Genomic DNA, 115,343 nt, shown 5'->3' with positions numbered 1-115,343 from the left:
CTCGAATAGGCGCAGGAATAATAATGAAAGCATATAAAAATTTAATAGGTCCATCTAAGCGCTTGGCGATTTTTAAAGCAGCCGTTGATTTTACATATCGTTGTTTTCCGTGGATATATACAATACTATCTAATTGCTCAGGAAGTAAGCCGTGAGAGGCTAGCTGTTGCTTTCCGAAATCTGATTGAAGAGAAGCGAAAGAAAACAAAGCTGGTTCATCATGTTTAATGATAAATTGAACACTGCTATTGCATAAGTTACATATGCCATCAAAAAGAATCAAATGTTTCATGAAATGATTTCACTCCTATTCAATAAAAAGTATAATTATTTGTCATTTTTGAAAAATAAAGGTACGTTTAAAAGGTGTAAAAGTAATCCAAATTCAAAGATAAATCGATTATATAATAATGACTCATTGATGGCTATAATGGTTAGTTGACTTCTCATGAGAAAAAAGACTTTAAAATGCACTTAAAGAACTGTCAAAGCTGTCAAGAAGAACGAAAAAAACTCGAGGAAGTTCTTGGAGATCTAAGTATTTGATACCGGAACAATCTCCTCCTACAGAAATGAAACAGTGAATACTTGCGAAAAAAGCTGGGAATTTAAATGTGATCATTCAAGCGAACAACTTTAAAAACGTAAAGAGGAATGAAGTCTACCAGGTGTGGCTCATAAAAGGTAATAAGTCTCATCCGGCAGGTGCTTTTGTAACAGATAAAAATAGAAACGGAACATAGTCTATACGATGAGCCAAAAAGAATAGGCTAAAAAGCGGGAGGTCATGGCTATTACTTCAGAACTAAATGCGAATAATAAGAGGCCAAAAGGAAACATTGTGTTAAGTTCAGCTCTCTAATAAAAACCCTTCTGCTACCAGAAGGGTTTTTATTACGTGCAGTTAATCATCTTCAAATTGGATAGCAATGGTTTGATCATTTTCTATCTTATTCAGTCGAATTTCTAATAATCCATTTTTGTACTTAGCGCGAACAGGTTCATCTGTGTAGTGAAAAGGCAATTTGATTGTGCGAGAAAATACGCCTGTATGACGTTCGTTCAGCTTTAACTTTTGTTTGGATGCTTCATAAGTATAAGGCACGTTCCCTTCAACTGTTAATATATTGGCGTCCAACTTGATTTGAATGTCGTTAGTGGACTGTAGTCCAGGAACCTCAACGACGATAATACCTTCTTTATCAGTTTCATATAAGTCGACGTTTGGAAATCGTTTTGGTAAGATGTGATTTAAATCGCTCCAAAAATGATTTCCAAGCATATCTTCTACCTTATGTTGAATCGAACCCCAATCAATTTCTTCATGCTTTTTACTCAAAGGACCCCCTCCTTATATTCACGCAAATTCCTTCTATATATATGAAAAAAAGAAAATTCAATGCCTGCTTATAGAGAATGAGAAAAATGTGTAGATAAGTGAAAAAATGTGAGGAAAAAAAGAGATTTTGAGTGAAAAAGAAGGATTATGTAGAATAAAAAAAGTATAATTACGTATAGAGCTTTCTATTATTTTGAATGAAAGCCAGTATGTGAAGGGGGAAGTTGAGATGAGAGAAAAGCGTACATCCAGTGGTTTTCTATTAAAACAACGTGCTTTCTTAAAATTATATATGATTACGATGACAGAACAAGAGCGTCTGTATGGCCTTCGGTTATTAGATGTTTTAAGAGATGAATTTCGACCTTTTGGATTCAAACCTAATCATTCTGAAGTATACAAAGCTCTTCATGACTTGATTGAAGACGGTGTCCTCAAACAGGTTAAGCGTAAAAAAGAAGGAATGAAGCTTCAGGAAGTGGTTTATTATACGTTTACAAATGAGGGAGAAGAGAAAGCCAAATTATATAAAAAACAATTAAAAGTAGAGCTAGAGCGGTGTGAAGCTATGATTCAAAAAGCTATCCGTGATAACTTTGGCTCTAAATGAACGTGTCTTTAGTTAGAAAAGGCACGTTTTTTCTATAGCTGATTTTGTCGTCTTGTGTCGGAAAAAAAGTTATAAAATGGGTACAAAGTAGTGTAAAAGATGGATATATAGTTATATTATGGATAGAATACACACTTTTAACATATATGGATAGATTCGATTTTAAAGATTATGCACTATTCATAAATAGTGTACGAATTGATATGATACAAAGTGTATATAAATCTATTTAATGCGTTATTTGCCATATTTTAAGAACTTATAAACCGTTATCAGACCATCATTGAGGCATTTTGGTTTTAGCAACTCTAACGAATTTGACTAGATTTGTATCGAAAAGATATTATTTGTTTACTATGAAAGGAATGGATTTTATGAAGTCTACAGGGATTGTAAGAAAAGTAGATGAATTGGGTCGCGTAGTAATTCCAATTGAATTGCGCCGTATCTTAAATATCAACACAGGTGATCCAGTAGAAATATATGTTGATGAAGATATTATTATTTTACAAAAGTACAGCCCGTATGGTGCTTGCTTAGTAACTGGGGAAATTACGCGTGAAAACTTAACATTTGGCAATGGAAACGTTGTGTTAAGTAAAAAAGGCGCCGAACAACTTTTACAAGAGTTAGAGCGTACTTTAGATAAATAAGAAGCTTTAAGCCTTAGTATAAGGAAGAACATTAACCCATGTCTAAATCAAAAAAGAACGTTCTGTTGAGAACGTTCTTTTTTTAATTAAGCTGTTCGCGAAGATTTATTTTTCTCTAGTAACTGCTTTTTTTGTATTTTTATTAAACGATACGCAAGTCCTATGGCTCCTGCAGCGAGCCCCGCAATTAGTCCAATCCAATATCCAAACGCCTGCAAATCGGTGTATGTTGCTAAAATAATCCCTAAAGGTAGACCAATTACCCAATAAGATACTAAGGACATGAGAAAGGTAACATTTACATCCTTATATCCGCGCAAAGCACCTTGAATAGGAGCTTGAAGAGCGTCAGAAAGCTGAAAGAAAATCGCATAAATCAAAAAGTGAGAAGTTAATGCGAGTACATCACCATCTTTTGTATATAAAGATGCTACAGATTCTCGAAGAGTAAATAAAAGACCTGCACAAACAAAAGCCATACCAACAGCGATAGTTATACCGATTCTGCTATAGCTTCTGGCATCTTGGTGACGTTTGGCACCCGCTTCAAATCCTACAACAATGGTTAAAGCCATCGAAATACTCAATGGAATCATATAGAGAAATGATGCAAAATTAATAGCTGCTTGGTGAGAAGCGATCGTAATCGTATTATAAGAGCTCATAAACAGTGTGACAGCCGAAAAAATACTTGTTTCGAAAAATACCGAAAAACCGATAGGTAAACCAATTTTTAATATTTCTTTCCACGCAGAAAAAGAGATACGGTGAAATCTTTTGAATAAATCGAAGCTAGAAAAAGGCTCTTTTTTATGAATAACCACAATGGAGACGACAAGTATGCACCAATACGTAACGGCCGTTGCATAACCAGAGCCTACTCCACCCAAGTGAGGGAAACCCAGTTTGCCGAAGATTAATACATAGTTTAAAGCTACGTTAATCGGAAGCGCTAAAATTGTGATAAGCATAGATGTGCGAGTTTGCCCTAACGCATCAATAAAGTTTCGTAACACTGTATAAATAAAAAGCGGAATAATACCAAAAGATAAAGCAATTAAATACTGTTTGGCAATACGCAGCACATTTGCTTCTAAATTCATTCCTTTTAAAATAGGACTAACAACAAAAAAGCCGATCAAAATAATAACGGCGGCCATTAAAATGGAGACGTAAAGCCCTTGAATGACGGAGAACGGAACTTTTTTCTTTTGATTAGCTCCGACAAGCTGTGCAACAATTGGCGTAATAGACATTAAAATTCCGCTTAGTCCTGTGAAAACAGGGACCCATAAGCTTGAACCAATTGCTACCCCTGCCAAGTCATCTGCACTAACTCTTCCTGACATCATCGTATCAAAAAAAGTCATTGAAAACATTCCAAATTGGGTGACCAATATCGGAAATAAAATAAAAATGAACTGTTTAACTTTTTGAGACGTTGAAAACGTTTGTTGCATTGAAAAACCCCCAATTTGAAAACATTTACACCAAAAAGCATTATATCACGTCACGGCTCGTTTTTGCCAAGGGTTCTGTCAATAAATTCAAAGAACGTATCCATAAAACACAGCAGTTTAAAAGGAGAAAAAGGTAAAACAGTATATGATTTTAATTTTAAGACGCAGTGGGCTATGATAGAAAGTATAGTAGTTATCATTTTACGTGGAGGGATACCTGTGGATTTACAGTTGCAAAGTAAAAATGTACTCATTACCGGCGGATCAAAAGGAATTGGGAAAGCTATTGCTTCTTTGTTTATTCAAGAAGGAGCAAACGTTGGAATCGCCGCAAGAGGGGAAGAAGCATTACAGCATGCACAATCAGAATTAGGAAGCGTACGTACATATACAGCAGACTTAACAAACGAAGGAGATAGAGTTACATTAATGGAAAAATTTGTTACCGACTTCGGAAGCATTGATATTTTAATTAATAATGCTGGAGGAAGTAATGGAAGCACGACAATGGAAACAGATTTATCTCTTTTTCAAGAAGCGATGGAGCTAAACTATTTTTCAGCTGTCCATTTGAGTAAACTAGCAGCGGCACATATGAAAAAAGGTGCGGCAATCGTTAACATTACGTCTATTTTTGGAAGAGAAAGCGGAGGGAAAGTCACGTACAATAACGCAAAAGCAGCACTTATTAGCTTTACAAAATCTTTTGCAGATGAAATGATTTCTAAAGGAATTCGTATAAATGGAGTTGCGCCGGGAAGCATTTTGCATGAGACGGGAAATTGGAAAAAGAGAATGGCTGAAAATCCGGAAAAGATCAAACAGTTTGTTGAAAATGAGATACCAGCAGGACGTTTTGGAAAGGCGGAAGAAGTGGCGAACGCAGCTGTTTTTTTAGCATCTTCCAGAGCTTCGTGGATAGTAGGTGCGACGTTAAACGTAGACGGTGGACAGTCAAAAATGAACTTTTAAAAAAAGTGCAGGGAATTCCTGCACTTTTTTATTATCCAATATCTTTTTGAATACGAAGAATCTGAAAGTCTTCATTAATTGCATCAGCTGTAAGCTGACCTGATAAGGTAACCATTGGCACGCCGCCTCCAGGGTGCGTAGAGCCTCCTGCAAAATAAAGGTTAGAGAGAAGCTGACTTCTTGCGGGGATTTTAAAACCTCCATTTTTCTTGCGGTTAGTTGCTACACCATAAATGGACCCTCCGTTAGCACCGTAAAGCTCTTGTATATCATTAGGGGTAAACGTATATTCAAATTCAATGCTTGAACGTAATCCTTCTAATCCTATTGCCTCAAGTTCTTTTAATACGATATCACGGTAACAGTCTTTTAATGCAGCCCAGTCGTCTCCTGCTTTTAAAGGAGGTACATGAGTAAGAACAAACAGGTTCTCTTTTCCTTCAGGGACTTGTGTAGGGTCTGACTTAGATGATACGCCAATGTAAATTGTCCGATCCATTGCTATCTTACCTTTATTAAAAATAGTATTAAACTCTTCTTTTTGATTCTTTGAAAAGAAGAAATTATGATGTTGAAGCTGTTTATACTGTTTGTTAACTCCTAATAAAAGAACAAGGCCAGAAACAGTAGGTTCGAATTTTGCAAGTTGCTGAGTTTGCTCAACTGCTTGCTCATGATTTTTTAATAAATACCGGTAAGTTGGAATTGCTTCTAAATTAGATACCACAATATCCGCTGATAGACTTTCGCCGTTTTCTAGTGTAATTCCAGTGGCTTTTGCTCCACGCGTCGTGATTTCTTTTACTGGTGTATTTAGGAGTACAGTCACGTCAAGCTCTTGGAGAAGTTTATTCATAGCTTCAGCAATCTTGTACATCCCGTCTTTCACGTAATAAATACCTAATCCTAGCTGAACGTGAGCAAGCTGTGTTAATACGGCCGGTGCATGATAAGGAGAAGAACCGATGTACATAATTAAAAAATTAAATAATTGACGCAAATGTTCATTTGGAAAATATTTACTTTTGGTAGCGTCCATAGATCTCAATGGATCCATTTGAAGCAGTTCTTTTACCGTGTGCATTGTTCGTTAATCATGCAGTCCAGATAAACTTTTTTTATAAAAACTTTTTAAGTTTGATTCGTACATTTTATTTGCATAAGATAAATAGTCAAAAAAACCTTCAATGTCTTCTGGAGCAAGCTCTTGAAGCTGCTGAAGCATCCGGGGAAGGTCACTGGTCAAATCAATTTGTGTTCCATCTTGGAAAAACGTTCTCCACTGAGGCTCAATTCGTTCTATTGTTAAGTAGTCGTGTATATTGCGGCCTGCACTTTCAAACAGCTGCTCTAGCATCCACGGCATTGTTAAAATAGAAGGTCCCGTATCAAAAGAAAATCCTTTGCCGCTGCGAATATTTAACTTTCCGCCAATTCGCTCGCTTTTTTCAACCACTGTTACATCATATCCATCAGCTGACAGACCACCTAAACCTGCGCCTACAACAATTACTTTCTTTTTCAATTCTTTTCCTCTTTATAAAACAAAAGCGAGTTGTCAACAATGTGTATGAACTGACTTCACGCAAAATAAAAATAGGTCTAGAACTTTTTATTTTGTCCAGTTCGCTAAATTTCATACGTGAAGGAAAGGAGAAAGGGATGTCTTTTTTACTGGTTGGGCTTGTTTTGACAGCTACGCTTGTCATAACGATCCCGACATTTAAACGTGTAAAAGTAGTAAAGAATAATATGTCATGTTTGTCTATTATTATTCCAGCTAGAAATGAAGAGAGAAACCTTACCTTTTTGTTAGAGTCACTTCAACTACAGAATGCTACCTTTGAAGTGATTGTTGTAGATGACAACTCGACAGACGATACTGAGATGGTAGCCAAAGCATTTGGCGTAAAAGTAGTGCATCCTGGTGCACTTCCAGCTGGATGGTTAGGAAAGTCATGGGCATGCTGGAATGGAGCAAGAGAAGCAAAAGGCTCGGTGCTTTTGTTTTTAGATGCTGATATTACGATAGAGAAAGACGGAATTGAAAAAGTATTTTTCTATTATCAACAGCATGGGGGGGTGTTGTCAGTTCATCCGTATCATATTGTTAAGAAGCCTTATGAAATGTTTTCTGCTTTATTTCACTATATTACGTTTGCATCTATTGGTGCTTTTCATCTCTTTAAGAATTGGAAAAGTCCTTCTGTCGGTTTCGGACAGTGCTTGCTTTGCAGCGCAGCTTCCTACTTTCAAAGCGGAGGACATGAAGGGGTAAAAAAAGAAGTGGTCGAAAATATGGCGCTGGTTGAGAAAATGAACAGACAAGTTGAGTTTATTACGTGTATGAGTGGACAAGGGTCTCTTTCCATGTGCATGTATCCAAAAGGAATAAAGACTCTTATAAGAGGATGGAGCAAAAGTTTTGCTTCGGGTGCAGGGAAGACGGAAGCCATTTATTTATTTCTAGTAAGTTTATGACTTACTAGCATGATTAATTATGTCCTTTTTTTGCCTACTTTATGGGATCAACATGCTCTCTTGGCAATTGCAAGTTATGCATGCCTTGTGCTTATTTCCTATTCACGTGCTGTTCTTTCTGTGCCTATTCGTATGGTCTTTCATCCAAACAGCGGTGAGAAAGAAAGTTAAATGGAAAGAACGCAGCGTATTTATAGAAGAAAAAAAGAGGAAAGTAATAAAATGACAGGTGCTCAGCTCTTAATTAATATCATTGCATGGTTTGTGATTCACATGTTAATCGCCTACAGATGCACAAAAATTTCTACTTTTTATTTAAAAAAGAACCGAAAGCTATTTAAGGTTCGAAGCTGGGAAACAGTTGAGATATTTAAGAAACTAGGGGTACACCGATGGAAAACGTGGCTTCCTGATGCAGGAAAATTGTTTAAACGAGGGTTTTACAAAAAGAAATGGGAGAGCAGAACGAAGGAATATGCCCAGCTTTTTTTAATTGAAACAAATCGAGCGGAATTAACTCACTGGATCAGCATACTTCCTTCAATTCTTTTTTTTATATGGAACTCTCCGTCTATAGGTGTTTGTATGGTTATTTATGCGATTGTTGCTATTTTGGTTCAACGATATAATCGAATACGAATTCATCAAGTTGTTTTGAAGCTGAAGTGAAATTAATTAACGTGCCTTTGGCTCCGAGTAGGGGCCTCGGTATTTATTTTTTTCTCTTTGGTTGAAGATAATAATTTCTTGGCTAAAAGAAAAAAAGAAGCAAAAGCGATATAAATACTAAAAAATACTAAAAATCCCCATAGGCCTGCTATGGCATCATCAAATTCCATATTGCCCCGAGTGGTAATTCCTTGCTGAATTTCAATCGCAAAAACTAAGACAAGCATAACGGTGAGGGTATAGATAAAAGAAATAGCTGTAATACTAAATTTCCATTTTGACAATAATTTAAAAATTATATAAACGCTTAAAAACGTAAGCAGTCCAATAATACCAATGATCCAAAAGTGAAGTTCTTTATCTGAAAGAGAAAATCCTATTAAATAAAAAATGTAAATCAATCCGTCGTGTAATACATTAATAATATTTGTAATAAAAACAATACATTCTTTCATTTTTTCTCCTTTATAAAAATGTAAGACGTTTGAACTTACGGATATACAAGCATGCATAGCCCGTATTAATTACAATTTTATATAAAAAATGCACCTTCTAGATTCAAGTGTTAGAAAGGATCTGAAATTTCAAACAATATTTATAATTTATATTATAAACAAAAAGGTAAAAAAATAAAAATTTTCGATGCAAACTGACACATTTTTTCATATCTGAAGAAAGAAATGACTCAAAATATGTGGTTTACTGTAGAAAGAAAAGAAAAAAGAAGTAGTGATATAACAAATATTCACAAATGCTTTAATGCATTCTCTTGCAAGGTAGAAGGAAAACTAAAGCAAACGTTAAATATATATGTATAGTGGACAAAATAAAAAATAAATATAAAATAGGGAACCTAAAGAGAAGATGTTCGTATTAAACAGTGAGAAGAAAAAAGCGCAGGATTCGTTTTTGTTTGAAAGGAGATAATGTTGGGAATAAGAAAGTAGTTATTTTCTCACGCTTGGTGAAAATTATACGTGATGGTGTTGACAATTTTTTTAAAAGAGTTAAAATGTGAAAGAACAGATTAGCTCTCTTACATTTTTTGTAAGGGAGATTTCTTTTTACAGTTACTATAAAAATAAAAGTGAGCTTAAATTTCAATAGAGACAGAGGTGGGAATATGAAACAGCTCATGACAAACGGTAAAAATATTTTTTCAAAACAGCTGCCGTTATTTCTAATTGCAGTTTTGTTGTTTTGGATTAAAACGTATACCGTTTATCGTATCGAATTTAACTTAGGGCTAGATAATTTTATGCAAAAGTTTTTACTTTTCATTAACCCAATTGGTTCGGCAATTTTCTTTTTTGCCATTGCGTTACTATTTAAAGGGCGCGGAAAAGTACGAGCATTGCTTGGGATGAATTTTTTACTTTCATTCATCTTGTACGCAAATGTAGTATACTATCGCTTCTTTAACGATTTTATTACTGTTCCTGTATTGACTCAGTCAAACAACTTTGGTCAATTAGGCGGCAGTGCCATGGCTTTAATTAGCCCAACTGATATTTTATACTTTACAGATTTCTTTATTCTTTTAGTTTTAGTACTATGGAAAAAAGTTGACTTACCAGCAACAATTAGTCGACGTACTGTGACGGGTGTATTTCTATCAGGGATTTTATTCTTAAGTGCCAACATCGCACTAGCGGAAATGGATCGTCCTCAATTATTAACGAGAACATTTGACCGCAACTATTTAGTGAAATATTTAGGAACGTACAACTATACGATTTATGACATCATTCAGAGCTCGAAATCTTCAGCACAGCGCGCGCTAGCAGATAGCAGTGATGTAGCTGAGGTAGAGAACTATGCAAAAGCAACATATGCTGAGCCGAACAAAGAATATTTTGGGCAGGCAAAGGGCAAAAACGTTATCTATATTTCATTAGAGTCACTTCAGTCATTTATGATTGGTTATAAGTTAAATGGTGAGGAAGTAACGCCATTCTTGAATTCTCTATTAAAAGATCAGAACACAATGTATTTCGATAACTTCTTCCATCAAACAGGGCAGGGTAAAACGTCAGATGCTGAATTCATGATGGAGAACTCATTATTCGGCTTACCTCAAGGTTCTGTATTTACAACAAAAGCAAATAACACCTATCAGTCGCTATCTGGTATTCTAGATCAGCAGGGCTATACAACGTCTGTGTTCCACGGAAATGGAAAATCGTTCTGGAACCGTGATGAAATGTATAAATCAATGGGTGTAGAAAAATTCTTTGATTCAGCTTATTACAACATGTCAGAAGAAGATACGCTGAACTATGGTTTAAAAGATAAACCATTCTTCAAAGAATCAATGCCGTACCTAAAAGGCTTAAAGCAGCCATTTAGTGCGAAGTTCATTACGTTATCAAATCACTTCCCTTATCCGCTAGATAAGGAAGACCAAACGATTGGGCCTCACAATACGGGAGATAAGTCAGTTGACCAATACTTCCAAACGGCTCGTTATTTGGATGAATCAATCAAGCAATTCTTTGAGGACTTACAAGCCTCTGGTTTAGCAGACAATACGATGGTTGTGATGTACGGTGACCACTACGGTATTTCTGAAAATCATAAGCGCGCGATGGGTAAAGTAATGGGCAAAAACATCAATGATTTTGAACAAGCTCAACTGCAGCGCGTCCCATTATTCATTACTTCACCAGGTCTGAAAGGCGGCGTAAATCATACGTACGGTGGAGATGTAGATGTTCGCCCAACAGTGATGCATTTATTAGGTCTTGATACAAAAGACTATATTGACTTTGGTACAGACTTATTATCAAAAGAACATCAGCAAGTTGTACCTTTCCGTAACGGCGACTTTGTTACACCAAAGGTCACAAAAGTTGATCAAAAAGTGTATGACAATGCAACCGGCCAGCAGCTTTCAGATAAGGAAGCGAAACAGTATGATAAGTATGATGAACTAGTTAAGAAAAAGCTAGAACTATCAGATAAACTTGTTTATGGAGACTTACTCCGCTTTCATACACCAGAAGGGTTCAAACCAATTGAACGTTCGAAGTATGATTACAACAAGCGCGAAGATTAATAAAAAACAGGCAGCTATAAAAGCTGCCTGTTTTTTTGTTTTGTGAAACTTTTAAAGGTTTTATCCGTATATAAATTATAACAGTAATCGTTTTAAGAGACGGAACGACAATGGTATAATATGTATACGTTTAAAAGTTCGGTCACATTTAAGATAGGAGTGAAAGCGATGAAAGTCGTTCGAATCATAAAAAAGATTCTTGCCATTTGGGCAACAGGAGCAGTAGCCGTTCCGGTCAGCTATTTTGGATTTAACACCACGATTATTCAATCCTTTGGCATTAGCATAGGAGTCATGATCGTGATGAGCGTGTTTTTTATTGTGAGCAGTGCTCGACGTCATTATCAAAATCCGTATAGAGAAGAAATCGCATACGTTCGTCATCAAGTGAAAGAGGCAAGAAAGCAATTAAGAACTATTGGAAGCTACCGTTTTAAAATTCGATCTGTTCATATGTGGACAGAACTTTCTAAACTATACAAGGTAGGCAAAAGCATCATTGAAATGGTAGAAAAAGAGCCGGCACGATATAAGGACGTTCAGCCGTTTTTTACGAACTACTTACAATCAACGGTTACCGTCATTGAAAGGTATACGTTTTTATTATCAAAACCAACGAAAAGCATAGAAGTAAAAGAAAGTCTTCATGAAGCGGAAGATATGCTGCGCGGGTTATCAGGGAAGTATGAGCATTTATTAACAAATGCACTTTCACAAGATAAGTTGACATTAGATGTAGAGCTTAAAGTACTAAAACAAGCATTTGAAGAGGAGCAGCCGTATATACCGACAGCTACTAATCGCACAAAGTAATGTAAATGCAAAGGATGGGATTTTATGATGAAAGAATACGATCAAAACCAATCGTTAGATGCGCTTCTTGATGATCCTTTTGCATCGCCTACTCCACAGTTACAATCGGACTCTCGCGCTGCAAAAAGAAACACATATGACAATTTGGCACCGGAATATCAGGAAAAAGCACAGAAAATCGCAAATCAAATTGATTATAAAAATCAGCAGGCTATTCTACAGTACGGGGTAGCAGCTCAGTCAGAACTATCACAGTTTTCTCAATCCGTACTACAGCATGTTCAAACGAAAGATACGGGACCAGTAGGAGACGTTATAGGAGATTTGATGAATAAGATTCGCCAAGTGAATCCCGACGATTTTTCTTCAAAGAAAAAAGGAGTCATCGGTCGATTGTTTTCGGGAGTCTCTAGGCCTATTCAAAATTTATTAACAAAATATCAAAGTATTAATGTTGAAATTGATAAAATTGCAGATAAATTAGAGCGCTCAAAACAAATGCTGTATCGAGACATTACGATGCTAGACAGCTTATATGATAAAAATAGACAGTTTTACGAGGCGCTTAACGTCTATATTGCAGCGGCAGAATACAAGCTGGTGGCGTTGCAAAATGAAACAATGCCTCAGCTTCAGCAAATAGCAGCCCAAAAAAATGACTATTTGATGGCTCAGGAGGTCAATGATTTAAATCAATTTATCAATAGGCTAGAAAAACGAGTGCATGATTTAAAACTGAGCCGTCAAATTGCAATTCAAAGTGCACCGCAGATTCGGTTAATTCAAGAAGTCAATCAGACTCTTGTGGAAAAAATCCAAAGCTCCATTTTAACAGCTATTCCACTTTGGAAAAATCAAGTGGTAATCGCAACGACTTTATTACGCCAAAAGAAAGCAATGGAAGCACAAAAGCAAGTATCTAAGACAACAAATGACTTGCTTACTAAAAATTCAGAGCTGCTCAAGCAGAATACGATTGAAGTAGCTCGTGAAAACGAGGCGGGGATTGTCGATATTGAAACGTTGAAAAAAACGCAGTCCGATTTGATTACCACGTTAGAAGAAGTACTAAAGATTCAAGAAGAAGGACGTACGAAGCGTACCGAAGCAGAATCAGAGCTGTATCAAATGGAAAAAGACTTAAAAACCAAATTATTAGATTTAAAATAGAGAAAAAGTCGGTTTACACTTTGTAAACCGACTTTTTTAAATTATCTACGCATGTTGAAGCGTTCTCGCCATTTCTAAAAACGGAGTTAAATCCCTTTCGGATTTAGGAGCAAAGATAGTTAACCGGAAAGCAGGCTGATGATTTTGCTTTCGAACGAGAAAAGCATAGGCATTACTTTTATCATCCGAGGCTTTGTACGCAGCTTCTATCTCCAAATGATGGTGAATGAGGTGAGTATCAAGGGAGGCCACTTTCGGAAAATCAGCTCTTAAAATTTCTTTTGTTTCTTTATTGAGCTCCTTTACACTTTTATTTGTTGGAAACACTTCAATCCTCATCCACAAAGTATCATTTTTTCTATTGTAAATGACATCTTTTCGAGGCTCTTCTTCTTCAAACTCGTATCCTTCCAGTACGTAAAGTGTATAGTTTTGATTCGTGCTCTTTTTGAGATAACCCACATCTGTTCTACTGCTTCCTTTGTAAGGGTAGGTAAATTTTTGCTGTGGCAAGCGTTCTCTTAGAGTTTCTTCTTGTGTGTTGATAGGATTTTCACGAAAAGCAGTTGAGCAGCCACTCACCAAACATATAAAGCAAATAAGAAATATCTTTTTTTCATAGGTAGCTTCCTTATCTACTTTCATTCATGCGTTTTTACTGAGTTAACAATTGAAATTAACTTTTTTTCATCATTAGAGTTTTTAGCGGTAACCATCGTAATTTTTAAAGCAGGGTGCCCCTTTGTTTCTCTTAGTACATATAGCTTTGCCGTTTCTTTTTTACTCTCAGTTGTAGAAGCAAACAAAACGGGTTGAATAAATAGAGGCTTAGAAGAAGTCTTTAAGGATTTTCCAAACTGGTTATCAAACAATTTTTTTGAGCGATTTAGATATGATTTGCTTGTACTTTCTTTCCCAGATAGAACTTCAATTCGCATCCACGTATAGGGAGTCTTGTTTGAAAAAAGAATATCTTTTCCGTCTTCTTCTTTTTGAAGCGTATATTCATCAGGCAATGAAATAGAATATCCTTGTTCGCTTACGGTAAACGGCTGATGTTTCTCGTTATTTTCACTGATTGCTTTAACAGAAGGCATTATAACCATGGTTCCGCTTATCATTAATAGAAAGGTTAAATAAAACTTTTGCATGTATATATCTCCTATTCAAAACGCTAAACAGCGTGTAATTACTATATAAAAATGTTTTCGCCATGTTGGAACCTGTAGGTTTATTTTTGGCTTTTTGGTAAAGCTAAAAACACAATCAATTAGTAATGGAGAGAAGACTATGAAAAATCGCAAATCAACTTCTGCAGCTAATCGCCGTCAGCAGCGCGTGTGTTTGGGGGATGAACGATTATTTGCAGTAGGTATTAAAGCCTTTATTGACAATACGCATGAATCACACCTAGACAAAAAAGGAGGTCATTGAGTGAAATGGTGCTTGTCAATTATCATTATTATTTCCATTAATTTCTATGGTATTCAGGCAGATGCTGCAAAGAAGAGCCGATTTTATTATGAAAAAAAAGGAGATATCGTGTGGGAAGTTCCCATGAAAGATGAGAAGTTAATTGCGCTTACGTTTGATGATGGGCCAGATCCTGAATATACGCCGACTATTTTAAATTTATTGCAAAAGTACGGTGCTAAAGCAACTTTTTTTGTGGTGGGCGATCGGATAACGCTGTTTCCCAAACTTGCTCAAAGAGAAGTTCGTGAAGGGCATGAACTTGCAAATCATACATATAGTCATTTGAAAGTGAGGGGGCAGGAAGTAGAGAGAATTGAACAGGAAATTGAAAAAGCCGATGAACGTATACAAGCTATTACAGGAATAAAACCTTACCTATTTCGTCCGCCTACTGGCTATTATGATGACAGGGTAGTAAAAGCTGCTAAGAATCAGCAATATACCATTATTTTATGGTCTTGGCATCAAGACACATTTGATTGGAGAAATCCAGGTGTAGGAAAAATTGTAAGTCAAGTACTTAACCATGCCAGGTCAGGAGATATTGTGTTGTTTCACGATACTGGAGGAGATCGAACTCAAACCATTGAAGCATTAAAACAAATTTTACCGAAGTTAAAGGAAGAAGGGTATAAATTTGTAACCGTCTCAGAACTTTTAAAACATCATCCCAATTATAAATCTCTTTACTTAATGCAGCAGCAAAAACAGCACTCCGTTCAATAAGTGGGTGCTGTTTTCTTATGAAAAGCTTTCGTCATTTTTTAGCTAGTTTTTCCTTCTCTTTCGTTAATATCAGCCGTATTTCTTTGGAAAAAAGCTTTTACTTTATCTCGTTTTTTCTTCGAAATAAGAATATATAATGTATCGCCTGCAAAAATTTGTGTATTCCCTCTAGGTGTAAGTAACTTATCCTCTCGAATAACAGCGGTCACTAAAATATCTTCAGGGAGATGAAGTTCTTCAAGCGATTTTCCTGATATATCTGCATGTTCCACCAGCTTCAACTCAATCATTTCATTTTTAGTTTTACCCATCGAAACAAGCTCGAGACTGTGAGGAACCGTTTCTTTTTCACCTTGAGAAAGATTTAAAAATTTAGCTAAAGGAGCGATTGTGGATCCTTGAAGAAGAGCGGAAGTTAAGACGACAAAGAAAACGACGTTAAAAATGAGCGTGCTCTTCTCCAAACCTGCCATCATAGGATAAGTAGCCAATACGATTGGAACAGCTCCTTTTAAACCAGCCCAAGAAATAAAAAGCTTTTCTTTAGATGAGTATTTAGCGAACATCATAGAAAGAAATACGCCGAATGGGCGAGCGATAAACATAAGTAAAAGAGATAACAGTATACCCTGCCAAATAATATCTAGCAGTTGATTAGGAAAGACGAGAAGTCCGAGTAGAATAAACATTAAAATTTGCATCATCCATGCAAAACCTTCGTTAAAGCGGACAATTGTATGACGATAAGTTAGATCTGCATTTCCTACCACTACAGCCATTACATATACAGCAAGTAGACCGCTTGCTTCTACAAATGTAGAAATTCCATAGGTTAGAGCAGCCAATGACAATGTAAGCACAGGGTAAAGTCCTGAAGAGTCCAAATTAATTCGATTAATAATCCAAACGGATGCTTTCCCAAGTACTAAACCAAGTAGCAGTCCGATTCCCATTTGCCAAAAGAAATTAAGGATTAATGAAAGGATAGGAGAGTCTGGATGTTGAATTAATTCGATAATAGAAACGGTTAAGAAGATAGCCATCGGATCATTGGAACCAGATTCTGCTTCTAGTGTGGAGTTTAGTTTTTGTCGGATATTTTGTGTTCCTAGTACAGAGAACACAGCCGCAGCATCTGTGGAGCCAACGATTGCCCCAAATAAAAAGCCTTCAAGCCAAGTAACGCCTAAAATATATTTGGCAAGTAGACCAGTTAACACTGTGGTGATGAGGACCCCGACAGTAGCTAATGAAACGGAAGGACGAACCACGCGTTTGACATCTTTCCATTTGGTCTGCACGCCGCCATCAAAAAGAATAACGATAAGCGCTAATATTCCGAATCCTTGTGTTAAAAGAGCATTGTCAAAATAGATGTAGTGACTAACAACCATTCCTATAATAATAAAGAGTACAAGCGAAGGGACCCCAAGGCGAGTAGAGAATTTTGCAGTAAGTACGCCTATGACAAGGAGAATAGATAATAAAAGAATTGAATGGTCTACCGTAAAATCCAAAAAATACACCTCTTTTGTTCAAAATTTTTATGTAAGCAATAAGGGAGGTTCCTCTATAATAATTGTAGCATAGTGGGTTTAAAACCTTGAGAAATCTGCTTAACAAAAAAAAGAGATGCAGGAACATCTCTTTTTGGTCATGTATAAATAACAGGGATAGATTATTATTTGATATCTTGCTCGTGATAAAGATGAGGAGCTTTAAATGTTGCGCTTTTTTTACCTAAAGAACCTTGATGGTCAGGACGGGCACGATCGTAAATAGCTGTTCCCACAATCTCAGCTACGTCCTGAAGTTTTTCTTTGCTTATTTTATCAAGGGTATCTTCAGGCGTATGATACCAAGGTTCAGACGGGCTGTGAATAAATAGAGCAGACGGTATTCCTACCTCTGCAAACGGAACGTGATCACTGCGGCCGCCAGCTTGGAATGGCGTAGGTTCTCCATTTAATCTTGTGCTTGAAGCTTGAGCTAATTCGGTAACAAGGTTCGGTGTTCCATCAGCTGTATTCATCACCAAATCTCCCGCATCTCGACTTCCTACCATGTCTAAATTAAACATTCCAACAATACGATTCTTCTCATCTTCAGATAGCTCGCTAACATAATGCTCGGATCCTAGTAAGCCTACTTCTTCAGCTCCGAATGTAACAAATCGCAGTTCTGTATCAGTAGGAAGAGTTTTAAATACGCGCGCTAATTCAAGCACCATTGCTGTTCCAGAAGCATCGTCATTTGCTCCAGGCGCTCCCGCCACAGAATCGTGATGAGCACCTACTACAATAATATCATTTGTTCCTTTTTTTTCAAAAGTAGAAGGCTTAGTGGCTGTTACGTTATAAGATGTTCGCTCACTTACAACAGCTCCTTCAATTTTTACTGTACCCGAAGGCTTTTCGCCTTTTTGAATAGAAGTAAGAATTTTTTCACCTTCTTCTTTGGTAACAGCAAGAGACGGGATGTAGTTATCATTAGCGCCGCCAAGCGTTCCGTTTAGCTCACCGTCTGTATTATTAAAAATAATAACGGCTGTAGCACCTTTTTCAGCAGCGTTTAATACTTTTTCGCCAAAAGTAATAGAGCCTCGCTGAACTAATACAATTTTATTTTTCACATCTTTGTTTGCTAAATTATCTTTTGTACCAAGCCCTCCATCTACAATTTCAGCTGTAACATTTCCGTTGGTGCTATAAGTAAAAGTTGTTGGAGAGTAACTTGTACCGTTTACGCTTAGTGAAAAACTAGCTGCTGGTGTGTAACCGGTGAATGTAAAAGGCCCTACTGCGCTTTGATAGCCTAGTCTAGACAAACGATTTTGAACAAACGTAGCAGCTTCGCGTTCAGATTCAGTTCCTGCCACACGAGGTTTTTTTGAGAGATACGCAATGTCTTGATAAATTTTCTCAGCACTGACTTTTTTCAATACTTTTTGTTCAGAGCTTTGATTGTGAGCGGCATTTACAGAAGCAGAAGTAGCAGCTTGTACACTTGTAAAAGATAGAGTCAAACTTGTTGCTACGGCCAAAGAAATTACAGTTTTTTTCATTAAAATCCCCCTAAATTTATCGATGTAGTTGGTACTATTCGAATTTACAATATTAAGAAAATACAAAAAAGAGTAGTATTGCCTAAATGTTCCATATTATTCCGTATCTAATTTCCTATTTTAGTAGAGAAAATAATTCAATTAAAACAAAAATATGGAAAAAATAAAGGAGATAAAGGAAACTATGTCAAAAGTAATAAAAAAAGGTATTAGATAAGAATAAAAAAATGAGGTAAACTAGTTTAAAAGTGAGAAGAATTTTCAGAACTTAATTGAGAAAATATAGAGAGTATGAATGTGAAAAAAAAGGCTGGTGGGAAATGTTGAAAAAAAATAGGGAGGATGTACGAAAAGCAGCGGCAATAGCGGGTCTTCTGCTTTTAGGGGTGTACGTCGTCTTTCAAACAATGGAATTTTTCAAAGGAGCATACGCTCTTAGCAATTTAATAAAAGATATTTTACTAGTAGGCGTAACAGCCAGCACGGTTTATTTACTTCATAAGCGTTCGGTTCATACACAGGTATCTGATGAACAGTATCAGCTTGCGACATTAATAAATTCAATGCCGGATTTTATTTGTTTTAAAGATGGAGATGGCAAATGGGTGGCGGTGAACGATTTTGGAAGAGAACTTTATCATTTAAAGGGCATTGATTACAAAGGTAAAACAGATGCAGAGCTTGGAGAGCTTGTGCCTTTCTTTCAATCCGCCTTCTTGCACTGTATTTCGTCGGATGAAGAAGCTTGGATAAAAAAGGAAAAGGTGCGCACGGAAGAAGCATTTGAAATACCAAACGGCGACGTCAAAACATTTGATGTTATTAAAGTACCTGTGTTTTTTGAAGACGGCTCAAGAAAAGCTCTTATCACGATTGGACGAGATATTACTCAGCAAAAGCTTGCGGAAGAACTTCTGATAAAAAAGGAAAAGCTTTCTGTAGTAGGTGAATTAGCTGCTGGGATTGCCCATGAAATTAGAAATCCCCTTACAAGTATCAAAGGATTTGTTCAGCTCATGAAAGAAACAGACCGATCCGCGATAGGGTATGCTAATATCATGCTTGATGAGCTGGAGCGAATTAATGGCATTGTCAGTGAAATGCTCCTTTTGTCAAAGCCTGAAAGTGAACATTTTCGAGTGTTTTCTCTTACAGAAGCGGTTAAGTATGTAATGAGCTTAACTTCCCATGAAGCTTTATTGAAAAACATTGACTTCCTGTACGATGAACAAACACATAGCGCTAGTGTATACGGAAATAAAAATCATCTTATTCAAGTATTACTTAATGTTTTTAAAAACGCAATCGAATCCATGGATAAACCTGGGAATATTTATATTGTAATTAAATCAGCGCATGATGATCATATTTGTATAGAAGTGAGAGATGAAGGAGTAGGAATTTCTAAAGACCGCCTAGAACATATAGGAGAACCGTTTTTTACTTTAAAAGAAAAAGGAATGGGTCTTGGATTAACGATCAGCTCTAAAATCATTCATGATCATCACGGTACCCTGAAGATTGAGAGTGAACAGAAAAAAGGAACGATTGTTAAAATTGAACTGCCTCTTTATCTTAAAGATAAGGCTGTTTTCGCAAGCAAATGAAATGTTGTAAACGAAAAGTAATGAAAACGTCATCCATTTTTTATTGCTAAACGCGGCCGTACATGATGTAATAAAAGAAATGAACATGTCAGGAAGGTAGCAAAATGAGACGTGCAGATCAAAAAATTATATTACCGTATACACCGGAAAATTTAAGAATGCTATTGCTTCAAGTATGTGACGGAGAAAATCCGTTTTCCCATCAAGACCTTGCTTATTGGTGTGATAAATACACTCTCCATTATTATGAGTACGAAGCGGATGAAACGCAGTGGATGAATGATATGCAGCAGGCAGACAATAGACAAGATCTAGCTAAATCCTTTGCCATTGCTAAAGATATTGGCTGGCAGTGGTACTTTTATATGGCTAGAGGAACGACTTTATCTGATATTCAATATGTCGAGCTTCACGAATTAGAATTACCTAGACATTTGTTTGTAAAATGGCTAAATGAATTATATGAAATGTAATTGTATATATAAATATAGTACATCCGATGTGACAAAAGAAAGATCACTGGAGTACATACAAGAGTAAAATAGAAGGCTAAGGGAAACCCTTAGCTTTTTTTGTTTTGTCAAGATTATTCAAAAAAAACTGTCTTTGGAAAAAGATACAAAACCTAGTTGACTTATTGGTATTGTTATATTATAAGTAATAGAGACATAATTTATGGAAAAAATTATAGGGGGAACATCTATGAATAACTTATTAGTCATTCTAAACATCCTTATTATGCTGGCGTTGCTTGCTGGGCTGTTTATGATGCAGAAAAAACACGTGTCATTTTCAAAGCGTGTATTTACGGCGCTTGGACTAGGGATTATCTTTGGTTTTGCTCTTCAGTGGGTATATGGTCCGGCTCATGAAGTAACAATAACGACGGCCGATTGGTTTAGCATTGTAGGAAGCGGATATGTTAAGTTTCTTCAAATGATTGTCATGCCGCTTGTATTTGTATCGATTGTAGCAGCATTCACTCGCTTAAAATTAACGAGTAATATTGGAAAGATTAGTAGTTTAATTATCGGGATTTTGCTTGTGACAACAGCGATAGCAGCTGCTATTGGTATTTTTACAACGACGAGTTTTAATTTAGAATCTGTTCAAATCACAAAAGGAGAAGCTGAACTTCAGCGCGGAGAGGACTTAGAAAACAATTTATCTAGTTTAGAAGCAAAAACAATCCCGCAGCAAGTAGTAGAGATATTACCAGCTAACCCGTTTCTTGATTTAACAGGCGCACGTTCAACTTCCACGATTGGCGTTGTCCTCTTTGCAGCATTTGTTGGAATTGCTTATTTAGGTGTGAAGCGTAAAAAGCCGGAGGAAGCAGCGTTATTTTCAAAAATTATTGATACGCTTTATGTAATTGTGATGCGTGTAGTGACACTAATTCTTCGTTTAACTCCTTATGGGGTACTTGCAATTATGACAAAAACAGTGGCAACGAGTGATATTGATGCGATTGTTAAACTTGGAAAATTTGTTGTAGCATCATATGTGGCATTGGCAGCTATGTTTATTGTTCACTTACTCCTTCTAACAATCATAGGTGTAAATCCAATCACTTACGTTAAGAAAGTATTTCCTGTATTAGCGTTTGCCTTTACTTCTCGTACAAGTGCTGGAGCATTACCTTTGAACGTTAACACACAAACGAGACAGTTAGGAGTTCCAGAAGGAATTGCAAATTTTGCAGGCACATTTGGCCTTACGATTGGTCAAAATGGATGCGCTGGAATATATCCAGCTATGTTAGCCGTTATGATTGCACCAACAGTAGGGATTGATCCCTTAACACCTTCATTTATTTTCACGTTAATTGCCATTGTAGCAATTAGTTCATTTGGCGTAGCAGGTGTTGGCGGAGGAGCTACATTTGCGGCTTTACTTGTATTATCTTCTATGAATTTGCCCGTAGCGCTAGCGGGATTATTAATTTCAGTAGAGCCATTGATTGATATGGGGCGTACGGCGCTTAATGTAAGTGGAAGTATGACAGCTGGAGTGGTAACTAGTAAACTAACAAAAGAGCTAGATACAAACGTGTACAACGACCAAACCATCTCACCTGAAACAGCAGAAGTGTAAAAAGAGATGCGGTATCCATAGTTAACATTGTTGACTATGGATTTTTTTCTTTATTCACATAAAATAGGAAAAAATACTTATGATAACGCTCTCAAAAAAGGTTATAGTGAAAAATGTGTACGTACTCTATTTTACGGGAGGGTTTTAATTGAAACGTAGTTGGACTAAATATGCAATGGTAATGACGGCTTTACTCTTACTAGTAAGCTCTTTTTTTAGCCCGTTTATGCAATCGTTTGCATCTGCAGCAGACACAGCAAAAATCACCATTCACTATCAGCCTGCTTCAAACGATACAAAGGAATGGGGATTATGGGTTTTTCCTGAAGGCGGAGAAGGGAAACCTTACGCATTTACAGGGGAAGACCAATTTGGAAAAGTAGCGGAAATTGAATTACCTAGTACCTATGACAAAGTAGGTTTTATTGTTCGAACAGAGTCGTGGGAAAAAGATGGAGGAGACCGCTTCATTTCAGTAGAAAACGGTGAAGGGGAGGTATGGGTGAAAAGCGGAGATGAACATACATATACGTCTCCTCCTGACGGTGAATACCGAGATTTACCGAAGTTTGATAAAGTAAACGTGACCTTAAATTATCATCGATATGACGGAGAGTACAGCGGGTGGAATATTTGGACGTGGCCAGGTAATCAAAAAGAAGGCAAGCAAATTGAATTTACAGAAGACACGAATTTTGGGAAGAGAGCAACTTACACACTTAACAGTGAAGGTGGTAATTTATTTGACAAAATTGGTTTTATTGTACGCCATTCTACTAGTGACAATGATTGGGAAAAGAAAGACGGTGAAGATCGTTTTATTACCAAGATTGGTAAAGCTGGGAATGTAGAAATATGGATTGTTCAAGGACAAAATCGAATTTATTATGATAGAACGGGAGTTGATATCACTCGGAAAATCACGAAAGCGACTATGGATACATTTAATCAAATTACCTTAGAAACCAATGTCCCGTTTGACTCTTCTAAGAGCTTAGGAGACATTGAAATCGACGGAGCTCAAATTGAGAAAGTGATACCTTATAAAGATGGGGGAGACTCTGTTACTACTAAAGTTAAAATCATAACAAAACAGCCTTTGGATGTTACAAAAACGTATAGAGTTAAGCAAAAAGGATACGGATCAGCTGATGTAGTCAATGGAAATGTCGTTCGCACAAAAGAATTTGACGAAAAGTATGCGTACAGCGGAAATGATTTAGGAAACACATATTCTAAGAAACAAACGAATTTTCGCGTATGGGCTCCAACCGCAAGCGAAGCAAAGCTAGTGACCTATTCGTCATGGAACTCGAAAGCAGTAAAAGAAATTTCTATGACTAAAAGTGAAAAAGGAACGTGGAAAGCGGAGTTAAAAGGAAATCAAGATGAACTAATTTATACGTACAAAGTGAAAATTGGAAACAGTTGGAACGAAGCGGTTGATCCATATGTACGAGCAACAACGGTGAATGGAGATCGTGGAGTTGTCGTAGATTTGGCTAAGACCAAACCGAGAAATTGGAGTACAAATAAGCCAAAATTTAAAAAACCAGAAGATGCGATTATCTATGAACTACACGTACGAGATTTATCGTCTCAAAAAGAGAGCGGTATCAAAAATAAAGGGAAATATTTAGGCGTAGCGGAGTGGAATACGAAAGGACCAAATGGAGTAAAAACGGGACTCAGTCATATTAAAGACTTAGGGGTAACGCATGTTCAGTTCCTACCTATTTATGATTATCGTACGGTAGACGAAACCAAATTAAACGAGCCGCAGTTTAACTGGGGATACGATCCAAAAAATTATAACGTGCCAGAAGGTTCCTATTCAACAAACCCGTATAATCCTAAGACTAGAATTATTGAACTTAAACAAATGATTCAAACGCTTCACGACAAGCAGCTTCGTATGGTAATGGACGTTGTCTATAATCATGTGTATGCAGTGAGTGAGCATAGCTTTGATAAATTAGTTCCAGGCTACTACTTCCGTTATAAAGAAGATGGAACGCTATCCAACGGAACCGGTGTTGGAAACGACACGGCTTCTGAACGGGAAATGGTTCGAAAGTTTATTGTAGATTCTGTTACTTATTGGGCAAAAGAGTATCATATTGATGGGTTTCGATTTGATTTAATGGGAATTCACGATACAAAGACAATGAATGAAGTGAGAAAACAGTTAGATGAAATTGATCCCTCTATTATCATACTAGGAGAGGGGTGGGATCTAGGAACGGAGCTTGATGCTGAGCTAAAAGCTAACCAGAAAAACGCTCAGGATATGAAGCGCGTAGCTCACTTTAATGACGGAATTCGAGATGGCCTTAAAGGAAGCGTGTTTTTTGATCGTGACAGTGGATTTGTTAATGGGAAGCAAGGACAAGAAAAGCTCATACAGCAAAGCATAGCAGCTGGAATAGATTATGATCGCTCAATTGCCACGTATGAAGATCCAGATCAAGTTGTCACGTATGTAGAAGCACACGATAACCATACGTTATGGGATAAACTTCAGTTAACGAACCCTGCTGATACGGAGCAAACGAGAAAGCAAATGCATAAGCTTGCTTCTTCAATTGTTTTAACAGCTCAAGGAATTAACTTTATACATGCAGGTCAAGAGTTTATGAGAACAAAAGGCGGAGACCATAATAGCTACCAGTCATCTGATTCTATCAATCAGTTAGATTGGAAGCGCCGAGCAGCTTTCAGCCAAGAAGTAGATTATATGAAGGGACTTATTGCGCTTCGAAAGCAATATTCTTCATTTAGAATGACGAGTGCAGAAGCTATTCATCAAAATTTACGCTTTGTTGATGCACCGGCAAACGTAGTAGGTTATACATTAAATGCTAAAGCCAATAAAGATAAAGCAAACGAAATAGTGGTGATTCACAATGCAAATAAGCAAGCAAAAACGGTTCAGTTGCCTTCTAACAAAACGTGGAGATTACTTGTTGACGGTGAGCAGGCAGGAACAAAAACGCTTCGTACGGTGAAAGGAAATACGCTAAATGTTGCGCCTCTTTCAACATTTGTACTAGTAAGATAAGTTTTAGATAACTAGAATACATGTAGTAAAATTCAGAATATTTTATGCGAAGTTGTTGATTTTACTAGATAACGTGGTAAAATATTCATTGTTAGCGTTTTCAAAATTCGTGGGGAGGTATGTATTTGATGCAAAATCTTGGAGCGAAGAAAGTTGAAATGAGTCCGAAAGTAGTGGAGTTTTTAAAAGGAGTTAAACAGCTGTATATTAACGGTGAGTGGGTAGACTCTGTTTCAGGAAAAACGTTTGAAACAGTAAATCCAGCAACGGGTGAAAAGTTGGCAGATGTAGCTGAAGCAAATCCAGAGGATATTGATCGTGCTGTGAGAGCAGCTAGAGAAGCATTTGATCATGGACCTTGGACAAAGATGTCAGCAGCTGAAAGAAGCCGACTCATATATAAATTAGCTGATTTAATGGAAACACATCAATTGGAACTTGCGCAGCTTGAAACGCTTGATAACGGAAAACCAATTCGTGAAACATCAAATGCAGACATTCCATTAGCAATCGAACATTTCCGCTACTTTGCTGGGTGGTCAACTAAAATGGTTGGACAAACTATTCCTGTGCAAGGAGCGTATTTTAACTATACGAGATATGAACCAGTAGGTGTTGTTGGCCAAATTATTCCTTGGAACTTCCCGCTTTTAATGGCTGCTTGGAAGCTCGGAGCTGCTTTGGCAACTGGATGTACAATTGTGCTCAAACCAGCAGAGCAAACGCCGCTTTCTGCACTTTATTTAGCTCGACTAGCCGATGAAGCAGGGTTCCCAAAAGGGGTATTAAACATTGTGCCAGGCTACGGGAAAACAGCAGGTGAGCCGCTCGTTCATCATGATCTCGTGGATAAAATTGCTTTTACGGGATCTACTGCTGTCGGAAAAGCCATTATGAAACAAGCTAGCGACTCCTTAAAGCGTGTAACGTTAGAGCTTGGAGGAAAGTCACCAAACATTATTCTGCCGGATGCAGACTTAACAAAAGCAGTTCCTGGTGCGCTTTCAGGTATTATGTTTAATCAGGGACAAGTATGTTGTGCTGGAAGCCGTCTGTATGTTCAAAAAAGCTTGTATGATAACGTTGTGGCAGATTTAGTTTCTCAAACGAAATCTATTAAACAAGGAAATGGATTAGCAGATGAGACAACAATGGGTCCGCTTGTATCTGCGCAGCAGCAAAAACGAGTAAAAACATATATTGATAAAGGAATTGAAGAAGGAGCGGAAGTACTCGCAGGAGGAAACATTCCATTTGATCAAGGCTATTTCATAGAGCCAACTATCTTTGCAGATGTTGATCATTCTATGACGATTGCTCGTGAAGAAATCTTTGGTCCGGTTGTAGCTGCTATGCCGTTTGACGACCTAGATGATTTAATTGCCAAAGCAAATGATACAGCTTATGGTCTAGCCGCAGGTGTCTGGACACAAGATTTAAAGAAAGCACACTATATTGCTCATGGCATTAAAGCGGGTACAGTTTGGGTGAACTGCTACAACGTATTTGACGCAGCAAGCCCGTTTGGAGGTTATAAACAGTCGGGAATTGGTCGTGAAATGGGAAGCTATGCGCTTGATAATTATACTGAAGTGAAAAGCGTATGGATTAACATGGAATAATAAGTAAGCTTTTTTATAAAAATCAATAGCATATCTTTGTGTGAAAAAGAGTAGTCTTTAGTGGACTACTCTTTTATTTGTTTAGGTCCCGCATTTTTAGAAAAGGAGTGATAACATTGCCGGTTATACAGGGCCCCTCGTCGTATAAGCTTACCGGTCACCTGCAAAAGTTTAGAGAGAACCCACTGGATTTTTTGGAAGGTTTGACTCAGTATGGAGAAATTGCAACATTTAGAGTTGCACACAAGCGCTTTTATGTAACGAGAGACCCTCAAATTATTAAAGATGTAGTCATTACAAACAGCAAAGCATTTCAAAAAATTAAATTAACACATATGTTTAAAACCCTGCTAGGTGAAGAAATGTTATGGACAGATGAAGCATTATATATGAGCCCCATTCAACCCTCACACTTTAAACAACATTTAACCTATAATAAGGAAGCAATCGCAAAAATAATTGAAAAACATACAGACACGTGGGAAGAAGGGCAGCTTCGAACGATAGTAAAAGACATTAGACAGATAGTCGTAGCTGTACTCCTTCAACTTGTATTTGGCATTTCGATTGAGGATAAAGATAAAATTCAATGTGTTCAAGCACTTATGAGAAAAAAAGAAAAGTTAGGCAAAATTTATATTCGTCTACCTTTGCACCAGCCTGACTCAGATGAGCAGCTAGAACAACTTCTTTTTGAACGCGTCCAAATGCGTGTTCGAAACAAAACCGAAGGAAATGATTTGCTGCAGTATATATTGAATTCTTATGGAGAAGACGTCGATGAAAAAGAAATATACGAACAGCTCAATTCTATATTCCTTTCAATGTATGACATGATTACACACGTATGCAGCTGGTCTATTTATTTATTGTCTCAAAACACTAGGGAGCATCTTCAGCTGTATAAAGAAATTCAAAAGTATGCTAGCGGCGAATCCCTTTCAACCAAAAAGCTGACGTATATGCGCAAAATAATTGCTGAAAGCATGAGGTTGTATCCGCCTCTTTGGCTGTTTGGACGTCAAGCACGTGAAGATATACGGATAGATGGTTATAGTGTTAAAAAAGGGGAGATTATGTTAATTAGCCCTTATATGATGCATCGCCATGAAGATTATTTTTTAGAGCCAAGCGAATTTTTACCCGACCGTTTTGAAAAAGGAGGATCCATTGATGTTCCAAGCTATATGTATATGCCGCTTGGGATTGAGCGTCAAGCTGAACGGGGCATGGACTATATCACTGAAATAGTAACCATTTTTCTTTCAGAAATGACAAAGCGCTTTTTATTTCAGCTTACTAAGCCCGAAGCCATTGCTCCAATGGCGAGCGTGATGCTAAATATGAAAGAAGAACTGAATGTGAATGTTCACAAAGTTCACACGCAGCCTTGAACGAATAGGGACATTTTGCCTCTTTATATCAGGCTGTCAATTTATTGACACATCCTGCATTGAGATTTATCATAGGGTAATATTTGATAGAGATTACTGAAGGATTTTTAGAGGGGACTATGGATAAAATAATTAAACAGTTGGTGTCGTTAGTTGAAACATCATTACTAACACAAGTTATGATTCAAAGTGAAAGTGACTATGATCCGGTTGAAGTTACGAACAAAACAAAAGAGTGGGTACTTATTGGTAAAGGAAACTATGCCGGTGTATTTATGCACAAGAATTATCCTGAGTTTGTTGTGAAAGTATACGGAAGAGCCGTTTATGGTGTGAAAAAAGAAGCGCAAGTGTATAGAAAGCTGGGCGTTCACCCAGCTTATTCTCAACTTTTTTATGAGGGAAAGACGTATTTGATTTTAAAAAGACTTACAGGCGTTACTTTGTATGATGCCGTACAGCGGGGAATAGAGATTCCGGAACAAGTCATAAAAGATGTAAATAAAGCTTTGGACTATGCAAGAAGCCAGGGGTTAAACCCATATGATGTGCATGGCAAAAATGTCATGATGAAAGATGGAAGAGGATATGTGGTGGATATCTCTGACTTTTATAAAGAAGGTATTGATAAAAAATGGACAGACCTTGTAAAAGCTTATTACACCTTTTATCCGTTTATTGATAAATACCATATCCGTTTACCATATCCGCTTTTAAACGTTATTAGAAAATCATATCGTCTATATCGCAGAGTCAAATCGAAAAGGAGTTTCCACTAAAGGAAACTCCTTTTTAAGATGAAATACAGCGCAGTATGTGCTGCTGTTCAAAAGTTGGTTTTAATTTGAATAGAATGGTTTGTAGTATTTCAGATTGATAGACGAATTTTAGCGTATGTTTAAGGGAAAGAGGATGTAAGAAAGAGCGTATTCTTTTTTCGGCATAACGTATCACCTGTTCTTCATAAAATAAAGTACGTGCGGAGATTTTAGCGTGAATGTCTTTTGTTAGTTCGATCGTAAACTGGATAATCATTAAATCAGTATCTCTACAATATTTTTCTAGTAGCACAATATCACCTCCGTTTTGTCAACTCATTTACATAATATTAATATAAAATTTACAAATGTCAATAAAACACGGAAAAATAAATGTTAAGACTTTTCTTTTTATATGTTGAATAAACAAGAACGTTACAGAGGTGAATGAAGTTGAACATTAACGTCGGGTTTGCCATTTTAGCTGATATAGATAATAAGATGACGGCTGCTATTTATGTAGAAAATCAAATTGTAGCTATTATAGCTGGACCTTCAGATATTCTGTATGAAAAGTTGAAAAAAGTATTTTTATGATAGAGAAAAGATGTAATTATAAATATGATTTATAAAAAGGCTTAAAAATTCTATAAAACAGTCGAAATAAAAGATGAGTATAAAATATACAAAAAGAAAGAACAGGAAGTTAAGGATAGGAGAATTACATATGGATAAAACATCTTTTATTGGACTGATTTTAGGAATAGCCTCTCTTATTGTAGGCATGTTTTTCAAAGGGGTTAATCCATCCGTGTTAGGAAATCCTGCTGCTATTTTAATTATTATTGTCGGAACAATTGGAGCGGTAGTCATTGCATTTCCTTCAAATGAAATCAAAAGAGTCCCAAAACTGTTTGGTGTCCTGTTTAAAGAACAAAAAATGCTGCAGCCTGTTGATTTAGTATCCATGTTTTCAGAATGGGCACAAGTTGTTCGAAAAGAAGGGTTACTATCCCTTGAAGCTCAAATTATTGATGTAGATGATCCTTTCTTAAAAAATGGTTTAAATTTAGCTATTGATGGTCAAAGTGCGGATTATATACGAGACGTGTTGTCTGAAGAAATTGATGCTATGGAAGAAAGGCATCAAACGGGTGCAAGTATTTTTGCTTTAGCAGGTACATATGCTCCAACTCTAGGTGTGCTTGGGGCTGTTATAGGGCTAATTGCTGCGCTTGGGAACATGGAAGATACAGATACGCTAGGACATGCGATCAGCGCAGCGTTTGTTGCTACGCTTCTTGGTATTTTTACTGGATATGTACTATGGCATCCGTTTGCGAATAAACTAAAGCGCAAATCGAAACACGAGGTAAAGGTAAAGTACATGATGATTGAAGGAGTACTTTCACTGTTGGAAGGGGAAACTCCAAAAGTAATTGAACAAAAGCTGGCTTCTTATCTGCCAACAGCTGAACGTAAAAAGCTTCTTCAAGAAAGTGAAGTGGGTATAAATGAGTAGACGCAGAAAACAAAAGCATGAAGAGGACCATGTTGACGAAAGCTGGCTGCTTCCTTACTCAGATTTGCTTACACTTTTACTTGCTTTATTCATTGTATTATTTGCAATGAGCTCAGTGGATGCGCAGAAGTTTAGGAATCTTTCACGTGCATTTAATGAAGCGTTCGTCGGAGGAACCGGCGTGATGGAATTTCAATCTTTTCAAGAATCGAAAGAAGCCGTTCAGCCTTCAAATACTCCTGCTGCTAAAAGTACGAAAAAAACAAACGAAGCGGAGACAGCTCCCAATGAGTCTTATGCTTCTTCCCAATCGTTAACGAGCGAACAAAAGGAGCAAACTATTCGAGAAGCTGACCAAGAAGAGCTTCAGCAAATTCAATCTAAAATTAATGCGTATATTCAAAAGAAAAATTTAACAAATCAATTACAGACGTCGTTAACCGAGGAAGGTCTTTTAATTTCCATTCGAGACAATGTGCTGTTTGATTCCGGAAGAGCGCAAGTTCGGAGTGAAGACGCCAAAATCGCAAATGATATTTCAGAACTTTTGGTGATGGATCCTCCTCGTAATATTATTATTAGCGGTCACACCGATAACGTCCCCATTCGAAACGCTGGTTTTGAATCCAACTGGGAGTTAAGCGTGATGCGAGCAGTTAACTTTATGAAAGTTATTTTAAAAAATGATAAGCTTAATCCAAGCATGTTCAGTGCAAAAGGGTTTGGAGAGTTTAAACCAGTGACATCTAACAATACAGCAGCTGGAAAAGCGAAAAATAGAAGGGTTGAAATATTGATTATTCCTCGTACAATTAAACAGCCGTAAAAGCAGTTCTGCTTTTACGGCTGTTTTTCTATGTGTTACAAAGCTAAGAGTCTTCTTTTTTCGAAGTTTCCTCGTACTAACTTTAGGTCTATTCCATCTAAAATCAAGTCAATGAGAGCCCCTTTAAAGACGTCCGCTGTTTTTTTCTTATCATTGGACTGCAAATATTGCACGCGATACCACTTATCTTCAACTTGGAAGTACATAAAACGTCCGTGCGTAAAATCAATCCAAAATTTTGTAGGTTGTCCATTGAGATTTTTATAAACATAGCCCCAGCTTCGTCCTTGGTGAGCGTCCTTCATCTTAGGGCGAGATGTATTAAATACTTCGTAATACACTTTATGCCCAATATCGTAGAGCATCATGTGACAGTCCTCCTATCTATAGGCCTACTAGCAGGTAAAGATATATTTTTATACAACAAGTATACTCAGCTGAAAGGAATAGTAGACTATTTTTTTGAGACAAGCAGGAGCGAAGGTAAATGAAAAACGACAGTTTAAATTAGCTCAATTATTCCATTTTTTTATACTGTAAGTAAATGAGTTAAATAAGGAGGGAAAAATGAGACGAGTAGGAATAGTAGGTGCTGGAATAACGGGCCTTATAGCAGCGGCTGAATTAAAAAAAGCAGGAATAGAGGTCTTTCTTCTTGATAAGAGTAAAAGTGTAGGGGGACGAATGGCTACCCGAAGAGTGGAAGATGGAAGAGCAGATCATGGAGCTCAATTTTTTACAGTCAGATCAAATGAATTTCAACAAGACGTAAATAAATGGATAGGCGATAAAGAAGTTAAGAAATGGTTTGGTGACCATCACCCTCGCTATCAAAGTATTAATGGCATGAATGCGCTAGCTAAATATTTAGCAAAAAATCTATGTGTATATGTGAATCGGAAAGTTCAAGCCATTGATTTTCAAAACGGAAGGTATCAGCTATATACAGAAGAAAATGAGATTTTTGAAGCGACTGATATCATTTTTACACCTCCTTCTCCTCAGGTTATGGAGATACTTAATAACAGTAAGTTACAAGCGGACAAATCCATTCTTAAGACATTGAAATTTAGTCCCTGCTTGGTTGCTATCGTGAAACTCTACGAAGAAGTGCTGTATGGTGATCATGGTCAACTAACGAATCCATCTAGCGCAATCCAAAGAATCGTCAATGATCAACAAAAGGGAATATCAAAGACGCCGTCCTTAGTGTATATATGAATAAAGACTGGTCGAAGAAACATTTTAATGAACATGAAAATGAGTTGTTATAGGCAATGAAAAATGAAATAAAAGAATGGATAGGTGTAAATCATATTAAAAGCATTCAATTAAAGAAATGGCGCTATGCAGAGGTGGAACGAGTTCTTCATCAGCCCTTTGTTGAAATCATGCTGTCGCTGCTAGTGGCAGGAGATGCTTTTTTAAGAAGAGAAGACAAGACGAATCACTCGCGGTTAGAAAGCGCATATTTGTCAGGGAAATCGGCAGCAGCTGAATTAATAGGAAAGAACATCTGGAAAAAAGGAGGAAATAAGAAGTGGAAAATAATTGGATAATGAAACAAACGTGGAAAGATTTATTGTTTATTCATTGGCCTATAGACCCGTCATTTTTGGCTTCTTTATTGCCTGGACAGTTAGAGCCAGACACCTATGATGGTCAAGCGTGGATTGCCCTTGTACCTTTTACGATGACAGACATTCGATTTAAAGGGACGCCCGCAGTTCCTATTTTTTCACGGCTATATGAGCTAAATGTGCGTACATACGTTACATATAAAGGGGAAAAAGGCGTTTATTTTTTTAGTTTAGACGCAAGCAATCCACTAGGAGTATGGATTGCTCGTCACTTTTTTCATTTGCCTTATTACCACGCTGCTATGACATTCAACAAAACTCAGGACCATATTACTTTTCAGTCAGTTCGAATACACAAAAACTCAAAAAAAGAGCGAGTAAAGCTTACATATAAAGGGATTTCTCTGTCCTATCGAAGTAAAAAAGGAGAATTAGCTCATTGGCTTACGGAGCGCTACTGCTTATTTACCACTCATCAAGGAGCTGTCTACAGAGGAGACCTTTCTCATAATCCTTGGGAGCTGCAAAAAGGGGAGTGTGAAATAAGAGATGATTCCATTACTCAGCCTTTTTCGCGTCCGACGGACAATCACGATTTAACTGTACACTACGCAAATCAAGTAACGGCTTATTTTTATCCTTTTAAAAAAGTATAAGCATCAAAACAAAATTAAAAAGTCTTCATAACCTTCTTCTTTAAGCTTTTCTTTTGGAATGAAGTGCAATGCCGCAGAATTCACTTGATAGTATTCTCTGTTTTCTTCTATTAAAAGTAAACCCAAATAATTATTTCCTTCTTTGCTTTTTAGCGCTGTTGAATGCCGTGTTGGCACTTTTTTTATGTTTCCATATAAGATAGGGCGCTTAAAAATTGGCCAGCCTGTATGAGACATTAGCTGATCTGATGTTTTGAACAGTGCCTCTCCCGTTAGAAGATCAACGTAAATTCCTTGTTTTTTGTTATTCCAATATAAATTCGTAAAAGGGGGTTCGGTTCCGTTTTCCTGCGTAACAAAATATTGCATAGGCGTTAGGACTTCTTTAAGGTAAGAGCGGTCCTTTGGCCAATGCTGCGCCAGAAAATCAGTTCGCCCTGAACCTTCTTTGTATAATTTATAGTGAAATGCATGTTTTCGGTAGTACTCCTGCTGCTTCTCTTCTGCTTCGTAAAAAGAAGAAAAAGGTAAAATAGGTGTGACGATAGGACTCTTAAAGCGTCCGCTTTTGGCTAGCTTTCTTTTAGAATCGAGAGCCGCTTCTTTTTGCTTTTCGTTATGATAAAAAATAATAGCTCGGTATGACGGTCCGCGGTCTGAAAACTGTCCACCAGAATCCGTAGGGTCAATTTGCTGCCAATACAGCTTAAGCAGCTCTTCAAACGTAATTTGAGAAGGATTCCATACAATTTGTACTGCTTCTACGTATTCGCTTTCTTTCTTTGGAAGAGAAGCTTCAGAAATGATTTGTTCATCTCTAGCGTAGCCCGAGCGGATACTGATAATTCCGGGAAGTTGATCAAAAGGAGCGACCATGCACCAAAAGCATCCTCCCGCAAATGTTGCATATTTCTTCATGTTACTTTCCTCTTTTCGTTAAATGGAAATTTTTATGATTTTTTCTGTATCAAAATAAACAATAAGCGTCTCATACCTAGTCTTGTAAGGAAGCACAACCTTGTGGTATTATGGCCACTGGACAAAAGAAAAATGGCTTATTGTTTACGCGAATATCCTTATTTTTTATGTTCTTAAAAGATGCAGTTTATTGTTTAAGCACTCTTAGAAATACATACGTTTGAGCAGCAAGAGAAACAGATAGTGAATAAGGACTTTTTATTCTTAAACGATACCACATTCGAGAATCTACATACCAGTTTAGGAGGAGCTAGTTTGAACACAACACGTTTACCATCTATGTGGGAAATAATAATTGTGCTTGCTTTATTTTTAGCTGTTGTTATTTCATTTGCCACTGTTTTTGATTTACCTATTCAGCTTGCTTTATTTATTTCATGGTTTATTGTTATGGTGCTAGGAGTACGACTTGGGTATACGTATAATCAGCTTCAAGGGGCCATTACAAAAGGCATATCAAACGGATTGGAAGCTATTTTAATTTTATTAGCCGTCGGTACATTAATTGGAACATGGATCGCCGGAGGAGTTGTTCCTTCTCTTATTTATTTTGGGTTAGAATTCATTAATCCAACATTCTTTTTACTTGCTACACTTGTCATTTGCTCTATTACCTCTATTTCAACAGGCACATCTTGGGGAACGGTTGGGACAGCTGGAATTGCGATGATGGGAATCGGACAAGGGCTAGGTATGCCGCTTCCTTTAGTAGCTGGAGCTGTAATTTCAGGGGCTTATTTTGGTGACAAGCTTTCTCCGCTTTCTGACAGTACGATTTTATCTGCGTCAATGGCTCGAGTGAACGTTATTGATCACGTCAAAGCAATGTTAGTATTGGATATTCCTGCTTACCTCATTACGGCAGTGCTGTTTACCGTGACAGGTTTTATGTATGGAGGAAAAGATTTGGATATTAGACGTGTAGAAGAATTAAAGTCTTCGCTGTTGGATACATTCCATATCAGTGGGTGGATGCTGATTCCTGCCTTAGCTGTCATTGTCCTTTTAGCATTAAAGAAACCTTCTCTTCCAGCCATTGCGGTTGGTTCGTTGTTAGGAATTATATGGGCAATCGTCTTTCAGCATATGGATGTGGCGAGCGCATTTAATACGGCTTATGAAGGATTTAAAATTAATACCGACAATACATTTTTAAGTGAGCTGTTAAATCGAGGCGGAATTTTAAGCATGGTTGGCTCCATTATTGTAATTATTTTTGGGCTAGGATTTGGCGGTTTATTAGATGAGCTTGGCGTCTTAGAAGTACTGCTATCTAAATTTGAAAAAATTCTTGTCAATTCAGGAAACGTTACAGCTTCTACTATTTTCGTTGGGTTGTTAGGGAATATATTTGGTTGTGCAATGTATGTTTCATTGATTTTAACACCGAAAATTATGGAGAAAAGTTATGACAAGTTAAGGCTGCAGCGTCTAGTACTTGCCCGTAACTCAGAAGTAGGGGGAACCTTAACTTCTGGAATGGTTCCATGGACGGACAACGGCGTATTTCTGGCTACAACGCTTGGAATTTCTACATTCGCTTATCTGCCGTTTATGTGGCTAAGCTTTGTCTCTATTATTTTGGCTATTATTTACGGATATACAGGGAAGTTCATTTGGTACGCAAACGAAGAAAAACAGCGTTCTTCCATAGCGAAATAAAAGCAAGCACTTCGGTGCTTGCTTTTTGATTAAATCATTTCTGGATATTCGATTTTCCAGTGGATATTTTGAAGGTAAAGCTGAACATCTGATTTTTTTTTCTGCTTTAGAAGTTTCATAATATGTCGATGATGTTCATTCATCATGTGCAAAATGGTGTATAATTCTTTTTTATCTTCGCTAAAGTACGTTTGTCTGATGAATCCATCTTGTAAAGACACAAGCTGTTCTTTTAACGTTTCATTACCGCATCGGTTCAAATACACTCGATGAAAGTACGTTTGATATTTTTGATAATCTTGATAATTTTCTAATTCAATCGAAGCGTCGATTTTTTCAATAAGCTCATTCATCTTCGTAAAATCTTCTTCAGTTAAGTGATCAACCGATAGGGCAGCTGCAAGGCCATCTAAGGCACCGACAATTTCAAATACTTCTAGTTTTTTTTGTGTATCAATTTCTTTTACAGTAAACCCTCTGCGCGGCCTGTATTCTAATAGGTTATCTGAAGCCAATTTGATAAGTGCTTCTCTTACAGGCGTTCGGCTGACATTCAGCTGAGAGCAGATACTGGCTTCATTTACTTTGTCGTTAGGCAGCAGTGTACCGTCTTGAATTTGACTTGCTATGTAGTTATATACATGATCTTTTAATGAATGATAAATCATAGGCCCCTTGTTCATTGTTTCCCCCTAAAATAAATATCGCATCGGCTGTTCTTTCTCTTTGTACAATGATGATGGAAGAGTACGAAAATAATGAGAAAGAACGTGCGGGTATAAAAATAATCATATCATACCACTTCATCTAATCTCAGTTAGAATATAAAAAATAGAATTATTAAAATATTTTTTATTATTCATTGTTGTAAAAAATCTGAAAAATGATATAATCGTAAAAAGATTTAAGAAGTGTATATTGTATACAATATACAAAATTCGTACATATCAAAGAAATAAAGCCTACTTCTGCAGGGAAGAGTTTATATAGGATGTGTAAATAAACCAAGTTTTTAGATAGGTTTACTATAAAAGGAGGCACATAATGGGTGAGAATACAACATCTATGAATCAGTTACAAAGAAAAATGAAAAGCCGTCATTTATTTATGATTTCCCTTGGTGGTGTTATCGGTACGGGCTTGTTTCTTAATTCAGGTTACACAATTAACGCAGCAGGTCCTGGCGGAACACTCCTTACTTATTTAATCGGTGGATTAATTATGTATTTAGTCATGATGTGCTTAGGGGAACTAAGCGTAGCGATGCCTGTGTCAGGATCGTTTCAAGTATACGCTACGAAGTTTATAGGGCCAGGTACTGGCTTTGCGGTTGGCTGGCTCTACTGGCTGACTTGGGTAGTATCTGTCGGTTCAGAGTTTACAGCGTCTGGCCTGCTTATGCAAAGATGGTTTCCTGACGTTTCTGTTTGGCTATGGAGCGCGCTGTTTGCTCTTCTATTATTTGGTTTAAATGCAACATCTGTACGTTTTTTCGGCGAAACAGAATTTTGGTTTTCAAGTATTAAAGTATTAACGATTATTGTATTTATTATCCTAGGCGCAGCAGCGATGTTTGGATTTATTCCTCTTAGCGGCCATGAAAAAGCGCCAATGCTTTCCCATTTTACAGGAGAGGGCGGTTTATTTCCAAACGGACTTATGCCTGTATTGATTACGATGGTTTCCGTTAGCTTTGCTTTTTCAGGAACAGAACTAATCGGTGTTACGGCGGGGGAAACAGAGGATCCGGAAAAAAACATACCTCGAGCAATCAAAAATATTATTTGGCGTACGTTTTTCTTCTTTATTGGCGCCATGTTTGTACTATCCGGTTTGATCTCATGGAAACAAGCAGGAGTGTTAGAAAGTCCTTTTGTGACGGTATTTGATCAAATAGGTATTCCTTACGCAGCGGATATTATGAACTTGGTTATTTTAACAGCTTTATTATCAAACGCTAATGCAGGCCTATATGCATGTTCGAGAATGCTCTGGTCATTATCAGATCAAAAAATGGTTAGCACTTGGTTGGGTAAAGTAACGTCTAAAGGAGTTCCATTTAATTCATTACTTATCAGCATGGGAGTGGCCTGTCTGTCCTTACTGTCAAGCGTGGTTGCACCAACCACTGTTTACTTAGTGTTAGTTTCTATTTCTGGCTTTGCGGTTGTAGCTGTTTGGATGGCTATTGCAGCTTCTCATTTTATGTTTAGAAGACGCTATATTAAAGAAGGGAATGACGTATCGAAGCTTGTTTATAAAGCTCCTTTATACCCTATTGTGCCTATTTTAGCGTTTGTTTTATGCTTTGCTGCTTGTGTGGGACTGGCTTTTGATGAGAGTCAGCGTATCGCATTATACTGCGGTATCCCATTTGTCCTTTTTTGTTACGTATTTTATTATGTAAAAACTAAAAAAGGGAACAGAAAAAATAACAGTCAGCCTATAGCAAAATAAAAAGCAGAAGACCTAGGTCTTCTGCCTTTTTTGCATGCAAAAACACCCTATCCATCCGTACTGGTTAAGTGTCCCGCAACAAGCGAAATTGAATTGGATAGGGTGCGTATCTATATAGTAGAGAAAGAGGCGCCGTTTGTCAAACTTATTTAGCGGCGTATTACTTAAAAATAGAAAAAAGAAAGGTTTTCACTGTTTTTTCATTTTCACTATGTATAGTAATGAATGTAAAGAAAAGATATTCGCAGCAGCACGTCGTACAAATTCGTAGAATGCAAAAGAAAGGAGGAGGTCAAATGGCTAAGCGGGATGCGTATTTTGATAATGTGAAATTTATCTTAATTGTTCTAGTAGTGTTTGGTCATTTGTTAACTCCCTTCATCAATGATGAACAGTGGTTACGAACACTCTACATATTTATTTATACTTTTCATATGCCAGCGTTTATTTTAATAAGCGGCTATTTTGCAAAAGGATACCGAAAAAAAGGATATATGTGGAAGATGGCGAAGAAAGTATTACTTCCTTATATTATTTTTCAGCTTATCTATGCGGTATATGATTATAAACTGTATGATGAATCCACATTTGAAGTTTCAGTGTTTCAGCCAGCTTGGTCGCTATGGTTTTTACTGAGTTTATTTTGTTGGAACGCGATGTTGTTCATTTTTACAAAAACCAAATACCCTTTAGCTGTGGCGACAGCTTTAGGGATTATGATTGGCTTATGTGAACCCCTAGAAACAACGTTAAGTCTTTCTAGAACATTTGTATTCTTTCCTTTTTTCTTAGCAGGATTTTATATGAAAAAAGAACATTTTAAAAAGTTAACGTCTGTTTCCTGTAAAAAAATAGCTGGAGGTACTTTGGTGATTATTGCTCTGTGGATTCAGTATGTAGCACCGGATTTTGAAAAAGAGTGGCTATTTGGTTCAAAATCTTATTCTTCTTTAGGAGTAAATCAATTAGAGGGAATGGCCATTCGTACGCTATTTTATAGCATCAGCTTAGCAATGACAATTTCCTTTCTCGCTTTGATCCCAACACAAACGATGTCCTTTACATCTAGAGGTGCTCAAACCTTTTATGTATATCTGCTACATGGATTTCTGATTAAATATATCCGCCTATCTTCTTTTGGAGACTGGATAGAAAGTGTACAAGGATACAGCATTCTTCTGATTGGAGCTTGTGGAGTGGCGTGGCTGTTGTCGAGTAAATACGTATCTACTATTGCAAGGCCTTTAATCGAGCTTAAACCGTTACCAACGCGCAAAAGCTTAAGTTTAGGTAAGTAATGAGAAATGAAAAAGGAGTTTAATGATGTCTAAAAACAAAATAATTATGATTATTGCAGCCGTTGTTGTTATTGCTGCAGTAGCTATTGGTGCCGTAGCAATGAATAAATCAAAGGTAGTTGCTACCGTTGGTAATGAAAAAATCACAAAAGACCAGCTGTACGAAGCTCTTCTTGCTCAGGGAGGATCAAGCGTCCTTGATTCACTCATTGAACAAAAAGTCATTTCAAAAGAAGCAGCTAAACAAAATATTAAAGTAACCGATAAAGAAATTAATGCTGAATTGGAAAACCTTAAAAGTCAGTACGGCGGAGAAGATGCATTAAATCAAGCATTAACATCTAGCGGTGTAAAATTGTCAGAGCTGAAAAAAGATTTAAAGACAAATATTGAAGCAAAAAAAATGGTCGAGTCAACTATTAACATTAAAGATAGTGAAATCAAATCGTACTTTAATGAAAACAAAGATTCACTAGCTACAGAAGCACAGGTAAAAGCTAGTCACATCTTAGTAGCAGATGAAAAGACAGCGAAAGAAGTGAAGGTAAAGCTTGATAAAGGAGAAGACTTTGCTAAGCTAGCAAAAGAATATTCAACAGATACAGCTTCTAAATCAGATGGTGGAAATCTTGGATACTTCAAAAAAGGCGATATGGTCGAAGCTTTTGCCAACAAAGCATTTTCGATGAAGGTAAATGAAGTAAGTGATCCTGTTAAAACAGAATACGGTTATCACATTATTAAAGTGACAGGCAAAAAAGAAGCGCAAAAAGCAACATATGAAAATAGCAAAGCAAAAATTAAGCAAACGCTGCTTGATCAAAAATACCAAACAGAGTATCCAACATGGTTACAAAAGCTAAAGAAAAAATACGATATTACAAACAAACTTGATTCATAAATAATACCTTAGCGAAATGAGGGGATGGATATGAAACAAACAGCGTCTTATAGTAAGTTAGAAAAAATCGTCGAACAATTGAAGCACAGAGGTGTACGAGCTGAGATATGCCGACGTGTTGTAAAAGTGACAGAAACTGTTAATGGATCAAATCCTTCATATTCAAATCAAATCGTTAGTCATTCATAAAGAGTACAAAAGACGCAAACTACTGAACGGCAGTTTGCGCCCGTACTGAACATAATAGGGAAAATTAAAATGAAAAGAGATCAGTAGAGGCAGCTTGTTTCTGCTGATTCTTTTTGTATAATAAAGTAAACAAAAGGATGCAGCGAAATGTATCAAATAAAGGAAGGAGTTACGCAGAATGAATGTACTGCTAGCAGAGGATGATTTGCAGCTAGGTGAATTAGTTAGTTATATGCTGAAGAAAAAAGGAGGCTATAACGTCGAATGGGTGACAGAAGGGAATGATGCGTATGACTATGCATCTGAAGCGCATTATGATGTGTTAGTTCTTGACTGGATGATGCCAAATGGAGATGGAATTGATGTATGTAAACGTCTAAGAAAAGAAGGATACGCCGGAGCTATTCTTATGTTAACAGCAAAAGATGCGGTTCAAGATCGTATACAAGGTTTAGATGCGGGAGCGGATGATTACGTTATTAAGCCGTTTGAAATTGACGAGCTGCTTGCAAGGCTTCGCGCTTTGTCTCGTCGTAATTATGCGCCAATTTTAGAAGAAGAAGTAGAAATTTCCAGCATGATATTAAAAAGAGCAAGTCAAACCGTGCAGTTTGACGGGGAGTTTATTCAATTGAGTCCTCGTGAATTTCAACTGCTAGATTTTTTAGTGAAAAACAAAGGTCAAGTTCTTTCTCGAGATATTATTTTAGACCGAGTATGGGGATACGAATCAGATGTTTCGATTAAAACGATTGATGCGACGGTTAAACTTTTGCGAAAAAAACTAGAAAAATTCAATAAACAGGATCTTATTCAAAGCATTCGTGGAGTAGGCTACAAAATTGAAAGCTAAACTTCTTACGAGAGCTAAACAGAAAGTAAAACAAAAAGTAAAGCAAGATTTATTTAGTCAGACGCAAAATCGTTTAACATTCCGATATAGCGCATTACTAATGCTGTTTCTGCTTTTATTCGTATTTATTGTTTATGCATTGGTATATGTGGTTGTATCCAATAGCCAGCAGCAAAACTTAAATAGCATGTTAAAGCAAGAGTCCCGAATTGTTCAAAGTATTTTGATTAAACAGGCCATAAGCAGCCCGGATCAACAGTCGAAAGAAGAGTACAAAAACATTGTGGTAGCGGGGGAAGATCAGTTTTTTTATTATGTAATCAGTCCTGAAGGGGATCTTATTATGGGAAATGAAGCGAGCGAGCGGCTTCGCTCTAGCTTGTTAGATTTAATTGATGGATGGATCCCTATTGAAAATGAGGTGCGAAAAGAACGAATAAAAGCCCCGCGCCCTAGTTTTGAACACATTGAAGGAGTAAAAGGGCAAAATGGAGAAGGCAAAATAGATATTGATTTAATGATGGCGGGTGAACCTATTTTTTATAAAGGTCAATTTTTAGGGATGCTTTATATCGGAAAAGATGTTTCGTTTCTTTATCAGTTGCTAAAGTGGCTCCTTATTATTATGCTGAGCCTTACGGTACTGTTTGTAGGAGTAGCCATTTATATCAGTCGCTTAATGTCAAAACGTGCAATGGTCCCAATTGAAACAGCTTTTCAAAAGCAAAAAGAGTTTGTGGCAGATGCATCCCATGAATTAAGAACGCCGCTTAGCGTTATGCTTTCTTCTATCAATGCTTTAGAGATGCAGGAAGAAGTAACAGAAGATCCTTTTTCTAAAAAATTAATCAATAATATGAAAGCCGAAGTGAAGCGGATGACGAGTCTCGTCAGTGATTTGCTTACGCTTGCACGCTCAGATTCTAATAAAGTAGAAAAAGCAATGATGCCATTTGACATTACAGATGCGGTACAAAAGGTAATGGAATCTGTTGAAACTCTAGCGATTTCCAAACATATTGATTTGCAGCTGGATACGCCCGAAAAACTAGTGGTAACTGGAGATCAAGAGCGTCTAACTCAGCTGATTTACATTTTGTTAGATAATGCTATTAAATATACGACTCCTCATGGAAGTGTAAATATTCAAGTGGTTCAGCATGGAAGTGAATGTATATTAAAAGTACGTGATACAGGAGTTGGGATTCATCCAGATGAAAAGGATCGGATCTTTGATCGCTTCTATCGTGCTGATAAATCGCGATCTCGTCAAATGGGAGGGCATGGGCTAGGCCTAGCAATCGCTAAATGGATTGTAGAAACACATAAAGGAAAAATTGATGTAGAAAGTGAACAAGAAAAAGGAAGTACATTTACAGTAAGATTGCCAATGTCACAAAAAGTGAAAAAGAGTTAAAAGAGGCCGGGACAAAAGTATATTAGTTGCAGGAAGATCCGAACGAGTTGAAGTCTTAATTAAGTTTCCAACTCGTTCGTTTTTTTTTATGGGTAGGGTGAGCGTAGTTTTCCTGTATGTAGGTGCTTCTAGCGGTTGATTGGAGGGCAAGGCGAAGACTCCTGTGGGAAAAGCAGAATAGATAAGGCCCCGCAGGAGCGTAAGCGAAGTCTTGCACGGAAATCAACAGCGGTGTAACCTATACTAGCTCCTTTATCCGATTTGTGCGTCTATTGATTTAGTTATGTCTCAATGTCTTTTTAGTTAGTGAAAGTGACTAAATGAAAAAGAAAAGTTTAGATATAATGGTAGATGTAAAAATCAGATAATTCAGTTATATTTATTGACATAATGACCAGTCTATGTGTTAGGTTTCTTTACAAGGATAAAGACTTTTTAAAGAAAACAGTGCATGATAGAACAATAGCAGACTACTTCGTTTAATAAAAAGATGAAGTAATGAAGTAAAGGAGAGTTTGATAACATGTACGATTTAATTATTCGGGATGGTTCGGTCGTATTAGAAGATGAAATAATACAAGCGGATATAGCTATTAAAAAAGGAAAAATTGCAGAAATAGCGCCAGATGTTAGCACACCAGCAAAAAAATACTTAGATGCTAAAGGAAAACATGTTCTGCCTGGAATGATCGATATTCACGTGCATTTTGATGAACCGAGCCGAGACCATTGGGAAGGATTTGATTACGGTTCAGCATCTATGGCCGCAGGAGGCTGCACTACATACTTTGATATGCCTTTAAACGGCATTCCACCTACCGTAACGGAAGCAGCGCTGTGGGAAAAGAAAAAGCTGGCTGATCAAAAGTCAATAGTAGATTATGGTTTATGGGGAGGATTAGTTCCTGGCAATAAAGAAGAATTAGCTAAAATGGCTCATTCGGGTGTAATAGGTTTTAAAGCATTTATGTCAGAAGCCGGTTCTGAATTTGATTTCTCAGATGACCTCACATTATACAAAGGAATGAAGGAAATTGCGAAACTAAACAAAGTACTTGCCCTACATGCTGAAAGAAATGACTTAATACAAAAGCTTGAGCAGTCTAAACAGAAGCAAAAACAAACTGCTATTAAAGATTATTTAGAAACTCGACCCGTGTCAGTAGAAGTAAATGCGGTAAAACAAGCGCTTGAGTACGGTGAAGAAACGGGATGCCCACTTCACTTTGTACATATTAGCAGCTATGAAGCAGTGCAGCTTATTACGGCAGCAAAGAAGAAGGGAATGAACGTTACGCTTGAAACTTGTCCACATTATTTACTTTTTACAGAGGAAGACTTTGAAAAAATTGGGGTAACGGCTAAATGTGCACCTCCTCTTCGTAGTAGGAGTCAAAAAGAAAAATTATGGGCTTGTATTCAATCAGAAGAAGTAGATATGGTTTCTTCGGATCATTCTCCTTGCCCTATTGAATTAAAAACAGCCCACCAAAATGACTTATTTAAAGTTTGGGGTGGGATATCAGGCGGTCAGTACTCTTTGCAAGCAATGATCAGTGAAGGGGCTATCAATAGAGGAATGTCTCTTTCTACCATTTCCAAACTTGTATCAACTAATCCAGCTAAACGATTCGGTCTATATCCTAAAAAAGGAAGCATTTTGCTAGGGTCCGATGCGGATTTAGTCATCGTAGATTTGGATCAAACTGAAGAAGTGACAAAAGAAGGAATGGTTTTCAAACATAAGCACAGTATATATGAAGGAATGGTATTTAACAGCGTTATTTTAACTACTATTAATCGAGGAACGATTGTATACAGTAGAGAAGAGGGCGTGATTCCTTTTCACAGAGCACAAATGATAAACGGTGAGCACGTAAAATTGTAAGGGCAGTACAAAAAAGAGATAAAAAATAAACCTTTTATCTCTTTTTTTACATAAAAAAATTAGAATGACTTATATTAAGGTTACTACATAGGTGAAAAAAGAGTATCTACTATAACAAAAGAGACATTTTTAAAGAGTTTTTTATTATTTCGAAAAAGTATTTTTCTAATTGAAGGAAGCTTAATGAAAAAATACTAAAGCTTTTCTTTTAATATACAGAAAAAATTCCAAAAAATAAAAATATTATCTAGTTGTATGAAAAGTAGATAATCAGATGCTTTGTAATCAAGGGTTTTGTATAAAAAAATTTTCAAAAAGATATTTCAGGAAAAGAAATCTTGATTTAAAGCTTTTTATGGGTGCAATTTTATAATAGAAAACCGTATTTAATGCACTCATTGTAAAATTCTGATATTGACATAATCATTTTATAAGAATAAAATTTTCTTGTTTCTATTTTTTTATATCATCATAATTTTTTGATAGTTTTGTCTATGGTGGTTTACGGTTGAAAGAGAGGTTAAGGAATATGTCGGTAGAGAGAGAAAAAGTGTATGAAACAGTTCCTCAAAAAGGATTCTTTGGACATCCTAAAGGGTTATTTACCTTGTTCTTTACAGAATTCTGGGAACGTTTTTCATACTACGGAATGCGTGCGCTACTTGTATTGTACATGTACGATACAATTGCAAACGGTGGATTAGGAATGGAACAAGGAACCGCTTTAGCGATCTTTTCTATTTATGGTTCCCTTGTTTATATGTCTGGAATTATTGGCGGTTGGATTGCAGACCGCATTTTAGGTACGTCTAATACGGTGTTTTACGGTGGTATATTTATTATGCTGGGACATTTAGTACTTGCGTTGCCAGCAGGTGTAACAGCGCTGTTTATTTCAATGTTCTTGATTATCATTGGAACAGGTTTATTAAAACCAAACGTTTCAAGCGTTGTAGGTGATATGTATAGCCCTACTGATAACCGTCGAGATGCTGGGTTTAGTATCTTCTATATGGGTGTAAATGCAGGAGCGTTTATCGCGCCGCTAGTTGTTTCAACAGTAGGTGAAAAATATAACTATCACTTAGGTTTTGGAATCGCGGCAGTAGGAATGCTTTTAGGTCTAATTGTATTTATGGCTACGCGAGGCAAAACTCTAGGTCGTGCAGGTAGACAAGTTCCAAACCCTTTAAAACCAGAAGAACGCAAAAAAGTATTTGGTACCATTGCACTTGTTGCAGTTGTACTTGCAATCTTTATTGTACTGACTTCTTTAGCGGGCATTTTAACTGTTGAAGGTGTTATTTTATTTGTAAGTATTTTAGCGATTGTTATTCCTATTATTTACTTTGTTGTTATGTATAAGAGTCCCAAGACAACGGCTGATGAGCGTTCGCGCGTATTAGCTTATATTCCTCTATTTATCTCTGGAGTAATGTTCTGGGCAATTCAAGAGCAGGGTTCAACAATTTTAGCAACGTATGCAAAAGACCATACGCAGTTAACGTATGGCGGTTTTAAAATTCCAGTTGGTTGGTTCCAATCTTTAAACCCGTTATTCATTATTATATTTGCACCAATTTTTGCAGCGCTTTGGGTGAAATTAGGAAACAGACAGCCTTCTACACCAAAGAAGTTTTCATTAGGACTTTTATTTGCAGGGCTTTCTTTCCTTGTCATGGTTATTCCAGCTAGTATTCATGGAAATGAAACGTTAGCGAGCCCGCTTTGGTTAGTGCTAAGCTTCTTCTTAGTTGTAGTTGGAGAGCTTTGTTTATCACCAGTAGGATTATCAACTACGACAAAACTAGCACCTGCAGCGTTTTCTGCTCAAACGATGAGTTTATGGTTCCTAACAAGCGCAGCGGCACAGGCAATCAATGCTCAGCTTGTTCAATATTACGAAAACATTTCGCAAGTTGTTTATTTCGCTGCATTGGGCGGAGTATCGGTTATTTTAGGTGTAATCGTGCTAATGCTTTCGCCAAAAATTCAGCGTTTAATGAAAGGTGTTCAATAAGAAAAACCGTCCTTAAGGACGGTTTTTTTATAATTTATTTGAAAAAATATTCATGAATGATGCGTACGTCTGATCGTCTTCACCCTCGTAGAACGCAAGATTTAGAAGTCTGTTAAGTTCATTTGTTGATTTTTCAGTTTCTGCAATAATTTGATGCATATGAGCAATTTGAGACATTGATCCGTTTGCATGTGCATTTTTGATTTGATTTAATGTTAAATGAAGCGATAAGACCTCCCGGCGAAGAGCTTGTCTTAATTCAGAGGGAGCAGGGATAAAAAAGCGTTTATAAAAGTAACTGGCTTCTTCAAATACCAATTCTCCATTTTCTAGCTCTTTCGCTGCAATTTCTTTAATCTCTGTATCGTCTAATCGGCTGGATGCCTCTTCGATAAGAAATCCAAAAATAATAGCTGTATCTGGTTTTAACATACAATAACCTCCATTATTATAAAAAAGAACTATATAGTTTATATGTATAGATAGAAGGGAAAGAATATTCATAATAATTCACTAATCAGCATAGACAAAAAAAATAAAAAATATTCTTTTATATGAAAGCTAAAATTATCTTAAAATAAATTTTTTATAATTAAACATTTTTTCCATATAAAAGGATTATTTTAGCTTTCAAAAAGAAATGAATAGAATATAGAGGGTTCTTAATACCTATATAAAAAGATAATTGATAAAAGATATTAAATTCAGAAATTTCTACCTCTTTATAACTAAAAAATTGCTCTACTAAAATAGTTGACAGCAGAAATAGATAGGCATAAAATATACTATTGTCAAATGAATTAGCATGCTATTCATAAAAAGTTAACGGACATTTGAATAATATGAGTAATATCCATATAAGATGTTAATTACTTAAATCTAACCAACTTGTATGCTTGTCATACAAGTCTACAGAAAGGAAGATAGTCGTATGCGCAACGTATTTTTTGCAGATAATGAAACAATCGAAACGACTTTACGTGGGAAAGAAATTTTAGGAGCTCCAATGTTAAACAAAGGAGTAGCTTTTACAAAAGAAGAGCGCAAAACGTTAGGATTAGAAGGTTTACTTCCTCCAATGACTTTAACTTTAGATGAGCAAGCAAAACGTGCATATGAGCAATTTTTAGCTCAGCCAGATAACCTTGGTAAAAATGTGTATTTAAATGATTTACAAAACCGTAATGCTGTATTATTTTATCGTTTATTGCAAGATCACTTAAAAGAGATGCTTCCGGTTGTTTATACACCAACAGTTGGACAGGCAATCCAAGAATACAGCCACGAATATCGCCGTCCGGGTGGCGTATACTTGTCAATCGATAATGTAGAAGGCATTGAGGAAGCTCTTAAAAATATCGATGCAAATAGTGAAGACATTGATTTAATGGTTATTACAGATTCAGAAAGTATTTTAGGAATTGGTGATTGGGGCGTTGGTGGTATTAATATTGCTATTGGTAAATTAGCGGTATACACAGCTGCAGCAGGAATCGATCCAAGCAGAGTACTTCCAGTTGTTCTTGATGTAGGAACAAACAATGAAAAACTATTAAATGATCCTTTATATATCGGAAACCGTCATGAACGTATCCGCGGTGAGCGCTATGATCATTTCGTAGATCAATTCATCTCAAAATCTCTTGAAATATTCCCTAATGCACTGTTACACTGGGAAGACTTCGGTAATGTAAATGCTCGTAACATTATTAACAAGTACGGAAAAGAAATTCTAACATTTAATGATGATATCCAAGGAACAGGCGCTGTAACGCTTGCCGCTATTTTTTCAGCAGTTCAAGTGTCTAAAATGCCACTTCGTGACCACCGCGTTTTAATCTTCGGACCGGGTACAGCAGGTATTGGTATTGCAGATCAAGTTCGTGACGCAATGGTATTAGACGGGATTACAGAAGAAGAAGCATACAAAAACTTCTGGGCAGTTGATTTCCGAGGCCTTTTAACAGATGACATGGGCGACTTATTAGGTTTCCAAACTCCTTATGCACGAAAAGCAGAAGAAGTAAAAGACTGGAACCGTGAAGAAGACAAAATTTCTCTTTTAGAAGTTGTCAGACAAGTTAAACCAACAATCTTAATTGGTACTTCTGGTGTAGCTGGTGCCTTCTCAGAAGAAATCGTAAAAGAAATGGCTAAGCATGTAGAACGCCCAGCTATTTTACCAATGTCAAATCCAACTCCGCTTGCGGAAGCTACTCCTGAAAACCTATTAAATTGGACAGAAGGAAAAGCACTTGTAGCGACTGGAAGTCCATTTGAACCAGTTAAATACGATGGTGTAGAATATGAAATTGGTCAATCTAATAACGCTTTTGTTTTCCCAGGTCTTGGTCTTGGATCAATCGTGGTAAAAGCAGAAGTTATTACGGACAGCATGTTCGCAGCATGTGCACACGCTGTAGCTCAAATGGTAGACAGCAGCAAACCAGGTGCTTCATTACTACCACGCGTAGAAGAATTGCGTGAAGTATCATATAACGTTGCTTTAGCGGTTGCTAACGCAGCGATTGAAGACGGCGTGGCAAAAGAAGTTCCAGCAGATGTTAAAGCAGCAGTAAAAGCAGCAATGTGGGAACCAAAATACAAAGAAATTAAAGCTCTAGAAACAGTAAATGCTTAATTTTTAATTAGAAAAAGCACAGCTTCTCTTTTCCGAAGCTGTGCTTTTTTTAGTTACAAAAAGAATTCTTAAGTTACATAACGTATATAGTTTTTTTAAACTTGTGTATGATTCTTTATATTAGAACCACAGGGGGTTATGAGATGAATACAGCACGTAAATTGGAAACGTTTACTCAAGATTCACAGCCTAAAAATAAGGGGTTTTGGAACCGAATCAACAATATTAAAATAGGAGTTATTCCTCTGCCGCTATATGTTTTACTTGCGTTAATTGTATATGGTGCTGCCGTTTACAACGAGCTTCCTCCAGATATGATTGGTGGATTTGCACTTATTATGGTAATGGGAATGCTGCTTGGTGACTTAGGATTGAAAATTCCGATTTTAAAAGATATTGGCGGACCAGCTATTTTATCACTGCTTGTACCTTCCGTATTAGTTTTTTATAATGTTTTAAATCCTGTATCTATGGAAGCGGTAACAACTTTGATGAAAACATCAAACTTTTTATACCTTTATATTTCTTGTTTAGTAGCCGGAAGTATTCTTGGTATGAACCGTAAAGTTTTAATTCAAGGCTTTACACGTATGTTTGTACCGCTTGTGTTAGGTACGCTGGCGGCTGTAACTGCAGGCGTAGCTGTTGGGACGTTATTTGGCTACGGTGCAAAACATACATTTTTCTACATTGTTGTACCAATCATTGGAGGAGGGATTGGTGAAGGTATCTTACCGCTTTCACTTGCTTATTCTCAAATTTTAGGTAGCTCAGCAGAATCTTTTGTGTCGCAAATGATTCCAGCTGCTGTTATTGGAAACATCGTTGCTATTGTATGTGCTGGCTTAATGAAACGTCTAGGAGAGAAAAAACCAGAATTAACAGGTAATGGAGTTCTTGTGAAAACAAAGGGTGGAGATGGAATCTCAGAAGAAACAAATATCAAGAAACCAGTAGATTTCTCGTTAATGGGCGCAGGCCTTTTAATTGCATGTAGTTTCTTTATTTTCGGAGGCTTAGCACATAAGTTTTTAGGAATTCCAGGTCCAGTTTTAATGATCGTAGCGGCAACGTTAGTCAAATGTTTACAAGTAATGCCTGCTAAGATGGAGCAAGGTGCTTATCATATGTACAAATTTATTTCTACGAGCTTAACATGGCCGTTAATGGTAGGGCTAGGAATTTTGTATATTCCTCTTGAAGATGTAGTAAAAATTGTTACACCAGGTTATGTAGTTGTATGTGCAGCAGTTGTTATTGCTATGGTAGCAGCGGGCTATTTTGTAGGTAAAATGATGAAAATGCATCCAGTGGATGCTGCCATTGTAACCGGCTGTCACAGCGGTCTAGGAGGTACGGGAGACGTAGCTATTTTATCGGCTTCCAACCGTATGTCACTTATGCCATTTGCTCAGGTAGCAACAAGACTTGGAGGCGCTTCTACCGTCATTTTAGCTACACTTCTTATGAAGCTTTTAGGAGTATAAAACCAATAATAAAAAAGCAGCTCGGTTCATACGAGCTGCATTTTTTGTCTTACGAAACGCTAACAGGTTTTAAGATAAATTCTTCCACAACTTTTGCCACGCCGTCATTCATGTTTGTATCTGTTACGTGGTTGGCTTTTTCTTTGATATCGGCAGGGGCATTTCCCATTGCCACGCCAAGTCCAGCAAATTCAATCATGGCAAGGTCATTATAGCTGTCGCCAATGGCAATCACTTCATCGCGTGTAATGCCAAGCTGTTGAATTAATAAATGTAGACTTGTCCCTTTTGTGACGCCTTCTTCTGTAAATTCAAGGAAGTATGGTTTAGAGCGCATTACGCTTAGCTCTCCTTGAAGCTGCTGTTGAAGTTTCTTTTCAACATGAACTAGCTTTTCCGGTTCTGCAAGCATTAGTACTTTTACAACAGGTTCCGTAACGGCATCAGCAAAAGATGAAACAACACGGATCGGCAGACCTGTAATATCACTTTCAATATCTGTAAATTTATTTTCTACTTCGGTTATAATTTCATTTCCCACGTACGTATGAATTAAGACGCCTTCTTCGCGGCTAATACCGTCCAGACGTGCAACAGTACGTGGAGATAATGTACTGCTAAATAGCTCTTCATTTGTTAGACAATTAATGATTTTTGCCCCATTAAACGATAAAATAAAGCTTCCGTACTTTTCTAACTCTAATTCTTTTGCGATGTGAACCATTCCGTAAGTTGGTCGTCCAGAAGCAAGTACAACTTTTACTCCTGATTCTTGCGCATTCATTAATGCTTCTTTCGTGCGCGGAGAAATAGTGTGGTCATCGCATAGTAGTGTATCATCTAAATCTAAAACAATCATTTTGTAAGGCATATTTGTAAATTCCCTTCTTCTACTAGACTCATATCTTCATATGGTACTATAAAAAAACGTTTCATTCAATTTAATCATTTTTCGAAAAGAAGGAGGCATGTGTATACTTTGTTTAAACTCCTAGTATGGATCACTTATTAGACCGCTGTTGATTTCCGTGCAAGGCTTCGCTTTCCGCGGGCGGCTGATGAGCCTCCTCGTTGCTTGCGCTCCTGCGGAGTCTCATCTGTTCCGCTTTTCCCGCAGGAGTCTTCGCCTTGCCCTCCGATCAACAGCTACAGGCAATTAAACACATGAAAGCTACGTTCACCATGATAACCCAAAAATACGAACTATTAATCGATAATTTTGATCATTAGTTCGTATTTACCTCTACTAAAACACTTTTGTCCTAGCTTCTTGATTAGTAAGCAGCTAGAGTTTGATTGTTTTTCCGCGCATCTCCTTCATTGAATGCTTCTTTTAAAAGCGTATAAGATCGCTTTTTTTGTTCGAAATTTTGAATGGCAGTAAGAATAATAAATTCATCAACAGAAAACGCCTGTTTCAAAGCTTGAAGCTTTTGGCGAACGCTTTCTTTTGTACCGTATAGAACGTTTGCTTCTTTTTCTTCAATTCGATAGCTTTCTTTAGACTGCTGACCAAATTCTTCAGCTTTTTCTTTGGAGCCTAATGTAATGGACTTCCCATTTTTTAAGTATACTTTAAATATTTTTGTGCTGGATGCTAATGCTTTTGCTTCTTCTACAGTATCTGCTACGATGACGGAAAGCGCAACGACAAGCGAGCGTGCATGAGATGAAACGTGCTGATTATAGACAGAAACCGCTTCTTCTAGCACTTTTTGCTCGCCATTAATGAATTGAGCAAATACATAGGGAAGGTTTAATGAAGCCGCAAGCTCTGCGCTTGAAGTACTTGCTCCCAGTAAAAACATATCTGCTGATTTTTCCGGCCTTGGATAGGCTTTTAAACCATAAAGCGGGTGATCTTCTGGCAGCGTATCGTTTAGATATTGTTTAAGTTCTATCAGTTTGTCTGTTAAGGACTTAGTGGGCTGAGAGTTTTGTTGCAAGGCTTGAGTAGAATGAGGTAGTCCTCCTGGTGCTCTACCGATTCCAAGATCGATGCGATTTGGAGATAATGAGGCTAAAACATTAAAATTTTCTGCTACTTTATAAGGGCTGTAGTGCTGAAGCATAACGCCCCCTGAACCAATACGAATATGATGCGTTTTAGCAAGCAGATGAGAAATTAACACTTCAGGTGATGATCCTACAATATGTTCAGAGTCATGATGCTCCGCTACCCAAAAGCGATGGTAACCAAGTTCTTCTGCTAGCTGAGCTAATTGAATGGTATGCTGAAATGCATCTTCAGCACGCTCACCTTCATAACGTGGGCTTTGATCTAAAATACTTAATTTCACTAAAAACACTCCTTAAAGTTGATAAAAAAGGTAAGAATAATTGGGATTAATTTTAGCAAAGGATTTTCCAGATGAAAAGAGTTTTTTAAAGAAAAATTTTTTTTGAAAAATAAGTTGACTTTGCTATTTTGAGGCTATATAGTTGAATCATTAAATGAAAAAGCCGATAAAACAACTTGGATAAATAAGAATTAAGTGAGTATGTTTCAAAGACACTTCACTTCGTTCTCCGGTTTTATCAAACAAACAGTTAAAGCTGATTGGTCTACCAAAGGCTCCTGAATAAATTCCAGGAGCCTTTTTGCTGTAAAAAGGAGGGGAAGAAAGTGAGCGATATATGTATTCTATATAACGGAAGCTCTCATAATTATCAACAAATAGCATCAGTAAAAGATGAGCTAGAAGCTTGCTTAACCTCCAAAGGAGTGCGAGCAGAAGCTATTTTGTATCACGATGTGCACGCTTTAACAGAGGAAAATCAAAAAGAAATAAAGGCATTTATTTCAAAAGTGAACCAAGCTAAAAGTATTGTCGTTTTGTTATCTGAAGTGAATGAAATATACGTACATTCTTTTGAACAGTTAACAAAAATATTGCCAGAAGATTTATTTCATAAAAAAATATTTCTGCCAATTCTTATTGGTGAAAATGTGAATTATTTACTGAAAGCTAAATATGACTTCAAACTTTTAGCGTCTTTTTTAGGTAGACCTTATTGGCTCAGCAGTCTTTTTCTACTGCATGAATACGTGTCTTTTACAGGCATCAACAATGTGAATGCCAAAAGTCGTTTAAAGGAAGCTGTGGATGAGCTGATTTATAAAGCCGGTCTATCCCTTCAAACATTTATAAAATGAGGTGGAGAAAATGAGTGAATTATATCGATTAGCAATCGTAGAAGATGCTGAAGAACTGTTGGATTTAACGCTTCGAGCATACGAGCCGATTCGAAAGTTAGGAATTAAGTTTCCCGCCGCGACGGCAACGATTGAACTTGTAAAAGAAAACATCCAAAACAGCCGCTGCTATGTGCTGGAAAGTGATGGGAAAATCGTAGCTACGATTACAGCAAGAACGTATAAAGAAATAACAAACTGGCCTTTCTTATGGTGGTTTGCCGTAGATCCTTTGGTTAAGAAGAAAGGAGTAGGTTCTAAACTCTTAACATGGGTTGAAGAAACGATTATTCGGGATGAATTGGGGGCTCCTGCAGTTACATTAGCTACTTCTGATCGGCATCCGTGGTTAATTCCGATGTATGAAAGGAAAGGATATGAACGCTTTTTTGAAGTCGATCAAGGAGAAGAAGGAAAAGGCGTATTTTTAAGGAAAATCTTACACCCTGAAAGATACGAGTTAAAAAAACACAAAGAGCTACAAAAAGCTAATTAATAAAATAAGAAGAAAAGAGGAGAAAACATGTCAGTAAAGATTTTATTATGGAATCGAAAAGGTTGTCATCATTGCGAAGAATTAAAAGCGTATTTTCAAGAAAAAGGATATCAATATGAAAGTATAGATGTAGAAGGAAAAGATTATTTGCGAGATATACTTGAAATTAAATACGGTATTCGTCACGTACCGGTCGTTGAAATTGGAGATAAGGGGCAGTTTAAAGGAGTTACTGAAAAAGATTATGAACAAATAGAAAAGTTGATTGAAGACTATTCACCAATCGTTAAATAGCTGGAACATCCATTTTATTCATCTGTTAAAATAATAAACTATTTTGAGACATAGTGAGGGACAAAATATATGAAAAAGCTACAGCTGACAGCTATCTTTTTATTACTTCTTTTAGTGTTAGCAGCTTGCGGAACATCCAATAAAGAAACAGCGGGTAACGCAAGCAAAGACAAAGTGCAAAAAATTATTGTAGGAACCGGTACTCAATTTCCGAACATTTGCTTTCTTGATGATAAAGGTAATTTAACAGGGTATGACGTAGAGCTTGTTAAAGAAATAGACAAACGTCTTCCAAACTATAAGTTTGAATTTAAAACGATGGATTTTTCTAATTTACTTTTGAGCTTGGAATCGAACAAAATTGATTTAGTAGCTCATCAGATGGAAGTGAATGAAGAGAGAAAACAAAAGTTCCTATTTAATAAAGAACCTTATAATATCTTTCCGCTACATGTAGTTGTAAATGAAAAAAATACGTCAATTAAATCAATTAAAGATTTGAGTGGTAAAAAGGTAATTGTAGGAGCAACGAGTAACTCTGCTAACTTAATCGATAAATATAACAAAGAACATGGAAATAAGATTGATATCGTCTATTCAGGTCAAGGATCTGATGATACAAAAACGCAGCTGAAAACAGGACGCGCGGACGCCACAATTAGTACGCCGTTTGCAGTTGACTTTGTCAATAAGCAAGCGGATGCAGAGCAAAAAGTTGTAGGTCCTGCTATCTCAAATTCAAAAGTATATTTTATGCTTCGCAAAAATGAAACAGGTTTACAAAAAGATGTTGATAAAGCCTTAAAAGAAATAAAAGAAGACGGAACATTGACAAAATTAAGTAAAAAATGGCTAGGAGAAGACTATACAAGAGCAGCTGGAAATAACTAAAGCACTTACTGTGACCCAAGCCCTTAAACTTGGGTCCTTTCGCTACCTGTAGAGGGAAACAAAGGAGAGAAAAAGATGGGAAAAGCATTTGATATAGAGCTGATTTTCACCTCTATTCCTCAATTATTATCTTATTTGCATATTACAATTTGGATTTTGGTTGCTTCACTTGTCATTGGCAGTACCTTAGGATTACTAATTGCGCTGCCCCGCATTTATAAAGCGCCCGTGTTAAGTCAAATAGCAACAGTTTATATTTCTTTTATGAGAGGGACACCTATTTTAATTCAATTATTTTTAGTTTTTTATGGGATACCTGCCCTTTTACAATTGATTCATATTGACGTTTCTAGAATGGCTCCGCTCGTATTTGTTATTATCACGTATTCATTGAGCACGGCGGCGTCTTTTTCTGAAATGATGCGCGGTGCTATTAATAGTATAGATAAAGGGCAAACCGAAGCAGCGTATAGTATAGGAATGACGGGAAAACAAACGTTCACTCGAATTGTGCTGCCGCAAGCTCTCGTTGTAGCCTTTCCTAACTTTGGAAATCTTGTGATTGGTTCTTTGAAAGATACGTCTTTAGCCTTTACGATTGGTGTAATGGATATGATGGGAAGAGGAGATACCATTATCGCAGCAACGGCTCATGCAGTGGAGGTATACATTGCACTTGCGATTATTTATTATTTTGTGGCGATTATATTAGAGAGATTTTTTGTGAAATCAGAACAGAAGCTGCAAAAACACGATCAGCCTGTTCATGCATAAAACGAGCTTACCAAAAGAGGTGTAAACATGATTATTGATGTACCGTTTATATGGACAGCATTTGTAGAAATCTTAAAAGCATTACCTTTAACGTTCCTTATTACCATTGGTCCGTTACTAGGAGGATTGCTTATTGGTATTGCTGTTGCTGCTGTGAGAATTAATTCTGTGAAAATAATAACGCCTATTGCCAACCTATACGTCTCATTTTTTCGAGGAACGCCTGCTATCCTTCATATTATGGTTATTTACCTAGGGTTACCGTTATTTATTAATAAACTATCAGCCTACTATGAATGGGGCTTTAATGCAAACAGCATTCCTATTGTCGTATTTGTATTAATCGCTTTGTCTTTTACAGCGGGAGCTTATATGTCAGAGATTATTCGCTCTGGTTTGTTAGCTGTAGAAAAAGGACAAATTGAGGCTGCATATTCCATTGGAATGAATCGTTTCCAATCGATGAAACGAATTGTTTTTCCACAGGCGTTTGCTTTGTCTTTACCGAATTTATGTAATATTTTTATTGGCTTTTTGCATACGTCTTCCATCGCATTCATTGTATCGCAAAAAGAATTAAACGGTGCTGCTAATATCGTAGCTTCGAATAATCTCAAGTTTCTAGAAGCTTATATTGCTGCTGCTCTTATTTATTGGATGTTGACAATGTTAATAGAAGGAATAACAGCACTGCTTGAACGGAAATTAACTGTTTATAATCGAGGAGGAGTTGTATGATTACATTAACTAATATTAAAAAAACATTTGGTCGCCATACAGTATTGAACGGTATTGATTTAATCGTTAAAAAAGGCGACGTTGTGACCATTTTAGGGCCCAGTGGTTCCGGAAAGACTACGCTTTTACGGTGCATTAATTTCTTAGAAAGGGCAGATGAAGGAGAAGTTTCTATTGATCAATTTACGGTTCAGTGCCAAAAGCCAAACCGCAAAGACATTTTAACTCTGCGACAAAAAACAACGATGGTTTTTCAGCAATATAATTTGTTCAAACACAAAACCGTTATTGAAAATATTATGGAAGGGCTAGTTATTGTTCAAAAGTTGCCAAAGGAGGAGGCAAAACAACGCAGTTTAGACGTTCTTGAAAAAGTTGGGCTTGCTGAAAAAGCAAATGCTTATCCAAGTCAGTTATCAGGAGGTCAACAACAGCGAGTGGGCATTGCTAGAGCGCTTGCTTTAAACCCTGAAGTCATTTTATTTGATGAGCCGACGTCTGCTTTAGATCCCGAACTAGTGGGTGAAGTACTGTCTGTTATTCGTAAAATTGCTGAAGAAGGAATTACAATGATTATTGTTACGCACGAAATGAGTTTTGCCCGTGAAGTCTCTAATCACGTTGTGTTTATGGATGGAGGAAAGATTGTCGAACAAGGCCATCCTGAAGATATATTTTTAAATCCAAAAGAAGAGCGAACAAAGAAATTTCTCAAGCGTATCAACCCAACGCATTCCCCTTACTCTTATATTTATGAAAAAACAATCTAATACTTCAATTAAAAACCAACTTGACTCATAGGAATAATAAGTATATGATGAAATTATCAAATTAAACAAACCGACTAGATCACTAGAGGTTCTTTACACGATGCGTGACATTGTGTGAAGAACCTTTTATTTTTTACTAGACTTAAGGGAAGAAGGATGAGGGTAGTGAATAAAGCGGCATTAAAAGCTAAAACAAGCAAAAAACTTTTGATAAAAGGTCAGGTTGTAACTGGAAGACAGCAAGGAAGACATTTGGGATTTCCAACAGCTAATATAGATACTCAGCAAGAGGAAGTAAAGAATGGAGTGTATGGTGTTCTCGTTCACCTCCGGGGACTTGAGTATATAGGGGTTATGAATGTAGGTGTTAAGCCTACATTTGGATCGGAACTATCTAAAACATTTGAGGTTCATATTTTGGATTTTAACGAAGTTATTTATGGAGAGACAGTCCAATGTAACGTGATTTTTCGAGTGCGAGGGGAGAAAAAGTTCTCTTCTATTGAGTTTTTAAAGCATCAAATTAAAGCTGATACGCTACAAGTTAAGCAAAGGTTTCAACATATGGGCTATGTATCGAGTGAATATACAAAATCCAAGCTAGGGCAAGCGCGGTATTTAAATTTACCTGATCTACAGTTTTTTAATTGGTGCCACAGTCAATTCCAAGTAAATAAAGGCATTTACAATACAATTGATCAATGGTTTTATGACGAAGGAATTGTAAATATTCACCCTAGAAGAGTTCACGTTATCGCCTTTTTGCAATTTGCACAGGAAGGGAATAAAAGAAAGGCAGAAAGAGAAGAGGTCCTTCGCTTTGGAGCAGGTGGTTTAACCAATCAATTACGAGAATTTATGAATGGGTATGAAAAAGGAGAGTGGTAATATGACACGTCAAAGACAATTAAAACTAGGGGCTATTATTCATGGAGTTGGAGGAAATATGGGGGCATGGAGGCACCCTGAAATTTTGTCAGATGCAAGCGTTAATTTCAATTTTTACAAGCAGCAGGCTCAAAAAGCGGAAGAAGGAAAATTTGATTTAGTATTCATTGCCGATGGGTTATATATTAATGAAAAATCGCTTCCGCATTTTTTGAATCGTTTTGAACCTCTTACTATTCTATCAGCACTTGCTTCTGTGACCTCTCATATTGGTTTAGTTGGCACTCTATCGACCTCCTACAGCGAGCCGTTTACAGTGGCTAGACAATTCGCTTCGCTTGATCATATTAGCAGCGGCCGAGCAGGATGGAATGTTGTAACATCTCCATTAGAAGGATCTGCCCTTAACTATGGAAAAGAACATCCTACTCATAGTAAACGCTATAGAATAGCTGAAGAGTTTCTAGAAGTAACAAAGGGATTGTGGGATTCTTGGGAAGATGATGCATTTATTCGAAATAAAGAAACGGGACAATTTTTTGAGGAGAAAAAGCTGCACCGCTTGCATCATAAAGGGGAATTTTTCTCTGTAGAAGGACCGTTAAACATTGGGCGCTCAGTTCAGGGGCAGCCTGTAGTGTTTCAAGCAGGCTCTTCTGAAAGCGGCAAAGATTTAGCAGCGAAAACGGCCGATGCAGTGTTTACAGGACAAGACAATTTAGAAGAAGCGAAAGCTTTTTACCAAGATGTAAAGTCAAGGGCCCTAGCACAAGGACGCAAGGAAAACGAGCTTTTAATTTTCCCCGGAATTGGTCCTATCATTGGTAGCACAACCGAAGAAGCCGAAAGAAAATATAAAGAACTTTCTCAATTGGTTACAATTGAACATGCGCTAAACTACTTAGGACGCTTTTTCGATCATTTTGATTTTTCACAGTTTCCATTAGATGCGGCGTTCCCTGACTTAGGAAATATAGGAAGTAATAGTTTTCGCAGTACAACTGACAAAATTAAAGAAAACGCTAAAAAATATAAGTGGACACTGCGAGAAGCAGCACTGCGAATTGCTACACCTAAAACGGAATTTATTGGAACGCCGGAGCATATTGCCAATTTAATGGAACAGTGGTTTGAAGAAAAGGGAGCTGACGGCTTTATTATTCATTCAAGCGTTCCGCATGGCTTAGATGACTTTGTTGAACATGTTGTACCGATTTTGCAAGAAAGAGGCTTGTATCGTACAGAATACGAAGGGAGTACATTAAGAAGTCACTTGCAGTTGAATGTTCCTAAAAATCGCTACACACAGGTGAAAGTTAACTGAAGTAGATTCAAAGAGACTCGAAGGAGTCTCTTTTTTAATATTAAAAATATGGTAAAATTCTCTTTGTAGGTTATTCGTTTTAGTTCATAAGGCCTAAAGGATGTTGAATACCCGGAAAGGAGTCAAATGGAAAGAAGACATAAAAGTAAGAAGAAACGTATTATCATTTCGATATTTTTATCCATTTTGCTAATTGGAGGAGGAGCAACAGGATGGATATTGTATCAAAACGAAAAAATTCCTTTTTTATCACAGGAAAATATAAAGGCAAGTGCTATTAAAGTGGATCAGCAGAAAATTAATAAGTTGGAAAGCAGCGATCAGCAGGCAAAAGATTTTATAGCTGAACATCATGACGTACTAAATGATTTAACAGGATGGAGTGCCATTGAACATCCAGATTGGCCTGCCGTACAAGAAGAAGCAACAGCTATTAAAAATACGATTAGTACAATTGCAGTAAAAGATTCTGTTTTAAAGAAAGACTTTCAGCATATGGAGAAGCTGGCTAAACAGCTAGAGCAGACGAAAGATCAAGCGCTATTAAAGGAACTTCACCGCTATTTTCATGATTTAGACGTTGTTATCAATGAAGACGATGGTTCAAATACATATTTCAATGTCACCAGCTATGGTAAATCAGTTGTAAAGACTCCCTAAATGAGCCATAGCAAAAAGCTTTATACATAAAAGTAGTTTGGTATAACAAACGTCTTAGCTTATTTGTGCATATGCTACGAATAAGGAGGAGACAGGTTATATGAAAAAAATTTATTTAGATGCAGGCCACGGAGGAAAAGATTTAGGGGCTGTAGCCAACGGGCTACATGAAAAAGACTTAGTGTTAGCTGTTCAACAGCACATAATCTCTTTTCTTTCTGCTCACTATCAAGGGTTTTCTCTTTGTGCAACTCGTACAACCGATGTGTTTCTGTCATTAAATGAACGGGCCAACAGAGCCAATGCATGGGGTGCTGATGTATACTTATCTATCCATATAAATTCAGGTGGCGAAACGGGATATGAAGATTTCATTTATAGTCAAAATATAAATAACCAAACCATTGTTTTCCGAAATGATATTCACGATCATGTCAAATTCGTTCTCGCTAAATACAATCATTCTAACCGCGGCAGAAAATCGGCTAATTATGCTGTATTAAGGCGTTCATATATGCCGTCTGTATTAACTAAAATTGGGTTTATTGACACAGAACACGATGCAAAACTCTTAAAGAACCATCAATTTCTCAAAGACATGGCCGTGGCATATGCAAAAGGCATCGCGCAGTTTTTAAACTTGGAACCTAAGTCCACAAAACCTGTAGAAGCTTCTGACATGGAAGGTTTGCCAAAACCTAGTTCTTTATATAAACCTTTATGGATAAAAACAATCGAGGATACTGATACGTATAAGGATGTAAATATGTCAGAGAGAACAGGACATTTAAAAAAGAATTCAATCTTTCAAGTTTATGGTGAAACACGTGCAGCCTGGATGATTGATGGAGGACATTTTATTGAAAAAAAGATACGATTATTAAAGGAGAAAGCATCACAACTGCGGAATTAACAAAAGAAAATGTGGAAACATTAAAGGCATTTGTAGCGGAAGAAAAATTGGAAACAGCCGTAACCTTTTCTAAAGAAGGAGATCAGATAGCCATCTTTACACTTCATGATAAAAAAATACTGAATGTAAAAGCATTTTTAGATAGAGAAAAATGGTGGTACAAAGCTGAACGAGTAAAAAAATAGTGAAAAACCCTGCACGTTTTTTGAAGCTTTCACCCTAGTAATTCCACTTATTTTTGATAGAATATAAAGAGAAAGATGCATAAAGGTGTGATGGAAATGGAAGAACAGCAAGAGTCGATTGATTTAACAAAAGTATATAAATATGAGGAGTTTCCGGATAAAGTTGCAGGCAGATGCGATAACTGTGGACATGTAAAATTTAAAAGCCTAGTAAAAGACTTTATTTTTATTCGTACATGCGCAAAGTGCGGTATGAAAAAAAGTATTTAAATTCCTATTTCTTTATAAAAAATGAGGCTGGGACAAAAGTATTTTAATTGAAGAAAGATCCGAACGATGAATCGAGATTTTTGATGGAGAATTCAACTCGTTCGGATTTTTTCATGGTGATGGTGAACGTAGGTTTCATGTATGCAGTTACTGCTAGCTGTGGATTGGAGGGCAAGGCGAAGACTTCTGCGGAAAGCAAAGTCTTGCAGGGAAATCAACAGCGGTGTAACAAGTCATCCATACTCGATCATTTGTCCAATTTGTTCGTCTTTATGTTGGATTGATTTCGTTATGTCTCAATCTCTTTTTTCTCTATTTGACGTATAAATGATCGCTAAGCTGCTCTGAAATAGTCTCTACATCTTTTTGTACATGTTTTTGTTTTTTCATCATTTCCAATAGGATTTCTTCAAGGTTCTGTGAATGATTTTGCTTATCTTTTGGTTTATGTAGGTACTTTGCGATTTGATGCATATTATTGCTTAGCCGGCTTAGTTCAGATTCAATTTTTCGCAGGTTAACCAATAGTTCCACACCCGCTTCTTTGCCGATTAAAGGCGGCTTAACTCTTCCATCCATAATAAATTTTCGAATGAGAGACGTTCGTTTTAAATTATAATGTTCAATAAGTTCCTCTAATTTTTCTTTTTCTTCTTCATTCAACTTAATTGCTGGAATGCTGTGTCCTCTCATAAGGTATCTCCTTTCAAGAGCAGTTCTTACTGCGTACAATCATACGTAAACATTCTCTTGTCTTTAATAATAGCAACCTTTTCCATGGTTAACTATGGTGAAAAGTTACTAAAATGTCGAACGTACAGTCTGTTAAAAACTGGTGAATTAAGAAATTTGGTTTAGTAATAGTTGAATTATAGAAAGAATGTCATTATCTACAATATTGCTGCTTTATCAAAAAGGCATAAAAATAGGTGAATATGCCGCTGTCGCACTCAACCATTTTTGATAGTGTAGCTTTAAAGAAGATGGATGATTTTTATTGATTTTTCGTTATACCACATCTTTCCTCCTAGTAACTCTGTCGAATCTTCTAGACTATTGTCTCAAGGGAATAGAAAGAAAGAAGACGAAATGGTTGAGAACGAGGTAAAGTCATATTATGTCTTTATTTATCTCATTTACATATGCTAAGGGGGAGGAATACGTTTGAAACTAAAAAAACAATTAAAATTAAACAAGATAGGGGTAGCCATGCTTGCAGCTGGTGTTATGTGTACAGCTTATACGCCTATTCATACGCTACACGAGCCTTTAGTCGCTCAGGCTGCAGAGAATGAACCGGATTCTTTAGAGCGAGCATTTGTACAAGCATCTCAAGAATTTGGTGTGCCAACTTCGCTTTTAAAAGCAATTTCCTATAACAAGTCACGCTGGGAAAGTCATAATGGAGAACCTAGTGCAGCCGGGGGATACGGACTTATGCATTTAACAGACATCTCGTTTGTAGAAGATGGAAAAGGAAACGGAGCTGCGCCTTCACAACCAGCATATGATAAACAGCAAACGCTCTCCTTAGCTGCTAAGCTGCTTAAGTCAAATAAAGAAATATTAAAAAAAGATCCTGTGCAAAATATTCGCGGTGGCGCTGCTGTGCTAGCTTTTATTGCAAAAGACAAAAATGGAAACCTGCCGTCTACTGATCAGAAATGGTACGACGCAGTCGCCGCTTACAGTTCTTCTCAGAATAAAGAAAACGCTCAAGTATTTGCCGATGACGTATATGAAACGTTGGAAAAAGGAGCAGAGCGTACAACATCAGACGGACAGCATCTTAAAATTTCTCCTCAAAATATAGATACACCGATCCCTCGCGCTGAAGATTCGAATACAAATAAAGCCGATTGTCCGGCGTCTTTAAAATGTGAATACATCCCTGCTTTTTACGGGAAATTTAGTGAAAGTCCTTCAGATTACGGAAACTATGATATTGCAAATCGTCAAAAATCAGATGTGCGTTATATTGTTATTCATGATACGGAAGTAAGTTATGACGGAACGATTGATTTGTTTGCTAACCCTAATAGAGCAGCTGCAAACTATGTAATCCGTTCAAGTGATGGCCATATCGCACAGATGATTGATAACAGAGATGTAGCATGGCATGCAGGAAACTGGTATTTTAATACGCACAGTATTGGAATCGAACATGAAGGGTTTGCGCTTGAAGGATCCACGTGGTTTACAGAAGAAATGTACCGTTCTTCAGCAAGACTCGTACGCCACCTTGCCAAAGAATATAATATTCCATTAGACCGAGCTCACATTATTGGTCATGACGAGGTACCGGGGTTGTCTCCTAAGGCTCAATCAGGTATGCATTCAGATCCTGGTCCGTTTTGGGAGTGGGCGCACTATATGGATTTAGTAGGAAGTCCAGTCGAGCGCCAGCATACAAACAAACTAGCCGTTACGATTAATCCAGTCTTTAAAAATAATCAGCCAGAGGTATCGGATGCACCAAAGCAGCCGGCTAACTTTGTGTATTTACATCAAGCTCCTAGCAATGATTCACCGCTACTGAATGAGCCTGCAGCTTCAGGGCCAGGAACGAAACAAACGTTAGACTGGGGAAGCAAAGCAGTAACTGGACAAACGTATGCAGTGGCTGAGACAAAAGGAGAATGGACAGCGATTTGGTACGGAGGGCAAAAAGCGTGGTTTTATAATCCACATAATAAAAATACGAGTAAAGGTACAGGCATATTATTAATGCCAAAAGCAGGAAAAGAAAGCATTCAAGTGTACGGAGGAGCTTTCCCCGAAGCTTCAGCCTATCCTTCTAATATACCGGTTAAAGCTATGGTGCCACTTCAGTATACAATTTCTCCAGAGCAGGTGTACGCGGGGGTAGAAAAAGTAACGAGTGACTATTACTATGCCCCAACTTTTACAACAAATCCAAACGATCATAAAATGATTGTTGGAAAAGACGAATATTATCAAATTTATTTTAATCACCGCTATGCGTTTGTGAAAGCGTCGGATGTAGAAATTAAAAAACAATAGAATAGGGTGTTAAAAGAAAAGAAAGAGACAGGGTATTTAAACGGCATGTCTCTTTCTTTTTTAGAAAAGCTAAAAATCTAGAATATTATTGATTATGTTTTCGCTTATTATTTTTAAAAAAAGGAATGAATGTCCTGTGATTATAATTAAGCCTCTAAGTCAATGTTCTTTTTCTGATGCGCTACAAGCATTTAATAAGGGTTTTGAAGATTATTATATTCCCATTGAGCTGTCCCTAGATCAATTCATTTATAGATTTAGTTTGGATCAGCTATCTGTGGATCATTCTTTTGTGGCTTTTTATAATGAAACACCAGCTGGAATTATGTTAAATGGAATAAAAAAGGTTAAAGGAAAAAAACATGCTTGGAATGGAGGTGCAAGCGTAGCATTCCCTTACCGGAAACTGGGGATTGGTGAAGCCTTACTAAAAGCCACACTTGAGAGATATCAACAGCAAGGAGTAGTGGAAGCCAGTCTGGAAGCATTTAAGGTGAATGAAAAAGCCATTCACCTTTATCAGAAATACGGATATGAGATTGTAGATACGCTTTTATTTCTAAAGCATAGAGGTAGTTTTCGCGCTCCTTTACTTAAGAAGAAGAATCAGTTTACGTATTCGCTAAAGCGAAGGCTTGCAAAAGATATTCAGAACCTATCTTTTTATACATACGATGTTCCGTGGAAAAATCAATTTGACTGTATCCAAGACGGAGAATCGTTTATTGCGTTGAATGAAAGAAACGAAGAAATTGGCTATCTATTATTTCAAAAGAATTTTTCTTCCATAGGCATCGTGAATTCCGTTACTTTTTATCAAGGGAGAGTTAAGGAAAATATCCCAAATCGAGAGGAAGTTCTGAACTTTTTATTGATATCTATTTTTAATATGTATGGACCAATTGCTTACAATACATATAATGTACCTGCAAAAAGGAATAGCTTATTTGTGAAAATGTTAAAATCATTTGGCTTTCAAGATTTATATACAGGTGAAGGCATCAAACTTGAGCAGGTTTTTATGAAAAAACAACTTTAAAAAGCGGCCATAAGGCCGCTTTTATTGCATTTCTGTAATAGGATGTGCATCATAGAATTCATCAATTTTTTCTTGTTGATCTTCGTATTTTGCTTTCCATATTTGATTCACATCATTATAATTTCGCAGATCTATTCCGTAGAAGTCGGTTAGCTCTTTTCGAGTAATTGTAATTGTCTGAGGAACGATTGTGTTAATAGTAAAATGAACGCTGTCAACATTTTGTGCGACAGAAAGTAAGACGGTTGCGTTATGTAAAAGTGTGCGTTTAGTTTTAGCAGATGTCCAGCTTTTTTCAAACGTATGTTGATTATCTATTGCAGCGTAATTAATTGCTAAGTAGTAAGGTTTTTGCGCATTTTGAAAGGTTATACCTTTCAAATAAACGTGTCCTGGAAGTTTATTTGTAATTTTCTCTATTGAAGTCCCCCGTTCTAAAGAAGAAGTATAATGAATAGAAGAAGCAGAGACTTTTTCAGCAGAGAGACTATTATGAGGCGCATAGGCACACCCTGATAGGCAAGTAAGTACAGAGCAAATGGAAAGAGAAGCATATATTTTTTTCATGACTGTAACTCCTTTTAATTATATCTACTTGTAAAGACGAAAGACCTATATTTTTTGTTTCATAAAAAATATAAGTTTATTCATTAAAAAGACAGATAATCCAAAATAATAGAAGTTAATAACCCTAATGAAGCGATAAAACCAATAATAGGACCACCTTCTTCAAATGCTTCCGGCAACATCGTAGAAGCAACCATTGCAATAATTCCTCCACCGGCGAATGAGGCAATAAACCCCATCATATTTGGGGTAGCACTTTGAAGAAATAGGTATCCAATCCAAGAGCAAAGAGCTGATATAAAAAAAACCGAAAGCCATAATGAAAAAATTTTCTTATGGTTGTATTGACTTTTTAGTAGTCCGCTTGTCCCGGAGATTCCTTCGGGTATATTGCTGATAAATATAGAGACAACAAGCAGCCAGCTAACGTGGTGCTGTTCAATCAAACTTGCGCCAATCATAAGTGACTCAGGTATAGCATCCATAATGGTACCAATAAAAATGGCTAGTCCCGAGCTAGCGGGGGCAAGGTGGTTAGAACGCTTTCTTTTGTGAGCGCCTTTTTTAGCTAGGGACATGTCAAGAAGAGTAAAAAGTGCTGCGCCTGTTAAGAAGCCTGAAGAAGCAGCAGTAATGCCCGCTTCTTTTACCGAATCTTGAATGAGCTCGTAGGCAGCAGCTCCTAACAAAACGCCGGTACCAAAAGCCATAATATAAGCAGTCAGCTGTTTTTTTAAAGGTGCAAAGATAGCTATAATAGCTCCTATTAGTACAGCTGAGCCTGAGACACCACCCCACATAAGGGCATCTATCACATGAGATCCCTACTTTCTTACGTACTTACTTGTAGTGTAACCATTTATATGATTATTATGAAATAAGATAAATGGACTGCATAAGTGGAAAAAAATCACTTATTTAGACCCTAAGTAAAATAAGCCTTCAGTATAATTGACAAAATTTTCTGATTATGTCCATTGAAAGTGCAAAAACCTTATGATAGGCTTATCAAAAGATAAAAGATGGAAAAAAATTCTTTTATCCGTAGCCGATTAAAAACCTTACCAAGTTTACTTTTAAACGAAAGAAGGAAGACAAGATGAACCTAAAAGCAGTGAAAAGAGAAAATCGTTATGCTAACTTGATTCCTATGCAAGAAATTAAGTCTGTCGAACAGCAGCTTTACCCATTTGATATTTATAACAGCCTGCGTCAGGAGGCACCTATTCGTTACGATGAGAGCCGAAACTGCTGGGATGTATTTGATTATGAAACCGTAAAATATATTTTTAAAAACCCATCGCTTTTTTCATCTAGACGAGCAATGGAAGAACGCCAAGAAAGTATTTTAATGATGGATCCTCCCAAACACACAAAATTACGAAACTTAGTGAACAAAGCTTTTACGCCAAGAGCTATTCAGCATTTGGAGAGTCATATTGAAGAGATTGCAGATTATTTATTAAATGAAGTAAGCAGCAAAAAACAGTTTGATATAGTAGAAGACTTTGCTGGACCACTGCCGATTATTGTAATAGCAGAGCTACTAGGAGTACCTATACAAGATCGAGCACTGTTCAAAAAGTATTCCGATGACTTAGTGAGCGGTGCTGAAAATAATTCCGATGAAGCTTTTGCGAAAATGATGCAAAAGCGTAATGATAGCGTGCTTTTTTTACAACGGTATTTTAAAGAAATCATTGCTGTGCGTCAGAAAAATAAAAAAGAAGATCTTATTTCGCTACTTTTAGAAGCAGAAATTGACGGCGAACATTTAACTGAAGAAGAAGTACTGGGGTTTTGTATTCTATTGCTAGTAGCAGGCAATGAAACAACAACAAATTTAATTACTAACGGAGTTCGGTATATGACAGAAGACTTAGATGTGCAGGGTGAAGTTCGTCAAGACATATCCCTAGTTCCGAACCTCGTAGAAGAAACTCTTCGCTATTATCCCCCTATTCAAGCGATTGGACGCATAGCTGCTGAAGATGTAGAACTTGGAGGATGTAAAATTAAAAAAGGGCAGCAGGTAATTAGCTGGGCAGCAAGTGCAAATAGAGATTCAGCTAAGTTTGAACGCCCTAACACTTTTGTAGTCAATCGCAAAACAAATCCTCACGTGAGCTTTGGGTTTGGAGTCCACTTTTGCTTAGGAGCACCGCTAGCAAGAATGGAAGGGAAAATAGCCTTTACTAAATTATTAGAAAAAGGGGAATTTAGTAAAGTTCAGCACCAGTCTTTAAAGCCAATAGATAGCCCTTTTGTTTTTGGTGTAAAAAAATATAAGATTACTTTTTAATAAGGCTTAAAAAGCGAGCGCAAATTATGCGCTTGCTTTTTAGCTTAGCGTTCAGTGTTCCATTTTTGGTCCTCTGAAGGAGACGTGTAGGTATCCATTGAAGAGATAAGCTGTTTGGGATTATCTGAAATGTTGATTAGACGAATAGCAGAATCCGTAGAAAACCCTTCATCTACAGCATGCTGAACCATTTGCATAAGCGGGTTGTAGTAGTCGTTTACATTTAATAATCCCACTGGTTTTTTATGTATACCAATTTGAGCCCAGCAAAGAGCTTCAAACAATTCTTCAAATGTCCCAAAACCTCCAGGAAGCGCAATATAAGCATCAGCTAACTCGTGCATAGCTGCTTTTCGTTCATGCATGCTCTCTACTTCGATGAGTTCTGTCAGCGCGGTATGAACGATTTCACCGCTAAATAAACCACGGGGCATAATACCAATGACTTCGCCTCCATGCTGTAGCATTTCATTTGCGACTTCTCCCATTAGACCCATTCGTGAGCCTCCGTAAATGAGCCGGTAGTTTTCTTCGGCCATGTAACGCCCTAGCGATACCGCAGCTTCTTTATATTCAGTTTTTATTCCAGCGCTTGATCCTGCGAATACACAAATTGATTTCAATTGATTCACTCCTTTGTTTCTTCTCTCTTAAGTCTTTTCTGTTTATGAAGAACAAATTCCTTCTTAATAATTTATGAATTTTCACAATGTCATCGCTTGATTATTTTAAAAACTTTGCTTATAATCAAAGCGAAACGTTTGTTTGAAAGCGTTATCTATTATTTTTCTTTTAATAGAATAGAGCGTACGTATAGACTTACTTGTAAGATAAGTAGATAACATGAATTTATGGGTAATTTAACTATTTTAAACTATTTTAAACGCTTCATTTAGTAAGCATATGTACTGTAGAATTAGGACAAGGGGGATATGATGAATAATTTGATACGCACATTAATGGTACAAACGCCAACCGTACCAGGAAACTTAGGAAGAGTAGCAACAGCCATTGGAAATGTTGGAGGAGATATTGGCGAAGTTGAAACCGTTAAAGTAGGACATAACTACACTATGAGAAGCATTACGGTTCAAGTAGAAAGTGAAGATCAGCTTGACGAATTGCTTGAAGCGGTTCGCAGTTTAGAAGGTATTACTTTACATACAGTATCAGATGAAGTTCTTCATGCGCATGAAGGCGGTAAGATTCAAATGAAAAGTAAAATGAAAATTGAGTCGCTCGCTGACTTAAGAAGAGTGTATACGCCAGGTGTAGCAAACGTTTGCCGCGCTATTCAAGAACAGCCCGACAAAGCTAAGATTTATACAAGCATTGGAAATACGGTTGCGATCGTAACGGATGGTACAGCTATATTAGGGCTAGGAAATATTGGCCCAGTTGCAGGAATGCCGGTTATGGAAGGAAAAGCTGCGTTATTTGATCAACTTGCCAATGTAAGTGCTATCCCCATTTTATTGAATGTAAATGAGCCGGAAGAAATCATTCAAACGGTTAAAAATATTTCACCGGGATTTGGTGGTATTTTACTAGAAGACATTGGCTCGCCTCACTGCTTTGAAATTGAAGAACGTTTAAAAGAAGAACTTGATATTCCAGTTATGCATGATGATCAACACGGAACAGCAGTTGTGACACTAGCAGCAGCTATTTCAGCTTGTCGCAGCACAGGTGTGAATTTGAAAGAAGCAAAAGTAGGCCAGATTGGCTTAGGAGCTGCCGGTATCGCTACGTGCAGAATGTTCATGGCTTACGGCGTCGAACAAGTAATAGGAGCTGATAAGTCTCCCGAGGCAAACGGGCGCTTAGTTAGCTACGGTGGAAAAGTAGCGGATTCGTTAGAAGAGCTTATGGAAAGCTGTGACATTGTCATTGCGACAACAGGTGTGCCGGGCTTAATTCAAAAAGAATGGGTTCGAAAAGGGCAAATTATCCTAGCGCTCTCTAATCCAAAGCCAGAAATTGAACCTGAAGATGCCCTTGAAGCAGGAGCTATTTACGCTACTGACGGAAGGTCAGTGAATAATGTACTTGGCTTCCCAGGTATTTTCAGAGGGGTATTAAATGCCGGAGTGCGCGATATTACGCACACGATGCTTGTAGCTGCAGCTGAGGCCATTGCAAATTCAACGCGTCCAGGCGATTTAGTTCCTCACCCTCTTAATCTAGCTGTACATGAGGCGGTATCCGAAGCAGTGGAAAGAGCTGCCGTTGTACACGGAGAGAAAGACGGCGTTTATCGATAAAACACGGCTGCCTAGAAATAGGTGGCCTTGTTTTATTTTTAATCGAAAATAATAAGAAAATGGTAAACTGTGAAACTTTTTTCCTTTTTTAACGTAAAATAGTAATGGTGCTATTAAAAAAGGTAGAGAAAGGAGTTTTTATGGAGTTTGAACATTTAAAGGGAAAGCTGCCCATCGAGGCTAAGAAAGCGATGCGCTGGCAATCAATTTTTATGCATGGGCTGTGGCTTTTGGCAACGGCGGGTTATTTTCTACTCGTTTATTTTTTTGATTGGTGGTCAATAATTGGATGGATATCAGCGGGACTATTAGTCGTTAGCTTTATCATATATACAGTTATAGCTCCAAGTGTATATATAAATGTATATTCATATGAAGTGACAGATACTCAAATTGATGTACAAAGAGGACTATTCATTTGGTATCATACGAAAATTCCGCTTGTGAAAGTGCAGCACGTTGAGACTTTGACAGGGCCGATTTTTCGGAAATTCGACTTGGCCTCTGTTAAAATCATCACGGCAGCTGGAAGTGTTGAAATTCCTGCACTATGCCAAAGAGATGCTGAAGCACTGCGAGAGTATATTGCTAGACTAGCAGAGGTAGATGATGAAGATGAGTAAGCGGCTGCATCCGTTATATATTGCAATTGCATTTATTGAACATATAAAAAATAATATCCTGCCTTTTGTGTTTGTGTTTATTGTCAATCGGCATCTGTTGTTTACATATTGGTGGGCAACGCTATTAGCGGGAGGCGTAGTCGCTTTATTTGCTTTTTTTACCTGGAGGGAATTTCGTTATGAAGTAACGGAAACGGAAGTGCGTCTGTACAAAGGGGTTTTTAAAAAAGAAAAACGATTTATTCAACGAAATCGCATTCAGTCGATTCAGTTGGATCAGCCATTTGTGTTTAGAATTCTTCGCTTAGCCCGGCTTCGTATTGACACGGCCAGCAGCGGTACGGATGCTGAAATTGATTTATCTGGTATTTCACTAAAAGAAGCACACTATCTTAAAGATACGTTAAAGCTGTCAGGAAGTCAGCTGGAAATAAGAGAAAAAAATCCTGAGCGTACGATGAAAGTGTCGGTGAAACAGCTTGCGTTAGCTGCTGCGTTTTCTGGGAATTTCGGCTATATTTTTGCTGCTCTTGGTTTTCTCTATCAGTATATTGATACGTATATCAATCGCTGGGTGAAGACAGCTTACGAAGAAGTCATTCATCAATCGATGCTTGGTTTATTTGTATTAGTGGCTGTAATTGTGGTGCTTGCTTATTTGCTGTCTATCGTTTTGTATGTGATACGATTTGGTGGTTTTACAGTAGAACGCTATGATCATTATCTACATATTGAATACGGACTGTTAAATAAGAAATCCCTTACGATTCCATTTCATAAAATACAGGCTGTTACGATAGAAGAAGGATTGGTTCGACGATTATTTGGATGGTCTGCCGTTTCCTTAAACGTAGTAACCTCTGATTTAAAAGAAAAGGTCTATTTGCACCCGTTTATCCAACAAAAAGAGATTGCAGCATTAATGAATGTATATGTGCCGCACTATGAATATATAAAGTGTCCAGGAAATACAGCTATTCAATATGCATGGTACCCATTAATATTACCGCTCTTGTTATTTGCCGCGGCAGGGATTGGCATCAGCTTTTGGAAATCTATGTTTGTGTGGATTATTGCCGTACTATGCCTTGCATATGTACTTATTCACTGGTTGGGCTATCGCCAAGGCGGCTTGATGATGAATGAGGTATTTGTCAGTATTCGATCGCAGTTTTTAACACGGAAAACAACGATTATTAGAAGAAAGAAAGTGGAACAAATTGAGGTGTTTGCAGGCACTTTTTTATGGAAAAAAGGATACCGGAAAGTAAAAATTTCAATTATGGGTACAAGCGGGAGCTATAAGTCAGGGTATTTTTCATTTGAGATTTGGCAGCCTATCTTTCAGCGAGCTACTTCGTCTAAAAAGGCATGAAGAACATAATTTTTCTTCATGCCTTTTGACGTTATCTACTCATTAGATTTTTTCCTTGTTCGTAATAACTATTCATCACATCAGTTGGCACCATACTGCCTCCAGTTGACCATACAAGATGAGTAGCTTGTGACATAGTGTTTTCTAGCCCTTGCGCCTGTATATATGAAGATCCGCTTTCCATCAGGTGAAGAGGCCCCTGTAAACCAGCCGCTGCTGAAGGTTCTACATATAAATTTTCACGATTGGCTAGCTCGTAAATAAATCGGAAAAGCTGATCATCTTCTACGGTATAAATTCCACTAACAAGCGATTTTATCGTTTCGCCTACAAAACTAGATGGCCTTCCGACGGCTAGTCCATCGGCAGCCGTTACGTTATCAAGGCCAATATCTGTAACGGAAATGCGATCATGTAACTCGGTCATTACTCCAAGCAGCATGCAAGGAGAGTGAGTAGGCTCAGCGAAAAAGCAGTGAACGTGATCACCGTATATTGCTTTTAACCCAAACGTAATACCGCCAGGACCGCCGCCTACTCCGCAAGGTAGATAGACAAACAAAGGATGTTCGGCGTCTACTTGAATCTGCTGCTCGGCTAGCTGCTTTTCCAAACGTAAAGCAGCCACGGAATAACCGAGAAATAAATCTCTAGACTGTTCATCGTCAATAAAATGACAGGTCGGATCTGCTTCGGCTTGCTTTCGTCCTTCTTCTACGGCTTTTCCGTAGTCAGACTGATATTCGATAACTGTTACACCTTTCGAATGAAGCAAATCTTTTTTCCACTTCTTAGCGTCGGCTGACATGTGGACGGTGACGTTAAAGCCTAAAGTGGCGCTCATAATACCAATGCTTAAACCTAAATTACCGGTAGAGCCTACTGCAATAGAATAAGAAGAAAATAACTTTTTACATCGTTCTTCAGCTAGAAGAGCGTAGCTGCTTTCCTCGGTAAGTAGCCCCTCTTTAATCGCAAGGCTTTCAGCAAATTTTAATACTTCATAAATGCCGCCTCTTGCTTTAATAGAACCTGATACGGGAAGGTCATGATCGCATTTCATTAGTAATTTTCCTTGCAGCTTGTTATTCGTTTGTTGATTTAAATAGTCTTTCATATATGTAATTTCTTGAAGAGGTGATTCAATTATTCCTTGTGATGCTTTCAGTTCCGGAAAAGCGATTTGAAGAAAAGAAGAAAAGCGAGAAAGTCGTTTATTGGCATTCTTTATATCTTTGGTGTGTAAAGAAAGAGACGAAAGTGCTTGTTGAGCAGGTCTTATATAAGAATTTATCCAAAGTATTTCCTGCTTGTTGATTAAAGGTGTTAATAAAGGATATTCACGCATCCATGTAGCAAGGGGTTTTTGGTGAAATAAATTTGTTGTCATAAAGGCTCCTTTCGCAATGCGTTATTTCTGTTATATGTATAGTATCAAGAATAGGAGAAGTTGAAAATGAAAATATCAAAAAGTAGAAAGCGAATTTCAACCACCTCTTGTATACTAATAAAGATAACCTATACAACGGCATAGAAGAAAAAAGGAGAGGGATTCATGCCATTTTCAAGCGGTGATAGCAGATGTCCTATCTGTGGAGAGAAAAATAACTGTGCTTTTGTGCAAGGCAAAGAACTAGAAAAGTGTTGGTGTATGCAGGAAGTTTTTACTCCTGATGTGTTTCAACAAGTTCCTTTAGAAAGTAGAGGAAAAGTGTGTGTATGTGTCAAATGCGTTGGGAGACAGAAGAAAGAAGGTGAGGGTTAACGTGAAAAAAGGAATTATTTCATACGGTGAGGTATTTATTGATTATATTGCTAAAAACGAATCTAACACTAGCTTTGATCCTTTTTTAGGAGGGACCACCGTTAATGTAGCAGTCGGAGTTCAGAAGTTAGGAGCAAAAGCATATTATATCTGCAAGTTAGGCAGTGATGAAACAAGTGATTTCGTGAGAAAGAAACTCTTAATTGAAGGAGTAAACCAAAGCGGCTGTGTAACAGCGGAAGCTAAAAAAGTTTGTGAAGTATATGTACATAAAAATGAAGAAGGAGAACGTTACTTCCACTCCTATGTAGATTCTACACCTCAAGAGCAAGTGTATAAACATCAGCTGCAGGAAGCTTTATTTGAGCAGGCAGCGATTTTTTATTTTGGATCAGGTACTTTGTTTCATCCGATTTCCCAGGAAACTACAAAAGAAGCTGTAAAGCTGGCGAAAAAACATCTTATGCTTGTAGCATTTGATCCAAATATTCGAATGAAAAGGTGGGAAAGTGAAGAAGCATGTAGAAATATCGTAACACAGTTTTTGTACGAAACAGACATTTTGAAAATTTCTCAGGATGAGCTGCTATTTTTGATGAACTCAGTAGACCTTACAGAAAGCATAGAAAAACTGAGAGCGTATCATATTCCATACGTGTGGGTGACTCAAGGAAAAAATGGTGCAGTAGCTGTTACTGCAAATCAGACGCTTCATGTAAATGCAAAAGAAGTTCAGGTGATAGACACGACAGGAGCGGGTGATGCATTTATGGCAGGAATTCTATGGTGTGTTCACGAAAAAGGGTTGCCTGAAAGTGAGGATTCATGGAAGCAGTACACAATGTTTGCCAACGCCTTAGGTGGCGCAGTTTCGGCGAGATACGGAGGAATGATTTCACTCGAAGGAAAGGATGTATCTATTATAAAAGCAGGTAGCTGATAGCTACCTGCTTTTCCACAGCTTATTACTTGAAAAATGACAGTACAATCATAAGGGCAAAAATAATGGTAAGGTGATTCAATGAGAACACAAACATTAAAGTAGCCCATTTTGTATCTTCTAATTTTTTAAATCCAAAAATGCCAAGAAGCATCCATACTAGTGTTAAACCGAACATTGTAAATGCAATAATTTTACTAAACGATAAAAATAAGAAAGAGGCCGCTAGTAAAATAACTAAGTATACAAGCGTTTGGACTTTTGAACGACGGATACCTTTTACTACAGGAAGCATTGGTACACCTGCGGCTTTATATTCCTCGAGTCTTCTGATCGCAATAGCGTAGAAGTGAGGAGGCTGCCATAAAAACATAAATACAAACAATCCAATTGCTACCGGATGAAATAAGTCTGGTGAAATAGCAGCCCATCCAATGATTGGAGGCATGGCTCCAGAAATACTTCCGACTTCGGTGTTATAAATTGTTGTACGTTTTGTAAGCATAGTGTAAGGCACTACATAAAAGAAAAATCCTAAAATACCCATGATCGCGGCCATGTTAGAAACTAAAAATAAAATGCCCACACCAATAACAAATAAAGCCAGTCCTAACCATAAGGCAAATTTAGGGTTGACCGCTCCTGTTACTGTCGGTCTGTCTTTCGTACGTTTCATAATAGCATCGATATCACGGTCGTAGAAGTTATTAACTGCCCCAGCTCCTCCTACGACAAAGGATGTCCCAATTAAAGCCAAAATAATGAGAGGAATTTGTGTCACAAAGCTTAAGTCATTAACAGCAATTGCGAGACAAAGCCCAGCAACCATTCCTAGTGAGTTCGATTTAATAATCCCAGTTTTTATAATAGCACTGATTACTTCCCGGGAAAAATACTGATTGATAGGAAGTGATTCCTTTGTGATAACTTCGGTATTTTTCACAGCAATTCTCCTTTTTGAGCTTATTCTTGCATGAATAAACCTAATCTTTATTAATCAACTAAACTATTTTAACAAAAAAAAATCGTAATTACATCAAGGTTGCTCGTAAAATTTGTTAACATTCCTTGAACTTTTAAAAAAAACAAGGAAAAATGTCGAATTATCAATTGAAAATAAGTACATCCTTTATTATAAGGTAAAAACGGAATGCTTAAAAATGAAAATTTTGACTATCTGGTGAACTTTTAACGAGCAAGAAACTCGAATCTAATCGTACCATATTTATTGGCAATTGCAATCACATAGTATGTGATGAAAGAAAAGATGTGGTACATTAAAGAAAGGACTAATAAGTTTATTTACTATGTCTTATTCACAAGGAGGATATATGATGCCAGATAAATATGCTAGCTTCTCTGAACTTGCCTCTTATGAAGTATATAACCAAGACTACAAAATTCAATTTGAAATCAGACCTTCCAATATTATAATGCTTGCAATACACGGCGGAGGTATCGAAACTGGAACAACCGAACTTGCTGTTGGTCTAGCAGGAAACGAATACTCGTACTATATATTTGAAGGGTTAAAGAAATCAGGAAATGCCGTTCTTCATATCACATCCACTCATTTTGATGAACCTCATGCGTTAACTATTATATCTAAAGAAGACTATGCAGTATCTTTTCACGGATACAATGATAAAAATGAAAAACATACTAAAATTGGCGGTGCTGACAAGGCGTTAAGGTCCAAAGTGCATGAAGCGCTTGTTTCCAAAGGTTTTAGTGCAGAAATTTTATCAGATCAAGATCCTTTTTCCGGTATAAGCCCTAGAAATATCACCAATAAAACAGCTAGGCGGATGGGTGTTCAAATTGAGATAAGTAAAGCGCAAAGAGAAGCTTTTTTTGCAACCAATACTAGAAATGAACGTAAAAATTCTAAAACCGAGGAATTTTTTGAGTATATATCAGCCATTAAAAGTGCATTTCCTCTTAGATAAATCAGATACGTTTAGTATTTATTAAACATGTTAGATTTATTACGTACATGTTTGTGGTATACATACAGTAACTACATATACTGGAGGAGATAATGGTGAAAAAGTTTGAGCAAGAAGATACTTTAGAACGTCTTAAAGCCTCTTATCAATATTTGAAAAGCATAGATATACTAGAAATCAGCACGCTAGATGATCAAAAACGAGCGGAAGCTGTGCAGTTAATCGAAGAAATAGGTCTTAAAATATCAGAAATGCGTGTAAAGGTGGAGTGAGAAAGAAGGACATTTGTCCTTCTTTCTCTTTTTCAACAACTATAAACAGGAGATTGACTATGAATGAGCAATACTATGACGCTTTATTAAATATAAAAACAACGGGAGAACAAAAAGGGTTTAATGATTCACTTCATTATCATCGGTATGAACCCACGCCTTATAGTGCATTAGAAACACTTTTCACCCAGTATGAGCTGACAAGCAGCGATAGAATTGTCGACTTCGGGTGCGGAAAAGGAAGGCTGAATTTTTATGTGAACTACCTATGTAATGCCACCGCTGTAGGGATAGAAATGAATGAGCACTTTTATGAACAGGCCATAGATAATCAAAGGCGCTATTTGAAAAAAGCCAAGAGCCGCAAACGTGATATTCATTTTCACTGCTGTTTAGCCCAAGAATATGAGATTCACCCACTGGATAACTGTTTTTATTTTTTTAATCCTTTTTCAGTTCAAATTTTTATCCAAGTAGTGAACAATATTTTGCTTTCGTGGGAAGACAATAAGCGTGAGATTGATTTAATTTTATATTATAGTTCGGAGGATTATCTTCATCATCTCGAAAAACACCCTTCTTTTGTTTTAAAAGAAGAAGTGATGCTGCCAGAGTTGGATCGTAAAAATCCGTATGAACGGTTTTTGATTTATAAAGTAGCTTATTAAAATACCTTATTTACTATTTTATAAAGGCGTATCATCACCGGTTCTATTTAATAAATCAGCAGGGGGGATAAAAAGCCCTCCTGATGTTATTTATAACTTTTTAGAAATTAAAGCATAACACTTTATTATGTAAGCGCTTTCTGTTATAATGAAACTAGGTTGGATAGCATGCGTGGCTATCGGTGTACTCAGCGCAGGCGGGGCTAGTACAGAAAGAGAAGAGCTACATACAAGTTAATAGACAGTTAGTGGATAGAAAGAAGAAGGATCAAAAAACAAATTTATTAATTTGTATGCTAAATCGTAAATTAACAAAATGGCATTCATGATAATGTTTTAGAGAAAAGAACCCAGCATATACTGTATAAGCAATTTTTTTACTCTAAAAAAGGGTGAAGAAATTGCTTATTTATTTTTAAATAAGTGCACGCCGTTCGGATTTGTTTTGAGATGCTTAGCGTTAGTGTATAATAGTAACAAGTACGAAAAGTTGACATTGTTAATTGATTAAAGGGGATTTAAAAATGAGTGAACTAAAAATAGATGATGTAGCGAAGCAAAGCGGTTTAACAAAACGTACGATTCGTTATTATGAACAAATTGGGTTGATGCCAGCACCTCCAAGAAGTGAAGGTGGATTTCGCCTGTACACTGAAGAACACGTAGAATTCTTAAAAAAAATTACGAATGCCAAAGAAGTCATGGGTTTTTCACTTCAAGAATTACAGGAATTTCTTGCTTTAAGTGATACTCTTGAAATACAAAAGATGGATTATAGGCAAGTGAAAGGAACAAGTCAACAAAAAGAAAAGTTAGAGCAAGTGTTACATACGGTTGAAGAGCAGCTAAAGCTAATTGAACAGAAGAAGAAAAACATCTTAAAGGTAGAGTCTGACCTTCTGTCACTGAGAGATCGTGCTAAGGCTGCAATTGTAAAATTTGAGCAGGAAGAATTATAAAAAGCAGGCGCATTCACCAGAAGAGTGCGTCTGCTTTTATAATTTTTATAGAGCATTCATTTATGATTGTGAAGTGTTTTCTTCTAGCTGTACCCCTAAAAGAAGTAAAATAGCCTGTATCCCATCGGCTTTTCCACTATGAAAGCTTCTCGTTTCAGCATCCAAAGCTTCATTTGCAGATTCCATCATATTTGACTCATATAAGTCTAAAATTAACTGTTTTCCTTCGGGACTCAAGTGCAGCTGCCCCCGTTCCTTCATTTTAAACTTCAACTTCTTCAACTCCCTTTCCCATGATACTATCAGTATACAAAATTAATGACATTTACGTAAACGTTAATTTTTGTATGTGGAAATGAAGAACGTAGTGTTTATAGGTACGTGAGGCGAGGAATACTCATTATCCTTTGCTTGTTTTGATGTTTGTCAGCTTGTAGCCGCAAGCTGAACATGTATAAATAACGTTTTGATTGGATTGAGCAGTTAGAACAGTAGCCAGCTCTTTTTGAGAATGACAGTTAGGGCAAATAACAACAGGGGATTTCATGTAATTTTCTCCTTTTCTTTTTAATAGTCAAATTTTATTTTATGTAAAGTTTAATCAAATATCCTTCGTGCTGTTAAAAACGAGGAAAGATACGTGAAAAAGCATTCTCGCTCAAAAGAAACGAGAATGCTTAAGGTGAATTTAAAATCCATCCTGGCTTGCTGTAAATGGAATGTTAAGTCTTCTTTCTACATTGCGTAAGCGCTGATTTAATCTGTTTATACGGTCAGTATGTCGCTCCACAACGCGATTCAAACGAGTAATCTCTCTGATTTGCTCCTCATTTTGTCTTTCAAGCGCACGAATTCTTCGTTCAAATCCTCCAAGGTTTTGAAGCTGCTGTCTCTCATCGTATTCTTCATGCTGTGGTACGTATGGAGGGTAGTATTGTTGAACTGAATAATCAACTTGTTGAGGAATGTATCCAGGGTTGAAATAATAAGGGTTCATTAGGGCATCTCTCCTTTTAAATAGTAAATTCAAATCAAACACGATATAACGTATGCGAAGATAAGAAAAATGCTCTGGGCATATATCTAAAGACATTCTATATTTAAAAAAGGAAAGTATTTTTTAGGTGAAAAAGGAAATAGCAAACCCTTTCTTGAATATGCAAAATAGAAAAGCTTCTTTTTTAGACACTTTATTTAAGAAAGAGGGAAAGGGACCGATGGCTCAAGGAAAACAAAAACCAGCACCTAAAATAGAGGAATCAAAAGCTCCGCCTTCAAAGCAACAAAAGTCGAAAGGCCGAAGCACTAAAAAGGCACAACCTCCTACATCACCCTGGGTAAAAGCTGCTTCCGTTTTATCTAATATTGATTTCATTCGTTTGTTTCGAGTGCTGTTTCTTGCTTTAGTGGTTGCTTTTATTGTGTATCAATATGTTTTACTTACAAAGGGAATCTTCATCAAAACATATGTAACTCTTTGGCATCAGCACAAAATGATCTTGCTAGCGGGAGCAGCATTTATTACCTATACTTCTTTCGTTTTTTACCTTGGCTACCGAACCGCTAAAAAACGGTAGAACTGCTCTGGACGGCGAATAGCATCCATTGTTTAAGCAAACCTTATATGTATGTCAACATGGAGGGGGGAAGAAACGTGGACAAGCAGCGAGCGAAACAAATTGCTGATTCATCCGTTATGGCTAACGTTACGTATAACAATACGGCTGTTTATATTCAACATGTAAGCGAAGAAAATGATACGGTAAGAATTTATCCGTTAGGTCAGCCCGAAAATGAACAAAATGTTGCGGTGAGCCAATTAGTAGAGCATTAATTAAGATAGATAAGGAATAAAGCTCCTTTTTCAGTTAAACAAAAGACAGAGAGCACATACTCAGCTCTCTGTCTTTTGTTCATTCTTCCCATTTCTTACTGCTAATCTTTTCAATAATCCCGTGCAAATCATCCGGCTTATGAAACTCAATCGGAGAAGCGCCTTTGTCAAACAGAATCGATTCTGCTTCAATTAAAGCCACGTAGCGTCCGTTCACTTTTGCTAAGTGAATATTTTCCCCGAAATCAGCTAACAGTCCTTTAATCTCTGTTTCACCAAGCTTCATTTTTAGCTCTGCATCAGGCGTATGCTCGACGATATGAGCAGCAGCTTCCATGACTTGATGGGTATCTAAACGTTCTTGAAGCTCACGCTTTTCACTTGTTGCCCACAGTTCCATGTCCGACTCAAACTGTTCGAGTTCTACGCTTTCCGCTTCAAACGTTTCGCTGACGTGTTCACGCACCATATCCATCACTTGTGTTTTCATAATCTCAGGCATCGGCTCGTTGTAGTCAATGAATTTCAAGAAGTCTTCAAAGTAACGGGCATGAGACGCTTGGTGGATGACGAGTTCGCTTTCTTCGACCATGCCTTCTTCAGGCATGTAGGGATACTGAATAGATTTCATATTTTTAGTAGTAATCGCCATCTCCACATGGCGAATGAGAGTTGATTCATCTGAAATTGAAGCCACTTTTGGCTCAAAGTCACATTTTAAAATAAATACAAAAGCATAATCAAAATATTTTCTTGGAACAGCAGATACAACTAAAAATGCTCCTCCTCGAACGGCTGCAGTATCAAGGTAAGCATTGATAAACTGTTCGCTGTTTTCTTCAAATTCTTCTTTGGTTGTAGCAAAACGAGTGCGGTGAAATAAATTATAATTAGGGTTTGAATCGAGAGAATGTCCTGGTTCAACTATAAAATACCCGAGTTTTGTAGGCACTTGTTCCGCTTTGGGGTGTCGCTCTACTTTGCGTTTGACAATTTTTTTAAACTCACCGTCTAAAAAATCTTTAATGGGACTTTCTTCATACTCTTCCGTATCAAGCGTTTGAAAATGCTTATATTGTTTAGAGGCCTGTTCTTCTTTTCCTTCTCCTTGTATTACGTAAAATGATAAAAAATTAATTTTAAAATCCATAGCAGTCACCTTGTTTCTTTTTAGTCAGTTACTTCAGTATAAGAAAGAGTCCGGTAAGCGTCAATGCATGTTATCCGTAGAGGGAAGGAAATCTATTTATACTATTAATCAGCTGAGAAACAGTGTGTGAAACGAAAAAAAAGAGAGGCATTGCCTCTCTTATTTGTACTGCTCCAAACGTTCAAAAAAGGTTTTGACAAATTTATAAAAAATTTTATCAGAAGGTGCTAAATCACGATTTCTAGGAATAATCATCCCGACTGTACGCTGAAGCTGTGGCGTGTGAATGGCAAGCTTAGTAGTAAAACGAGGGGTCGTTTCAGACACTGTGCTTTCAGGAAGAAGCGTGACGCCAATCCCTGCGGATACAAGACCTTTAATCGCATCTAAATCTTCTCCTTCAGATGAAATGTTTGGCATGAATCCTGCTTGTTTACAAGCATCAAAGGCCATTTTATGTAAAATGAACCCTTTTGGAAATAGCACAAAATTTTCGTTTCTTAAATCGCGCAGCCGGATATTATCCCGTTCAGCGAGCGGATGATGAGAAGGAACAAGAGCTAAAAGATTTTCAGTGAATAGAATATGCCCTTCTATACTTTGGTCCTCTACGGGAACAGGGCCTAAAAAAGCGATATTAATATCTCTTTTTTTGACTGATTCAATTAAAAATTTGTACGAACCTTGTCTAAGATGAAAAGCAACATTTGGGTGCTCTTCTTTAAAGGCTGATATAATAGTAGGAAGCAGGTGACTAGCAAGGCTTGTTGGAAATCCGATTTTAATCGTTCCTCTTTCGGGATCCAAGTACTCATCAATTTGCTCTTTCGCATAGTCGATAGCTTTCATAGCCGTCTCCGTATGCTCAAGAAAGACTTTTCCTATTGCTGTTAACTTGACATTTCTTCCTTCGCGCTTGAATAAACTAACACCTAGTTCAGCTTCTAGGTTTGCGATCTGACGGCTGATTGCTGATTGAGCAACATGCAGATATTCTGCCGCCTCAGATACGTGTTCTCTTTTTGCAACTTCCATAAAATAGCGTAATTGACGCAGTTCCATAGGCATCCTCCATCTATATATATCAAAATTAGATTAGTTTTATCTAAATTATATATTGTTTATATTGATTTGAAAACTTACAATGTAAACAGGTGATCTTAAAAAGATAAAGAAAACGAACGGGGGAGAAGAAGATGACATACAATCAAATGCCAAAAGCTCAAGGTCTCTACCGTCCTGAATTTGAGCACGATGCATGTGGAATCGGACTATACGCTCAATTGAAAGGCGTAGCGTCACATGATATCGTTAAAAAAGGACTAAATATGCTTTGCCAGCTTGACCATCGAGGCGGACAGGGAAGCGATCCGCTAACAGGAGATGGGGCTGGATTAATGGTACAAATTCCACACGCGTTTTTTAAAAAGACATGCGTTGAATTGAACTTGCCAGAAAAAGGTCGTTATGGAGTTGGAATGATCTTTTTCTCAAATAACGAAGACGAGCGTCGAGAAATTGAAGCTTACATTAATGAATTAATTGAAGAAGAGGGACAAACGTTATTAGGTTGGAGAACTGTACCTGTAAATGTCGGAAAAATCGGAAAAGTTGCAAAAGAGAGCTGTCCGTACGTACGACAAGTATTTATTGGAGCAAATGACAGCATTAAAGATGACTTAGCGTTTGAACGCAAACTATATATTATCCGTAAGCAAGCAGAAAATTGGGCACAGGCGCGTCAAAACCGTTTTTATTTTACGAGTCTTTCAAGCAGAACAATTGTGTACAAAGGGCTATTAACGCCTGAGCAAGTGGATGCTTTTTATCTTGACCTACAAGATGAAGACTTTACTTCAGCATTTGCTTTAGTGCATTCTCGCTTTAGCACAAACACGTTCCCAAGCTGGGAAAGAGCACATCCAAACCGTTATTTAATTCACAACGGTGAAATCAATACGCTTCGTGGTAATCAAAACTGGATGAAAGCACGTGAACAGCAGTTTGTTTCGGACGCGTTTGGTAAGGATTTGCCGAAGATTCTTCCAATTTTAGATGCGGAAGGAAGCGACTCATCCATGTTAGATAATGCGCTAGAGTTTTTTGTATTGGCCGGCCGCAAGCCAGCGCATGCAGCGATGATGCTTATTCCAGAGCCTTGGTCTGAGAATCCGCACATGTCACAAGAAAAACGTGCTTTCTATGAGTATCATAGCGCATTAATGGAGCCATGGGATGGACCGACTGCTATTTCGTTTACCGATGGTAAGCAAATCGGTGCCATTTTAGATCGTAACGGTTTACGTCCAGCTCGCTATTATGTCACAAAAGATGATTACATCATTCTTTCATCAGAAGTAGGCGTCATCGATGTTGAAGATGAAAATGTGTTATATAAAGATCGTTTAAGCCCAGGAAAAATGCTTCTCATCGACTTAGAGGAGGGCCGGATTATTTCAGATGAAGAAATCAAATCTGAAATGGCACAGGCTGAGCCTTATCAAGAGTGGTTAGATGAACAGCTGGTAACGTTGCCAGAAGTGCCTCGGAAAAAATCTGAATACTTCGATGATTTAGTTATTCGCCAGAAGTCTTTTGGCTACACGTATGAAGATATTCATAAATATTTAGTTCCAGTTATTACAGAAGGAAAAGATCCGCTTGGCTCAATGGGTAACGATACTCCATTAGCTGTGTTGTCTGATCGTCCTCAATCGTTGTTCAATTACTTTAAGCAGCTGTTTGCTCAAGTAACGAACCCACCGATTGACGCTATTCGTGAGCAGTTGGTTACATCTACAATGACATTGCTTGGAGCAGAAGGGAATTTACTGCACCCAACAAAAGAAAATATTCATCGAATTCAGCTCGAGACACCGGTTTTAACAAACGATCAAACTGATCAGCTGAAGTCTGCGGTTCATCCAGATTTCAAAAGTGCTGTCATATCTGCTGTGTTTACAAATGATTTAAAAGCAGATCTTAATCGCGTATTTGCTGAAGCTGAAGCGGCAATTAACGCAGGTGCTAGCATTCTTGTTCTCACAGACCGTGAAGCAGGTGCTCAATCTGTAGCTATTCCAGCGCTATTAGCGGTCAGCGGGCTGCACCAGCACCTGGTGCGAAAAGGAAACCGTACAAAGGCAAGCATTGTAGTGGAAACAGGAGAAGCGCGTGAAGTGCACCATTTTGCAGCGCTGATTGGGTACGGCGCAGATGCAATTAATCCATATCTTGCTTTTGCAACATATCAAAATGAAATTAACGCAGGTACGTTGAACGTATCGTATGACTATGCTGTTGAGAAATATGTAAAAGCCGTTACTGAAGGTGTCGTAAAAGTAATGTCTAAAATGGGTATTTCAACAGTGCAAAGTTATCGGGGTGCACAAATTTTTGAAGCAGTCGGAATCAGTGCAGAGATTATCGAGCAATATTTTACAGGTACTGCTTCGCAGCTTGGCGGTATCGGTTTAGATGTTATTGCAAAAGAAGCAAAAACGCGTCATGACAATGCTTATGTTGAAACAATCGAACAAACGCTAGAGTCAGGAAGTGACTTCCAGTGGAGACACACGGGTGAGCATCATGCATTTAATCCAAAAACGATTCACACGCTGCAGTGGGCTTGCCGTAAGGGAGATTACAGTTTGTTTAAAAAATTCTCTGAATCGGCTAATGAAGAACGTATCGGTTTCTTGCGCAACCTATTCTCGTTTAATGGAACGCGTCCATCTATCTCTATTGACGAAGTGGAATCAGTTGATTCGATTGTAAAACGTTTTAAATCAGGTGCTATGTCGTTTGGATCTTTAAGTCAAGAAGCTCATGAAACACTAGCGATTGCGATGAACCGTTTAGGTGCACGTAGCAACAGTGGTGAAGGTGGCGAACATCCTAGCCGCTACACAGTGGATGAAAATGGAGATAATCGCCGCAGTGCAATTAAGCAGATCGCTTCTGGACGTTTTGGAGTAAAAAGTCATTACCTTGTGAATGCGGATGAGCTTCAAATTAAAATGGCACAAGGTGCAAAGCCTGGAGAAGGCGGTCAGCTTCCAGGAAACAAAGTATATCCATGGGTGGCAGATGTACGTGGATCAACGCCAGGAGTAGGCTTAATTTCACCTCCTCCACACCATGATATTTACTCAATTGAAGATCTAGCTCAGCTTATTCATGACTTAAAAAATATAAACCGTGATGCGCGAATCAGCGTCAAGCTAGTTTCAAAAGCAGGTGTAGGAACGATTGCTGCTGGAGTAGCAAAAGGGGTAGCAGATGTTATTGTTATTAGCGGTTACGATGGAGGTACGGGAGCATCTCCAAAAACAAGTATTAAACATACGGGACTACCGTGGGAACTTGGTTTAGCAGAAGCTCATCAAACGCTTATGTTAAACGGTCTTCGTGAAAAAGTAGTACTTGAAACAGATGGAAAATTAATGACGGGTAAAGATGTCGTAATGGCAGCACTTTTAGGAGCAGAAGAGTTTGGTTTTGCTACGGCCCCTTTAATTGTTTTAGGTTGTATCATGATGCGTGCATGTCACTTAGATACATGCCCAGTTGGAGTGGCAACACAAAATCCAGAGCTTCGTAAAAAGTTCCTAGGAGAAGCAGATCATATCGTTAATTATATGAAATTTGTGGCGCAAGAAGTGCGCGAAATTATGGCTGAACTTGGGTTTAAAACAGTGGATGAAATGGTTGGACGTACAGACGTATTAAGCGTTAGCGAACGTGCAAAAAATCACTGGAAGGCTCAGCACTTAGACTTAACAACTCTTTTATATCAAGCTGAAGGTGTACGTACCTTTAGAACACCTCAAAACCATAAAATTGATCAATCTCTTGATATGCAAAAGATTTTGCCTGCGGTCCAGCAAGCAATCGAGCATAAGTATCAAGTAGAGCTAGAACTTCCAATTTCTAATATTAACCGTGTAGCTGGAACAATTGTAGGAAGTGAAGTTACAAAACGTTACGGTGAGAAAGGTCTGCCAGAAGATACGATTACCCTTCGATTCACTGGCTCTGCAGGACAAAGTTTTGGTGCATTTGTTCCAAAAGGAATGTCTATGTATCTAACTGGAGATGCAAATGATTATATCGGAAAAGGTTTATCAGGAGGTAAAATCATTGTTGCTCCTCCTAAGGAAACAACAGCTGTGTCAGGGGAAAATGTTATCGTCGGGAACGTTGCATTTTACGGTGCAACAAGCGGTGAAGCTTATGTTAGCGGGCTAGCAGGAGAACGTTTTGCGGTTCGTAATAGCGGTGTGAACGTAGTGGTTGAAGGAATTGGCGATCACGGCTGTGAATATATGACTGGCGGACGTGTTGTAGTATTAGGTGATGTAGGTAAAAACTTTGGTGCAGGAATGTCGGGCGGTATCGCTTACGTATTTGCTGATGATCAAGAGGCATTCAAAAACCTGTGTAATAAAGACATGATTGGATTTGAGGGCTTAAAAGGAGAAGAAGCAGAAGAAGTAAAAGAGATGATTACAAATCATCTAAAATATACGAACAGTCATAAGGCAGCATTTGTATTAGAAAATTGGGAAGAATCTCTTTCAAAATTTGTAAAAGTGATCCCGAATGATTATAAACGTATGATGAATCGCATTGAAGAGCAAAAAGCAGCTGGACTAACGGAAGAAGAAGCAGCTATGAGTGCGTTTGAGGAAAATGCAAAGCAAGAAAAGAAAGCATCGGCAAAACAACAAGAAGCGGTAGCTCAGTAAGAAAGGGGAGAGTACAATGGGAAAACCAACAGGATTTATGGAAATTAAACGTGAAAAAGGGAAGGAACGTGACCCGTTAAAACGTTTAGGTGATTGGAAAGAATATGCTGCTCCTTTATCTGATGAAGCATTGAGCCGTCAAGGAGCACGATGTATGGATTGTGGCACACCTTTTTGCCACATGGGAATGGATATTAATGCTTTTACTTCTGGATGTCCTATCTATAACTTAATTCCAGAGTGGAATGATTTAGTCTATAAAGGACGCTGGAAAGAAGCATTAGACCGTTTAATGAAAACGAATAACTTCCCGGAGTTTACAGGACGCGTTTGTCCTGCTCCGTGTGAAGGTTCTTGTACGCTTGCTATTTCAGATCCAGCGGTTTCGATTAAGAATATCGAACGCGCTATCATTGATAAAGGCTTTGAGAATGGATGGATTACTCCACGTATTCCTGAGAAGAGAACGGGCAAAAAAATTGCTATCATTGGCTCTGGTCCAGCGGGTTTAGCAAGCGCAGATCAGCTCAATCAAGCGGGCCATTCAGTGACTGTATATGAAAGAGCCGATCGTGCCGGCGGTTTACTAACATATGGAATTCCAAACATGAAACTAGATAAAGAAGTAGTGGGAAGACGTATTGGTTTACTAACGCAAGAAGGTATTGATTTTGTAACCAATACGGAAGTTGGAAAAGACATTACCGCTGAAGAATTAAAAGAACAATATGATGCTGTGATTTTGTGTACAGGAGCTCAGAAACAAAGAGATCTAGTATTAGAAGGTCGTGAAGCAAAAGGAGTTCACTTTGCAATGGACTACTTAACAACTTCAACAAAAAGCCTTTTAGACTCTAACTTCAAAGACGGTCAATTTATTGATGCTGAAGGAAAAGACGTTATTGTTATTGGAGGCGGAGACACGGGAGCTGACTGTGTAGCTACTGCTCTTCGTCAAAAATGCCGCAGTGTTGTGCAGTTTGGCAAACATCCTCAGCTTCCTGCTGAGCGTACGGCTGATAATATGTGGCCTGAATATCCACATGTATTTAATCTTGAATATGCCTATGAAGAAGCCCAGGCGAAATTTGGAGATGACCCACGTGAATATTCAATTCAAACGAAAAAAATCGTGGCAGATGAGCAAGGCAATCTGAAAGAACTTCATACAGTTCAAATGGAAAAAGTAAAAGGTGAAAATGGCCAGTACATCTTTACCGAAATTCCAGGAACGGAAAAAGTATGGCCAGCTCAGCTTGTCTTTATTGCGATTGGATTTGAAGGTCCAGAGCAGCCGATCCTATCAGCGTTTGGTGTTGAAACGAAAAACCGTCGCGTAGATGCAGCGTATGGAGATTACAAAACAAATGTTGAAGGAGTTTTTGCTGCTGGTGATGCTCGCCGCGGGCAAAGTTTAATCGTATGGGCTATTCATGAAGGTCGTGAAGTAGCTAAACAAGTTGATAGCCATCTAATGGGAGCAACTGTATTACCATAACAAAAAACCGTCACAATCGTGGCGGTTTTTTGTTTATCTAGGGTTTGATACTTCATTTCCTCTACGTAAATTTTCAAATGAAACGGTTAAAATCGTATTGGTAATTCGAACTTGTGAAGCGGGAGAAACTCTGTATAAGTTAAAAAGTTCAAATATCCACGGTTCACATTTTTTTAGCTGCTGCGCGGCTTTTTCGACACGTTCGTTAATGGATCCGCTATAACTGCTATAGTTATCATCAACAAACCTTACAATAGAACGAAATAAGTATTCTGTTAGTTTGCTATCCATCCCGCCTCTTTGAGCATCTTTGTAGATGGACTGGTACTGGCGTTTTAAAATTTTCATCACGCGGTCTACATCGCGTGTAGGTCTGACTTCCTCTTCTTCATGAGGAACATAAGAAAATAAGTCCTCGTTGTATCTATAAGCTTCTAAATAATTTTCATTTGTAGTAGGAATCACCGGGTGATAATAGCGGTGTGGCACATAGGGGTAAACCCATTGACTGTACATCAGACATTCCCCTTCCTTGTTCATTTCCCATTAGTTTATGCACTAGAGTGCTAGCTGCTGCATGTTTGTTTTAAATAAAATTGCGGAGTTTGATAATAGGACCACCCTCTAAATTCTTGATAAGCCGATACAAAATAAATGTAGATCGGTGTATTTAGCAAGTCTGGATAATGTTGAAAGAACGTTTGGTCTCCGTAAAACATTGCTTCTAAGGCAAGCGGGAGCTCACGACGGAAAATTTGATAACGAAGCTGTGCCTGATCGCGGCTGAACTCGCCTCCGCTAACAAAAACTTCGCCTTGAATAACAGCTTGTCGATCTGTTACATGAAGAGCAGCTAGTACTTCATCACGCATATTTTTATCTATCTTCTCCTTGTTATATGAACATCCGATGCTTAAAAAAAGCTGACCTGTTGTATCAGAATGAGTAAGGGTATATTTTCTTCCGGAAACTGGATAGGAGGAAGTAGCAGGGGGAATAAGAGTCGTAGAAAGTTTTGAAGAATTAAACGAACTCATAGTCATTGACACTCCTTTTTTTGAATAAATTTCAATATTATACGGCGCTGTGGGCTCAGTTGTGATAAATGTCTACTTTCTTTCTGTAAGAAAGACATTTTGATGTACTTTTTAAGAAATGGATGGTAATATTTAACTAATATTATGCGTGTACAGTCCCCACAGATTGTCTTCACAAGCAAATGCGAATGGAGGTTACCACTTGATTATTACAACGTTTGACGGTAAGTATGGAAACTGGTTAACGACTAAAAACCCTCTTCAATTTCAAGCAGCGACTGCGTATGGGAACATTGGGTTGGCTCCTATCTATTGGGGAACGAAAGAAGAAAAAAATGGATGGTATTACATGTACCAGCCTGAAGAAATAACTGGTGTTCAAGTAGAAGGCGAAGTGGATGGTGGTAAATTTCTCATTCGAATTCCTGACGACTGGAATGGAAAGTTAGTTATGTCAGGCGTTCCAGCTACCAGAGATGAGAAATCAACGGATTTATTATTCAGCGACTACGTGTTGGCAAAAGGGTTTGCGTTTGCTGCTTCTGATAAAGGCACACAGGGAGAAGAAGTGAGAGATGATCCATTTGCTAAAGCAAAGAATGCTTTAGTCAAAGAAGAAGATTCTATCAAAAAATGGCACACTCAATACCGCGAAGTGACCGAAATTGCTCAGAGATTTTTATTTGAAAATTACCGTCACAAACTTCCGAGAGAAGTGACAGAATATTTTGATATGAAAACGTATGCGTTAGGTATTTCTAATGGAGGTTATGTTGTTCGCTACGCTTTAGAAAACGACGGAAAAAATGGAGAGCCTCAGCTTTTTAATGGAGGCGTTGAATGGGAAGGGGTCATGTGGCGAGCTGACCATCATAATTTGATTACTTCTTTAACACATGTTGTAAACCATGCAAAAGAAGCACTGTATACAGTGGGTGAACCGCAAAAAGAAGCTTTGCACCGATTGTATCAAGCAGGGTTGCCAAAAGGATCTGAGTTTTTATGGCCCTATCATGACCAGTACTATTGGTTTTTAACGCTGAATATATACAGAGATGAGTTTGACAGTCAAGCACCTGGAAGCATTCCGTGGCAAAAATACTTAACGCTTTTTGAAAACGGAGTTAGAGATCGTTCGTTAGATTCTATTTTTGAAAAATATGATTATCAAGAAAGACCGCAAAATGTAAAGCAAAGAGTACGTGAAATTGAAAATACAGGTGATATTTCCGTGCCATTGATAAGCATTACAGGGTCTTTGGATGCTCTTATTTTCCCAGATATTCATGCGTATCCTTATGAACAATTGGTAGAAGATTCTGGCAAACAGCATCTTCATCGTCATTATGTAATTGAAAATGGAAACCACATTGATAGCTTAGTATGGAATCATCAAATTGATCCGGATCGAAAGCTTCAGCCTCTTTTGCCTTATGTGTATCAAGGATTTGAACTGCTATGTGATTGGGTGGAGAATTTTGAAGAACCTCCGAAAAATAAGAAAATAAGTGCACCTATCAAGGAAATGCATGTAAAGGACCTGAAAACAGAGGAAGAAGTGCTGCCGTTGACTACTAAGAAAAGCATATCAACAGAAAAATAAATCGTTAAAAACCGTGCCAAAGGTGCGGTTTTTAATTTGGAAAGGCAATGTTTACGTGGAAAACAGCCCTTTCCTTTAAAGAAGGGCTGCATGAAACCATCTCTTAATTTGTAATCTTTTAAAACAATAGTTACGTGATTAAAGAATCTAAATTTCACTTGATTTTAATTGTTATGTCCTTAGTTTAAAAATTTTCAGCTTGTTTTAAGTTAAGTATTTTCTTGCATATTAGATAACAAACGTTTTAAAATTCTTTCATAATCGTCTCTATCAATTCCAGGAGCAAATTCTTCAGGCTTTTCTTCAAAATCCGGTATTGGGGATCCTTCTGGTATACCATCAATTACCTTTAGCGGCTCTCCCGTTTCTGGATTTTGCCCCTTCCAAATTTTACTGATGTCTCTGTAGTTCGGCTCTCCCCATGTATACAATACATTGTAAAGTCCTTGGTCCATAAATTTTTTTGCATGATCAAACTTATTGTTGTCCAGGCTTGGAACAGGCAGCATTTTTCCTACCTCTACACCAGTAGCTACTTCTAAAGCCTTAGCATAAGCAATATATGAGTTCCACCTCGAACTAAAAGGTAGCCAATCATTTCTCTGGCAACTGGATTGTCTGTCATTTCATAAACTCTCATCTTGTGTGTGCGAGCGCCAATTTCGAGCAGGTAGTTATACAATAAATCTTGAATTAAATTCCCACTATTATTGACGTACTCTCCGTTCCAAGGGCGCCCCACAGAATCACCTGGATAGGCTGCTTGAGCTGTAGTGGTAAAGTGGAGAGAATAACGTGCATCTTTCCCGTTTTGTAAGGGTGCTGTGTCGGGGTCCCCTGGAAAGGTGTTTCCATAGGATAAAAGGTTAATAGTGTTTGCGACTAGTTCTACATGTCCGAATTCTTCTGCTGTAATACTAGCAATAACATCGTAAAAAGGCCGAAACTTTTTTTATTACGGAAGTTAAAGGATTGGAACATGTAGTTATTTAACGTAGACATTTCTCCAAATTTCCCACCTAATAATTCTTGTACAATGGATGCTGCATTCATATCTCCGTGTTCGGGTCTTGGAAGCTCGATGGCCAATTTATTCACTCGTTTCATCATAATAGAATAGACCTCCTATATTCGTTCCTTTGTTAATCAGCGACATTCTTTAGCTAGCAGGTGACGAAGGATTCGAAACCATCCAAATAATTTGTTGCGTGCGAATGAAAAATGAATTTCCTCCCATCTCCACAACTATATGGTCAGGCTCTACATTTAAAAGAGTGCCTCTTACGGAACCATGTGCTGTTTGTACAGCAACTTTTGCTCTTACAAGTTTCACTAAATTTTGGTATACATATGGATCGCTTAAGGTCCATTTCACATCATTCATATTTTTCGCTCCTTTTAATTAGTATGTCTAAACATTATAAGTGTAAAAAAAATTAAAAAAGAACTGCCCTTTTTAAGTAGACAGCCTGAATTTACAATTTCTTTTTTACTAAGAAAGTTGTTTTAAGGTAAACCCCCGTATTACCCATAAAAATAGTGAAAGAATATCATGCAAACTTGGTAGTTCCCCAAGAAACGAAAAACCACTAAATTTTGCTGTAAGCGAGGTTAAATAACTCAATATATACACTTGGTGACTATTATTTTAGTATTGCGTATCGATGAAAATACAGCCTGCTGCTAACCAGGTCGACGTATAGGCTATTAAAGGCATCACCAGCTATATGTATGACTGTCTAATACAAAAGATATAATGCTCAAAGGGCTATAATTTTTTTGATAAATATACAATGTTATAGTGCGATAAGAATGGAATATACGTCATTTGTTATTTATTTTAAGATATTTAAAATAAAAATAATAAAAACATTGAACAAAACCGAACTTTTGTGTTAGATTAATAACTATAATTCGTACATTTATTAAATGGTTACAGTTGAAAGGAGCAAAAGACATCATGACAGCGAAAGTAATTAAAGGAAAAGAAGTAGCGCAAGAACTGCGTGCAGCATTAAAAGAAGAGGTAGCTCAATTAAAAACAAAAGGTATTGTCCCAGGTTTAACCGTGATTTTAGTAGGAGAAAATCCTGCTTCGCAATCATATGTAAAAGCAAAAGCAAAGGCTTGTGAAGAAATCGGTGTCGCATCTGAAATTATCAAACGTGACGTAACGATTACGGAAGAAGAGCTTTTAAACGAAATCCATCATTTAAATGGAAATCCATCTGTTCATGGTATTCTTATTCAACTTCCATTACCAAAACATATTGATGAAAAGGCAGTATTAAATGCTGTATCTCCTAAAAAAGATGTAGATGGCTTCCACCCAGTAAGCGTAGGAAATATGGTCATTGGCGATGAGTGCTATTTACCATGTACACCACATGGTATCGTGGAGTTAATTAAACGTTCAGGTGAAGAAATTTCAGGTAAGCATGCGGTAGTAATTGGACGAAGCAATATTGTAGGTAAACCAGTATCCATGCTATTACTTCAAGAAAGTGCAACGGTAACCATTGCTCACTCTCGCACAAAAGATTTATCTGCTTTAACAAAACAAGCTGATATTCTTGTATCGGCTGTAGGACAACCTAGACTTATTAAAGCGGATGACATTAAGCCGGGTGCCATTGTAATTGATGTAGGTAACACAATGGAAAATGGCAAGCTTGTTGGTGACGTTGATTACGAAGCGGCTTTAGAAGTTGCAGGTTATATCACACCAGTACCAGGTGGAGTTGGCCCAATGACCATCACAATGTTATTAAAAAATACGGTAGACGCTGCTAAAACAATTAACAACGTAAAATAATAAAAAGTTAAAAATCCCGTGCGTATATGCACGGGATTTTTTTGCTTCAGTAATGGAATGTAGGCTAAAAGAATACAATATAACAACCTGTATAGAAAGAGGAGGAAGCGATGGTTACGTTACCTGTAACGGTATATTCTCAGCAAATGGTAAAGAAAAAGTTAAACGTCTACTATCCAGTTGTACATTTGACTAATCAAGCTGTTCAGCACAGCATTAACAGTAAAATCTTGCAACGTACGAATGAATTAATTCGTCAGCAGGGATATGGAGAAAATCCAGATACAGAAGAAACGGGTTATTATGAATTAAAAACAAACGAGCGAAACGTGTTCAGCTTAACGCTCGTCAATTTTGCTTATTCCGGTGGAGCGCACGGACTAACCGTGGTAGTTCCGTTAACATTTAATGTGATGACCGGAAAAACGTATCAACTAAAAGATTTATTTAAGAAAGACAGTGATTACGTGCGTGTTCTTTCTAAAATAGTAGGAGAGCAGATAAAAGAGCGCGATATTATGGTTCTTGGAGAATATAAAGGGATTAAACCAGAACAAGATTTTTATATCGCTGATAAATCACTTGTGCTATTTTATCAGCTGTATGACCTGGCTCCTTATGTATATGGAATTCCTTACTTTCCAATTTCTATCTATGCTATTCAAGATATTATCGCGGATGAAAGTCCACTTGGACAAATGTTTGGATAAGATTATAAAAAATTGCGGTGCGGCCGTACGTATCTTTTTAATTCGGCCGCTAACTGCTGACGAAGCGAACGAATGCTAATCGCTTCAGCAATATCTTTTGCTACAGGAAATACCCCGATTTTAGTGATATGAACACGAAGATAACCCTCATACAAGCTTCCTCGCTCCGCATGCTTGATTTTGGTGCGTACAACAGCTTCCATTTTACCATTTTCTAAAGGGTAAGAATCTGTAATATGAAAACGAAAAGAATATTCCTCCATCACAATCATCCTTTTTTCTATGATATGTACTAGCATACTATACAAATATTGAATCAGAAAAAATAAATGTGTCAAAAAGACAAAGAGCAAAGGAATCAAGGAAACGGTTCTTTGCATGTAATAATCATTAGTTGTGAACGATAATAGAAAAAGACAAAAAGCTGGAGTTGCGATGATAAAAAAATTATTCAAAGGATTACTTATTATTTTATCTTTATATATTCTGTATGTGGTCATAACGGCAGTGGTCCTCTTTTATTTACCTTTAAAAACAGGGGAGGAAACGACTTCAATTAAATCGACTAGCTTTTTTGGCAAGGGTGAGTCCACGGACCGAGTGAGACTTCTTGAAGATGGGTATGAGGCAGGAAGAGTTCGTATTCAAATGATTCAAGAAGCCGAGAAATCGATTGATATTGCTTATTACTCAATAGGAAAAGGAGAGTCCACAGATTTAATTATGGCTGCTCTTTTTAAAGCAGCTGATCGAGGGGTCCATACTCGCGTTCTTCTAGATGGGATAGCTAACGGCTTACGAGGGAATCGAAGAGGTGTGCTCTACGCATTAGCTTCACATCCTAATATTGAAGTGAAGTATTACGAACCATTTCAATTATTTAAACCTTGGGCGTGGCAAAATCGTATGCATGATAAAATAATGATTGTGGATGGATGGCTAGGTATAATAGGAGGACGGAATATAGGAGATAAGTATTTGGCTAACAAGCCTCCTCCAGACTTCGTCTATGATCGTGATGTCTTTATTACAAACAGCAAACACGAACAAGATAGCGTCATGCTTCAAATGCAAAATTATATCAACGAATTATGGGCTCATCCTTACAGCAAAAAGGCTTTTCATCATCTCACACAGTACCAGGTCGATCAGGGAAAGAAGATGAAAGCTTTACTACTGCAGCAATATGGTAAAGCTAGGCAAGCAGGAGAAACGTTTGCGACTCCTAAGATTAATTGGAATGCTTCTACCGTTCCTACAAAGCGCGTTTCTTTTATTCATAATCCAATTGAACGCTTTAATAAAAGACCTTTTATGTGGAAAACGTTTATTAATTTGGCAGAAGACGCTAACCGGTCTGTTCTTATTCAAAGCCCTTATGTTGTGCCAACCAAGGCGATGAGTAAGTATACGGCGATGAAAAAGAAGCCAGCCGTTCAATGGACGTTACTTACAAATTCAGTTACATCTACACCCAATGTGATGGCTTTTTCTGGGTATATAAGTATGAGAGATACGATTAGGAAAACAGGTGTAAAGCTTTACGAATACCAAGGACCTTATTCAATCCATGCAAAGTCTGTGATTTATGATCAAAGACTCAGCGCCGTAGGCTCTTTTAATTTAGATTCCCGTTCTACCTTTTTGAATAATGAATCAATGGTTCTTATCGATAGTCAAGAATTTGCAAAAGAGCTGACGATGGCAATGGAAAATAAAGTGGATAAAAGTATCCTTATTGCCAATCACAAGCGATGGGTTAAATCTCCTGACAGTCAAAAAAAAGAAGAACCTGTTATGAAGCGAACCTTCCTATACGCTCTTGCAAAAGTAACGAGGTTTTTTAAGGAATTTATCTAAACAATCGGCAGTAGAACAAAAAGCACTTAATGAACATTCATTGAGTGCTTTTTATTACATATCTTATAAATAAGTGAATAAACACACTTATCACATTAAATTATCCTCTTTTATTTACTGGGAAAAATAAGTAGTATAAATATAATAAATAAAAAAGGAGGAAGGCATGTGGAAACCGCTTTTTTAATGAAACCAGATGCAGCTTATCGGAAGGCTTATATGAGTTTTTATAATGAATGGAAAGAAAGCGGAGAAAAAATGGTCCCGTGGGTAATTGCTAAAGACCCTGCTCAATTTGAAAAAATGATTCAACAGTTATTAGATGCAGAAAAAGGGATCGGATTAAAAAAAGGATATGTACCCGATTCCACCTACTGGCTAATGCATAACGAAAGAGTAATAGGCGTAGTTAATATCCGTCATGAACTAAGTGAAATGCTTCGAAACAGCGGAGGGCATATAGGTTATGGTATTCGGCCGAGCGAAAGACAAAAAGGGTATGCGAAGCTGCTATTAAAGTTATCTCTTCAAGAAATCAAAAAGCTCGGAGTTCAGCGGGCATTAGTTGTGTGCGATGATTGGAACATCGCTTCTCGTCAAACTATTTTGGCAAATGGAGGCATACAAGACGAGGATTATATAGAAGCGGACGGAGCTGTTGTTCAGCGCTTTTGGATTTCTACGGATAAAATGGCATAAAAAAGAGATGAATTTTTCAACTCACCTCTTTTGTACTTAGTCATATTGTTTTAAAGCCAACTTCAGCCGCATATAGGTATACATGGCGTATGCCTGTCTTCCTTTTAAACTGTACGGATTTGCTTTGGAGCAAAGACAGTCAAGAAACTGCTCATCACATGCGCGGCATGAACCGTAATCTTCATAGCATAAATCATGGTATTTGCAGCAGCAGTCTACATCATTTACAGGATATCCGGGACCGCTGCATCCGGGACCACACCATTTATAGCCGGGGAAAAGGCAGGGTGTGGCTTTCCGTTTGTTCGGCAAAGACATAATCATACATCCTTTTCAATAGTCTCTTTACAGTAAATGCAAGAAAAAGAAAAGAGACAGGGACAAACACCTTACAGTAGCAGCCTAATTTTCATGAATTTCTATTTAATCGATAAATGCCTCATTCAGCCGCATTAATAATTCGCCAAACAGCTCCTTTTCTTCACTTGACCATTTCTTTAACATACTATGATAGCGTGCAAGACGCATTTGTTTATCACTTTGCAGCATTTGCTTTCCGCGTGTTGTGATATCAAATAGGCTGACGCGTCCATCGGAAGGATCAGAGGAGCGGGAAATAAGCTTTTTATTTTCTAAAGCGGCAGCTTGTCTAGAAAGAGTGGAAATGTCGAGTTTAAATGCTTTTGCCAGTTCTTTTACACGAGCTGGTCCAAACTCATCTAATTGCCGCAATAATAAATAAGCTGATCTTTCTAAGTTCCCTATTTTATTTTCGGAATTATCAAGATAGACAGCTCGTCTAATAAAGGTAGTAAGTTCATATTCAATCAATTCAATTGATTTCTTTTCTTGCATCATAATCGCCCCTTACAAAATCATTCATTGACAAAGAATTATATACTTGTATAATACAAATATATATATAGTTGTATAGTACAAGTAAAAGTAGGTAAAGTAAAGTATGTTTATATAGTTAAATGTTAGACAACATGACAAAAAAGAGAGGAGGATGCTGTTCCTTATCTATAGGACAGTGACCTATCATGAAAGTGATACGAATCATTTTACAAATCGCGATTCTTTATGCTTTTTCTATGATTGGTGAAGCCGTTCACCATATGCTTCACCTGCCTATTCCAGGCAGTATTATAGGCTTAATTTTAATGCTCATTTGCTTAACGTGCAAAGTGATTCCAATCAAAGTGATTGAAGATGGAGCAAGTTTCTTGTTATCTTTTTTGCCGCTATTATTCATACCGGCTATGGCAGGAGTGATGAATTATCCTTCGCTTCTTTCAAGCAGCGGAGCGATTTTGTTTTTAATCATTGTACTTAGTACAATCGTTACGATGGCAGCCGCAGGGACTGCTAGCCAACTTTTGGAAAAGAAAGCGAACAAACGAAAGGAGAAACAACAGTGCAAGAATTCTTTATCGCGGTCTTTATAATCATAGCTACAGTTGCTCTTTATTTAGTCATGACAAAAGTATACGTGCGGTTCTCCTACCCAATTCTTATTCCAGTTTTAACTACAACCGTATTCATTATTCTCCTTTTGCTTGCTTTTCATGTTCCCTATGACAAGTATATGATTGGAGGCAAATGGATTAATTCACTTTTAGGGCCAGCTGTTGTTGCATTAGCGTATCCACTGTATAAACAGCGTGAGATGCTAGTAAAATACAGCATTCCTATTATTGGAGGGGTGTTCGTAGGATTATTTGCAGGTATGATCAGCGGACTTGTATTCGCTGAAGTATTTAGCATTGATCGAAGCCTGATCTTATCCATTATTCCTAAGTCTATCACCACTCCCGTTGCGATTCAAATTGCTACGGGACTAGGGGGCGTTCCATCTATGACCGTGGTATTTGTTATGATTGCAGGCTTTTCGGGAGTAATCCTTGGACCGCTACTTTTAAAGTGGATTCGTATTAAGAGTTCTTTAGGAAAAGGAATTGCACTAGGCAGCGCTTCTCATGCACTAGGAACTTCTAAAGCATTTGAATACGGTGAACTAACTGTATCGATGAGTTCAGTATCAATGACGTTAAGCGCTGTATTAGGCTCGGTTTTTGGACCGATTGTTGTCTGGCTATTCCAAGTGTAAGGTGAGATAAAAGAAAGTGAATATAGAAATCCTGTTCTAATTGGAACAGGATTTTTTTATACAAAAGCATAAAATTTGTCCGCAGCAAACTTTAAGTTGTGCGGCTCTTACTCTGGTACTATAATGAGAAGAAAGAAAATTCATGAAATAAACGCTTTTTTGTTATTTTTAGGAAGGCTAGTCGATTGTCGAATGGGTAAGTAGGCTTAGTCAAGGTCATATACGCAGTAAAAATAGCAGAAAAGAGGAGCTCGTGTATATAGGAAAAAAGATTCTTGAACATAAATATAGCTTGTCAGAAAAATTAGCTGAACGTTTAGATTCTACACATACGCTAAGTCTAGAAGATTTAAAAGAAAAGCAAATTTTGAAGTGGCGAGTGTCGATTATGGAGTACTTTGGAAGTGTGCTATTTGAAGAACAAGAGGCCGTACTTAAACTTGTTAAAGAATGGGCACTAGAGACAGATAAATATGCAGTAGAAAAAAATATTCCTTTAGAAAAAGCACTAGGTATCCTGCCAATCTATCGCAGTGTTATTTGGGATGTGTTTACAAAAGAACTAGAGGAGCATCAGTTTGCCGCAATTAATATGCTGCATGTCAGTGAGCGAATTGATCCTCTTTTAGATACGGTAACATGTATTTTTGGTCAAATTTACGATGAGCATAATCAATATGATGAATCTAGCTTATACGTCATTAGAAGAACTTTCAGTTCCGCTCGTACCCGTCACAAAAGGCATTGCTATCATGCCAATTATTGGAGAAATTGATACTCATCGCTCACAAGTTATTATGGAGACCTGCTTAAAGAAAGGGACAAGCGTTCAATTATCTTATCTTATTTTGGATATCTTAGGTGTCGTAATTATTGATACAATGGCCGCAGACAATCTTTTCAAAGTTCATTAATCTCTTAAATTAGTGGGAGCAGAAGCTATTATAACGGGAATACGACCGGAAATTGCTCAAACCGTAGTGAAGCTTGGAATTGATTTTAATCAAATTAAAACAGAAGCTAATTTAGAAGCAGCTCTTTTAAAAATTGGGTTTAGAAGTCCTGAAGAATATAGCGGCACGCATCTGTCATCAAGTCGCATAAAATGACCGTCTATGAACATACCGGGGTACCAGAATTAGAAGTGTATTTTACACAGAAAGCTATTCCTTCTTTTAAGCATCGCTGTGAAATATGATATGAATTTCGGTAGGTAGAAAGTAAATGGATAGTAAAAAACGGATGTTGATCAACATCCGTTTTTTTACTTAATAAATTTCAAATGCCATGGCAGCACAAAAGCATAAATGATGAAGTATATCACGATTGAATAGACAAAAAACCAGCCGTTTAAATGCATGTAGCCGCTTTTAATCATTCCGTATTCTATGAGCAGTGAACCAGCGCAAAAGAGAAGTGATAACACTCATTTATTTTTAGTTGTTAAGCAAGCCAAAAATAAAATGGAAAGGGAAGGTGGAATAAATATATAGCTTACAATATCTTCGAGCCCTGTAACCTTTGGGTCGCCCAAATCAATCATGTTAAAAACACGCGTAATGACAACATCACAAAGCCAACAAACAAATCCAACTACGCTAAACGTGATATAAAAATCTCACCAAGTTAGCTGTGGTTTAAATAAAACAAGGGCAAGAATAAATAAGCATAGACTAACGGTAATCGGAAACCACAAACCATGTGCAGATAGATCTAAATGCTGAACTGCTTGCTCCAACATTGTTCACCTCAAAATGAAGAGTTAGTGTTAAAGTTAGCCCATGTTAAGGTAAACATTTTATACATTTCTTAAGCGTTACGTTTATACTCTTCTCGCAAAATTGAATATAGCTTTAAGTCTTGATGAGCGCCTTTAATGAACATGGCTTTTCGAATTGTTCCTTCATAAGACATGCCGACTTTTTTCATCACTTTCTCAGATGCGGCATTTTCAACAAAGCACCTCGCTTGAATGCGAACTAAATCCATTTCTTCAAATCCAAACGCAATTACTTTTTCAGCTGCTTCTGTAACAAATCCCTTATTCCAATAAGCTTCAGAAATCGCGTAGCCAATTTCCGCAATGCGATGAGTAGGGTTCCAAGTGACAAAGTCAATGGTGCCAATACATTTTTTCAAGGCTTTAATTTCCATAGCCCAAGGGGAAATGGTTTGATTGCTATATTGCTTTAAAACGAAGGAAACAAACTCTTTTGTATCTTGAAGCTTTCGGTGTTTTTCCCAATTTACATATCTGCTTACCTTTTCATTTGAGGCATATTCAAACATATCACGCACATCTTTTTTGGTAACTTTCCGCAAGCGAAGTCTTTCTGTTTCTAGGGTGGGTAAATTTCCGTATATATCTTTTACTTGAATCATAAAGTTGTCTCCTTTCTCAGCAAGAAGTGGATGAAGTGTTGACAATAATGTGTCATAGAAGCTGCAGCATTCCATGAATACGCTTTCTATTTCATGTACTTGATTCTTTAATTGTAAAATATTTCATTGTTGAGCGTAAGAGGTTAAACGGCTTTTTTTAAAAAATAAAAAATTGTTTTTGCTGTTCATAATGAGTTCACATAAGCTTGTTAGACTGAAGTCAGAAATTACGAAGGAGTGAAATGAAACACATGAACAGTGAAGTGAAGGAAGAACAAACTTCAAACAAAAAAAGAATAGACTTATTTTTAGTTCCAATTGTTTTAATTGCAGCGTTTTTGAACTTATTTAAAATTTGGACAGATGAATACGTCAACGCTTATTACACGGCAGCTGTCAAAAGTATGCTTCAAAGTTTTCATAATTTCTTTTACGCATCTTTTGATCCAGGAGGTTACGTAACGATTGATAAGCCGCCGGTTGTGTTTTGGATTCAGACAATTAGCGCCAAAATATTTGGGTTTCACGGATGGAGTGTTATTCTACCGCAAGCATTAGCCGGCATCGGCTCAGTCCTTTTACTATACGTACTCATGAAACGTACGTTTGGCGTATGGGCTGGGAGGTTTGCTGCTCTTGCAATGGCTTTGACGCCAATTGTACCGGCGGTAAGCCGAACAAATAATATCGATAGTATGCTTGTGTTTACATTATTAGTAGCGACGTGGATGTTATTTCGTGCTGTGCGCACAGCTAAATTTGGATGGGTGTTAGCTGCTTTTGCGATGATTGGTGTTGCCTTTAATATGAAAATGCTTCAAGCATACATGGCTTTACCAGCATTTTATGTTTTCTATGTAGTGGCAACCAAAATCACGTGGAAAAAGAAAATTGCTTTTTTAACAACAGCAACTGCACTGATGCTTGCAGTCTCTGTCTCGTGGGCAGTTGTAGTAGATTCAACTTCTGCTGATAAGCGACCTTACATGGGAAGCAGTCAGACAAATTCGGTTCTAGAGCTTGCTTTCGGATATAACGGTATTAATCGTTTAACCGGAAATACAAGCGTGACGGGAAGTAGTCATAAACAGTCTGCTCAAACTCAGCAGCAAACAGTAAGCAGTGAAACAAAACAAAATAGCAATTCAAGCGCTGAGTCTTCACAAAGCTCAAATCAAGGAAAAAACAGCTCTTCTCAAAAGATGCAGGCTCCAGGAGGAGGGAATCAAAATGGAATGTTTAACACTGGGAATCCTGGTCCATTCCGACTGTTCCAAAAAGGGTTATCAGATCAAATCAGCTGGTTATTACCATTTGTAATCTTCTCAATCGTGGGTCTATTTGCAGGAGTGAAATTTAAAGGACCTTACACGATAAAACAGAAAGAAAGTTTGTTTTGGTTAGCATGGCTGCTACCAGTAGCTGTCTTCTTCAGTATCGCAGGATTTTTCCACCAGTATTATTTAATTATGCTGGCACCTCCAATCGCAGCCTTTGCAGGAGCGGGAGCAGTAGCTTTATGGAGTATGTACAAACAGAGTAATGGTTGGAAACCGTGGCTGCTGCCTGGCGGTATTTTAACAACAGCAGCACTTCAAGTATATATCATGTCTCCTTATGTAAGCTCAATTGGCGTAGCGCCAATTGCAGGTGTAGGGGCACTGGGCGTCATTTTAGCTCTTGTTTTAGCTGTTCGTAAAGAACGTAAAAATTCTGTGACGAATTATCTAGGAGTCGCAGCGATGGTTGTCTTGCTTGCAATGCCTGCTTACTGGGCGTTGACACCAATTATTTATGGTGGAAATAGCATGCTTCCAGCAGCAGGTCCTGATTCTTCAAGCGGCATGGGAGGACCTCCAACTGCAGCAACGAATAGCAAACAGTCTGGCTTTAACGGCATGCAGCCTGCAGGAAGCTCTAGTGGCAATTCATCGTCAAACAATCAAATGCAGCCGCCAAGTGGTTCATCGAACGGCAGTCAAATGCAGGGCAGTTCGTCCAATAATGGTCAAATGCAGCCGCCGAGCGGTTCGTCAAGTAGCGGTCAAATGCCAGGAGGCTCGTTCAATAATGGTCAAATGCAAATGCCAAGTAGCTCTTCAAGCAAATCATCATCTTCAAAACGAAAAAGTGGAGGGATGAACGCAGAAGTAAACAAAAAGCTACTAAACTATTTAACAAAAAATAATACAGGTGAAAAATATTTATTTGCCACAACGGATTCAACTTCAGCTGCGCCTTATATTATTGAAACAGGCAAGCCAGTAATGGCAATGGGTGGATTTAGTGGTTCAGATCCAATTCTAACGGTAAGTAAATTAAAGACCATGATTAAAAAAGGTGAAGTGAAATATTTCTACTTGTCTGGAATGGGCAAGGAAGGTCAATCTGACGTTATAACGTGGATTAAAGAAAATAGTAAGGAAGTTCCTTCTTCCAAATGGCAGTCTACTTCATCAAATTCTCAGCAAGGACCATCTGGAAATGGAACATTATATAAAATAACCCTTAAATAAGGAGGACATGAACATGAGTTCAATTGTTAAATATTCTATTGTTGTTCCTGTCTACAACGAAGAAGAAGTGATTCATGAAACTTACCGCCGTCTAACAGAAGTGATGCGTTCAACGAAAGAAGCTTACGAGCTTCTTTTCGTGAACGACGGCAGTAGAGACCGAACGGCAGAAATCATTAAAGAATACAGCGAGCAAGACCCGGCCGTTGTTTTATTAGATTTTGCCCGTAACTTTGGTCATCAAATTGCTATTACAGCGGGTATGGATTATGCAAGAGGAGAGGCGGTCGTTGTGATTGATGCTGATTTGCAAGACCCGCCTGAATTGATTTTAGAGATGATTGAAAAATGGAAGCAGGGTTTCGACGTTGTATACGCTAAGCGTACAAAACGAAAAGGAGAAACATACTTTAAAAAGCAAACGGCTGCTATGTTTTATCGTTTCTTACGGGCGATGACGGATATTGATATTCCACTCGATACAGGAGATTTTCGATTGCTAGATCGTAAAGTGTGCAATCAAATGAACAGCATTCAAGAAAAAAATCGCTTTGTTCGGGGGTTAGTAAGCTGGGTCGGCTTTAAGCAAATAGCAGTAGAATATGAGCGAGACGAGCGTTTGGCCGGAGAGTCGAAATACCCTTTGAAAAAGATGCTGAAGCTTTCAATGGATGGTATTACATCTTTTTCATATAAACCGCTAAAGTTAGCTAGCTATGCTGGTGTAACTCTATCTGGTATTGGCTTTATTTATCTTTTAGTTGTGCTGTACTTGAAGTTGTTTACAGACAGTACCATCACCGGATGGTCGTCATTAATTGTTATTCAATTATTGTTTAGCGGCATCATTTTAATTATTCTTGGTATGATTGGAGAATATATTGGCCGCATCTACGATGAAACAAAAAATCGTCCACTCTATATTGTCCGTGAAAAGTATCAGCTCGAGCCACGCAAGGAAGTATCCCTTCGTGATTAACAAATGGATACCTTTGATTAAGTTTGCGTTAGTAGGAGTTGTAAATACACTGATTGATTTTGTAGTATACGCACTCTTAACAGCAATAGGTGTTAACTACATACTAGCGCAGTGGATATCCTATAGTGCGGGCATTTTAAACAGTTATGTCATGAATCGTAAATGGACGTTTGAGAAAAAAGAAAAAAGCAGTAAGCGTGAAGTGATTTCATTCGTGATCATAAATTTGATCACTTTATCCCTAACATCGTTTCTGTTGACTGTTCTATATAACAGATGGGGTATACCGCTGCTAATCAGTAAACTTTTAATCACAATTGTAAGTGTCGGTATCAATTTTATTGGCACCAAATTATTTGTATTTACTACGAAAAAAGAAAGAGGGATTCATATATGACGATAAAAAAAGCAGTTATTCCAGTAGGCGGTTTAGGAACTCGATTTTTGCCAGCGACAAAAGCGCAGCCAAAAGAAATGCTGCCAATTGTCGATAAGCCTGCTGTACAATACATTGTAGAAGAAGCTGTGAAATCAGGTATTGAAAGTATTATTTTTATTACAGGCCGAAACAAAAAATCAATTGAAGACCATTTTGATAAATCAATTGAGTTAGAGCAAATGCTTGAAGAAAAACACAAGTTTGACATGTTAAAAGAAGTACAAACGATCTCATCAATGGCTAGTATTCACTATATTCGTCAAAAAGAGCCGTTAGGACTCGGTCATGCTATTCTCTGTGCCGAACAGTTCATTGGAGATGAGCCGTTTGCTGTTCTTCTTGGAGACGATATTATGACTTCTGAGGAACCTGCGCTCAAACAGATGATCCAAGCGTATGAAACGACTAATCAATCAGTTATTGGAGTTAAAAAAGTGGATGCTGAAGAGGTATCGAAATACGGCATCATCAATCCAAAAAATAAATCTGGCAGCCTTCATGAAGTGAATGACTTAACTGAAAAACCATCGATAGAACAAGCTCCGTCAACTATTGCCGTTATGGGCCGCTACATTTTAAACCCTTCTATTTTTTCTTATCTAAAAACGATTGAAAGAGGGGTAGGAAATGAATTACAATTAACAGATGCGCTGCGTGTGGTATGTGAAAAAGAGCGACTGTTTGCTCTTGAATTGGAAGGGCAGCGCTTTGATATTGGAGATAAGGTAGGCTATATGAAAGCGATGGTAGAAGTTGCGTTAAAGCGTAGAGATTTACGTCAAACATTTTTATCGTATTTGGAGGGAATTGTAGAAAAAGAACGAGCAAACAACTTCAGCTAATAGGATGTAAACAGTTTGTTCATATTCAGTTCATATTTGAAGTATAAAATCATTTTATTATCTTATGTCGCTCTCTGTTTGGTATAAACAGAGAGCTTACTGTGCGTAAAAGCTGGACAAACTTAGGAATAGGGAGAGACATGTATGATTCAAATATTAGTTGCAGATGATGACCAACATATTCGAGAGCTGATATCATTATATTTAGAAAATCAAGGATTTAAAATTATAAAAGCAGCAGATGGTGAAGAAGCATGGGCGAAAATGGAAGAGTTTCGAATTGATCTAGCGGTTGTTGATATCATGATGCCATTTAAAGACGGATGGGAACTAACAAAGGAAATTAAGGAGTATTTTGACATACCGGTTTTAATGGTAACAGCTAGAGGCGAATCGCATGATAAACTAAAAGGATTTGATATCGGAACAGATGACTATGTTGTAAAGCCGTTTGATCCTCAGGAAATGGTTGCTCGTGTAAAGGCCCTTTTACGCAGGTACCGAGTAGAAGCTAACAATGTAATCTATATGGGGAATATAAAATTAGACCGTACTAAACTAGAGATGAGTGCGGGAGAAATAAGCGAACAGCTGCCGTTAAAAGAGTTTGAATTACTGTTTACGTTAATTAGTTCTCCAGGAAAGATTTTTACTCGTGATCAGCTTATTCAATTAATTTGGGGATATGATTATGAAGGAGACGAGCGCACGGTAGACGTTCATATAAAACGTCTGCGAGAGCGGCTTAATCATATGGAAAACGTCGGTATGGAAATCAAAACAATTCGCGGACTAGGCTATAGAGCAGAAGGGTGTTAACGTGAAATCAATTTATGTAAAGCTGGTGCTGTCGTTCATTATTACGATTTTACTGAGCGTTGTGATTACTGTCGTCGTGACGACATTTCTTAGTAAGCAGAAGCTGGAAATGCGATTAGGTCAAGATATGGTGAAGATGGGAGAAGACTTTATCGATTTATACGGAGCAGAAGAATCCGACAAAGCTGCAAGATTTTTATCTAATTCATCATTTATTCATTTTTCGTTTATTATTATTGATGATCAGCATCAAGAAAAAGTATTAGGACAGCCAGGACCGCCTATTCCAATTACACCGGAAGAAGTAGATCAAGTATTAGATGGGAAGCGTTATTCTAATTTAAAAGAAGATAAAGGTGATCGTCCACAGCCAAACGTAGTGGGTCTTCCTTTTCAAGAAAATGGCCGGTCTTATGCTCTTTTTATTCAGTCTCATCCTCAACGGCAATTTTCAGTTATTCAAGATGTTCAAAATATCCAGCTTATTACGATTTTATTAGTAGGTATTGTATTATTTGCATATGTTTCAACAATTATTATTAAACCGATTAAGCGTCTCAGTACAGCGATGAAAGTGGTCGGACAAGGCGAATACAATGTGCAAGTGGAGCACGCGGCAAATGATGAAATTGGTCTGTTAACTAAAAACTTTAATCAAATGACTAAAGAATTAAATAAAATAGAAACGATGAGGCAAGAGTTTATTGCCAGCGTTTCGCATGAAATTCAATCACCGCTGACTTCTATTCGCGGTTTTTCAGCAGCACTTAAAGATGATATCGTAAGTGAAGACAAAAAAATACAATATTTAACGATTATTGAAAAAGAAAGTACAAGACTTTCTCAGCTTAGTTCTAATTTACTAAAACTCGCTTCTCTTGATTCTGAACATCAAACCCTCATGCTGCAAAAATACCGTTTGGATGAACAAATCAGGCATGTGATCATGGCTTTAGAACCTCAGTGGACAAAAAAGAGTATAGAAATTGACCTTGATCTATCTAATGTTCAAATAGAAGCAGATAAAGATTTGTTAGAACAAGTTTGGCTAAACTTAGTAACAAATGCTGTTAAATATACGCCTGAAAATGGAAATGTGAAGATATTTACTCATCTAAAAAACGAAGAAATAGAAGTAAAAGTAGAGGATAATGGAATTGGCATTGCAGAAGAAGATCAAAAATATATTTTTGAAAGCTTTTATAAAGTAGATAAATCCAGAACGTTAAAAGGAAGCGGTCTTGGTCTAGCTATCACAAAAAAAATTGTTCGACTGCATGAAGGCGCAATCCATGTAGAAAGCAAAAAAGAACAAGGAAGCATCTTTATGGTGATACTACCTATCCAAAAAAATAAGAATAAAAAAGACTCGTCTGTGTAATGACATACAGATGAGTTTTTTTATTAGGTCAAAGATATAAAAAATTAATAATATCTATTTATTTTTTTAATTCCTACTTGACATATAGGTAAAGTGTAAATAATATAGATAGTATAAATCTTTTGAAAAAATTGGGATGCTAAAGAAGCTGATCGGTCAACCGAAGGCTCATACTTGTTCGCTACTAGTGTGGGCCTTTTCTGTACATTAGTTGTGGCTATTAATATCTCAATCTTCAACTGAACATATGGGGAGGATTACCATGTATTTATCTTCTGCTCATTATACAAGTACTTATAGATGTTGTTCGTTTTGTTTATTCAATTGCAACTAAAATATAAATATATCTATGAATAGGAGAATGATAAAATGGCTTCAATTACACAAGAAAAATTAGATTATATTGTTAAGTTACTAACTGAAATCAACTATGGATCTGTATTAATTACTCTTCACGACGGACAAATTACTCAAGTAGACAGCACGGAGAAAAACCGCTTTTTAGCTAAAAGTAAAGTAGCAAGCCACAAATAAGTCCAATTAAATACTTATTGTGAGAGACTGACGGGCTGGCCTGGTTAGCGAGGTCTCGGCAGCGGGCTGTAGCTAAGTACTGTGTTAAATATATAAAACATGCGTATTCGAAGAAGGACTGACTTTCCTTCCAGTCGAAGATTTAGAATTTTTAAAATTTAAGTTAGATTATACGTTTTGCAGTATTATGATGGTAAGTGTAAATATCTTACAGTTTTATTCCTGTGCTGATCGGATTACCGAAGGCTCCTGACCTATGTTAGGAGCCTCTTTCTATTTTTAGATTAATAGGAGGCGAAAAAATGAAAAATCTATTACGAGCGGCAGTGCGGCAAAGAAAACAATACCTCATTGAAGAGTTACTAAAAAAAGGGATTTACAAAAAAGAAAACCATCATCTTTTTGAACTCACACTCTCTGATTTAGAAAAAGAGTATCAAGCACGCAGTAAGTAAGGAGAAATGTAAAAAGAACTAAAATGAGTGAAAAAAAGACTTAAAGCATAGTTGGCAAATAGGTAAAGTTTGTTTATTATAAAAACAAGAATAAATTGTCTTTTCAGAAAGTATCTTCTTTTTATTCTTACTAATAAATTTAATAAGAATAATTTAAGAGCATATACGCTGATCAGACTAACTGAAGGCTGCTTCTCTTTTCAAAGAGATAGCGGCCTTTTTGTATTTTTTTATAAAAAGGGGAGTAAAACATGAAGAAAAAAGCAGTTCAGTTTTTAATGGTGCTAACAGCACTGCTCGTGGTGCTAGCAGGTTGCGGCAATAGTAAATCTACTGAAACAGCAGGAAAAGATAGTTCTGCGAGTAAAAACGATTCAAAAAAACCAGTAGAACTTTTAAACGTTTCATATGATCCTACACGTGAGCTTTATCAGGAATTCAATAAGAGCTTTGCGTCTTATTGGAAAGGTAAAACAGGGCAAGACGTCACTATTCAGCAATCACACGGCGGCTCTGGTAAGCAAGGCCGAGCAGTTATTGACGGTTTGGAAGCGGATGTCGTAACGCTGGCGCTCGCTTACGATATTGATGAAATTGCTCAAACTCGCCAATTATTAAACAAAGACTGGGAAAAAGAATTGGCTCATAATTCTACACCATATACATCAACGATTGTTTTTTTAGTTCGTAAAGGAAATCCGAAGGGAATTAAAGATTGGGATGATTTAACGAAAAAAGGTACATCTGTTATTACGCCAAATCCAAAAACTTCTGGAGGTGCACGCTGGAATTATTTAGCGGCTTGGGCATACGCGAAGGATAAATATAACGGAGATAACAAAAAGATTAAAGACTTCATGAGCAAGCTTTATGGAAATGTTGAAGTGTTAGACTCAGGCGCACGCGGAGCTACAACTACGTTTGTAGAACGAGGCATTGGAGACGTATTAATTGCATGGGAAAATGAAGCTTACTTATCGTTAAATGAGTTAGAAAAAGATAAATTTGAAATTGTAACACCGTCATTAAGTATTTTAGCAGAGCCGCCTGTTGCTGTAGTAGATAAAGTAGCCGAAAAGAAAGGTACGACGAAGGTAGCAAAAGCATACTTAAAATACTTATATACAGAGAAAGGTCAGGAAATCGCAGCGGAAAACTACTACCGTCCTCGAAATGAAAAAGTATTGGAGAAACACAAGGACCAATTCCCTTCTCTTAACCTAGTCACCATTAAAGATTTTGGTGGATGGAAAAAAGCCCAGGAAACGCATTTTAATGATGGAGGAACATTCGATCAGATTTATCAGCCAAAGTAATATGATTCATTAAAAAAGTAGAATGAGGAAGGTGCGAATTGTGATTCGTATCTTCTGTGACATCTATCTAAATGTATTTAGAAAGCAAAGAGAGGTGTAAGACGTGAGCTTGTTACAACGACAGAAGAAAAAGAAAAGCATCTTACCGGGATTTGAGCTTTCTTTAGGTTTTACGATGCTTTATGCAAGCATCCTTGTTCTTTTTCCGTTATCTATGATTTTTTTTAATACAGCATCTATGGGATGGAGCGACTTTATTAAAACTGTTACCGACCCTAGAGTGGTAGCATCGTATAAATTAAGTTTTGGAGCGGCATTTGCAGCAGGCATCATTAATGTGATTTTTGGAACTATTATTGCGTGGGTATTAGTGAGATATCATTTTCCCGGAAAGAGGTTTATTGACGGACTTGTGGATTTACCGTTTGCCTTACCAACAGCTGTTGCAGGCATTGCCTTGACTACCCTTTACGTCCCTAAAGGATGGATTGGTCAATTATTTACGTTTAAAATCGCATTTACGCCTATCGGAATTATTATCGTTCTTACGTTTATAGGTCTGCCGTTTGTGGTCCGAATGGTGCAGCCGGTATTGCAAAACTTTAATGCAGAGATAGAAGAAGCATCCGCTAGTTTAGGAGCCAGTCGAATGCAAACATTCGGAAAAGTTATTTTCCCGGAGCTGGTGCCTGCTATTTTAACTGGTTTTTCTCTTTCATTCGCAAGAGCGCTTGGAGAATACGGTTCGGTTGTTTTTATTGCTGGAAATATGCCGATGAAAACTGAAATTACGCCGCTTATTATTATGACAAAACTCGAGCAGTACGATTATGCTGGCGCTACTGCTATTGCATCAGTCATGCTCGTTGTATCATTTTTTCTGTTATTACTTATTAATATTATTCAATGGTGGACAAATCGTAAATTTGTACATAGTTAAGGAGGGATGACATTGGCAGGACATGTTCCAATGCAGCATGCAAAAACGACTGTTAAACTTAATCATTCTAGTTTAAAAGAGCCCAAAGTCGTCCAGTGGCTGCTTACATTTATTGCACTGGCTTTTTTAGCTCTATTCTTAGTGCTTCCGCTCATCACCATTTTTATGACAGCTTTTCAAAAAGGGTGGGAAACGTATCTCGCTACGATTACAAATCCGGATGCTTTGGCTGCTATTAAACTAACGCTAATTGTGGTGCTTATTACTGTTCCTTTAAATGCCGTTTTCGGCGTGGTAGCTGCATGGTTAATTACAAAGTTTGATTTTAAAGGAAAGAATATTTTAATTACGCTTATTGATTTACCATTTGCTGTTTCACCTGTTATTGCTGGATTGGTTTTTATTTTATTATTTGGTGCACAAGGGTTATTCGGAGAATGGTTGTTTAATCAAGATATTAAAATTGTCTTTGCTATTCCCGGTATTATATTAGCTACTCTTTTTGTAACGATTCCGTTTGTTGCCAAAGAATTGATTCCACTCATGCAAGCTCAAGGGTCAGCCGAAGAAGAAGCGTCGTTAACGTTAGGAGCCAGCGGTTTCAAAACCTTTTTCTTGGTGACGGATTATTATATGGCATCATTTTATGTAATGCGCGCGCAATGGGAGAGTTTGGAGCTGTTTCTGTTGTATCGGGGCACATTCGAGGAGTGACAAATACGATGCCTCTTCATATTGAAATTCTCTACAATGAATATCAATTTGCAGCAGCGTTTGCGGTAGCATCTTTAATGTCAATTTTAGCTATTTTTACATTAATTATAAAAAATATTATTGAGTGGAAAGTCAAACATATTTAAATAAGAAGGAGCTTATGAGATGAGTATCCATATTAAGCACGTATCAAAGAACTTTGGTGATTTTAAAGCGCTGGATTCTATTAACATTGATATTCAAACGGGCGAATTAGTAGCTTTACTCGGTCCGTCCGGTTCTGGAAAAACATCTTTGCTTCGTATCATTGCCGGTCTTGAACATCTTGATCAAGGAGCTATTTTATTTGATGGAAAGGAAATTACGCACATAAATCCAAAAGAGCGAAATGTAGGGTTTGTTTTTCAAC

Annotated in this window: 118 protein-coding genes and 3 pseudogenes (1 of these 121 running past the window's edge); 85 read left to right on the top strand and 36 right to left on the bottom strand. The window is 37.4% G+C overall.

Annotated features, from left to right (window positions below):
• Positions 1-292, bottom strand: partial view of a thiol-disulfide oxidoreductase DCC family protein gene (locus ACLHDF_RS17155; RefSeq protein WP_413919916.1) — the 5' portion only. 107 nt of this gene lie to the left of the window's left edge; only the first 292 of its 399 coding nucleotides appear in the window; the start codon lies at positions 290-292; the stop codon falls past the left edge of the window.
• A 612-nt stretch (positions 293-904) separates the two neighbouring features.
• Complete coding sequence (locus ACLHDF_RS17150; RefSeq protein ID WP_413919915.1) at positions 905-1,339, bottom strand: Hsp20/alpha crystallin family protein; 435 nt, start codon at positions 1,337-1,339, stop codon at positions 905-907.
• A gap of 229 nt (positions 1,340-1,568) precedes the next feature.
• On the opposite strand from ACLHDF_RS17150, the gene ACLHDF_RS17145 reads away from it, so the two are divergent.
• Both ACLHDF_RS17145 and ACLHDF_RS17140 read left to right on the top strand, forming a co-directional pair.
• Positions 1,569-1,949: a helix-turn-helix transcriptional regulator gene (locus tag ACLHDF_RS17145; RefSeq protein WP_013056721.1), complete on the top strand. Its 381-nt coding sequence runs from the start codon at positions 1,569-1,571 to the stop codon at positions 1,947-1,949.
• 374 nt (positions 1,950-2,323) lie between these two features.
• Positions 2,324-2,602, top strand: a complete 279-nt coding sequence (locus ACLHDF_RS17140; protein ID WP_413919914.1) for an AbrB/MazE/SpoVT family DNA-binding domain-containing protein — start codon at positions 2,324-2,326, stop codon at positions 2,600-2,602.
• Positions 2,603-2,688: 86 nt separating this feature from the next.
• Here ACLHDF_RS17140 and ACLHDF_RS17135 read toward each other — a convergent pair whose 3' ends face one another.
• On the bottom strand, positions 2,689-4,062 hold the full coding sequence (locus ACLHDF_RS17135) for an MATE family efflux transporter (protein ID WP_413919913.1): 1,374 nt from the start codon (positions 4,060-4,062) through the stop codon (positions 2,689-2,691).
• Positions 4,063-4,281: 219 nt separating this feature from the next.
• Here ACLHDF_RS17135 and ACLHDF_RS17130 point away from each other — a divergent pair, with 219 nt between their 5' ends.
• Positions 4,282-5,034: an SDR family NAD(P)-dependent oxidoreductase gene (locus ACLHDF_RS17130; protein ID WP_413919912.1), complete on the top strand. Its 753-nt coding sequence runs from the start codon at positions 4,282-4,284 to the stop codon at positions 5,032-5,034.
• A gap of 31 nt (positions 5,035-5,065) precedes the next feature.
• Here the strand turns inward: ACLHDF_RS17130 and ACLHDF_RS17125 are convergent.
• Positions 5,066-6,559 (bottom strand): annotated as a pseudogene (locus ACLHDF_RS17125) (phytoene desaturase family protein).
• A gap of 137 nt (positions 6,560-6,696) precedes the next feature.
• Here ACLHDF_RS17125 and ACLHDF_RS17120 point away from each other — a divergent pair.
• Together ACLHDF_RS17120 and ACLHDF_RS17115 are read left to right on the top strand one after the other, a co-directional pair.
• Positions 6,697-7,515 carry a glycosyltransferase gene (locus ACLHDF_RS17120; RefSeq protein ID WP_413919911.1) on the top strand — a complete coding sequence of 273 codons (819 nt, stop codon included), beginning with the start codon at positions 6,697-6,699 and terminating at the stop codon, positions 7,513-7,515.
• Between the two features lie 171 nt (positions 7,516-7,686).
• Positions 7,687-8,184, top strand: coding sequence for a glycosyl-4,4'-diaponeurosporenoate acyltransferase (locus tag ACLHDF_RS17115; protein ID WP_413919910.1), 498 nt, complete (start codon positions 7,687-7,689; stop codon positions 8,182-8,184).
• Between the two features lie 2 nt (positions 8,185-8,186).
• On the opposite strand, the gene ACLHDF_RS17110 is transcribed toward ACLHDF_RS17115, so the two are convergent.
• A complete protein-coding gene (locus ACLHDF_RS17110) occupies positions 8,187-8,639 on the bottom strand; it encodes a hypothetical protein (protein ID WP_413919909.1) in 453 nt (150 codons plus the stop codon).
• 668 nt (positions 8,640-9,307) lie between these two features.
• On the opposite strand from ACLHDF_RS17110, the gene ACLHDF_RS17105 reads away from it, so the two are divergent.
• The 3 genes from ACLHDF_RS17105 to ACLHDF_RS17095 all read left to right on the top strand — a co-directional run bounded on the left by ACLHDF_RS17105 (position 9,308) and on the right by ACLHDF_RS17095 (position 13,225).
• Positions 9,308-11,242: an LTA synthase family protein gene (locus ACLHDF_RS17105; RefSeq protein WP_413919908.1), complete on the top strand. Its 1,935-nt coding sequence runs from the start codon at positions 9,308-9,310 to the stop codon at positions 11,240-11,242.
• Between the two features lie 168 nt (positions 11,243-11,410).
• Positions 11,411-12,055, top strand: coding sequence for a 5-bromo-4-chloroindolyl phosphate hydrolysis family protein (locus ACLHDF_RS17100; protein ID WP_413919907.1), 645 nt, complete (start codon positions 11,411-11,413; stop codon positions 12,053-12,055).
• A gap of 24 nt (positions 12,056-12,079) precedes the next feature.
• Entirely contained in the window at positions 12,080-13,225 is a 1,146-nt protein-coding gene (locus tag ACLHDF_RS17095) for a toxic anion resistance protein (RefSeq protein WP_413919906.1), read from the top strand.
• 45 nt (positions 13,226-13,270) lie between these two features.
• Here ACLHDF_RS17095 and ACLHDF_RS17090 read toward each other — a convergent pair whose 3' ends face one another.
• Together ACLHDF_RS17090 and ACLHDF_RS17085 are read right to left on the bottom strand one after the other, a co-directional pair.
• Positions 13,271-13,870 carry a hypothetical protein gene (locus ACLHDF_RS17090; protein WP_413919905.1) on the bottom strand — a complete coding sequence of 200 codons (600 nt, stop codon included), beginning with the start codon at positions 13,868-13,870 and terminating at the stop codon, positions 13,271-13,273.
• Positions 13,867-14,376: a hypothetical protein gene (locus ACLHDF_RS17085; RefSeq protein ID WP_413919904.1), complete on the bottom strand. Its 510-nt coding sequence runs from the start codon at positions 14,374-14,376 to the stop codon at positions 13,867-13,869. The genes ACLHDF_RS17090 and ACLHDF_RS17085 overlap by 4 nt, the downstream gene beginning before the upstream one ends.
• Before the next feature lie 139 nt (positions 14,377-14,515).
• Between ACLHDF_RS17085 and ACLHDF_RS17080 the strand changes: the two genes are divergently transcribed.
• Positions 14,516-14,659, top strand: coding sequence for a hypothetical protein (locus ACLHDF_RS17080; protein WP_013056734.1), 144 nt, complete (start codon positions 14,516-14,518; stop codon positions 14,657-14,659).
• Positions 14,660-15,427 (top strand): polysaccharide deacetylase family protein, encoded by a 768-nt coding sequence (locus tag ACLHDF_RS17075; RefSeq protein ID WP_413919903.1) that lies wholly within the window; start codon positions 14,660-14,662, stop codon positions 15,425-15,427.
• Between the two features lie 38 nt (positions 15,428-15,465).
• On the opposite strand, the gene ACLHDF_RS17070 is transcribed toward ACLHDF_RS17075, so the two are convergent.
• Both ACLHDF_RS17070 and ACLHDF_RS17065 read right to left on the bottom strand, forming a co-directional pair.
• Positions 15,466-16,944, bottom strand: a complete 1,479-nt coding sequence (locus ACLHDF_RS17070) for a potassium/proton antiporter (protein WP_413919902.1) — start codon at positions 16,942-16,944, stop codon at positions 15,466-15,468.
• Positions 16,945-17,108: 164 nt separating this feature from the next.
• On the bottom strand, positions 17,109-18,491 hold the full coding sequence (locus tag ACLHDF_RS17065; RefSeq protein ID WP_413919901.1) for a M28 family peptidase: 1,383 nt from the start codon (positions 18,489-18,491) through the stop codon (positions 17,109-17,111).
• A 323-nt stretch (positions 18,492-18,814) separates the two neighbouring features.
• On the opposite strand from ACLHDF_RS17065, the gene ACLHDF_RS17060 reads away from it, so the two are divergent.
• The 7 genes from ACLHDF_RS17060 to ACLHDF_RS17030 all read left to right on the top strand — a co-directional run bounded on the left by ACLHDF_RS17060 (position 18,815) and on the right by ACLHDF_RS17030 (position 29,051).
• On the top strand, positions 18,815-20,098 hold the full coding sequence (locus tag ACLHDF_RS17060) for an ATP-binding protein (RefSeq protein WP_413919900.1): 1,284 nt from the start codon (positions 18,815-18,817) through the stop codon (positions 20,096-20,098).
• A 104-nt stretch (positions 20,099-20,202) separates the two neighbouring features.
• Positions 20,203-20,571: a hypothetical protein gene (locus ACLHDF_RS17055; RefSeq protein ID WP_413919899.1), complete on the top strand. Its 369-nt coding sequence runs from the start codon at positions 20,203-20,205 to the stop codon at positions 20,569-20,571.
• Between the two features lie 229 nt (positions 20,572-20,800).
• Entirely contained in the window at positions 20,801-22,195 is a 1,395-nt protein-coding gene (locus ACLHDF_RS17050; protein WP_413919898.1) for an L-cystine transporter, read from the top strand.
• A 175-nt stretch (positions 22,196-22,370) separates the two neighbouring features.
• Complete coding sequence (gene pulA / locus ACLHDF_RS17045) at positions 22,371-25,256, top strand: type I pullulanase (RefSeq protein WP_413920042.1); 2,886 nt, start codon at positions 22,371-22,373, stop codon at positions 25,254-25,256.
• A 128-nt stretch (positions 25,257-25,384) separates the two neighbouring features.
• On the top strand, positions 25,385-26,878 hold the full coding sequence (locus ACLHDF_RS17040) for an aldehyde dehydrogenase family protein (RefSeq protein WP_413920041.1): 1,494 nt from the start codon (positions 25,385-25,387) through the stop codon (positions 26,876-26,878).
• A gap of 107 nt (positions 26,879-26,985) precedes the next feature.
• Complete coding sequence (locus ACLHDF_RS17035) at positions 26,986-28,272, top strand: cytochrome P450 (protein ID WP_413919897.1); 1,287 nt, start codon at positions 26,986-26,988, stop codon at positions 28,270-28,272.
• 119 nt (positions 28,273-28,391) lie between these two features.
• A complete protein-coding gene (locus ACLHDF_RS17030; RefSeq protein WP_413919896.1) occupies positions 28,392-29,051 on the top strand; it encodes a serine/threonine protein kinase in 660 nt (219 codons plus the stop codon).
• A 13-nt stretch (positions 29,052-29,064) separates the two neighbouring features.
• On the opposite strand, the gene ACLHDF_RS17025 is transcribed toward ACLHDF_RS17030, so the two are convergent.
• Positions 29,065-29,343: a hypothetical protein gene (locus ACLHDF_RS17025; protein WP_413919895.1), complete on the bottom strand. Its 279-nt coding sequence runs from the start codon at positions 29,341-29,343 to the stop codon at positions 29,065-29,067.
• 140 nt (positions 29,344-29,483) lie between these two features.
• Between ACLHDF_RS17025 and ACLHDF_RS17020 the strand changes: the two genes are divergently transcribed.
• The 3 genes from ACLHDF_RS17020 (at position 29,484) to ACLHDF_RS17010 (ending at position 31,378) form a co-directional block, all read left to right on the top strand.
• Positions 29,484-29,627, top strand: a complete 144-nt coding sequence (locus ACLHDF_RS17020; protein WP_014460421.1) for a hypothetical protein — start codon at positions 29,484-29,486, stop codon at positions 29,625-29,627.
• 130 nt (positions 29,628-29,757) lie between these two features.
• A complete protein-coding gene (motA, locus tag ACLHDF_RS17015; RefSeq protein ID WP_413919894.1) occupies positions 29,758-30,552 on the top strand; it encodes a flagellar motor stator protein MotA in 795 nt (264 codons plus the stop codon).
• Entirely contained in the window at positions 30,545-31,378 is an 834-nt protein-coding gene (locus ACLHDF_RS17010; protein ID WP_413919893.1) for a flagellar motor protein MotB, read from the top strand. The genes motA and ACLHDF_RS17010 overlap by 8 nt, the downstream gene beginning before the upstream one ends.
• A 35-nt stretch (positions 31,379-31,413) precedes the next feature.
• On the opposite strand, the gene ACLHDF_RS17005 is transcribed toward ACLHDF_RS17010, so the two are convergent.
• Positions 31,414-31,746 (bottom strand): hypothetical protein, encoded by a 333-nt coding sequence (locus tag ACLHDF_RS17005; protein WP_413919892.1) that lies wholly within the window; start codon positions 31,744-31,746, stop codon positions 31,414-31,416.
• A gap of 199 nt (positions 31,747-31,945) precedes the next feature.
• Between ACLHDF_RS17005 and ACLHDF_RS17000 the strand changes: the two genes are divergently transcribed.
• Genes ACLHDF_RS17000 through ACLHDF_RS16990 form a run of 3 tightly spaced genes read left to right on the top strand, consistent with a single transcriptional unit; the run spans position 31,946 to position 33,614 of the window.
• Positions 31,946-32,599 carry an NAD(P)/FAD-dependent oxidoreductase gene (locus tag ACLHDF_RS17000; RefSeq protein ID WP_413919891.1) on the top strand — a complete coding sequence of 218 codons (654 nt, stop codon included), beginning with the start codon at positions 31,946-31,948 and terminating at the stop codon, positions 32,597-32,599.
• Between the two features lie 56 nt (positions 32,600-32,655).
• Positions 32,656-32,937, top strand: a complete 282-nt coding sequence (locus tag ACLHDF_RS16995) for a hypothetical protein (RefSeq protein ID WP_413919890.1) — start codon at positions 32,656-32,658, stop codon at positions 32,935-32,937.
• Positions 32,919-33,614, top strand: a complete 696-nt coding sequence (locus ACLHDF_RS16990; RefSeq protein ID WP_413919889.1) for a YqjF family protein — start codon at positions 32,919-32,921, stop codon at positions 33,612-33,614. Before ACLHDF_RS16995 ends, ACLHDF_RS16990 begins: the two co-directional genes overlap by 19 nt.
• 3 nt (positions 33,615-33,617) lie before the next feature.
• On the opposite strand, the gene msrA is transcribed toward ACLHDF_RS16990, so the two are convergent.
• Positions 33,618-34,532, bottom strand: coding sequence for a peptide-methionine (S)-S-oxide reductase MsrA (gene msrA / locus ACLHDF_RS16985; protein ID WP_413919888.1), 915 nt, complete (start codon positions 34,530-34,532; stop codon positions 33,618-33,620).
• Positions 34,533-34,847: 315 nt separating this feature from the next.
• Between msrA and nhaC the strand changes: the two genes are divergently transcribed.
• Positions 34,848-36,254, top strand: a complete 1,407-nt coding sequence (gene nhaC / locus ACLHDF_RS16980) for a Na+/H+ antiporter NhaC (protein WP_413919887.1) — start codon at positions 34,848-34,850, stop codon at positions 36,252-36,254.
• A 29-nt stretch (positions 36,255-36,283) separates the two neighbouring features.
• Here the strand turns inward: nhaC and ACLHDF_RS16975 are convergent, their stop codons facing one another.
• Positions 36,284-36,937, bottom strand: coding sequence for a GntR family transcriptional regulator (locus ACLHDF_RS16975; RefSeq protein ID WP_413919886.1), 654 nt, complete (start codon positions 36,935-36,937; stop codon positions 36,284-36,286).
• A 361-nt stretch (positions 36,938-37,298) separates the two neighbouring features.
• Here ACLHDF_RS16975 and ACLHDF_RS16970 point away from each other — a divergent pair, with 361 nt between their 5' ends.
• The 8 genes from ACLHDF_RS16970 to ACLHDF_RS16935 all read left to right on the top strand — a co-directional run bounded on the left by ACLHDF_RS16970 (position 37,299) and on the right by ACLHDF_RS16935 (position 47,277).
• Entirely contained in the window at positions 37,299-38,711 is a 1,413-nt protein-coding gene (locus ACLHDF_RS16970) for an amino acid permease (RefSeq protein ID WP_413919885.1), read from the top strand.
• A 296-nt stretch (positions 38,712-39,007) separates the two neighbouring features.
• Entirely contained in the window at positions 39,008-40,009 is a 1,002-nt protein-coding gene (locus ACLHDF_RS16965) for an acyltransferase family protein (protein WP_413919884.1), read from the top strand.
• Between the two features lie 25 nt (positions 40,010-40,034).
• Positions 40,035-40,910 carry a peptidylprolyl isomerase gene (locus tag ACLHDF_RS16960; protein ID WP_413919883.1) on the top strand — a complete coding sequence of 292 codons (876 nt, stop codon included), beginning with the start codon at positions 40,035-40,037 and terminating at the stop codon, positions 40,908-40,910.
• A gap of 30 nt (positions 40,911-40,940) precedes the next feature.
• Entirely contained in the window at positions 40,941-41,099 is a 159-nt protein-coding gene (locus ACLHDF_RS16955) for a hypothetical protein (protein ID WP_155017217.1), read from the top strand.
• Between the two features lie 178 nt (positions 41,100-41,277).
• On the top strand, positions 41,278-41,952 hold the full coding sequence (locus ACLHDF_RS16950; RefSeq protein ID WP_413919882.1) for a response regulator transcription factor: 675 nt from the start codon (positions 41,278-41,280) through the stop codon (positions 41,950-41,952).
• Entirely contained in the window at positions 41,942-43,369 is a 1,428-nt protein-coding gene (locus ACLHDF_RS16945) for a sensor histidine kinase (protein ID WP_413919881.1), read from the top strand. Before ACLHDF_RS16950 ends, ACLHDF_RS16945 begins: the two co-directional genes overlap by 11 nt.
• A gap of 523 nt (positions 43,370-43,892) precedes the next feature.
• Complete coding sequence (locus tag ACLHDF_RS16940; protein WP_413919880.1) at positions 43,893-45,257, top strand: allantoinase; 1,365 nt, start codon at positions 43,893-43,895, stop codon at positions 45,255-45,257.
• 529 nt (positions 45,258-45,786) lie between these two features.
• Positions 45,787-47,277 (top strand): peptide MFS transporter, encoded by a 1,491-nt coding sequence (locus ACLHDF_RS16935; protein WP_413919879.1) that lies wholly within the window; start codon positions 45,787-45,789, stop codon positions 47,275-47,277.
• Between the two features lie 27 nt (positions 47,278-47,304).
• Here ACLHDF_RS16935 and ACLHDF_RS16930 read toward each other — a convergent pair whose 3' ends face one another.
• On the bottom strand, positions 47,305-47,709 hold the full coding sequence (locus ACLHDF_RS16930; protein ID WP_413919878.1) for a hypothetical protein: 405 nt from the start codon (positions 47,707-47,709) through the stop codon (positions 47,305-47,307).
• 499 nt (positions 47,710-48,208) lie between these two features.
• On the opposite strand from ACLHDF_RS16930, the gene ACLHDF_RS16925 reads away from it, so the two are divergent.
• On the top strand, positions 48,209-49,918 hold the full coding sequence (locus ACLHDF_RS16925; RefSeq protein WP_413919877.1) for an NAD-dependent malic enzyme: 1,710 nt from the start codon (positions 48,209-48,211) through the stop codon (positions 49,916-49,918).
• 143 nt (positions 49,919-50,061) lie between these two features.
• Positions 50,062-51,405: a 2-hydroxycarboxylate transporter family protein gene (locus tag ACLHDF_RS16920; RefSeq protein WP_413919876.1), complete on the top strand. Its 1,344-nt coding sequence runs from the start codon at positions 50,062-50,064 to the stop codon at positions 51,403-51,405.
• Between the two features lie 49 nt (positions 51,406-51,454).
• Here ACLHDF_RS16920 and ACLHDF_RS16915 read toward each other — a convergent pair whose 3' ends face one another.
• The 3 genes from ACLHDF_RS16915 to ACLHDF_RS16905 form a co-directional block, all read right to left on the bottom strand.
• Complete coding sequence (locus tag ACLHDF_RS16915) at positions 51,455-52,276, bottom strand: Cof-type HAD-IIB family hydrolase (protein WP_413919875.1); 822 nt, start codon at positions 52,274-52,276, stop codon at positions 51,455-51,457.
• A 137-nt stretch (positions 52,277-52,413) separates the two neighbouring features.
• Positions 52,414-52,548 (bottom strand): hypothetical protein, encoded by a 135-nt coding sequence (locus tag ACLHDF_RS16910; RefSeq protein WP_413919874.1) that lies wholly within the window; start codon positions 52,546-52,548, stop codon positions 52,414-52,416.
• A 131-nt stretch (positions 52,549-52,679) separates the two neighbouring features.
• Positions 52,680-53,705 carry an LLM class flavin-dependent oxidoreductase gene (locus ACLHDF_RS16905; RefSeq protein WP_413919873.1) on the bottom strand — a complete coding sequence of 342 codons (1,026 nt, stop codon included), beginning with the start codon at positions 53,703-53,705 and terminating at the stop codon, positions 52,680-52,682.
• Positions 53,706-54,031: 326 nt separating this feature from the next.
• On the opposite strand from ACLHDF_RS16905, the gene ACLHDF_RS16900 reads away from it, so the two are divergent.
• The 13 genes from ACLHDF_RS16900 to ACLHDF_RS16840 all read left to right on the top strand — a co-directional run bounded on the left by ACLHDF_RS16900 (position 54,032) and on the right by ACLHDF_RS16840 (position 62,804).
• Entirely contained in the window at positions 54,032-54,562 is a 531-nt protein-coding gene (locus tag ACLHDF_RS16900) for a hypothetical protein (RefSeq protein ID WP_413919872.1), read from the top strand.
• Positions 54,563-54,572: 10 nt separating this feature from the next.
• Positions 54,573-55,097 (top strand): GNAT family N-acetyltransferase, encoded by a 525-nt coding sequence (locus tag ACLHDF_RS16895; protein WP_413919871.1) that lies wholly within the window; start codon positions 54,573-54,575, stop codon positions 55,095-55,097.
• Between the two features lie 27 nt (positions 55,098-55,124).
• Positions 55,125-55,391 (top strand): glutaredoxin family protein, encoded by a 267-nt coding sequence (locus ACLHDF_RS16890; RefSeq protein ID WP_413919870.1) that lies wholly within the window; start codon positions 55,125-55,127, stop codon positions 55,389-55,391.
• A gap of 69 nt (positions 55,392-55,460) precedes the next feature.
• Positions 55,461-56,282 (top strand): amino acid ABC transporter substrate-binding protein, encoded by an 822-nt coding sequence (locus ACLHDF_RS16885; protein ID WP_413919869.1) that lies wholly within the window; start codon positions 55,461-55,463, stop codon positions 56,280-56,282.
• A gap of 75 nt (positions 56,283-56,357) precedes the next feature.
• The gene (locus tag ACLHDF_RS16880; protein WP_413919868.1) at positions 56,358-57,056 is read left to right on the top strand and encodes an amino acid ABC transporter permease; all 699 of its coding nucleotides are present in this window, start codon (positions 56,358-56,360) and stop codon (positions 57,054-57,056) included.
• 27 nt (positions 57,057-57,083) lie between these two features.
• Positions 57,084-57,794 (top strand): amino acid ABC transporter permease, encoded by a 711-nt coding sequence (locus ACLHDF_RS16875; protein WP_413919867.1) that lies wholly within the window; start codon positions 57,084-57,086, stop codon positions 57,792-57,794.
• Positions 57,791-58,564: an amino acid ABC transporter ATP-binding protein gene (locus tag ACLHDF_RS16870; protein WP_413919866.1), complete on the top strand. Its 774-nt coding sequence runs from the start codon at positions 57,791-57,793 to the stop codon at positions 58,562-58,564. Before ACLHDF_RS16875 ends, ACLHDF_RS16870 begins: the two co-directional genes overlap by 4 nt.
• A 156-nt stretch (positions 58,565-58,720) precedes the next feature.
• On the top strand, positions 58,721-59,452 hold the full coding sequence (locus tag ACLHDF_RS16865) for a riboflavin kinase (RefSeq protein WP_413919865.1): 732 nt from the start codon (positions 58,721-58,723) through the stop codon (positions 59,450-59,452).
• Between the two features lies 1 nt (position 59,453).
• Positions 59,454-60,776 (top strand): LLM class flavin-dependent oxidoreductase, encoded by a 1,323-nt coding sequence (locus ACLHDF_RS16860; RefSeq protein ID WP_413919864.1) that lies wholly within the window; start codon positions 59,454-59,456, stop codon positions 60,774-60,776.
• Between the two features lie 126 nt (positions 60,777-60,902).
• Complete coding sequence (locus ACLHDF_RS16855) at positions 60,903-61,436, top strand: hypothetical protein (RefSeq protein ID WP_413919863.1); 534 nt, start codon at positions 60,903-60,905, stop codon at positions 61,434-61,436.
• A gap of 100 nt (positions 61,437-61,536) precedes the next feature.
• Complete coding sequence (locus tag ACLHDF_RS16850; protein WP_413919862.1) at positions 61,537-62,349, top strand: N-acetylmuramoyl-L-alanine amidase family protein; 813 nt, start codon at positions 61,537-61,539, stop codon at positions 62,347-62,349.
• 11 nt (positions 62,350-62,360) lie between these two features.
• Positions 62,361-62,534, top strand: a complete 174-nt coding sequence (locus tag ACLHDF_RS16845; RefSeq protein WP_413919861.1) for a hypothetical protein — start codon at positions 62,361-62,363, stop codon at positions 62,532-62,534.
• Between the two features lie 90 nt (positions 62,535-62,624).
• Positions 62,625-62,804 (top strand): hypothetical protein, encoded by a 180-nt coding sequence (locus ACLHDF_RS16840; protein WP_413920040.1) that lies wholly within the window; start codon positions 62,625-62,627, stop codon positions 62,802-62,804.
• Between the two features lie 312 nt (positions 62,805-63,116).
• Here ACLHDF_RS16840 and ACLHDF_RS16835 read toward each other — a convergent pair whose 3' ends face one another.
• A complete protein-coding gene (locus tag ACLHDF_RS16835) occupies positions 63,117-63,497 on the bottom strand; it encodes a plasmid mobilization protein (RefSeq protein WP_413919860.1) in 381 nt (126 codons plus the stop codon).
• Between the two features lie 471 nt (positions 63,498-63,968).
• Here ACLHDF_RS16835 and ACLHDF_RS16830 point away from each other — a divergent pair, with 471 nt between their 5' ends.
• On the top strand, positions 63,969-65,828 hold the full coding sequence (locus ACLHDF_RS16830) for an N-acetylmuramoyl-L-alanine amidase (protein WP_413919859.1): 1,860 nt from the start codon (positions 63,969-63,971) through the stop codon (positions 65,826-65,828).
• A 136-nt stretch (positions 65,829-65,964) separates the two neighbouring features.
• Positions 65,965-66,867, top strand: coding sequence for a GNAT family N-acetyltransferase (locus tag ACLHDF_RS16825; RefSeq protein WP_413919858.1), 903 nt, complete (start codon positions 65,965-65,967; stop codon positions 66,865-66,867).
• A 21-nt stretch (positions 66,868-66,888) separates the two neighbouring features.
• Here the strand turns inward: ACLHDF_RS16825 and ACLHDF_RS16820 are convergent, their stop codons facing one another.
• Together ACLHDF_RS16820 and ACLHDF_RS16815 are read right to left on the bottom strand one after the other, a co-directional pair.
• On the bottom strand, positions 66,889-67,434 hold the full coding sequence (locus ACLHDF_RS16820; RefSeq protein WP_413919857.1) for a DUF4825 domain-containing protein: 546 nt from the start codon (positions 67,432-67,434) through the stop codon (positions 66,889-66,891).
• Between the two features lie 83 nt (positions 67,435-67,517).
• Entirely contained in the window at positions 67,518-68,249 is a 732-nt protein-coding gene (locus ACLHDF_RS16815) for a ZIP family metal transporter (protein WP_413919856.1), read from the bottom strand.
• Between the two features lie 284 nt (positions 68,250-68,533).
• On the opposite strand from ACLHDF_RS16815, the gene ACLHDF_RS16810 reads away from it, so the two are divergent.
• A complete protein-coding gene (locus ACLHDF_RS16810) occupies positions 68,534-69,736 on the top strand; it encodes a cytochrome P450 (RefSeq protein ID WP_413919855.1) in 1,203 nt (400 codons plus the stop codon).
• A gap of 44 nt (positions 69,737-69,780) precedes the next feature.
• Here ACLHDF_RS16810 and ACLHDF_RS16805 read toward each other — a convergent pair whose 3' ends face one another.
• Positions 69,781-70,359 (bottom strand): TIGR00730 family Rossman fold protein, encoded by a 579-nt coding sequence (locus ACLHDF_RS16805; RefSeq protein WP_413919854.1) that lies wholly within the window; start codon positions 70,357-70,359, stop codon positions 69,781-69,783.
• A gap of 309 nt (positions 70,360-70,668) precedes the next feature.
• Here ACLHDF_RS16805 and ACLHDF_RS16800 point away from each other — a divergent pair, with 309 nt between their 5' ends.
• The 3 genes from ACLHDF_RS16800 (at position 70,669) to ACLHDF_RS16790 (ending at position 73,998) form a co-directional block, all read left to right on the top strand.
• A complete protein-coding gene (locus ACLHDF_RS16800; protein ID WP_413919853.1) occupies positions 70,669-72,000 on the top strand; it encodes an NAD-dependent malic enzyme in 1,332 nt (443 codons plus the stop codon).
• Positions 72,001-72,140: 140 nt separating this feature from the next.
• Positions 72,141-72,623: a PH domain-containing protein gene (locus ACLHDF_RS16795; RefSeq protein WP_413919852.1), complete on the top strand. Its 483-nt coding sequence runs from the start codon at positions 72,141-72,143 to the stop codon at positions 72,621-72,623.
• A complete protein-coding gene (locus ACLHDF_RS16790) occupies positions 72,616-73,998 on the top strand; it encodes a PH domain-containing protein (protein WP_413919851.1) in 1,383 nt (460 codons plus the stop codon). Before ACLHDF_RS16795 ends, ACLHDF_RS16790 begins: the two co-directional genes overlap by 8 nt.
• A gap of 31 nt (positions 73,999-74,029) precedes the next feature.
• Here ACLHDF_RS16790 and ACLHDF_RS16785 read toward each other — a convergent pair whose 3' ends face one another.
• Positions 74,030-75,388: a D-serine ammonia-lyase gene (locus ACLHDF_RS16785; RefSeq protein ID WP_413919850.1), complete on the bottom strand. Its 1,359-nt coding sequence runs from the start codon at positions 75,386-75,388 to the stop codon at positions 74,030-74,032.
• A 165-nt stretch (positions 75,389-75,553) separates the two neighbouring features.
• Here ACLHDF_RS16785 and ACLHDF_RS16780 point away from each other — a divergent pair, with 165 nt between their 5' ends.
• Both ACLHDF_RS16780 and ACLHDF_RS16775 read left to right on the top strand, forming a co-directional pair.
• Positions 75,554-75,763, top strand: coding sequence for a cysteine-rich CWC family protein (locus tag ACLHDF_RS16780; RefSeq protein ID WP_413919849.1), 210 nt, complete (start codon positions 75,554-75,556; stop codon positions 75,761-75,763).
• Position 75,764: 1 nt separating this feature from the next.
• Positions 75,765-76,703, top strand: coding sequence for a carbohydrate kinase family protein (locus ACLHDF_RS16775; RefSeq protein ID WP_413919848.1), 939 nt, complete (start codon positions 75,765-75,767; stop codon positions 76,701-76,703).
• Positions 76,704-76,728: 25 nt separating this feature from the next.
• Here ACLHDF_RS16775 and cyoE read toward each other — a convergent pair whose 3' ends face one another.
• Positions 76,729-77,646, bottom strand: a complete 918-nt coding sequence (cyoE, locus tag ACLHDF_RS16770; RefSeq protein ID WP_413919847.1) for a heme o synthase — start codon at positions 77,644-77,646, stop codon at positions 76,729-76,731.
• 391 nt (positions 77,647-78,037) lie between these two features.
• On the opposite strand from cyoE, the gene ACLHDF_RS16765 reads away from it, so the two are divergent.
• From ACLHDF_RS16765 to ACLHDF_RS16750, 4 genes are all read left to right on the top strand, one after another.
• Complete coding sequence (locus tag ACLHDF_RS16765; protein WP_413919846.1) at positions 78,038-78,652, top strand: poly-gamma-glutamate hydrolase family protein; 615 nt, start codon at positions 78,038-78,040, stop codon at positions 78,650-78,652.
• A gap of 95 nt (positions 78,653-78,747) precedes the next feature.
• Positions 78,748-78,924 carry a hypothetical protein gene (locus tag ACLHDF_RS16760; RefSeq protein ID WP_413919845.1) on the top strand — a complete coding sequence of 59 codons (177 nt, stop codon included), beginning with the start codon at positions 78,748-78,750 and terminating at the stop codon, positions 78,922-78,924.
• Between the two features lie 59 nt (positions 78,925-78,983).
• Positions 78,984-79,592, top strand: coding sequence for a methyltransferase (locus ACLHDF_RS16755; protein ID WP_413919844.1), 609 nt, complete (start codon positions 78,984-78,986; stop codon positions 79,590-79,592).
• 524 nt (positions 79,593-80,116) lie between these two features.
• Positions 80,117-80,551 (top strand): MerR family transcriptional regulator, encoded by a 435-nt coding sequence (locus tag ACLHDF_RS16750; protein ID WP_413919843.1) that lies wholly within the window; start codon positions 80,117-80,119, stop codon positions 80,549-80,551.
• Between the two features lie 60 nt (positions 80,552-80,611).
• Here ACLHDF_RS16750 and ACLHDF_RS16745 read toward each other — a convergent pair whose 3' ends face one another.
• The 3 genes from ACLHDF_RS16745 to ACLHDF_RS16735 form a co-directional block, all read right to left on the bottom strand.
• Complete coding sequence (locus ACLHDF_RS16745; protein WP_328242298.1) at positions 80,612-80,824, bottom strand: hypothetical protein; 213 nt, start codon at positions 80,822-80,824, stop codon at positions 80,612-80,614.
• A 127-nt stretch (positions 80,825-80,951) separates the two neighbouring features.
• Complete coding sequence (locus ACLHDF_RS16740) at positions 80,952-81,098, bottom strand: hypothetical protein (RefSeq protein WP_013056796.1); 147 nt, start codon at positions 81,096-81,098, stop codon at positions 80,952-80,954.
• Positions 81,099-81,239: 141 nt separating this feature from the next.
• Complete coding sequence (locus ACLHDF_RS16735; RefSeq protein ID WP_413919842.1) at positions 81,240-81,548, bottom strand: hypothetical protein; 309 nt, start codon at positions 81,546-81,548, stop codon at positions 81,240-81,242.
• A gap of 220 nt (positions 81,549-81,768) precedes the next feature.
• On the opposite strand from ACLHDF_RS16735, the gene ACLHDF_RS16730 reads away from it, so the two are divergent.
• Entirely contained in the window at positions 81,769-82,128 is a 360-nt protein-coding gene (locus tag ACLHDF_RS16730) for a hypothetical protein (RefSeq protein WP_413919841.1), read from the top strand.
• 77 nt (positions 82,129-82,205) lie between these two features.
• Positions 82,206-82,385: an H-type small acid-soluble spore protein gene (locus ACLHDF_RS16725; protein ID WP_413919840.1), complete on the top strand. Its 180-nt coding sequence runs from the start codon at positions 82,206-82,208 to the stop codon at positions 82,383-82,385.
• A gap of 79 nt (positions 82,386-82,464) precedes the next feature.
• Here ACLHDF_RS16725 and ACLHDF_RS16720 read toward each other — a convergent pair whose 3' ends face one another.
• Both ACLHDF_RS16720 and ACLHDF_RS16715 read right to left on the bottom strand, forming a co-directional pair.
• On the bottom strand, positions 82,465-83,535 hold the full coding sequence (locus tag ACLHDF_RS16720) for a DUF3900 domain-containing protein (RefSeq protein ID WP_413919839.1): 1,071 nt from the start codon (positions 83,533-83,535) through the stop codon (positions 82,465-82,467).
• Between the two features lie 159 nt (positions 83,536-83,694).
• Positions 83,695-84,597, bottom strand: coding sequence for a LysR family transcriptional regulator (locus ACLHDF_RS16715; protein WP_413919838.1), 903 nt, complete (start codon positions 84,595-84,597; stop codon positions 83,695-83,697).
• 134 nt (positions 84,598-84,731) lie between these two features.
• Here ACLHDF_RS16715 and gltB point away from each other — a divergent pair, with 134 nt between their 5' ends.
• Together gltB and gltD are read left to right on the top strand one after the other, a co-directional pair.
• Positions 84,732-89,285, top strand: a complete 4,554-nt coding sequence (gene gltB, locus ACLHDF_RS16710) for a glutamate synthase large subunit (protein ID WP_413919837.1) — start codon at positions 84,732-84,734, stop codon at positions 89,283-89,285.
• Positions 89,286-89,301: 16 nt separating this feature from the next.
• Positions 89,302-90,783, top strand: a complete 1,482-nt coding sequence (gene gltD / locus ACLHDF_RS16705) for a glutamate synthase small subunit (protein WP_413919836.1) — start codon at positions 89,302-89,304, stop codon at positions 90,781-90,783.
• 33 nt (positions 90,784-90,816) lie between these two features.
• Here gltD and ACLHDF_RS16700 read toward each other — a convergent pair whose 3' ends face one another.
• Together ACLHDF_RS16700 and ACLHDF_RS16695 are read right to left on the bottom strand one after the other, a co-directional pair.
• On the bottom strand, positions 90,817-91,299 hold the full coding sequence (locus ACLHDF_RS16700; RefSeq protein WP_413919835.1) for a hypothetical protein: 483 nt from the start codon (positions 91,297-91,299) through the stop codon (positions 90,817-90,819).
• Positions 91,300-91,349: 50 nt separating this feature from the next.
• Entirely contained in the window at positions 91,350-91,820 is a 471-nt protein-coding gene (locus tag ACLHDF_RS16695) for a staygreen family protein (protein WP_413919834.1), read from the bottom strand.
• A 202-nt stretch (positions 91,821-92,022) separates the two neighbouring features.
• Here ACLHDF_RS16695 and ACLHDF_RS16690 point away from each other — a divergent pair, with 202 nt between their 5' ends.
• Positions 92,023-93,423 carry an alpha/beta hydrolase gene (locus tag ACLHDF_RS16690; protein ID WP_413919833.1) on the top strand — a complete coding sequence of 467 codons (1,401 nt, stop codon included), beginning with the start codon at positions 92,023-92,025 and terminating at the stop codon, positions 93,421-93,423.
• 209 nt (positions 93,424-93,632) lie between these two features.
• On the opposite strand, the pseudogene ACLHDF_RS16685 reads toward ACLHDF_RS16690, so the two are convergent.
• Positions 93,633-94,533 (bottom strand): annotated as a pseudogene (locus ACLHDF_RS16685) (manganese catalase family protein).
• Between the two features lie 49 nt (positions 94,534-94,582).
• The gene (locus ACLHDF_RS16680; RefSeq protein WP_413919832.1) at positions 94,583-94,807 is read right to left on the bottom strand and encodes a YuzF family protein; all 225 of its coding nucleotides are present in this window, start codon (positions 94,805-94,807) and stop codon (positions 94,583-94,585) included.
• A gap of 576 nt (positions 94,808-95,383) precedes the next feature.
• Between ACLHDF_RS16680 and folD the strand changes: the two genes are divergently transcribed.
• Together folD and ACLHDF_RS16670 are read left to right on the top strand one after the other, a co-directional pair.
• On the top strand, positions 95,384-96,238 hold the full coding sequence (folD, locus tag ACLHDF_RS16675; protein WP_028408722.1) for a bifunctional methylenetetrahydrofolate dehydrogenase/methenyltetrahydrofolate cyclohydrolase FolD: 855 nt from the start codon (positions 95,384-95,386) through the stop codon (positions 96,236-96,238).
• A 110-nt stretch (positions 96,239-96,348) separates the two neighbouring features.
• Positions 96,349-96,948, top strand: coding sequence for a DUF3298 domain-containing protein (locus ACLHDF_RS16670; RefSeq protein WP_413919831.1), 600 nt, complete (start codon positions 96,349-96,351; stop codon positions 96,946-96,948).
• Positions 96,949-96,950: 2 nt separating this feature from the next.
• Here the strand turns inward: ACLHDF_RS16670 and ACLHDF_RS16665 are convergent, their stop codons facing one another.
• Positions 96,951-97,211: a diaminopimelate epimerase gene (locus tag ACLHDF_RS16665; RefSeq protein WP_413919830.1), complete on the bottom strand. Its 261-nt coding sequence runs from the start codon at positions 97,209-97,211 to the stop codon at positions 96,951-96,953.
• Between the two features lie 172 nt (positions 97,212-97,383).
• Between ACLHDF_RS16665 and ACLHDF_RS16660 the strand changes: the two genes are divergently transcribed.
• Both ACLHDF_RS16660 and ACLHDF_RS16655 read left to right on the top strand, forming a co-directional pair.
• Positions 97,384-98,808 carry a phospholipase D-like domain-containing protein gene (locus ACLHDF_RS16660; RefSeq protein ID WP_413919829.1) on the top strand — a complete coding sequence of 475 codons (1,425 nt, stop codon included), beginning with the start codon at positions 97,384-97,386 and terminating at the stop codon, positions 98,806-98,808.
• A gap of 186 nt (positions 98,809-98,994) precedes the next feature.
• A complete protein-coding gene (locus ACLHDF_RS16655) occupies positions 98,995-99,507 on the top strand; it encodes a GNAT family N-acetyltransferase (protein ID WP_413920039.1) in 513 nt (170 codons plus the stop codon).
• A gap of 36 nt (positions 99,508-99,543) precedes the next feature.
• Here ACLHDF_RS16655 and ACLHDF_RS16650 read toward each other — a convergent pair whose 3' ends face one another.
• Both ACLHDF_RS16650 and ACLHDF_RS16645 read right to left on the bottom strand, forming a co-directional pair.
• Positions 99,544-99,825: a phospholipase gene (locus tag ACLHDF_RS16650; protein WP_413919828.1), complete on the bottom strand. Its 282-nt coding sequence runs from the start codon at positions 99,823-99,825 to the stop codon at positions 99,544-99,546.
• Positions 99,826-99,930: 105 nt separating this feature from the next.
• Entirely contained in the window at positions 99,931-100,362 is a 432-nt protein-coding gene (locus tag ACLHDF_RS16645) for a MarR family winged helix-turn-helix transcriptional regulator (protein WP_413919827.1), read from the bottom strand.
• 188 nt (positions 100,363-100,550) lie between these two features.
• Here ACLHDF_RS16645 and ACLHDF_RS16640 point away from each other — a divergent pair, with 188 nt between their 5' ends.
• From ACLHDF_RS16640 to ACLHDF_RS16620, 5 genes are all read left to right on the top strand, one after another.
• Entirely contained in the window at positions 100,551-100,955 is a 405-nt protein-coding gene (locus tag ACLHDF_RS16640; RefSeq protein WP_413919826.1) for a CidA/LrgA family holin-like protein, read from the top strand.
• Between the two features lie 29 nt (positions 100,956-100,984).
• Positions 100,985-101,617 carry an LrgB family protein gene (locus ACLHDF_RS16635; protein ID WP_413920038.1) on the top strand — a complete coding sequence of 211 codons (633 nt, stop codon included), beginning with the start codon at positions 100,985-100,987 and terminating at the stop codon, positions 101,615-101,617.
• A gap of 253 nt (positions 101,618-101,870) precedes the next feature.
• Positions 101,871-102,392: a hypothetical protein gene (locus ACLHDF_RS16630; RefSeq protein WP_413919825.1), complete on the top strand. Its 522-nt coding sequence runs from the start codon at positions 101,871-101,873 to the stop codon at positions 102,390-102,392.
• Positions 102,370-102,531 carry an STAS domain-containing protein gene (locus ACLHDF_RS16625; protein WP_413919824.1) on the top strand — a complete coding sequence of 54 codons (162 nt, stop codon included), beginning with the start codon at positions 102,370-102,372 and terminating at the stop codon, positions 102,529-102,531. Before ACLHDF_RS16630 ends, ACLHDF_RS16625 begins: the two co-directional genes overlap by 23 nt.
• 12 nt (positions 102,532-102,543) lie before the next feature.
• On the top strand, positions 102,544-102,726 hold the full coding sequence (locus ACLHDF_RS16620) for a hypothetical protein (protein WP_413919823.1): 183 nt from the start codon (positions 102,544-102,546) through the stop codon (positions 102,724-102,726).
• 700 nt (positions 102,727-103,426) lie between these two features.
• On the opposite strand, the gene ACLHDF_RS16615 is transcribed toward ACLHDF_RS16620, so the two are convergent.
• Entirely contained in the window at positions 103,427-103,999 is a 573-nt protein-coding gene (locus tag ACLHDF_RS16615; RefSeq protein WP_413919822.1) for a GNAT family N-acetyltransferase, read from the bottom strand.
• A gap of 242 nt (positions 104,000-104,241) precedes the next feature.
• Here ACLHDF_RS16615 and ACLHDF_RS16610 point away from each other — a divergent pair, with 242 nt between their 5' ends.
• The 12 genes and pseudogenes from ACLHDF_RS16610 to ACLHDF_RS16555 all read left to right on the top strand — a co-directional run.
• Positions 104,242-106,515, top strand: coding sequence for a glycosyltransferase family 39 protein (locus ACLHDF_RS16610; RefSeq protein WP_413919821.1), 2,274 nt, complete (start codon positions 104,242-104,244; stop codon positions 106,513-106,515).
• A gap of 13 nt (positions 106,516-106,528) precedes the next feature.
• Complete coding sequence (locus tag ACLHDF_RS16605) at positions 106,529-107,494, top strand: glycosyltransferase family 2 protein (protein ID WP_413919820.1); 966 nt, start codon at positions 106,529-106,531, stop codon at positions 107,492-107,494.
• The gene (locus ACLHDF_RS16600; protein ID WP_413919819.1) at positions 107,487-107,891 is read left to right on the top strand and encodes a GtrA family protein; all 405 of its coding nucleotides are present in this window, start codon (positions 107,487-107,489) and stop codon (positions 107,889-107,891) included. The genes ACLHDF_RS16605 and ACLHDF_RS16600 overlap by 8 nt, the downstream gene beginning before the upstream one ends.
• Positions 107,888-108,775 carry a UTP--glucose-1-phosphate uridylyltransferase GalU gene (gene galU, locus ACLHDF_RS16595; RefSeq protein WP_413919818.1) on the top strand — a complete coding sequence of 296 codons (888 nt, stop codon included), beginning with the start codon at positions 107,888-107,890 and terminating at the stop codon, positions 108,773-108,775. The genes ACLHDF_RS16600 and galU overlap by 4 nt, the downstream gene beginning before the upstream one ends.
• Before the next feature lie 144 nt (positions 108,776-108,919).
• Positions 108,920-109,594, top strand: a complete 675-nt coding sequence (locus ACLHDF_RS16590) for a response regulator transcription factor (protein ID WP_413919817.1) — start codon at positions 108,920-108,922, stop codon at positions 109,592-109,594.
• Between the two features lies 1 nt (position 109,595).
• Positions 109,596-110,975: an ATP-binding protein gene (locus ACLHDF_RS16585; RefSeq protein ID WP_413919816.1), complete on the top strand. Its 1,380-nt coding sequence runs from the start codon at positions 109,596-109,598 to the stop codon at positions 110,973-110,975.
• Positions 110,976-111,344: 369 nt separating this feature from the next.
• A complete protein-coding gene (locus tag ACLHDF_RS16580) occupies positions 111,345-111,509 on the top strand; it encodes a YezD family protein (protein WP_013056824.1) in 165 nt (54 codons plus the stop codon).
• A gap of 302 nt (positions 111,510-111,811) precedes the next feature.
• The gene (locus ACLHDF_RS16575) at positions 111,812-111,964 is read left to right on the top strand and encodes a Fur-regulated basic protein FbpA (RefSeq protein ID WP_116072592.1); all 153 of its coding nucleotides are present in this window, start codon (positions 111,812-111,814) and stop codon (positions 111,962-111,964) included.
• Positions 111,965-112,215: 251 nt separating this feature from the next.
• Positions 112,216-113,280, top strand: a complete 1,065-nt coding sequence (locus tag ACLHDF_RS16570) for a sulfate ABC transporter substrate-binding protein (RefSeq protein WP_413919815.1) — start codon at positions 112,216-112,218, stop codon at positions 113,278-113,280.
• Positions 113,281-113,383: 103 nt separating this feature from the next.
• The gene (gene cysT / locus ACLHDF_RS16565) at positions 113,384-114,220 is read left to right on the top strand and encodes a sulfate ABC transporter permease subunit CysT (protein ID WP_413919814.1); all 837 of its coding nucleotides are present in this window, start codon (positions 113,384-113,386) and stop codon (positions 114,218-114,220) included.
• A 12-nt stretch (positions 114,221-114,232) separates the two neighbouring features.
• Positions 114,233-115,080: pseudogene (gene cysW, locus ACLHDF_RS16560) on the top strand (sulfate ABC transporter permease subunit CysW).
• A gap of 19 nt (positions 115,081-115,099) precedes the next feature.
• A partial coding sequence (locus tag ACLHDF_RS16555) for an ATP-binding cassette domain-containing protein (protein ID WP_413919813.1) occupies positions 115,100-115,343 on the top strand: 244 nt, incomplete at its 3' end.

This window comes from Priestia megaterium, assembly GCF_046599315.1.
In the GTDB taxonomy this organism is placed as follows: Bacteria; Bacillota; Bacilli; order Bacillales; family Bacillaceae_H; genus Priestia; species Priestia megaterium_F.
This window is presented reverse-complemented; position numbering and strand designations above follow the sequence as displayed.

Coding starts and splice junctions, on each gene's coding strand:
- ACLHDF_RS16695 (WP_413919834.1), bottom strand. CDS start 91,820: ATGAGTTCGTTTAATTCTTCAAAACTTTCTACGACTCTTATTCCCCCT.
- ACLHDF_RS16590 (WP_413919817.1), top strand. CDS start 108,920: ATGATTCAAATATTAGTTGCAGATGATGACCAACATATTCGAGAGCTG.
- ACLHDF_RS17000 (WP_413919891.1), top strand. CDS start 31,946: ATGAGACGAGTAGGAATAGTAGGTGCTGGAATAACGGGCCTTATAGCA.
- ACLHDF_RS16890 (WP_413919870.1), top strand. CDS start 55,125: ATGTCAGTAAAGATTTTATTATGGAATCGAAAAGGTTGTCATCATTGC.
- ACLHDF_RS17080 (WP_013056734.1), top strand. CDS start 14,516: ATGAAAAATCGCAAATCAACTTCTGCAGCTAATCGCCGTCAGCAGCGC.
- ACLHDF_RS16940 (WP_413919880.1), top strand. CDS start 43,893: ATGTACGATTTAATTATTCGGGATGGTTCGGTCGTATTAGAAGATGAA.
- folD (WP_028408722.1), top strand. CDS start 95,384: ATGACAGCGAAAGTAATTAAAGGAAAAGAAGTAGCGCAAGAACTGCGT.
- ACLHDF_RS16810 (WP_413919855.1), top strand. CDS start 68,534: ATGAACCTAAAAGCAGTGAAAAGAGAAAATCGTTATGCTAACTTGATT.
- ACLHDF_RS16955 (WP_155017217.1), top strand. CDS start 40,941: ATGAAACAAACAGCGTCTTATAGTAAGTTAGAAAAAATCGTCGAACAA.
- ACLHDF_RS16865 (WP_413919865.1), top strand. CDS start 58,721: ATGAGGGTAGTGAATAAAGCGGCATTAAAAGCTAAAACAAGCAAAAAA.
- motA (WP_413919894.1), top strand. CDS start 29,758: ATGGATAAAACATCTTTTATTGGACTGATTTTAGGAATAGCCTCTCTT.
- ACLHDF_RS16930 (WP_413919878.1), bottom strand. CDS start 47,709: ATGTTAAAACCAGATACAGCTATTATTTTTGGATTTCTTATCGAAGAG.
- ACLHDF_RS16720 (WP_413919839.1), bottom strand. CDS start 83,535: ATGGATTTTAAAATTAATTTTTTATCATTTTACGTAATACAAGGAGAA.
- ACLHDF_RS16765 (WP_413919846.1), top strand. CDS start 78,038: ATGCCAGATAAATATGCTAGCTTCTCTGAACTTGCCTCTTATGAAGTA.
- ACLHDF_RS16575 (WP_116072592.1), top strand. CDS start 111,812: ATGAAAAATCTATTACGAGCGGCAGTGCGGCAAAGAAAACAATACCTC.
- ACLHDF_RS17100 (WP_413919907.1), top strand. CDS start 11,411: ATGAAAGTCGTTCGAATCATAAAAAAGATTCTTGCCATTTGGGCAACA.
- ACLHDF_RS16730 (WP_413919841.1), top strand. CDS start 81,769: ATGGCTCAAGGAAAACAAAAACCAGCACCTAAAATAGAGGAATCAAAA.
- ACLHDF_RS17095 (WP_413919906.1), top strand. CDS start 12,080: ATGATGAAAGAATACGATCAAAACCAATCGTTAGATGCGCTTCTTGAT.
- ACLHDF_RS16605 (WP_413919820.1), top strand. CDS start 106,529: ATGAGTTCAATTGTTAAATATTCTATTGTTGTTCCTGTCTACAACGAA.
- ACLHDF_RS16735 (WP_413919842.1), bottom strand. CDS start 81,548: ATGAACCCTTATTATTTCAACCCTGGATACATTCCTCAACAAGTTGAT.
- ACLHDF_RS16680 (WP_413919832.1), bottom strand. CDS start 94,807: ATGAATGATGTGAAATGGACCTTAAGCGATCCATATGTATACCAAAAT.
- ACLHDF_RS16950 (WP_413919882.1), top strand. CDS start 41,278: ATGAATGTACTGCTAGCAGAGGATGATTTGCAGCTAGGTGAATTAGTT.
- ACLHDF_RS16920 (WP_413919876.1), top strand. CDS start 50,062: ATGAATACAGCACGTAAATTGGAAACGTTTACTCAAGATTCACAGCCT.
- ACLHDF_RS17105 (WP_413919908.1), top strand. CDS start 9,308: ATGAAACAGCTCATGACAAACGGTAAAAATATTTTTTCAAAACAGCTG.
- ACLHDF_RS16750 (WP_413919843.1), top strand. CDS start 80,117: ATGAGTGAACTAAAAATAGATGATGTAGCGAAGCAAAGCGGTTTAACA.
- ACLHDF_RS16650 (WP_413919828.1), bottom strand. CDS start 99,825: ATGTCTTTGCCGAACAAACGGAAAGCCACACCCTGCCTTTTCCCCGGC.
- ACLHDF_RS16850 (WP_413919862.1), top strand. CDS start 61,537: ATGAAAAAAATTTATTTAGATGCAGGCCACGGAGGAAAAGATTTAGGG.
- ACLHDF_RS16960 (WP_413919883.1), top strand. CDS start 40,035: ATGTCTAAAAACAAAATAATTATGATTATTGCAGCCGTTGTTGTTATT.
- ACLHDF_RS16795 (WP_413919852.1), top strand. CDS start 72,141: ATGGAGTTTGAACATTTAAAGGGAAAGCTGCCCATCGAGGCTAAGAAA.
- ACLHDF_RS17090 (WP_413919905.1), bottom strand. CDS start 13,870: ATGAAAGTAGATAAGGAAGCTACCTATGAAAAAAAGATATTTCTTATT.
- ACLHDF_RS16580 (WP_013056824.1), top strand. CDS start 111,345: ATGGCTTCAATTACACAAGAAAAATTAGATTATATTGTTAAGTTACTA.
- ACLHDF_RS17145 (WP_013056721.1), top strand. CDS start 1,569: ATGAGAGAAAAGCGTACATCCAGTGGTTTTCTATTAAAACAACGTGCT.
- ACLHDF_RS16915 (WP_413919875.1), bottom strand. CDS start 52,276: ATGCCTTACAAAATGATTGTTTTAGATTTAGATGATACACTACTATGC.
- ACLHDF_RS16570 (WP_413919815.1), top strand. CDS start 112,216: ATGAAGAAAAAAGCAGTTCAGTTTTTAATGGTGCTAACAGCACTGCTC.
- ACLHDF_RS17085 (WP_413919904.1), bottom strand. CDS start 14,376: ATGCAAAAGTTTTATTTAACCTTTCTATTAATGATAAGCGGAACCATG.
- gltD (WP_413919836.1), top strand. CDS start 89,302: ATGGGAAAACCAACAGGATTTATGGAAATTAAACGTGAAAAAGGGAAG.
- msrA (WP_413919888.1), bottom strand. CDS start 34,532: ATGAAGAAATATGCAACATTTGCGGGAGGATGCTTTTGGTGCATGGTC.
- ACLHDF_RS17140 (WP_413919914.1), top strand. CDS start 2,324: ATGAAGTCTACAGGGATTGTAAGAAAAGTAGATGAATTGGGTCGCGTA.
- ACLHDF_RS16925 (WP_413919877.1), top strand. CDS start 48,209: ATGCGCAACGTATTTTTTGCAGATAATGAAACAATCGAAACGACTTTA.
- ACLHDF_RS16655 (WP_413920039.1), top strand. CDS start 98,995: ATGAAACCAGATGCAGCTTATCGGAAGGCTTATATGAGTTTTTATAAT.
- ACLHDF_RS16640 (WP_413919826.1), top strand. CDS start 100,551: ATGAAAGTGATACGAATCATTTTACAAATCGCGATTCTTTATGCTTTT.
- ACLHDF_RS16635 (WP_413920038.1), top strand. CDS start 100,985: ATGACAAAAGTATACGTGCGGTTCTCCTACCCAATTCTTATTCCAGTT.
- ACLHDF_RS16700 (WP_413919835.1), bottom strand. CDS start 91,299: ATGTACAGTCAATGGGTTTACCCCTATGTGCCACACCGCTATTATCAC.
- ACLHDF_RS16715 (WP_413919838.1), bottom strand. CDS start 84,597: ATGGAACTGCGTCAATTACGCTATTTTATGGAAGTTGCAAAAAGAGAA.
- ACLHDF_RS16975 (WP_413919886.1), bottom strand. CDS start 36,937: ATGAACAAGGGGCCTATGATTTATCATTCATTAAAAGATCATGTATAT.
- ACLHDF_RS16790 (WP_413919851.1), top strand. CDS start 72,616: ATGAGTAAGCGGCTGCATCCGTTATATATTGCAATTGCATTTATTGAA.
- ACLHDF_RS16970 (WP_413919885.1), top strand. CDS start 37,299: ATGGGTGAGAATACAACATCTATGAATCAGTTACAAAGAAAAATGAAA.
- ACLHDF_RS16610 (WP_413919821.1), top strand. CDS start 104,242: ATGAAACACATGAACAGTGAAGTGAAGGAAGAACAAACTTCAAACAAA.
- ACLHDF_RS16785 (WP_413919850.1), bottom strand. CDS start 75,388: ATGACAACAAATTTATTTCACCAAAAACCCCTTGCTACATGGATGCGT.
- ACLHDF_RS16625 (WP_413919824.1), top strand. CDS start 102,370: ATGCCAATTATTGGAGAAATTGATACTCATCGCTCACAAGTTATTATG.
- ACLHDF_RS17120 (WP_413919911.1), top strand. CDS start 6,697: ATGTCTTTTTTACTGGTTGGGCTTGTTTTGACAGCTACGCTTGTCATA.
- gltB (WP_413919837.1), top strand. CDS start 84,732: ATGACATACAATCAAATGCCAAAAGCTCAAGGTCTCTACCGTCCTGAA.
- ACLHDF_RS16885 (WP_413919869.1), top strand. CDS start 55,461: ATGAAAAAGCTACAGCTGACAGCTATCTTTTTATTACTTCTTTTAGTG.
- ACLHDF_RS16840 (WP_413920040.1), top strand. CDS start 62,625: ATGGAAATGGAAGAACAGCAAGAGTCGATTGATTTAACAAAAGTATAT.
- ACLHDF_RS17055 (WP_413919899.1), top strand. CDS start 20,203: ATGAGACGTGCAGATCAAAAAATTATATTACCGTATACACCGGAAAAT.
- ACLHDF_RS16995 (WP_413919890.1), top strand. CDS start 32,656: ATGAAAAATGAAATAAAAGAATGGATAGGTGTAAATCATATTAAAAGC.
- ACLHDF_RS16965 (WP_413919884.1), top strand. CDS start 39,008: ATGGCTAAGCGGGATGCGTATTTTGATAATGTGAAATTTATCTTAATT.
- ACLHDF_RS17110 (WP_413919909.1), bottom strand. CDS start 8,639: ATGAAAGAATGTATTGTTTTTATTACAAATATTATTAATGTATTACAC.
- ACLHDF_RS16895 (WP_413919871.1), top strand. CDS start 54,573: ATGAGTGAATTATATCGATTAGCAATCGTAGAAGATGCTGAAGAACTG.
- ACLHDF_RS16800 (WP_413919853.1), top strand. CDS start 70,669: ATGATGAATAATTTGATACGCACATTAATGGTACAAACGCCAACCGTA.
- ACLHDF_RS16665 (WP_413919830.1), bottom strand. CDS start 97,211: ATGGAGGAATATTCTTTTCGTTTTCATATTACAGATTCTTACCCTTTA.
- ACLHDF_RS17010 (WP_413919893.1), top strand. CDS start 30,545: ATGAGTAGACGCAGAAAACAAAAGCATGAAGAGGACCATGTTGACGAA.
- ACLHDF_RS17135 (WP_413919913.1), bottom strand. CDS start 4,062: ATGCAACAAACGTTTTCAACGTCTCAAAAAGTTAAACAGTTCATTTTT.
- ACLHDF_RS17030 (WP_413919896.1), top strand. CDS start 28,392: ATGGATAAAATAATTAAACAGTTGGTGTCGTTAGTTGAAACATCATTA.
- ACLHDF_RS17065 (WP_413919901.1), bottom strand. CDS start 18,491: ATGAAAAAAACTGTAATTTCTTTGGCCGTAGCAACAAGTTTGACTCTA.
- ACLHDF_RS16835 (WP_413919860.1), bottom strand. CDS start 63,497: ATGAGAGGACACAGCATTCCAGCAATTAAGTTGAATGAAGAAGAAAAA.
- ACLHDF_RS17005 (WP_413919892.1), bottom strand. CDS start 31,746: ATGATGCTCTACGATATTGGGCATAAAGTGTATTACGAAGTATTTAAT.
- ACLHDF_RS16660 (WP_413919829.1), top strand. CDS start 97,384: ATGATAAAAAAATTATTCAAAGGATTACTTATTATTTTATCTTTATAT.
- ACLHDF_RS16740 (WP_013056796.1), bottom strand. CDS start 81,098: ATGAAATCCCCTGTTGTTATTTGCCCTAACTGTCATTCTCAAAAAGAG.
- ACLHDF_RS16860 (WP_413919864.1), top strand. CDS start 59,454: ATGACACGTCAAAGACAATTAAAACTAGGGGCTATTATTCATGGAGTT.
- ACLHDF_RS16670 (WP_413919831.1), top strand. CDS start 96,349: ATGGTTACGTTACCTGTAACGGTATATTCTCAGCAAATGGTAAAGAAA.
- galU (WP_413919818.1), top strand. CDS start 107,888: ATGACGATAAAAAAAGCAGTTATTCCAGTAGGCGGTTTAGGAACTCGA.
- ACLHDF_RS16615 (WP_413919822.1), bottom strand. CDS start 103,999: ATGATTCAAGTAAAAGATATATACGGAAATTTACCCACCCTAGAAACA.
- ACLHDF_RS16645 (WP_413919827.1), bottom strand. CDS start 100,362: ATGCAAGAAAAGAAATCAATTGAATTGATTGAATATGAACTTACTACC.
- ACLHDF_RS16855 (WP_413919863.1), top strand. CDS start 60,903: ATGGAAAGAAGACATAAAAGTAAGAAGAAACGTATTATCATTTCGATA.
- ACLHDF_RS16820 (WP_413919857.1), bottom strand. CDS start 67,434: ATGAAAAAAATATATGCTTCTCTTTCCATTTGCTCTGTACTTACTTGC.
- pulA (WP_413920042.1), top strand. CDS start 22,371: ATGGTAATGACGGCTTTACTCTTACTAGTAAGCTCTTTTTTTAGCCCG.
- ACLHDF_RS16780 (WP_413919849.1), top strand. CDS start 75,554: ATGCCATTTTCAAGCGGTGATAGCAGATGTCCTATCTGTGGAGAGAAA.
- ACLHDF_RS16870 (WP_413919866.1), top strand. CDS start 57,791: ATGATTACATTAACTAATATTAAAAAAACATTTGGTCGCCATACAGTA.
- ACLHDF_RS17115 (WP_413919910.1), top strand. CDS start 7,687: ATGGAAAGAACGCAGCGTATTTATAGAAGAAAAAAAGAGGAAAGTAAT.
- ACLHDF_RS16875 (WP_413919867.1), top strand. CDS start 57,084: ATGATTATTGATGTACCGTTTATATGGACAGCATTTGTAGAAATCTTA.
- ACLHDF_RS17040 (WP_413920041.1), top strand. CDS start 25,385: ATGCAAAATCTTGGAGCGAAGAAAGTTGAAATGAGTCCGAAAGTAGTG.
- ACLHDF_RS17050 (WP_413919898.1), top strand. CDS start 20,801: ATGAATAACTTATTAGTCATTCTAAACATCCTTATTATGCTGGCGTTG.
- ACLHDF_RS16935 (WP_413919879.1), top strand. CDS start 45,787: ATGTCGGTAGAGAGAGAAAAAGTGTATGAAACAGTTCCTCAAAAAGGA.
- ACLHDF_RS16880 (WP_413919868.1), top strand. CDS start 56,358: ATGGGAAAAGCATTTGATATAGAGCTGATTTTCACCTCTATTCCTCAA.
- ACLHDF_RS16755 (WP_413919844.1), top strand. CDS start 78,984: ATGAATGAGCAATACTATGACGCTTTATTAAATATAAAAACAACGGGA.